We start from the raw sequence: 115,343 nt of genomic DNA on the forward strand, positions 1-115,343 counted from the left end.
TCCCTCGCTGGCTACCTGCGAGGCTTTCTTATGGGCGCGCATCGCTGATATCGGCATTGGGAGCATGGCAGCCGACTGAACAGCTTCAGGGCGTTTTGATACAGGCTATGCACGATGAGGATCGCGGCGTTCAACGCGCCGCCGCTGCCTCCTATGCAAAAGCCTTTTCTCCTTCAGAAAAAGCCTGTCAGCTGCTTGTTGACAGGTTATCAGGTACAACCAATCTAACAGGGGCGGCTGCACTTCTCGAATGTTTAGCGCTCGGCTGGCCAAACGTGTCAAACGCAGCTCCGTTGTTCAAAGAGGCTTTGGAATCGCATGAGGGCGAGCTTTGTCTAGTCGGAGGCCTCGGACTGGCAGCAATTGGGACTGCTAATGACAAAGCGCGTGAAGTCGCGCTACAGGGCCAAGATTTCCGGTCAGACCTTTCCTTTTCTTACAGGGACCTCGCTGGAGCAATCCTCATGAAGTACTGGCCGGGCGACGAAGTACTTATTAAGGGTGCGCTCAGCCGCGCGTCAGGCAACAGTAACTCGCCGTGGGAGTACGATACTGCGTGCGCGTACCTTATGGAGTCTCCAGTCGACCTAAGCGCGACGGCGAAATCGTCCCCCGGTTGCCCGTTCATTGATGTCGTGACCTGACGAATTGCTGAGCGATAATTTGTCGTAATGAGAGATTCAAAGCTCATAGTCGGAGCGACTCAGCAGTCATGGTATTTTCGATGGTATCCCGACGGCAGGGCCCGCCTGTTTCGCTAACGAATCCAACGGCTTGCCGAACCCCATTGATAGTCGAGTGGGAATGATGCGCTAACCTGAAAGCTCAGGCATTAACAGGCAATTTGGTAAGACCGAGCCCCTGATTTCAGGGGTTTTTTTTTGCCCGTGCTCGGTGAACCGAGCAATGTCCCGCAGTCCCGTGTAGCAACGATTGATACGAAGTTGCGCAGCCCCAGGCCTGCTGAGCGGCTTACAGGGTGGCGAACCGCGATGGGATGTATGTCGTGGCCAGTCCGCGCGGAGATATTTCGTTCCGCTACAACTACCGAATCAATGGGCGCCAGGAAACGCTCGTCCTCGGTAGCTACAGTACGGATGGACTCATATTGGCAGGCGCGAGAGAACAACCGATCAAGGCGGGGAAGCAGGTTGCGGAAGGAATTTCGCCCGCGCGGCTAAAGGCGCAAACGATCGGCTTTCGAAAGGACCAGTTGCGATTCGGCGAATGGGCCGAGGAGTGGTTCGAAAAGATGGCTGAATCGACGCAGGACGCGCGCCGTTTCGTCTTCGAGCATGACCTGCGCAAGCCGTTCGGCGCGCTACTGCTGCACGAGATCACGGAGCAGGGGTTGCGGCAGCTGTGTGATCGCATCGTCGCTCAAGGCGCACCGCCTGTTGCGGTGCACGAGCAGAAGGGTGTGCGGGCGGTCTATAACAAGGCCGAGTATGCGGAGCCGCGCCGGAACATGATGCAGCAGTGGGCCGATATGATCGACCAGTGGGTTGCCGCAACAGAGTAAGTTGTTCGGTCATCGACGCAGCCTCGTTGAGACCAAAATGCGTTGCTTTAAGTTGCTCGGTAAACGGGTGATGGCGCGTGACTTCGACCGCCAGGTCGCTGAGTTGCAGGTACGTGCAGCCATCCTTAATCGCTTCACATGGCTGGGCACGCCCACGACCGTCGCCATGCCGTTATTCCGTCTGGGGTTTGGGGTATTACGCACCCAGCTAATTTATGCAACAAAGCCGTAATCAACTGTCGTCCAACGCGCCGCTGCGCGCCGCCAGTAATGTTGTATTTATCTGACAATTGTCATTGTTAAAATAATCTTAGAGAATTGGCGCCGTAAATAGCGGTAGGATCAGTCAACCGCGTCGTTGTACGTTGACCGTTGATCGGAGATCAGCAATGCCCTTGCAACCGGTTTCCACTTGCTTCTTCCTCTCACCAGCTGACGAAACCGGCCCGCCTGCGCTTTCTACCTAGCGCCGGCTTTCGCGCCTTCCACCTGTTCACCTGCGTCGCCCGATGGCCATGCCATGGCCGGTGCACGCGCATGCCCGTCATTCTTGAGGAGTAGCCGTGCACATTACCCTAGTGACAGGAAATCCGGCCACCCATTTTGGACTGGACCTAGACCATGCTGCCAACGGCAACGCCATGCTGCGCTTGCGCGCGCCGGGCGGCGCTAAGGTCGAGGTCATGCTGGCGTGGCCGGTAACCGTGCCGGAACGGCTGCTGGTGACGCAAAGCGGCGCCAAGCGCCTGGCGACCCTGGCCGAAGTGCGCGCCATCGCCGCGCGCGAAGTGAGCCAGCAAACCCAGGAGCTCGAAGCGCAGTGGCAGGCGCTGGTCAACCGGCTCTCGAGTGCGTCTCTGCATGCCAATATGGCGCAGCGCTTCCTGGGATTGGTGCCATTTCCCGCCGGCTCGCTCGATTACGTCGGTACGGTTAAGCTGAATCTGAACGTGTGCATGCTCGACAGCCAGGCCGGGCTGGAAGCGATCATCGAAGTCGCCGCCACCTCCGGCATCATGCAAGCCGGGATCGCCGTGCAGGCGCGTACCGCCTGGCGCCTGACGGTCCTAGCCACCAGCCCGATCCCGCGCCTGAACCTGCAGGTGCCGGTCCCCGCGCTGCGTTTTCCCGAGTTCGAGTTCCCCAATTTCGACTTGAGCGCGCTGAGCATGCCCGCGCCGAAAGACTACCCCTTCGACCTGCCCACACTGCCCGGCATTCCGTTGACAGTCGCGCACACCGGCGTCACCCTGTCCAACTTGGTATATACGCCCGCCGCTGGCGCGCTCACATTTTCGGTAACAATCAATAACGCCACGGTGTCGGTATTCGGCGGCAATTGCGTGCTGGGCAGTCCCACGCTCAGTTTCGATTCGGGGGTGGTGACGATCGCCGGCTTCAGTGCCCGCCCTGATGTGATCGAGTGGGCCGCGCGCCCGGCAGCTGCGCTGCCATCCCCCCTTGGCGGCGTGTCGCTCGCCCTTGGCGCGGGCAGCCTGCAGCTCGCTTTCGAAGTTGACGCCAACGTGGGAGCGCTCAAAGGAGTGCTGATCCAGAATCTGACGGTGTTTCCTACCCTGCAGCCAACCAAGAAACTGGAACTGCGACTGCAGCTGCCTTTCGACGATTCCGGCTTCGTGCCCACGGTGACCATCAACAACGCCCCCCCCATCCCGCGCGAAATCGAGCTGGGCATTCAGGGCGGCACCGTGTCACTGACGGGGTTGTTGCAAAGCCTGTCGCTGCCGGGCAGCATCAGCCTCAATCTCGACCTCGACTTGCCGTCGCTGCCGGCCCCGCAACTCGATACCCTGGTCGACATCCTGTCGGCCATCCTGGGGGCGCTCGTCAAAGGCCTGGCCGGACTGGCGCGCATCGTCGAGTCCGGCCTGCGCGCGCTGTTCTCGCTGCTGCGCAAGGCAGCCGAGGCGCTGAGCAGGCTCGACGTCACGCTGGTCCTCGATCAGCGCAGCGGTCATCTGCAGCAAGTGCTGGTAGGGATGCGCCGTGCGGGCACAGGCGTCAAGCCGCTGTTCGATACGTCCACCTTGGCCGTCAGCGCGCCGGCCGACATCGAACTGGCGCTGCTGATCGATCTGCGCGATGGCGAGCGCAATGCCTATCTGGTAGCGACTGTCGATGCGGCCCAGCAGGAACTGCTGACCATGAGCAGCGACTTGTGGTTTGGCGGTGGCGACAAGGAAAGCGAGGCGGCCGCTGTCGAGGCTCCCGGCGCCGCGAGCGCCGGCAAGCCGGCGCCCAAACTGATCAGGATCGAGGTCAAGACGCGGCCGGAAGCGGCCGGGCGCTTCAGCTTTGTCCCCTTCGGCATCCGCCAGGGGCAGGCCGTCTTTTTCTATGCGCTGGAAACGCCTTTGCCAGATTTCGAGACGGCGCCGACCGTCGCTTTCGGCGGCTACCGGCTGACCGACAAGCTCGATGGCATGCTGGACGTCGATGCCCGCTTCGACCTGGACCTGGCCAAGCAGCGCTTCCTGCCATTCCTGGCCGCGCCTGCCGAGGAGCCGGCAGCTGACGGTGGCGGCTTGGGCGACATGCTCAAACAGTACATTCAGATCGACGACATGAAGCCCGCGAAGCTGCAAGATGGTTTCATCACGAGTGAGGCCACCGTCACTCTCAAGGCCATGGGCAGCAAGGTCAAATCGAATCTGACGATCGAACTGGACGCGCGCCGCCTGACGGCCAATGTGCGCGGCGGCGCAATCAAGATTTCCGTCCCCGACAACGAACCGCTCGAATTGCTCGGCATGAAGGCGAGCTTCATCAACAAGAGCGACCCGAACGTTCCCGTGACGGGCGACCAGTTCGTACTCGACATGACCGGCGCCGACACCCGCATGTACCTGAACGACGCCTTGACGATGGTGCTCGATCTCACTAGCCTGGGCAAGGATGCAGAAGGCAAGCCGCTGCGCTTCCATGTCAGCAAACTGGTCGTGCACGGCGGGGGGCTCGACCTGGAGGCAAGCCTGGCTGCTCCCTACACCTTGCGCCTGAATGGATTGGAGACCGATTTCAAGTTCAACAAGGCGGCGATCCGGGTGCAGGGCGGCCGAATCGAGGCGTTCTCGCTGTCCGCCCAGGGCAAGCTGCCGCCGGCCCTGGTGGGCGACGTGGACGTCAAGCTGACGCTCGATTTCGGCACTCGCAAGAATGGCAGTGTCGGGCTGCTCAACGGCGCGATCGACCTGCTGGGCCGCGGCAAGCCGATTCGCAACGAACAAACCAGCTTCGTGTTTACGCTCGAAGCCCTGTCGATCCGCGTGTTCGACGATGGCGGCGGATTGCACTTCTGCGCCTTCATCAGCGGCAGCGCCTTGTTCCAGCCTGAAGCGTCGGAGCTGGCCAACGGCATGCTCAAGAAACTAGCAGGGGTAGAGCTCAAGTTCACCGATTGTCCCGTTTGCGGAGCGTCCGATGTGATCGCGCGCGAACTGGAAAAGCTCAACCTGTCGTTCGTGGTGGCGCTCGACGAGCCGGCCAAAGCCACCCTGTTCGGCATGTTTACCTTCGAGGTACGCTGCATCGGCCTGGAACCGCGCTGCCGGGCCTTCAGCGACCGCCCGGCGGCGATCGTCATCGGCGGCCAGATCAGCTTTGCCGCGACCGGCGACGTGGTGCGCGCGGAGTGCGATTTCCACAAGCTGTTCATCGCCACGCCGGAGAAGGGCGGTTTCCTGCCGCGAGTGGCGTGCGAAGGCCTGGGACTGGCCCTGCGCCTGGGCAGCGCGCTCGAGGTCGAAGGCAAAGTGGTGGCGGTCGACGGCGACATGCCCAACCTGCTGGTATCGAAAGCGCCGGCCACGAGGATACCCGGCAAGGGCTTCATCGGCCAGGGCCGGGTGGCGATCCAGGGCCTGCCGCCGATCGCCGCCTCGTTCGGGTTCGTGGAACTGGAGTTCCCGAATGGCGAACGCAAGCGCGCTTGGTTTGTGTACCTCGAGGCCCAGCGCCTGAGCTACTATTTCCAGCTCGGACCGGTGCCAATCTACCTGCGCGAAGCGGGGCTGGGACTTGGATTTCACTTCACCTATGTTGGGATCGAAGAGATCGACAGCGCCACCAGCCTGACCGAAATGATCAAGGGCGTCGATAGGATCGCTGCCACGGCGCTCGAACCGGCGCGCTACGAAAGCTGGATCACTTCGCGGCGCGGCGACCTGACCTTGGTGGCGCGCCTGTTCATCTCCATGAGCAGCGCCTCGGCGCCGGCCGAACCGCTGGTGTGGAAGAAGGATGAGGAGAAGGACCTGCCCAATGTGATGCTGCTCAACGTGGTCGCGGCCATGCGCAAGAGCACATTCCTCATGACCGCCAACATCTGGCTCGGCTACAACTACCACGACTGGGATGCGGGCCGTCACCTTACCAGCAATGACCTGGCCGGCAAGCAGGCGCTGACCGGCTATGTGCTGCTGGCCGGTGCGCGCAGCGAGTTTCTGGCGCGCGTCAAGAGCAACCCGGGCGCCAAGATTGGCGACCGGCTGGCCCTGCCCGAGCAGTTCAAGAATGCGCTATCGGAAGTGCAGTATGAAGCGACCCTGTATATCCGTCCCGGCCTGCTGCATTTTGAACTAGGCTGGCCGAACCGCATTACCTGGTCCAAGAATTTCGCGGGCGTGAACGTCAGTGTCGCCGGCGGGGCCATCTTCCGCATCCACGAAGGCGCGGTGCTGGCCGGGCTGAACCTGGAAGGCAATCTCGATTTCAGCATGTCAGCCCGGCTTGACGCCGGCGTGGTCGGCGTGGCGGTGAGCGCTTCGGTCAGCGCGGCCCTGATTGCGCGCATCATCGGTTTCCTCGATTCGCGCAACGTTGGCAATTCGCTGTACTACTCGCTGTTCTCGCTGCAAGTGCAGGTAAAGTTCGAAGTGTCGGCCTGGCTGGAAATCGATGCCTGGCTGTGCAAGATCACGATCCGGGTTTCGTTTGCGCTGCAGCTGCAGATCGACGTGGTGGCGGAACTAGCGTTGCAGGGCGACCTGCAAATGGGGACGCGGGTACGCGCCACCATCGCCGTGTCGATCTTCGGCCGTTCGCTCGGCCTGTCGGTTGGTTTGTCCATCAATCCCGGCCTGGTGGACAATGCATCGGCACGCGTGGGCCGTTTCATGAACCTGGGCCTGATGCAGGAAGTCCCTTCGGTGACGCCCGACATCGGGCAGCAGGATGCCGCCAACGATGCGGCCAGCAGCATCGGCGCGGAGCGGCGCGAGGCGCGCGCCGTGGCTGGTGCTGTCAACCTCCCAGGGGACCATACGCTGGCGCCGGTCCCGCATCAGGATCCCTTGTCCGGCCAGCCGGCGCGACCCATCGTCGAAGGGCTCGCGATCGGCCCCACCGATTTCCAGATCGTGCTGACCTATCCGAAGGTCCAGCCCGCCGCCATCGGCAATCCTTTGCCAAAGCTCGAACAGTGGGTTTACCTGACCTTCTTGCCTCTCGATGCGAGGCCGGCCGTGAAGGGTGGCAAGCAGCGCTCGTCGTTCTACGCGGCGCCGCATGCCGATGAGGCAAACAAGGCGCCCGACCACGTGGCCGCGTTCCCGGACAGCGCGGTGGGGCATACCTGCTATGTGTTCAGCGGCGGCAGCTGGCGACCCCACACCTTCGCGGCGGGCCATCTCGAGGTGGCCAGCAACATCGAGTGGAGCCGGGAACTTGGCTATTCGCAAAGCACAGAGGATAGCGCCGGCGTGCCGGCCGACAAAGCGGGCCGGGCCAACCTGAAACAGCTGTTTTTTGCAGCGTTTCGCACCATGGCCGGCAACGTGGGCGAGGCCAGCCTGGCCAAGCCTTACCTGGAGCCGAGCGCGCGCCCGCCCATCATGGAGGGGGCCCGGATCGTGCGCTCCGCTCGCACCACGCAAGAGCAGCATGACCGCCAGGAGCACGGCTACAACCGCAACATCGCAGCCAACCCCGCCGACCGCCGTTGCCACGAGGCGCGCGACTTCCTGATGCAGAAATTTGTCTCCGACCTGTTCCAGCTCGCCGCCGACGGCAGCGTGACCGACGAGGCTCACGTGGCACATGTCGGCCTGACGATGCTGGTGCCGCTTGAGCTAGCGCGCCTGCTCAGCGTCCCGCAGGGAGCCAGGCCGACGGTGCGCAAGCGTATCGAAGATCCTGCAGTGGACGGGACTTCGGCGGCATGCGAGATGTTCAACGCGCCGCACCTGCGCTTCTCGGTCAAGCCGCCAAGCTTCGTCAATCCAGACTGCCGCCTGGAGGACAACAAGGCGCGTCTTGACTGGGACTTGCAATGGGATCACGAAATCGAGCCCGAATACTTTGTAAAGCATTACAAGCTGCGGCGCTGGATCGAGGTCGACGGAGAGCAGCGCGGCGAGGCCAAGAACATCACGTTCAAGCGGGCCGACCGGGTGGTCCAAGAGGCCGACGCTTCGCGCCGCACCGTCGAACGCTGCAGTTGGCAGTACACCGATGAATTCGGCGACATGAGCGAGGGGGACAAGAAGTTCCTGTTCGACCGCAGCCGCAATGCCGTGCTGCGCTACTCGGTAACGGCAGTGTGCGTCAGCGACACGCTTTCGCGCCCATGCAGCGACTTCATGGCACAGCGTATCGGGATGCCGCAACTGACCCCGATCACGCGCGCCTCGGCCATCATGCAGGTCGATCCGCTTCCCGATCCGAAGACCGGCAAACTGAAGGCTCCCGAGCTGCTGCTGCGCCTCGAGACCGGGGCCGACGTCGTTGCCCCGGGTGACGTGCGGTTCTGGCGCCTGCTGTTACGCAGCGAGGCCATCGTTCCCGTGGGCGAGTACGGCACCGACGGCCACACCGACCGCGCGCTGGGCGGCGCGATCGGCGGCGCCCGCACGGCGCGCCGGGGCGACCTCATATTCGAATGGCCCGCCAACAATGACCTGCAATTTCCCGCTCCCACCGGCGCGGGGCAGGAGGACCGGCATGCACCTGTCAACGATCCCGCGCTGATCGCGCACCTGGCCGACACAGCCGACCCGCGCGCCTGGACGCTGCTGGCGCAGCGTTTTGTCAAGCGTAATCGCGTGGAAATCGCGGCGTCGCCGCTGGTGCCGGTGGAGCTGGGCCTGGTCGTCATGGCTGCCAACGGCGCGCAGCAAAACCTGATGACTCGCGTCGATGCGCTCGAAATGGTCCGCATGCCGCTGGCCGAGGAGGAGCACCTGCTCGACCCGGTGGCGCGCCGCGACCTGCATGTCCTCCCGGGACGGGCCGCATTCCGCGAGCCGCGTTGCGGACTCGACTACAGCAGCGTCGTCCATCCCGATTTCGGCGGCGTCACCAAGCTGTCATGGAACCTGCGTCCGAGCGGCATCGGCGCCGCCGCGCTGGCGCGCCACCGGCTGCTGGCCGGGTTCGAGGTGGTCAGCCTGAACCTCGACAGCGGCGCGCGCGCGGACGATCCGGCCCAATGGAAATCGGGACGGGTGCAGCGCCATACGCTGGCCCGCTTGCTGGAGACCGAAGGTGCGCCGCTCACGCCGTCGCAAGTGGGCGAACCGAGCAACTGGAAGGTACGCTATCCGAGCCAGGCTGGGCGCCGGCTGGCCGGTGGCGTGTGGTATTCGCCTGCGGAGTCGCGCATTGTTTGGCCATGGCCCGATATCCGGCGTGAGCCGCTGCCCGAGCCGTCTTCCGAATTGATCAAGGCTCTGCTGCGCGAAGGCGCCCCCGACCATATCGAGCTGGCAATGACAGGCGGCACCGGCATCGTGTGGAAGTTTTCGCTCGATCCGCACCAGGAATCGCCATGGCGCCTCAATGCCGAGGGAACCCGGCTGCTCTGCCGCGCACCGGGCCGCGCCGATGTCGCCTCCGGCTTGCGTGCCGCCCTGCGGCGGCTGCGCGCGGAGCCGTCCGGCGCAGAGTCGGCGAACGGCTACGGACTGGCCCTCAAGCGCGGCTGGTCGCTGCAAATGACGCCGCGCTGGCTGGAAGTGCCGGACAGCGCTTCGCTGCATGAAACGGTGGCCATGAATTTCGAGCGCGAGCTGCATCCTCTGCTCGAAGCGCTGCTGGCGCGCATGCGCCGGCTCGAGGAGACGGGAAGCAACCGCGAGCGCCTGCTCGACCTTGACCGTAGGCCGGCGCCGGTGGTCCAGGCAGACAACGTGCACCAGTTCCTCGCGGTGACCGAGGAAGCCTTCGACCCCTACGGGTGGGCCATGCTGGATCGCCTGGGACTGGGAGTGACGGTTCGTTTGTATGATCCGGTCGATGACGTTTTCCTAAGCGCGCGCCGGCTGCACGACCAGCTCGCACTGGCGCTTAAGGATGATGCGCTGGCCAAGCTGTATACGGCCTCGCTGCCGCAGCTGATGGTGGAGGTGCTGCTGCAGCCGGGCGGCATGATGGAGCGCGAAGAGTTTTCGACGGTGCCGGACGCACTGGGGGAGATGTCGCGGCATACGGGCCAATTCCTGCTGCAGGACGAGGGGCTGGCGATGGTGCGCTTGTCGTTGCGGCCATCGATCAAACCGGAATTGCAATATGTGGTCTGGGATAGACCGTCCAACGAGGCATCCGACCAGGCGCTGACCGGCGTGGACGTCTACATACCGCAACTGGTGCGCTCGGACAGGATTGACGGAATCAGCCTGAGGACCTTTATCGCGCGGCTGGAAAGCGGCAGTGCTGGCCGGCGGGCGCCCACGGTGATCCTGCGAACGCGCGCCGATGCCAGCTTCCACGGTGAACTCGATCGCCGTCCTGGCGTCGGGGCCCTGCGCGGCGGTTCGGTCGACGCCTTCGGCCGCTTTGAGGACTGGACGGGCTGGGACGACCAGACCGATCCTGGCCGGCACCGCTTCCTTACCTATTTGCTCAGTGCCCTTGGTCCCGATTACAAGCCGCAGGACGGCGAAGACAAGGCGGTCACCGACAAATGGCGTGAACTGAATCGGCGCTTCTTCGTGTATGCCGCTGATCCAGCCGCGCCCGCCGGCAGGGGGGCCGCGCTCGCCTTCGCGGCGGTCGAGCCATCTGAGCCGATGCAGGTGTCGGGCGACAGCGCCGGACGGCTGTCGATCATGCTGCCCGAAGCGGACGGCTATGCGCGCACCAGGGCATTTGCCGTACTGCCGCAGTGGCGCTACGCCCGCATGCTGCGCGACGCCGGCCACGGCGCGCCGCTCGACGCCTTGCTCAAACACAAGCGCGAAGAAGGCATCGTCGACCCGTCGCCGAAAAAGCAGCACCGCTATGTGATTTCAACCATCGAGCGCACCGCGCCCATGCAGCCGCCGGAAGTGCTCACGGTCGGGCGTCTTGGCGACAGCGTTTGGTGGACCGATGGCAAAGCGTGGGAGCGCGAGGGCGCGCCGCGCAGCGCCGAGCAACTGCGCGAGGCTGCCTTCTCGCGCGCCGGCACCGACCCCGGGGAATACCTGCCCGTGGTGGTGCGCCACCATTCGGAATTGCGCCTGTCGAAGAGCAACGCGATGCCCGCGCGCGCGCTGTCGGTGGCCGGTTCGCTCACGTCATTCGTGCTCACGCCGTCCGACCAGGCATGGTGCGAACAATTCGTGAAACTGGGCGTACTCGAACCCGTGCAGCGCGACAGCAGGGAGTTCACCAGCAGGGTTGACGCAGAGGTGCTCGGCGAAATCACACGCCTGCTGGGCGATCCGCCCGCCGACAGCAAGGTTCGTGTCTTGCGCCACCTGCCGCACTGGTACCGCCACGGTGTGTCGCTGTCGGCAGCGGCCGGCAGCGCAGTGGCCGAAACGGTCACTACCTGGCTGCCGGACGCTCCCGCACGGCTGGTGCAAGTGAGCGGCACGCTGGCCGAGCCCAAGGACGGGCACCCCTGGAAAGGCCTGGTTGTCCCGCCGCTGCCCATCATCGCTACCGGGGAAGTGAAGTATCCGCACCTGGCGCTCGAGCTGCCCGCCTTGCGCTACTGCGACACCACTGATGAAGTGACGGCACAGTTGTGGGACGGCGATATCGCCAGGGTGCCCGACCCGGGCGTCATGTACGAGCTGGTACTGGAGGCCGAGGGCAACGTGCTGTGTCCGCGCGCCGCGCACACGGCGCTGGCACGCATCGGCCGGGCGCCTGCGCCTGCGGGCCATCCTTTTGTCACCACCTTCCTGCTCTCGCCCGAGTGGACGGTCGATGCCGCGCTGGTGCCCGACCAGGCGGCTCCAATATTGCGGGTGAGCGTCAGCCCCCTCGGTTCACCGGTTGCCCTCGATCAGGCCCTGGCGCTGTCGCTCGCCCCCGATCCGTGGTTGCGCGGCGCTACCCTGCGCCTGCCCGGCGGGTGGAGCGCGCGCTGGGTCGAACACTATGCTGCCCGCCTAGACGACCTGACCCCGCTGGCGCTCCTGTTCAAGGCCCTGGCCGAGGCCGAAATGGGTGCGGCCGATGGCCCGGCCGAAGTGGCAAAGCTGTTCCCAAGCTATGCCCTGGCCACTGTCCGGCTGGTGCAACCGGGCGACGACGCCGGCTGGGAGGCCCTGGCCAAAGTGGTGGGCGACTGGGTAGCGGCGCTGGCAGTGGCCGACGGTACGCTGGCCAAGCTCCTGCACGCACGCTTCGCACCGGTTGCCGCTGCGCTCGCGCTCAAGACCTGGCCGGCCGACGATCCCTCCGGCGAGGCGCTAGCATGGCTCGATACGCTGCCGGAGCCGGGCCAGGGCTGTGGCTGGACGCTGCAAGGCGCGCCGCGCATGCTAATCCCGGACCTGATGACAGATGATGAATACACCGCCGTGGCAGGCGCGATCGCGGGTGCTCCACCGGAGCTGGCGCAACGGTTTGCCTTGCTGCGCGCAGCCCAGCGCGAACGGGCGCTGGCCGGGGCCAAACTGCGCATCCGCGCTACCCGCGGCGATGCCATTGCCTTGGCGCTGGCGTTGATTTCCCTTACCTGAGCGAGGGACGAACATGTCCATGAACACCGATACCAGGCTGGGCCGTATTCTCGTCGTCGGCCCGCACCACGATAATCAGGCGCTGTGGGAAATCAATGCGCGCGCGGCGCGGGTGCCCAAAGCGGTGGGGGCCGAGGACGACCTGACGCCCGGCGTGCATGCCATGCGCACGCTGCACATGCGCAGCATCCATCGACTGATGGACACAGCGGAAGGCACTGTCAGGTTTTACGATCCCACCTTGCTCGACCTGTTCGTCGCCCGAGGGGATGAAAATGGAACGTTCGAATTGTCGGTATTCGGCAGGTCTGCCAAGGTTGCGCTGGTGGAGGCAAGCCGGATCGAGATAACGCCTTTACGCGCGCAGCCGGAGAATGGCGGCCTCAAAGCGTCCGCAATGTTCGTGGCACCGTTCGAGAGCACGGTCGGCAAGCTGACTGTGCCAAAACCGGATGCATTGGCCGGATTGCTGCCCTTCCTCGATTCGGCACATCCAGTGGACTTCGACCGCCATGGCATCGAATACACCGCCAGCGTGCAGCCCCCGGACGGCGGGGCAGCGATTGCGACCCGGACCAGGCTGGCATGGGATACCAGGAATGACGAGGTTACGCTGACACTCTTGCCCGACCGCCAGACGCCCGACAGTACGGCGGCCTGGCGGCAAACGTGGCAGGCGATGCGTGCGATGGCCGATAGGCTCAAGGTGACGGCCTGGTCCCGCCTCGAATTTGATTTTGGCAACCTGGCGCCGGCATTGAGCTGGCCGGTAAGGCGCAGGACCAACGGCAAGCTCGAACTCAGTTGGGCCCAGGCCCAGCTTCCGCCAGGTTTGCTGCGCATCACATTGGCGGACCAGCCGCCCGAAAGCCAGTTGCTACCGCCCGAAATGCTCATGACACTCACCCCGGCCAATGTGTCGATCACGCGGAACGGCAACCAGATCGCGTTCGATACGCCTGCCATCAACGGTTCGGACTTGGAGTACAGCTATACGACCGGCGCCGCCGGCCGCGAGATACTGACATTTACCGATCCGCTGGCGATGGTGCACGTGCCGGCGCAGGCCCGGTCGGCGCTGCGCCGCGCCTACGGCTTGCAGCCGCCGTTCGACCAGGCGCCATTGACCGGGTTTTTACAGGAAGCCGGGGGCTGGGTCGAGTTGCCGCTGGCAGCCGATCCGGCTCTACCGGCGCGCCTTGCAGCGCACGCGGACCCGGTACGGGCGCACGGAAGCATGCAGGTCGGATTGCGGCGGCCCGAGCTGCATGCGCCTGATCGCGACAGCCTACAGGTTCCCTGGAGCGTACGGATCGACAGTCCCGGCGACTATGAAATTCACATCTTGTTCGCCGCGGGTGATCCGCACAGCGCCAGGATCGCGATGCGCCAATCGACTGCGCAGGCCACCGGCATAGTGTGGCTTGCCAATCGCGCACCGGATGGCCACGATGCGCTGCCGGTGGTGGAGGCGGATCCGACCGCATTCTTCGACATCGTGCTTGACCGGGCCGACGCCAGCAGGCCGGCCCCGTTCAAGCTGAACGGCCTAGTCTTGATTGCGCCGGTGCGACCGGCGACCGGCTGGGACGACCCTGCGCAGCCGCGCATTACACGTGCGCCCACCCTCGATCCGGATTTTGGCTTCACGGTCGACTTCGCCGTACTGTCGGCAGCACCGGTGCCGGTGCTGCGGGCGTGGCTGCGCCACCCCAGTTTGCCGGCGATTCAGTGCATGCCGGCCACGCGCTCCGATACCACGTCCGCGCTCCCCCATGCGAGCCGCTCGCTGACATTGTTCGAACAGGCGGCTGGCCAGCTGACGTTTAAGCATGCAGCGGCGATGGCGCCGTCGATCGACACGCTCCAGCGCAGCCGGTTCAGGGCCGCGCAGGATCAGGCGCTGGTCGTACTCTCACTGCCGGGAATCGAACTGCGGGCCGAATCCCCAGCGCGCTACCAGGCCACGGGACACTATGGATTGCCGTTGCTCGATGAAGTCTACGCGCGCGCGACGCTCCCATTGCCTCCTGGCGTCGATTCCCCGCCTCCGCCTCCGGCGGTGACGGCGCTGCAGCCGCTGGAATTGAAGGCCTTGTGGATGGAACAGGTGCGTTTGCGCCAGGTCGCCGCGACCGCCTCCGACTTGATGTTCGGACCGGGGGCGGTCGCCGGCGCCATCCCAATGGAACCAACCGCGCTGTCCGCGCCGCGCGTGCTCAGTGCCAACGCCACGGTCAGCGAAACGGTGACCGTCACAGGCAAGAAACTGCAGATGGGGCTGGTGACTTTCGAACACCGGACGACGTCCTGGGTCTGGTCGGCCAGCGGGGACAAATTATTGGCCGGCCCGGATGCCAAGCTCGGTTTCGCCACCGCCGGCTCGGTGGAGATAGGGCAGGGCAACGCACGCCTGCTCGGCTGGACCTTCGCCGAGCGGGTGGTGGCCAAGACGGTAGTCGATGCACGTGGGGTGGGCTGGGCCAGTGCCATGCAGGCGAGCGCCGGCATCAACCGGCGCGAGCTGCAGGTCGAGAACGGCGCGGGGCTCTCGCTCGCCAGTACCGTTGTCCCGCTGGCCATCGGCGGCACAGGCGGCGTGCAGTGGCGCTTGGCATTGACGGACCTGCCGATGCCCGGCAGCGGCGCCGGTACCTGGACGCCGCCTGCGCGGGACGCGCGCCTGGACACGTTCGCGCAGGGCTGGACCTGGTCTTTGTATCCGCTGGGCGAGACGGCCCTCGGACCGTTGCCGATGCACAATATTTTCAGGTTTGCGCCAGCCGCCCTGAGCAGTGTGGAAATCGACGCCAGCGGCAAGGTCAGCAAAGTGACCGTGCAGGGCGCGCTGACGATCGGCGCCGACAATCCAAGCCACTCGTCCAATTCTTCCTGCCGGGTGGCGCTCGCATTCAAGCATGAAACGACGCCCAACATGCTGATGCTCGCATCGATCGAGGCGCTCGACGATCCGTCCGGCCGAATCAGTTGGGACCTGGATGCGACCTACGAGGAAAGCGTCATCGCCAGCGGGGTATCGCAGTTGTCGGCGCAACCCGTGCTCAGGCCGGACGGCATCCATCTACTGGCCGCGCAGTTCGACGTTACCTTGTTCGGCGCGCGGACCACGGTGGACTTGAAGGACATTGCCCCGGGGCCGACGGTGACGTGGACCTCGCCTGCGGCCGAACTCGGCGTGCTGGAGCTGCGCCTGGCCGCGCTCGAAATCGACCTGAAAAAGGCGCGCTTGCGCTCGCTGGGCTTGAGCGCCGCCATGCGCAAGGGCGTACGTGCGGATATTACGGAAACGCTGAGCTTGCCGCGGAAACTCCGGGTTGCCGCCAGCCTGGACTGGTTCGGCAACCACAGCACCTGGAACGCCGACATCGACGACCTGCGCCGCACGGTGTGCCTGGATGAGCCTTCGGGAAAAGGCATCGCGATCTTCCCAGGAGTGAAGGATGCGCATATCGAGCAGGGAGTCGTGTGCCTGACGCTCGGAACGCCGGCGGCCGACGGCAAATGCCAGATCGTCTCCCATTTTGCCGAACTGGTGCTGGCCGCAGGAGACTTGCGCGTGTCGCACCTGATGCACTCGGACCGCACGATCCGTCACGACCAGCTGCGTTTCGACGGCACGCTGCGGCGCGCAAGCCTGGTCACCTGGCCCGACCTTGACCCAGTGCCGATCGGGGCCGCCAACAGCGTGCAGGTACAGTTCGCAGTGCCGCGCAAGGTGACCCACACGGCGACCTTCCTGCTGTCGGATCACCGCCTGTCCGGCGCCCTGGTCCAGGCGGCGCACGGTGGGGGCCTGGCGCTGCTGCCGCCGAAGGCAGGCAGCGCACCCGCGTCATGGCTGGCTGAGGCGACCCACGAGCTGACCTGGGAGCGGAACGACAGCGGGCCGCGGCGCGTGGTGCGCTGCCTTCAGGTATTGCAGTTGTGGGGCGCCGCCAGCCTGGCGGCGACCATCAAGGAACAGTCCGCGCACTTCGGCTTTACCCCGTCTTACACCGGTGGCAATTCCTCGTCGGAGTTCCCCAATCACGGCGTACGCCAGGTGGCGCACGCGTTCAGCGGCCTGTTCGAGCCGGGCCTGGGCAAGCAGATTGGGGCGCTGGGCGAGGACTGGCTCATGCTCGGCAATATGAGCGCGCTGTGCCCGCTAGCCAAGGCCGATTTGTTCCAGCCGCTGCACCTGCCCTTTATCGGCGCCCTGCGCGAGGGCGAGCACCTGAAAAAATTGCGCGACGACCTCGGGCAGCGGCAGTCCGTCAATGGCACATTGAGAATGTCGCGCCACGACGTGCTGGCAACGCCGGTGCGGCTCGACCTTTCCGGCGCCACGCCGGCCGGCCTACTGGCGGCCCCGGCGCCGGCGATGGACATTGCGTTCGGGCGCGCCGCGGTAGCCTCCGGATCCTTGTCGGGCGCGGCGCTCGGCGCGGGCTGGTTCCGGACCGACGGCAGGCTCTCGGAGGCGGGCATGCATGTCGAGCAGATCCAGTTTCCGGGCGCGGCCGGCGCGCGCCCGAGGATTCCCCATCCTTTTCCGCGCGCAGCGGTGATGTTGGGCTCGTACATACTTGAGGACCCGGCGCCAGGCCTGGCGGCGTTGGGCGTCCTTGTTCAGTCGAACGGCGAGGGCGCGCAGTTTTCGGTGAAAGTGGAAACGGTGCAAATTCAGCCAGCCGTCGATGCGGGTGGCGCTCGCGACGCGATACCTGACGTGGCCGAACTGATCATTGGCGACGCAAGCGGGGTCGGGACGCGCCAAGTCGAAATCGATGCGGGGCAGAGCATGAATGCGCGTGCGCTGCTTTCCCTGGCCATGGAGTTCACCGGCGAACCCACGTTCCTGGTCCTGCGTCATGGCGAGTTTGTCCGGATCGAGCTGCCGCAAAGGCGACGCGATCAGCTGGCCTTCGCTTCGCGCCCGCTTCGCTCGTCCAGCACGTTTGCGATCGACGGGAGGCAGACCTGGCCGGAGCCGGAGCAGCGCACGGAACGGCCGGACAAGGCCGCATTGCACGCGGGGTACGCGCCGCGATCGCCGTTCCAGCACGCCAAGGCGGGGTTGGCCGGACTGCTGGGGCGACTGACACCGGCGCGCGTGGCCGGGCAGGTATTTACGCTGGGCGATGCCGAAGTGGCGGCCGACAGCGTGTGGCTGCAGGAGTGGGAGCAAGTCGCATTCGCGGTGGCGAAAGGCGGCACCGAGGATGCCAGTCCGCGCGCCCACGACAGTGCGGTGGCGGTACGGCCGCTGGCTCCTTCCGGCGCGGCCGTGGCCGCCGCCATCGGGCGCATGGACCCGGTGCTGGCAAAGCAGGGCAGTGCGCGCATGCAAACGTACCTGCCTCCTGTAATCGAAGATATCGATCTGCCGACCCGCATGGGGTGCATGACCGAATCCGGCCTGCGCCTGCTCAGCACCTGGGGCGAGGGGCCCGGAAGGCAGGACGTGCAGGCGCTGGCGGGCAGCGCCATGACACGCGCGATGCGAACGCCGCGCCCGGCCGCCACGCCACCCAATACCGGCGACGGCCCCGGCTGGCGGCGCACGGTGGCGTGGTATGCGCTCCCCGGCGCATCGTGCCTGGCGCTGAAGGGCGCCTGGGACATGCTGGCGGCGGAGCCGGCGGCAAGCGGCATGCCGCCATGGATCATCTTGTTCGGGAAGGCAACGCGCGCCGGCGTGAAGCATGTCGCGGCCAATCAGGAGGGACAGTGGCGCGGCGCGGTGCGCGTGGCGTGTGAAGTGTTCGTGGCCGGCGCCAAAGGAAAGCCACCGCGCCTCGATCGGCCCGCGCACTTCGTGCTCGATGCGCTGGAAAAGAACAGGGCCAGCGTGCGTTCAGGCCTGCGCTGGGGTGAAGCATGGATCGCCTTCGCGTGCGTGCGTGCGGTCGACGACAGCCATCTCGAGTTTGTGCCGGCCGGCCCGGTTGCGCCGTTGAACTGGGCCACCGGCGGGCGCTTCGAGTGCGGCTGGCTCATCGACAGTGGTGCCTATGCCGACGGCAAGCATCCTAACGTCGAATTGCCTGCTTACGTTGCACCCAGCTCGCTGGACCCGGCCGCGCTGCGTAAGCTGGCGCTAGCACTTCCCGGGCTGACGCCCGGCGACTATCCCCTGCCGCTGATCGAACGCAGCGTATTCTTCAGCGATCCGGCCTTTGACCGGCGCTTGTCGCGTGTTAAGGCCATGAGCGGTACTGCCGACGACAGCGAGAGCAAGCCGTTCAGCCTGTGGATCGACAGGCCCTCGGCAACACCCGCGGAATCGCTCGTGTTGCGCGCCTTCGCCGCCGACAATCGCCATCCAAAATTCGTCCTGACGGCTACGGTAAGGCGCAAGTCAGGCCGCGCTGAAGGCGTCACGCCGCTCAAGTTCGGTCTCGCGACGTCGCCGGACCTGGACGGGGCGATCCTGGTCAACAACGGCGTGTACCTGTCCTTGCCGCTGACGATCCTGTCCGACGCGAGCGGTGCCCGATTGGCGGACGGCGACGTTCTTTTGCTGGCACTGTCGACGCTTTCGCCAGGGGGCGGTTCGGTGCGTGTGGCGATCCCGGTGCGCGCCCAGTCAGCCCTGCCGGCGCCGGACGCCCTGTACTCGCTCCTTGGCGTCAACCCCGAAGCGCAGACCGCCTGGTGCGCGGCGCACTCGGCCGCGCCGCAACCGGAGGGCTTGAGCACCCATGTGACGGCCGGCGCCGATGGGGATAAGGTGGTGCGGCGCGGCCTGTTCAAGTGGACAACCACGCAGCCGGCAGACAAGGTGGTATATGCCTACTCGATTTGCAAGACGGAGCTGGCGACCGAGTCGATGCACGTACCGGATGAGCTGGAGCCGGAGTTGCCGCCAAAGGCGTGACGTGGTGCCGGATTGTGGACTGAATCGGCACGGCGCGGTCCGCTCCCGGAACAGCGCGGCCAAGGCCGTGGTAATGCCTATTTACTTTCTAGGAGCAAAAGCATGGTAGAACTGATCCCCCCTCTCCAACCGCCGCACGTCTCAAGCAAAAAGTTCCGGTCCTGGCACCGGTGACCATGTCAAAAGACCTGGACTTGGGGCTCTTCATCGTCGTGCTGGCTGTCCTGATATTCATTCAGGTACTGCCGACCCTCAATTTAGTTTTTCAGCACAAGAATTATGCGTTAGGCGTCCAAAGCACGAAGGCCGGCAAAGTTGGCCTGGACCATGCCGCAATCCTGGCCCACTCCCGAGCTTGATCTCCGCGCGCACAGCTAATAGTATGGCCCTCCCCCAGGCGGGCCTCACGCGACTGCATTTTTGATTCTCATTCAAGCAATTTTCGTTACTCACTCAAGGAGACAGTCATGATTTGTACCGCAACGGATGGATGGTCGGCATGTTCAGTGAAAGTGAAACAGGCGATCGCCGCGGCGACGACACCGCAACAGGCCTTCGGCGCCGCGCAGGAATGGGGCGAACGCTACGACAAATTGTATGCCGCCAATTCCCAGGCGGGCTGGACAGCGTCTGATCAGGAACGCATGCGCGACTTGGGCGAATCGATGTTCGACGAGACGATCGGAAAATATCTCGACCCGGCTACGCTGGCTTTCGCTTTGGCGATGAAGAAATTTTTCCCTACGCTGTCTTCGCTATTCGGCATTCTGTCCAATCCGTGGGTTGTGGGCTTCTACATGGTGCTCGCACCTAGCCCGATCGCCAACGATTTCACCGCAGCCAAACCGGTCAACGACGACATCAACAAGCTGCTGCTGGAGAAATTTAACTCATTCATGCCCCTCAATTGGCGCGACGACTATTCGGACATGATGCAGCGAGCTTACCTACAGATTAAGGACGGCGGCTTGCCGTAGCAGCGCGGCAGACCGCACGCCGCCAAGGGGAGCGGCTCCGCCGCCCTACGGCGCCGAGAACCTGGTAGAGGATTCAGCACACCTGTTGCGCTATTGGAAGGAGCTTTGGGCGAACCAGAGAGCAACGGGTTGGTGCGAAGTGCGGACTCGAAACGCCAAGTCTTTAGTGTAACGCGCGACGGCTACGACATCGCAGATCAGCTCAGCCCTTAGAGCACTTCGGGAAACGTATGGTTCTTAAGGGTCTTTACTTCATCGTGTTCGACCATTCTAGCTAGGAACGGCTCGCAGGCTCTGGCAGCACAGAGTATGCTAGGTCGATTAGAAAGCATCTACTTCAATCGCTAGTCGGCAGCGGTCTTGCTATCGCGTTCACCTTTGCTGTGTAAGCGGCCAGCCCACCCACCAATGAATTAAACCGCAATATGGCGAAACTCGGGTATCACAACTTCGAGGATAGTCATGGCCGGTCGACGAGTACCAGAATCGAAATGGCGCGAACGTATCGCGCAGTGGCGCAACAGCGCAATGTTTGCCCGGGAGTATGCCGAACAGCAGGGATTTTCATTGGAGCGGCTCACGTACTGGGCGCGCCGCGCCGATCGCGAAGCGCAGGGCCAGCGACTGCTGCCACTGCAGGTGCAGGCAGCGGCGTCAGTGCCGGGACTGCGGTGAAGCTGCAGGCCGATGCGATCTGGTTGGCAGTGGCGCCTGTCGACATGCGCACCAGTATCGATGGCTTGTTGCTGCACTTACAGCAGGCGCTGGGGGCGTGCGCCGTGCGATGGCACGGCGTATGTCTTCAGCAACCGCCGCCGCACCCGCGTCAAGCTCGCATGCTGGGATGGCACTGGCGTGTGTGTGTGCTTGCGCCAGCTGCATCGTGGCCAGTTTGTCTGGCCGGAGGCCGGCGACACCAGTTGGCAGATTAGTGCCGAGCAATGGCAGTGGCTGGTGATGCGTGTGGATTGGTAGCGCCTGTCGGCGCCTGCCCCAGCAGCATGGCGACTGTAGGCGGTTTCGCTTGTAAACGTCAGTGCAGCCCGCTACACTTCTTCGCCATGGACCTGCTTGATGACCTCGCCCGCGTCAATATCGATCCTGCCACCTAGCGCAGGTACGGGCATTGCTCGAGCAGCAGCAGGCGGCACTGGCGAGCAAGGATGCAGCCTTGGCAGCGAAAGATTTCAAGATCGAGGCGTTGACGCGAGAGCTGGCCTACCTGAAGCAAATTCCTTACGGCAAAGCCAGCGGATTACTCACTGGCGAACAGCGGCTGCTGTTTGAAGAGATAGTCGACATGGACCTAGCCGCCATCGAGCAGGAGCTGGAAAACGAGACGCTGCCCAAGGCAAAGACCATCCGCAGGCCCCCGGGCCGCCAGACGCTGCCGCCAGAACTGCCGCGCATCGAACATCGGCACGAGCCCGAATCCTGCTAGTGCGGCCAATGTGGCGCCGGCCTGGTCAAGATCGGCGAGGACATCAGCGAGCAACTGGATGTAGAGTCGGCACGTTTCTTCGTGCATCGCCACATCCGCGCACAGTACGCGTGCCGCGCTTGCGAGACCGTAACGGCAGCACCCATCCCTGCAGGTGATCAATGGCGGCCTCGCTTCCGTGGGCTTGCTGGCGTGGGTCGGGACAAGCAAGTACCTCGATCATCTGCCGCTGTATCGGATCGCACAGATCGGTGCGCGCCAAGGTGTGCAGTTACCCAGCTCGACGCTGCGCACTGGGTCGGGCGCATCGGCGTTACAGTGCAACTGCTGGCTGACCGGCTTGCCGAACTGCTCCGACAACGCAGTTGCCTGCATGCCGACGAAACACCGATCCGGCAACTCGATCCGGGCAGCGGCAAAACCAAACAGGCATACCTGTGGGCGTATCGCACCGGCAGTGGGAGGATGTCTCGTCCATCGTCATCTTCGATTACCAGGAAAGCCGCGCAGGCGCCCATGCTCGCGCTTTCCTGCAAAACTGGCGCGGCCATCTTGTCGATGGCTATATCGGCTACAAGGCCCTGTTTGGGCAGGGACCTGTCGAGCTGGCTTGCCTGGCCCAGATCCGCCGCAAATTTTCGAAGTGCATGCCGCCAATGCCAGACCCGTGGCCGAAGAAGCGCTGCGCCGTATCGCCCAGCTGTACGCCATCGAACAACTGGCGCACGACATGACACCCGAACAGCGCCTCGCCTTGCGCCAGCAGCAGGCCGTGCCAGCGCTGACCGCCTGCACGCCTGGCCCCTCGCGACCTAGCGCACCGTCGCCGCCGGCAGCGGCACGGCCAAGGCCATCGACCATGCCCTGAAGCGCTGGCCGGCGCTACAATGCTACGTCACTGCGGGCCACCTCCCGATCGACAACAACCCGGTCGAGAACGCGATCCGCCCCATCGCCATCGGCGAAAAGAACTGGCTCTTTATCGGCTCAGAGCGCGTCAGCCGCCGTGCCGCCGCCATCCGAAGCCTTTTTGCTACCGCAAAGCTCAGCGGCCTGGACCCAGCACGCTGGCTCGCTCAAACGCTCGAAAACTGGCCACCTGCCCAAACAGCAAAATCGACTCCTTACTACCGTTTTCTGAATTTACCCAGAATTAAACCTGCCTGGAAGGTGGCGTGCTTGGCCGCTTACGGATGACCGGGCGTATCCCGGCCGGTATTGATTGGAGCGCGAAAAACGCCGAAGCAATGCGGCATTGCGTGCCGGGTCGACTCATGTCGAAGGCATTGGACGGCATGCAGGCGTGAAACCACCGGGCGCATCAGCGGACGATTCGTACGGTGGGGTAGTCTGAGGCGCCTGGATATCCCAATTAAGTTTCGTTTGTCCCTTTGCCTGTGCCGTAGATGGCGCCGCTGATGCCCAGGAAAATGAGCCAGCTACCATCAAATACCGGATAGCTTAGTTGCTCGACGACGTGGATCACGCCGACCACCAAGAGTAGCAAATTGACGATGACTGCCTGATAGCGATACATCTGCTGGCGTTCATCGAAATCGGTCATTAGGTCATGTAGGAAGCTCTGGGAAGGTACGTAGGGGCGGTCTGGCCCGTTTCTATCAGCGATCCACGAGAAGCCCGCTGTGGCGCCGCTGATTCCCAGTAGCCCCAATAGAGATCCGTCGATGCGGCGCAGATCACCGTACAGCATCCAGAGGAACAATCCAGCGGCGACGGTAAAAGTAAACCATAACGCTAGCTGCGTTCTGCTGAGGCTATATGTAGCTCGCGGTGGTTTCCAGCGCGCTTTGGGCCGCAACGCCAAGCCGATCGACGTTGTCTGAACGTCGGCCGGCGCCACCAGTTGGCCGGCGAGCGCATTCTCAGCTAGCGTTTGGTATGCTGTAAGATCCGCGGGGGTCCTTGGCACCAGCGGGAACAGTCCGGCGATATATTGTTCGCGGTCAGCGAGTGGCTTTCGTGCAGTTTCTCTTCTTAGTTTTAATGCGTCGTGCCACCACGCGGGTAACTTGGCATCGCGCAGTGCGTCGTTGTTAGTGGCAGTGTAGAACACTGCCCCTACGGTCAGTGCCACAAGCAAGACGGCCAACCACAACTGAAGCACAGTCGTAGCCTGCACATTAGCAGTTATCTCCGGTCGAGTCGGGATGATTGAAGACCTGGCTGCACTTGCTGCCTTCCAGCCGAGTGCTGCACGCAGCGGACGGGCTTCGTACAATGCGCCGTCGGCATACAGCATTGACCACAGCAATTGGCTCTCCTTACCCTGGCTGATCCGGAACCGAAGTGCAGTCATGGTAGCGTTCTGTTCTGACCCGATTAGCCGTCCATCGGTGAGCAGCTCGACACCGTTTAAGAATAGCACGAGTTGGCCCGGCTCGTTCTTCTTTGCATCCACGAAGGCTTGGAGGCTGACGCGGTTCACTGCGATTGTTAAGTCGCCAGTACCGTTCAGCGTTCCCTGTCGCCCCTCTAGGATGGAGCATTTATCTGACGCGCCGGTACCTGTTATAACACTGGCGTCGTTTTTGGGGCTGTCGCGAATCAGGGTGCCTAGCAAGCCGGAGTCGCTAACCAAGACACATTCGGTCTTAACCGTCAGATCGGGCTCGTTGGTATCAGTCGAACCGCCCGCATCCGAGCTTTGCCTTGCAGCCAATGCTGCATCGGCCGCGACCCTTGCGTTTGCCGCGGCAATGGCGGCGATATTGGCTTCGGCTCTTGCAGTAGTTGCATCAGCGGCGATAGCATCGGCATTGGTTTTTGCTATCGCGGCGGTAGTGGTAGCGGCCTCGGCATCGGCTTTTGCTTTTGCGGCGCCCGCGGTATCGGATTCGGTCTTTGTTGTCGCCGCGACAGTGGCAGCTGCATCAGCGGCGGTCTTCGCCTTTGCAGCAGCAGTGGCAGCAGCGTCGGCATCGGCTTTTGCTTTCGCAGCGGCAGCATCTGCTAAATCGGCCTTTGCTTTAGCAGCGGCTGCAGCCTGAGCCTTGGGGTCACCCCCAGGCTGATTTTGGTTCGCTGCAGGCTGCGCGGTGCCTTGTGCCCTGACTGCGGCGGCACCGGCAAGTAGTAGGGCCGTGCAGACTGCTAGGCCCATACCTATAGACACCCTCGCGCTAAACTTAACCATTGACGATTCCTTAGTAAGCGGCATGGTTGGCCAGGATATTGTCGCGATGGCGACGGTACCTGATAACTAGAGATCGATCCTTCGACCCCTTGCCCTCAGATCGAGCAAGGTCCATGCCTATCCGGTACTTCGGTTTCGAATCAACAGGTTGACCATTCGACCGGAAACGCAGATGTAAAGATTTCCGACATCTTGAGACGCTCGCAAGCTACGTCGCCACTGCTTTCCAATCAGATGTCGGCCGTGCTCAATGCCTTCAAAACGCTACGGCGATACTGCTACTCTCGTTGCGAACTGCGCTGCCAAACTGGCCAGCTAAACTCCGCTTCCCAGGGCAGGGAAAGCAGCATCCCGCTTCCTGGTTAAAGGTTTAAGACGGCGGACAGCAGACCTTCAAAATTTCAACGACACGCAAAATTCCTGTTGGAGCTATGTGATAGTTGATGCTCGGCTGTCCGCCTTCCGCCGATCGATATAATTGCTAGACTACTTGTTGGCTGTCCTAGTTGAACAGATACCGTCGAGTTCGAACCGAAACTTCGGAAGCAGCCTATCGGTACGATATGTCACTTTTGCTGAAGCCCGACCGCTTTCACAGGCCTCCCGTTGATCATGCAACTCCACAAATTGCTGAGCAATATTTGTCGTAATGAGAGATTCAGAGCTCGTAGTCGGAGCGACTCAGCAGTCAAAGTATTTCCAATGCTATCCGGACGGTAGGGGCTGCCAGATTCGCTAACGGATTCAGCGACTTGTCGAAACCAATTGATAGTTGAGGGGGAATGATGAGCTAGCCTGAATGCTCAGGCATTGACAGGCAGTTCAACAATACTAAGCCCTGGATTTCAGGGCTTTTTTATGCCCTTGGTCGGTAGATCCGGCAATTACCGCAGCCTCGAGCAGCCACGATGGTATTGAATTCTCGAAATACTGCCAGTGTGCACGTAGCACTATCGGGGCGGATCGTGTTTTAAAAGGGCGCCTGCAGCGAACGGCGGAAGTGCCCTACCTGTGCAACTACCAGTTCCAGCACGCAGATCCACGTGCAGCTTCAATCTGCTGGCCACCGAACCTTCGATAGTCCGACCCGCATCATCCGCGTTCTCCCGCGCTGCGTTCCTCGGCGATCAGCTTGTCGAGTACGCGCCGCGCGCGGATCGCACCGGCGTCCGTTGCCAGGAGAACCGGCTTCATCGACCAGAAATCGCGGTCGCCGATCGCCACCTGCTGGGCCTCGAGCATCGGCAGGTCCTCCTGCTCGAATGGCTGCTTTGCGCCCGCCACGATACTCTCCACCACTGCTTCGCCGTGCGGGCCGGCGCAGCGCGCCATCGTCGTCGCATACCAGTAATGCGTCGAGCTTTCGGTTTCAGGACTGAACAGGTGAGGGAACATTGGCGCTCCCGGATCGTGTTCGCGTGGCTTCCCGGTCGGTGTCGCCCCGGCGTCGAGCAGCATGCAGGCGGGTGCATTCCAGCGCACGTCGAACCACCGGTCGACCGCGATTCCCTGTGGCAGTCCCATTGCGTCGTACAGGAAGGGCGACATGTGGTCATTGATGGTGCTGCGGTAGATCGTGACCTGGTTGCCTGCTTGCTCGACCCGCGTGACCGCGTCCTTGACGCCGGGGCTGCCCAGCGTGCCCGGGTGCAGGAATTCGATGTGGGACAGGTCGAGGATGTTGTCGGTCTCCAGCACGTAATTGGCACGCGCATGCAGATAACGCTTGCCCACGTAGTTCAGTGCCGGGTCCATGCATGAGAAGTCGGGAATCAGTTCGGGATCAGCCTTGTCGGCGTCGCCCATCCAGACCCAGATCATGCTGTACTTTTCCACCGTCGGGTAGGCGCGCACCACGGCGGCTTTCGGAATGACGCCGTTGCCGTGCGGGTTGTGGACGCAGGCGCCGGTGGCATCGAACTCGAGCCCGTGATATGGGCATTTGACGCAGTTGCCCTTGTGGGTGCCTTTCGACAGGGGCGCGAAGCGGTGCGGGCAGCGGTCGAGCAGGGCGTGTGGCACGCCGGCCGTGTCACGGAAAAACATCAACGGCTCGCTCAGCAATGTGCGGTGGAACAGGTCATCCTTGCCCACTTCGTGATCCCACGCTGCCACATACCAGCAATTTCTCAAAAAAGCCATACGAACTCTCCATGCTGAAGTCAAGACGAGAGCCGAGCGTATTGCACGAGCGTCTTGCAAACCAGGCGCTTTTGTGCATACGACGCATCCATGATTTCCATTGGCGATTCGTGATTTTTCATGACTTAATTCAGCCTGGGAGATTTTAGACATTGGCCCAGCATTGCCGGTGTTATCTGCCTCATCTGTTCGGGACCTAGGAACGATACTGATGTCAATAAGGAAATAATACTTACTTTTCGTTATTTAACACCTATACTGCCGGGTTTGCGGTCCGCGACGCACCGCCCTCACCAGCAAGGTTTACCGTGATTTCTTCTTCCCGCAGGACGCCGTCGAACGGCCTCCTGTTCTGCATCGCCCTGGCGGCGGGTGGTTCGGCAAGCGCCGCGCCGCGCCTCGTGTGCCAGCTGGCGCAAGGGGACACCGCAACGCGTATCGAAGTGGCGCCGACGTCCGATCCCTACACGGTCGCGACCCGGCAAATCAACCATTTCCGCTTCAAGGCGGTCGTGGTGGGCGATGCCAGCGGGGTCGAGTATGTGAAGCTCTACACCTATTACGAAACCGTGCGCGGTGGGGCGGAGCAGGGCGGGGAAAAGCTGCGCCTGGTCCACCAGGCCAGGTATGTCGCGCCGGCGCTCCAGCACGACGACGGCCCCGGCCTGACGGGCACCGTGTACGTGTACGAGCCCCGCCTGGGCCGCGAGTTCAGCTACGACTGCGCCCTGCGCGAGGTGGCGGCGTGAAGCGCCGCGCCTTCGCCGCGCAGGCGCTCGGCCTTGCCGCCCATGCGCGCAAGCTCGCCGCCTGTGCCGCATTCTTGCTGCCGGCAGCGTTTGCCGCCGCCCAGGACGACGCCGGCGAGCCGGTCATCCTGGCGATCGTCGGCGACGTGATGCTGGCCGATGGCCCCGGCAAATCGATCGCGCGTGGCCGCGATCCGCTGGCGCCGTTTGGCAAGATCCTCGCCGAGGCCGATATCCGCGTCGCGAACCTGGAGTGCGTCATTGCCGCCCGTGGCATCGCGGAAGACAAGCCGTTTACGTTCCTGGCCCACCCGCGCACGATGGCCGTGGTGAAGCGCCATTTCGATGCGGTCAGCGTGGCCAACAACCACAGCGGCGACTTCGGCGCGGCGGCGTTTGCCGAAATGCTCGATCGCCTGCGCAAGGCCAGGGTCGGCGCGTTCGGTGGCGGTCGCGACCTGTCGGAGGCGCACGCGCCGCTGATCGTGGAACGGAAGGGCTTGCGGATCGCGCTGGTGGGCTATAACGAATTCTTCCCGCGCAGTTTCGAGGCCGATACCGACAAGCCGGGCATCGCCTGGAGCGAGGATGAACAGGTGCGCCGCGACATCATCCAGGCGCGCGAAGTGCATGGTGCCGACCTGGTGATTCCCTTCATGCACTGGGGGATCGAGCACGAACCGCAGGCCAGCGCGCGCCAGAGAGCGCTGGCCCGGCTGATGATCGATGCCGGCGCCGATGCGGTGATCGGCGGCCATCCGCACGTCACGCAGGACGTGGAAAGCTATCGCGGCAAGCCGATCGTCTACAGCCTCGGTAATTTTGTTTTCGACAGCTTCACGGACGTGGACAACAACACTGGCTGGCTGCTGCGCCTCGAGCTGGACCGGCATGGCGTGCGCAGCTGGAATACCGTCATCGCGCGCATGGATGGCCAGGGCACGCCGCATCCGCGGCCCGACCTGCCGGTGCAATGCTGGGATCGCGAGACGGCCGAAGCGCGGGCGTGCATGGCTCAGGTGCCAAAGTAGAATCGGGATGGAAGCGCACGATCCGCGCTGACCTGATGCTAGCCACCAAGGTGGTCGTGGTAACCTGATCCGTGTTCGATTCCTGCACCGGAGCACCGATGGCACCCGATCAAGCGTCCGTTATTAAAGATAGCTTTTATCTTGCGATGGAGAAAATCTCGGATTACGCGGTGTTCCTGACCGACGCGGCCGGATACATCACGTACTGGAACCCGGCAGCGGAACAGATGAAAGGCTATAGCGCGGCAGAAGCCATCGGCATGCATTACAGCATGCTGTATTCGCCCGATGCGCGCGAGCGTGGGGAGCCCGAACGGAACCTGCAGCGCGCGGCTGCGCAAGGAACCTACCAGGAACAGGCGTTAAGACAGACAAAGGACGGGCGCATGTTCTGGGCAATGACAGAACTCATCGCCATCCACGACGATCACGGGCAGTTAACAAGGTTCTGCAAGGTCACCAGGGACATCACCGCATTTCGTCGATTGCAGGCGCGACTGCAGGAACAGAAACAGAAAGTGGAAGTCACCCTGGAATCGATCGGCGACGGCGTGATTTCCGTCGATCCGGTGGGGCATATCGGTTTTGTCAATCGTAAGGCCGAAGAGATCACTGGCTGGAGTTCCGCCTCCGCGCAGGGCAGGGAGGTCGGCGAAGTTCTTCATGTGGTGGACCCGGCACTGCAGCGCCCCAATGAAAGCGACCTGCTGCGTGCCGCCAGTGCATCCGATGGCGCCGCCGTCGTCATCGTCGAACATCCTTTGGGCGGGCGGAAGATCATCGAAAATGTCACGACGCCCGTCTGCCTCCCGGATGGCGAGAAGCTCGGCGAAGTCATGGTCATCCGCGACGTTACACAGCGCGAGGCGGACGCGCAATTGATGCGTGACGCCGAGCGCAACAAGGACCATTTCCTTGCCACCCTGGCGCACGAGCTGCGCAATCCGCTCGCCCCGATCCTGTCCGCAGCCCAGCTGCTGGAAGCAGGCCCCGGTGGCGAGCAGGCACGCCAGATGGGAAGAATCATCACCCGGCAAGCCCGCCATATACTGAGCCTGGTTGAAGACCTGCTCGATGTTTCGCGCGTTGCACAGGGAAAGGTCCACCTGGACATTGGTGCGCACCCGATCCAGCCGATCGTGACGAGTGCGATCGAACAGATCCAGCCAATGCTCGAACAAAAAGGGCACCACCTGACCGTCAATATGGATGACGAACCATTGCTGGCGATCTGTGACCGGGAGCGCATGGTCCAGGTGATTGCCAATCTTCTTAACAATGCGGTCCGCTACACCAACGCTGGCGGGCACATCTGCATCGATCTTCGGGCGGACAAGGAGCAGCTGGAATTATCGGTCACTGATGACGGCATCGGTATCGCAAGCGACATGCTGCCCCGTGTGTTCGACCTGTTTGCGCAGGAAAAGCGCGCCTCCGACAAAAGCCGGTCGGGCCTTGGCATCGGGCTGGCGCTGGTCAAGAACATGGTCGAGCTGCAGGCCGGGGAAGTGCATTGCTATAGTCGCGGCAAAGGCCACGGGAGCCGGTTCGCGATCAAACTGCAACGCCACGCCGAGGCCGAACCCACCCTGTGACGGGTGCAACGTTGCCAGTTGCTATTGCCCGCTCAGCACCGCGAGTTGCTTGCCTGTGCCGCCTTCGCCCAGCGGGGCGCTGGTCACCAGCAACGTGCTGCCAGGCGTCAGCAGCGCAGTCACGCGTTCGTAGAAATCCGGCGGGATGTTTACTCTGTTGCGGGCCACCTCGTCCACCGGCCGGCCTTCCTCGCCTTCGTGGCCGGCCACGCCCGCGTAGATCCATTGTTGCCCGTCGCCGCTGCCCCCGGCCAGAGTTAGTACGTGCGTGGCGTCGTCGTCGCGTGGCAGCGTGACGGCGGAACGGCCGATCGGCACGCCGTTGCGCAGCACGACCGCCGCCTGGTCGGCGCGGGACAGCACGATCGTCACAGGCCCGGCAGGCGATTTTTCCGGCGTCCAGAAATCGGCTGTGCGGTCGATGTCCGACGTGGACGGTGCCAGCACTTCGCCGCCGCCCGTCGCTACCGGGTGTGCCGAATCGCCCGCGACAATGACCGTGGTGCCGAGCCGCGTGGCGGAAAACAGCTGCCTGGCGAAAGCCATGGGCAGGTGCACGCAGCCGTGGCTTTCCGGGTATCCGGGAAGCCCACCGGCATGCAGCGCCACGCCATCCCAGGTCAGGCGCTGCTGATAGGGCATGGGCGCGTTGTTGTATGTGCTCGAACGATGCCTGGCATCTTTCTGCAGGATCGTGAAGACGCCGGTCGGCGTCTGGTATCCCGGCTTGCCGCTCGAGACAGTCGCCACGCCGATGCGTACGCCGTTCCGGTACACAGTGGCCAGCTGTTTCGACAGGTCGACATACACCAGCACCGGGCCTTGCGGCGCGATTTGCGGCGCCCACACCCACTCGCCCGGTTTCAGGCTGGCCGACTGGCGCGCGAGTTCGACCGCGGACGATACGGTGCGCCCCTGTGCCGACGCCGTTCCTGCGAACAGCAGCGACGCCATCGCCAGGCATACCGCACTGGCTGGAATCGTGAATTTCATGCGCTTTTCCTTCACTGCTGCGTACCCACCGTGAGCGTATAGCTCGCGCGTTCATTACGGCGCGCGGCGTTGCGCATCAGGTAGACGTTCACCGTGTATTCGCCATCCTGCTCGATCTTGCCCCGATACTCGAGCCCCTTGATCGAGCCATTGAACAAGGCTTCCTGCGCGCCCGGCGCCGTGATGTTGAAGTAGTTCGACCGCGAGTTCGTCTTCAGGTTGACGGTAATGGTCTGCCCCTGCCTCAGCTGAACTTTGTACTCCGCAGTGTCGTAGCCGCGTATCTTGCCGCGCAAGGTCCTCGAGCCCGGCGTGCTGGCATCGACCGTGTGCTTCTCGACCTTGTCGGCTGCCTGGGCGCCATGCGGCAGCCATGCCAGCGCACCGCACACTGCCGCACTGGCGATCAATACAGCGAAACGTGTCATCGTGATCCCTTCGTGATTTTCCTCATGCGGGGCCGGTGATTCCACACCCACTCGTAGAACCGGGTAATGGCGTCAGCATGTGCGCGATGCGCGTCGGCCAGTGGCGCTTTCCCTCGAGGATCGGATGGACCGTTTCAGTGCTCATGCTTCCTCCACCAGCGCAGCGGCATGCCGCGCAATCATCAGTTCTTCGTTGGCCGGCACCACCCACGCTTCGACCTTGCTGGCGGGGGCGCTGATGCGGGAGATGCCGCTGGCACCGGCGACGGCATTGGCTTCCTCGTCCAGCGCGAGGCCAAGCCACGCGGCATCGCGGCACACCGCGGCGCGCAGCGCCACGCTGTTTTCGCCGATGCCGCCGGAGAACACCAGCGCATCAAGACCGCCCAGCGCGGCCGTCAGCGAACCGAGTTCGCGGCCGATGCGGTAGACCAGCAGGTCGATCGCCAGCCGTGCACGCGGATCGTCGCTCGCCTCGAGCGTGCGCATGTCCGCCGACAGGCCGGAAACCCCCAGCAGTCCCGATTCCTGGTACAGCAGCCGCTGCACTGCCGCCACATCCATGCCCAGCTCGTCGATCAGGTACAGCACCACGCCGGGATCGAGGGCGCCACAGCGCGTGCCCATCGGCAGGCCGTCGACGGCGGTGAAACCCATCGTGCTGGCGACGCTGCGGCCGGAGCGCATGGCGCACATGCTGGCGCCATTGCCCAGGTGGGCAGCCACGACGCGCCCTCCAGCCAGGTGCGGCGCGAAGTCGGTCACGCGACTGGCGATGTATTCGTAGGACAGCCCGTGGAAGCCGTAGCGCCGGATGCCGCGCTCCGTGATCGCTGGCGGCAGCGCGAACGCCTGTGCCAACGGCGGCTGCGCCGTGTGGAATGCCGTGTCGAAGCACCCCACTTGCGGCACCTGCGGCGCGAGCGCCAGCACGGCACGTACGGGCGCCAGGTTATGCGGCAGGTGCAAGGGCGCAAGCGGCGTCAGTGCTGCAAGCTCCTCGAGCACGGCGCCATCCAGCCGCTGCGGGCCGCTGTAGCGCGCGCCGCCATGCACGATGCGATGGCCGACCGCACGCACGTGCAACCCTTGCAGGTGTTCCCCGGCATGGTCGATCAGGAATGCCATCGCCTGTTCATGATCGAGCGGCGTGCCGTCCCAGAGACGCTCTCCCGCCGGCCGGCCGGCGGCGTCGAAGGCCGTGAAGCGTGTCCTGCCGGCATACAGGTTTTCCACCTTGCCCTTCAGCGCCGGCACCAGCGCAGCGCCGTGGAACAGGGAAAACTTGATGCTCGACGATCCGGCATTGATGACCACCACGGCATCGTTCGGCGCCAGCACATCAGCCACCCAGGATCTTTGGCTCGACCAGGCGGCGCCGGGCGACGAGCACGGCCACCGCACACGAAGCCAGCCGCGCTGCGACGGAATCGGCCCGGCTCGTGAGGATCAGGGGAACGCGCGCCCCGAGCACGATGCCGGCCGCCCCGGCGCCGGCCATGAACGACAGGCTCTTGGCCAGCATGTTGCCCGCTTCCAGGTCCGGTGCGACCAGCACGTTGGCACGGCCGGCGACCGGCGACACCAGGTGCTTGATCGCGGCGGCTCCGGGATCGATGGCGTTGTCCATTGCCAGCGGCCCGTCGAGAATACCGCCAGTGATCTGGCCGCGGTCGGCCATCTTGCACAGGGCCGCCGCATCGAGCGTCGCGGGCATCTTCGGGTTGACCGTTTCCACCGCTGCCAGGATGGCGACCCGCGCTTCGCCGAAACCCAGGATGTGCGCAAGGTCGATCGCGTTCTGCACGATATCGACCTTGTCGGCCAGCGCGGGCACGATGTTGATGGCGGCATCCGTGATGATCAGCGGTTCGCCATGGCCAGGAATGTCCATCACGAAGCAATGGCTGAGCCGGCGCGCGGTGCGCAGCCCCGCGGTCGCCGAAACGACCGCGCCCATGAGCTCATCGGTATGCAGGCTGCCTTTCATCAGCGCCTGCGCGCCACCCTCGCGCACGATCTCCACGGCGCGTGCCGCGGACGCATGGCTGTGTGGCGTATCGACGAGGGGGAGCGCCGAGATATCCAGCGCCGCATCGGCGGCGGCCTGCTCGATCCTCGCGCGCGGGCCGATCAGGATCGGCTGGATCAGGCCGAGCCGGCTGGCGTCGAGCGCCGATTCCAGCGCATGGGCGTCGCAGGGATGGGCCAGTGCCACGGTGACCGGGCCACTCTCCCTGGCCAGGGCGATCAGCTTATCGAAGTAGGGATGACCGGTGTCCGGGATACTCATACGGACACGCCTGCCGCGATGCAGCAAAGCTCAACCCGGCATGCGGAGACAGGTTCCAACGACAGGCACATGGACGCTCCAATGATGTGTTGGTACGATCTTAGCCATAAATCAACACTGTAGCCAATATTTCTTGTGCAGCGCGCAAGCACTCACGCAAATTGCGGTGCCCGCGACCGGCGCCTGTGAATCGGCCACTGAATGATGGGATAGCCTGGACGCTCGGGCATTACTGAGAATGGACCTACGAGCAGGCCCTGAGTACAGGGCCTTTTTCAAACCGGGGATCGATAATGCATCGAACCAACCGCCGTTGTTTGTACAGCCGCTCACGGCCGGTACACCTGCCACGGTTCTCCACCCACCTTCAACAAGTAGTTCTGGTCCAGCTGCTGCACCAGCGAGCCTTCGTTCTCGGCCACGAACCGGGTCACGGGGAGGTTGGCGGTATAGTCGCCCGGCGCGAACCGGCCGTCGTCGAAGGGCGGCCGCGCGACCATGGCGGCGACCAGTTGCGACAGCGCCGTGTAGCTGGTTGCGTCGTTGACGTGCACCGTGCCGCCCGAAGCCTGCGACCCCACCACCTTCACGATCACCGGCACGGTGGTGACCGACGGCGTGGCGAATTCGCGCAGGCCCGCGATCTGCATCCGGTCGCCGCGCAGCGCAGCGCCGTGTTCCGGTACCACCACCACTACCGCCGTGCGGCCGGCCTTGTCGAGGGCGCCGATGAAGCCGTCCAGGTCGTCCAGCAGCTTGGCCGCACGGCGCGCATAGGTTGCCGTGCTGCCCTTGCCGGCATCCGGTCCCGCCACCAGCCGGTTGCCATCGTGCAGGCTGATCGTGTTGTAGTACAGCGCCGTCCGCGGTGCCAGATCGCGCTGGCGCTGCGCCAGCCAGCGCGCCAGGGCGGCGCCGTCATCATGGATCGGCGAATCGTCGAAGCCGCGCTGCGGCACCGGCAAGCCGGCCAGCGGCAGCAGCGGCGCGTTCACGCCCTGGCGCCGCACCAGCGACAGGAAATCGTCGAAATGGCCATCGTGGTTCATCGCCAGGTTCTGGGCAAAGCCGGCGCGTTCGAGCACCGGGAACAGCTGGCATTGGGCTGCCGCTGGCTGGTACAGGGCGCCGTGGCGCGGCTGGCCGCAGGGCGCGCGCAGCAGCCGGATCGCGGCCGGGCCGCTGTACGAGGCGGCCGAGTTGAAATGATGGAAAACGATGTCGGCCTTCTGCAGCAGCGGGTGGCGGTCCAGGTTCACGGCGCGCAGGTCGTCCCACGACATCGAGCACACGTGCAGGAAGATCACGTCGAACGGTGTGCCGCCGGCCTGGCCGAACGGTACGCTGCGCCGGCTTTCGTTGTCGAAGAACGCGGCCAGTGCCTGGTCCGGTGTCGTCGCCGTGGCGCCGGTGCCGGCGACAGTGCCGGCGGCAGTGGCCGAGGTAGCGGTGCCGGACAAGGCGGCATCGTCGTGCCCCGGCAGCAGTGCCATGACCAGCAGCCCGGCGACGGCCACGGCGCCCAGCCGCAACCAGGTGCCGGCGATGCGGGCCAGCACATAGCCCACGGCCAGCAGCGCAATCACTTGCCAGTTGACGAAGCGGCCGGCCAGCTCGGCCAGGTAATCGATGCCGAAGCCGGCGACCTGGCCGCGCTGCGCCCACAGCCGCGAGAAGGGCGGAAGGAACGAGTCGTGGTAGAGCAGAGCGATGGCGGCCGGAATGGCCAGTGCCAGGCGCAGCCGCCGCAGGCGCCGGTCGGAGATGGGCACCGCGAGCAGCGCGGCGAAGGCCAGGTTCTCGAGCGCGTGCAGGCCGATCAGGCCGCGCCAGGCCAGCAGCAGCTTGGCGAGGAAATAATAGCTCCAGCCCCCAAGCGCGAGCCGGGGGACGGCGGGAGTGGCGTTGCGTGGCGGATCGGTGTCGCTCAACGGTCTCGCTCTTGCTCGGTTGAACAGGTGTGCGGATTGTAGCGCTGAAACCGTTCAGGCCGAGCCACGCAGTTCCGGCAGAGCGGGCGGACAGGATTCGTAGACTGGCCCGTGGCGGCGGACGGACCAGCGGGGAGCGGCGGAGGCGCGATCGCCAGCAGCTAGCCGGCGGCGCCCACGGTCACGATCAGGCCTGCAGGGTGGCGGGAGTGCGCGGCGCGAGCGTGCGGCGTTGCGCCGGGGCCGGCGCGGCATAGCGGAACGACGCGGGACCGTTCAGTGCCGGTGCCGGCATGGCAATCCGCGTGGCCGCCTGTGCCGCGGGCGCGGCAAGGGCGGCACCCAGGTCCGGCAGCAGGTCCGCCTTCCGGGCCAGGGTGTCGCGCTGGCGGCCGATATCGCGCGCCGTGAGAAAACGGGCTTCGCCATCGAACAGGTCGCGATAAGGCAGGCGGAACAGCCGCTCCAGCGTCACTTCCACATCGCCTTCGTGGCAAGCGTACAGGAATACATATAGCGACTTGCCGTCGGCTGTTACCAGGTCGCCGGCGCGGCGGATGTCGCACTGGCGCAGCGCGTCGGTCGCCGTCACGCCACGCGCCAGCCGCAGGCGCACCAGCGCGCATTCGACGCGCAATTGCTGGCTGTGCTGCAAGCTGTCGTCGAGCGCGCCGATAAAGGCGGCGGGGGCCAGGTAACCCTGGTGGCGCGCCGGTGCCGCGTCCAGCAGCGCATCGACGGATTCCGGCAGCACGCCGGTGAACATCTGCGGGCCAAGGGCCGCACACAATGCAACGCAACGGGACAGCGGCATGCCGGCCGGTACCACCAGGGTGGCGCCGACGCGTTGCAGCACCGCTTCCTGGGCCTGGCGCATCCCCATGTCCATTTCGCGGATGACGATCTTTACGTCGCGCGCACACTGCTGGCGCAGCGCATACACGGTGCGCACCAGCGTGTCGAAGGGGGCGCTGCGCGAAAATGGCAACAGCAGCGTGGCCGGCGATTGCCCGCCCGCAGCCAGGGCCAGCGCGTCCGCGTCGTCCATGACCTGGCAGCGCACCTTGTGCCGCTCGTGCGGCGCCAGCGCGCCGGTAAGTACCAGCAGGGCCGGTTCCTCGGCCTGCGATGCCGGCGCTGCACACGGCGCAATCGCCAGCGCGAAGCCGGAACCGTCGCGCATCAGGCGCTGGGTGGACGCGCCCGCCACGCCACGGGTGTTGTGCCAATGGCAGGTTTCCCACGCTGCGTCCGCAGTCCCATGGACACGGGCGATACCGGCGAACTCCGGCGCATGGGTGCTGGTGACGGCAACCTCGGCGCGCAGCAGCAGCACGATGGCCTTGTCGTCGCGGGCAGCCCACTCGCGCAGCTGGCGCAGCACCGAGCCGTCGTCGCGCGGATCGCCGCCGAACAGCGTTTCCGCATGGTCCAGCAGCACGACGGCCGCGCTGTCGACACCGAATTGCGCCAGTTCGGCGGCCATTTCGGGCAGACGGTCACGGGCCGCACGGCCGGTGGCGTGTTCCAGCAGCGTCAGGCGGCCGTTGTCCGGCAGGGCGCCATGGGACATGGTTTCATCCAGGCGGGCACGGCGCGACACCAGGCAGGCCGGCACTTGTGCACTGACGAGCGTGGCATGCAGCAGCGGCGCCAGCGCGCCAGCCCCGTGCTCGACGATGGCGTACAGCTGCCCACGGCCGAGAACAGTATTGAGCGCGGCAATGCCGCCGAAATAGGTAGGATGTTCGTACGCCAACATGACACGTTCCAATCGAAGAAAGACGAGACCGGGTGCGCATGGTTGGGGCGCCTTGCTCGACAGTTGTTTCACTGTCATCCGCCGGGGATCTGGGCGGGCTGCAGGCATTAGTGTACTAGAATTTCCTTGAGAAAACTCGAGATGCTCCCGAAAAACTTATTCCTATAGTTGCGTTATAGGAACATCGATAGGGAAGGGATGCCGGGATGTCAAAGAAGTTACCCGGAGCCGCGCCGTATGGCGACGATATCGGCAGGTTGTACATGCGCTTCGGGCAGCCCGGCGAGGCGGCGCAGTACCGCGAACTGCTGCGTGACCAGGCCGCGCTGCACGCGGCGCTGCGCTGGCCGCTGCTGGCCGAGGTGCAGGGCATGGAACCAGAGCCGCCCGCGACATGAGGACGGTCGCCGTGATGGGCGCTTCCGGGGGCGCCGGCGTCACCACGGTCGCCGCCGGCCTGGCCAGGGCGCTGCACGCGGCCGGGCATCCGGCGCTGGCATTCGACATCAATCCCGACAACACGCTGCGCCTGCCGTTCGGCATGCACTGGGACGACCGCTTCGGCCTCGGCCCGGCACTGCTGGCGGGCGGCGACTGGCGCGAGGCGGCATACCGGAGCGCCGCCGGTACCGATTTCGTGCCGTTCGGCGAACTGGCCGACGACAGCGAGTTGGCCGCGCTGGCGGACCTGTTCCACAACGAGCCCGGCTGGCTGGGCCGCGAGCTGGCTGCCCTCGACCTGCCACCGGAAACGGTTGCCGTGTGCGATTGCCCGCGGCTGCCATCGCCGTTCGCGGCGCAGGCCCTTGCCGCGGCCGACCTGGTGCTGGTGGTGCTGGCGCCGGATCCCGTATCGTATGCCGTCGCCGGGCGCATCGTCGAGCGCAGCCAGCGCAGTGGCGCGCCGCCTGCCTGCCTGCTGCTGAACCATTTCGAACCGGCCCGGCCCCTGCATCGCGACCTCGTGTTGCTGCTACGTGCGATGGCCGGCAATGCCCTGGCACCGGTCACGCTGCACCGCGACACCCATGTCTCCGACGCGCTGGCCTGCAAGCAGGGCGTGCTGGACTTCGCGCCGGCCAGCCAGGCCGCGCATGAGTTTGCCACGCTCGCCACGTGGACGCTGGCGCGGCTCGGCCGCGGGGCCGACGCGCCATGAGCACAGCGAGCACAATCAGCAAGATGAGCAAGACGGGCACGATGGTCCGGCTCCATGCGCTGCTGGGCATCGACGCGGGCGCATCGCTGCCGTACCGCTTCGCCCAGTTGCTGTTGCGCGGCCGGGCCGTGGCGGCGCTGGTCCGGCTATTCCCGCACGTCGACCTGTCGCGCCCGCGCGCCGGCGATCCGCTGCGCATCCTGCTCCAGGCGCTGTACCTGGTGTTCGTGCGCCAGCGTGGCGAATCGGCGGGCGCACCGGTGCCGCTGCCGCTGCGGCGTGGGGCGCGCGCGGCGCGGCATGGCTGGCGCCAGGCGCGGGCGTTCGCCCAGGACTGGCTCGGCACACGCGGCAAGGCCGCCGAAGCGAAGGCCGAGCGCATCGCCGACCATCCGCTGTGGGATGCCCCGGCAGTGCGCTGGAGCGCCTACGGCATCGCCGCCATGCTTGCGCTGCTGTGCGTGACGACCCCGTTCGGACCCGTGGCCCAGTTCACCTTCGTGCTGGTCCTGTGGTGCATCGCGCTGGCCGTCCGGCAGGTGCCGGGGCCGGTCGCCACGCTGCTGCTGATCGTGCTGTCCGTGACCGCGTCGGCCCGCTACATGTGGTGGCGCGTGACGGAGACGCTGAACTGGAGTGCGCCGCTGGACGCCGGCTGGGGCCTGCTGCTGCTGTTGGCCGAGATGTACACCTGGGTGGTGCTCATGCTGGGCTACATGCAGAGCGCATGGCCGCTGCGCCGCCAGCCGTTGCCCTTGCCGCCAACGGTGCGCGAGTGGCCATCGGTCGATATCTATATCCCGACGTACAACGAGCCGCTGAAGGTGGTGCGGCCCACCGTGTACGCGGCCACCGGCATCGACTGGCCGCGCGACCGCCTCAACGTCTACCTGCTCGACGACGGGCGGCGCGATGAAATGCGCCAGTTCGCGGAGGAGGCGGGCGTCGGCTATATCGTGCGTCCGGACAACCGGCATGCCAAGGCGGGCAACCTGAACCACGCGCTGAAGCAGACCGGTGGCGAATACATCGCCATCTTCGACTGCGATCACATTCCCACCCGTTCGTTCCTGCAGTCCACCATGGGCTGGTTCCTGCACGACCCGAAACTGGCGCTGATGCAGACGCCGCACCATTTCTTTTCGCCCGACCCGTTCGAACGCAACCTGAACCTGTTTCGCGAAACGCCGAACGAGGGTGAACTGTTCTATGGCGTGATCCAGGACGGCAATGACCTGTGGGACGCCACGTTCTTTTGCGGCTCGTGCGCCGTCCTCCGGCGCGGTCCGCTGGAAGAGGTGGGCGGCATTGCCGTGGAGACCGTGACCGAGGATGCGCACACGGCACTCAAGATGCACCGCCTGGGCTATCACTCGGCCTACCTGAACGTGCCGCTGGCGGCCGGGCTGGCGACCGAGAGCCTGTCGGCGCACATCGGCCAGCGCATCCGCTGGGCGCGCGGCATGGCGCAGATCTTCCGCGTCGATAACCCGTTCTTCGGCCGCGGCCTGACCTGGCTGCAGCGGGTCTGCTACGGCAACGCGATGATGCACTTCCTGAACGGCGGACCGCGCCTGGTGTTCCTGACGGCGCCGCTGGCATTCCTGTTCTTCCACGCCTACGTGATCTACGCGCCGGCGCTCGCGGTGCTGCTGTACGTGCTGCCTCATATCGCCCATGCCAACCTGACCAACTCGCGCATCCAGGGCGAGCACCGGCATTCGTTCTGGGCCGAGGTGTATGAAACCGTGCTGGCCTGGTACACGGTGCGGCCGACACTGGTGGCGCTGCTCGATCCCGGCAAGGGCAAGTTCAACGTCACCGCCAAGGGCGGCCTGGTGGAGGACCAGTACTTCGACTGGACCATTTCGCTGCCGTACCTGGTCATCGTCGGGCTGAATGTACTAGGCTTGGGCGCCGGCCTGTGGCGGCTGGCGACCGGGCCGGCCGACGAAACCGGCACGGTGCTGGTCAACATCGCCTGGACGGTCTACAACGTGCTGCTGCTGGGCGCCGCGATCTCGGTGGCCTCCGAGACCCGCCAGGTGCGGCTGTCGCACCGTGTCGCCATCAAGCTGCCCGCGGTGCTGCACCTGCCGGACGGCCGCCTGCTGCGCTGCGAGACGGTGGACTTCTCGGAGAGCGGCGCCGCGCTGGCGCCGCTGGCTCCCACCGGCCTGCAGGCGGGCGACAGCGTGCTGGTATCGCTGTGGCGCGGGGACGAGGAACATGCGTTCCACGCCAGCGTGATCGGCGCGGACGCCACGCGTGTCCGGCTGCAGTGGCAGCTCGCCAGCCAGGAGGAGCAGAGCATGCTGGTGCAGTGCACGTTCGCCCGTGCCGACGCCTGGGTCGACTGGGCCGAGGGCCGGCCGGCGGACCGGCCGCTCGATGGCCTGAAGAACGTGCTGAGGATCGGCCTGCGGGGCATCCTGCAGCTGGCCCGCCTCGGCATGATGCCGCGCCACAATGCGCGACTGGCCCGGCTGGGCCGCTGGCTCGGCACGCTGGCGCCACGCCCGGCGCGGCCGATGGAGAACCCATGACCAACAGAATACCAAAGCGGCTCGGCCGCCTGCTGTCCCTTTGTCTTGTCCTCCATGCGGGCGCCGCCGCGGCGCAGCCGGCCCGGCCGGAATCTGCCCCAGCTGCCGCCGCAGTGGCACCGGCTGCGGCCGACAACGTGCGCCGCCATGCCTTCTCGGCGCTGGGCGGCGGTGCCGTGATCCCGCTGCGCTCGACGGACGGCAAGGCCGTGCTGCGCTTCGGCACCCGTTCCGACGAACTGGTGACGCGCGCCGTGCTGAGGCTGCGCTACAGCTGGTCGCCGGCACTGATCGCGAACCTGTCGCACCTGAAGGTGCTGCTGAACGACGAGGTGGTGGCAACACTGCCGCTGCCGCGCGAGAATGCCGGCAAGTCGCAGGCGGCCGAGCTGGAACTGGACCCGCGCCTGGTCGCGGAGTACAACGCGCTGACGCTGCAGTTCATCGGCCACTATGCGATGGAATGCGAGGACCCGCTGCATTCGAGTTTGTGGGCACAGGTCAGCGGCGCCAGCGCGGTGGAGCTGACGGTGCGCCCGCTGCCGGCCGCGCCGGACCTGGCGCGCCTGCCCGAACCGTTCTTCGATGCGCGCGACAACCGCCGCCTGGAACTGCCGTTCGTGCTGGCCGCGCGGCCGTCCCGCGATGCGCTGCAGGCCGCCGCCGTGACGGCATCGTGGTTCGGCAGCCTGGCCGCATGGCGCGGCACGCGCTTCCCGGTGGCCGGAGCGGCGCTGCCGGCCGGACATGCTGTGGTCATTGCCACGAATGCGGAGCGGCCCGCCGCCTTGGCCGACATGCCGCCCTTCGCCGGCCCGGAACTGCGCGTGGCCGTCAATCCGGCCGACCCGAACGGTGCGCTGCTGGTCATCGGCGGGCGCGATGCGGGCGAACTGCGCACGGCGGCGCTGGCGCTGGCCCGCGGCGGCCAGGCGCTGTCGGGCATGCGCGTGACGGTGAGGGACACCCGCGCCGCCGCGCCGCGCAAGCCGTACGATGCACCGAACTGGGTGCGCCTGGACCGGCCGATGCGGTTCGGCGAACTGGCCGAGGACGTGCGCCAGCTGCAGGTGACCGGCCACACGCCGGAGCCGATCAGGCTGAACCTGCGCATTCCGCCCGACCTGTTCGTGTGGAACAGCCACGGCATTCCCGTCGAGCTGAAGTACCGCTATTCCCCGCCGCTGCGACCGGCCGAGTCGCGCCTGACGATGGCCGTCAACGACGAACTGGTGCGCTCGTTCAACCTGCTGCCGGATGCGGGTGCGAGCGCGGCCCGCGTGCAGTTGCCCCTCCTGGCCGAAGGCATGGTGCCGGCCGGCGTGCAGGTCCGCGTGCCGGCGTTCCAGCTTGGCGCGCGCAACCAGCTGCAGTACGCGTTCTCGTTCAGCTACCAGAAGGAGGGGGCGTGCCGCGAATCGCCGGTGGAAAACGTGCGCGCGGCGATCGATCCCGATTCGACCATCGATTTCTCGGGCCACCCGCACTATGCGCAGATGCCGAACCTGCGCTATTTCGCCGATGCCGGCTTCCCGTTCACGAAATACGCCGACCTCGCGCAGACCACCGTCGTGCTGCCCGATGCGCCGGCCGCGGCGGAAATCGCGACACTGCTCGGCGTAATGGGCCGCTTCGGCGCCGCCACCGGCTATCCGGCCACCAGCGTGCGGGTGGCCGGTCCCGGCGACACGAACGCCGTGAAGGACCGCGACCTGCTGCTGGTCGGCAGCCGCATGCCCTTGCTCGCCGCCTGGCGCGATCGGTTGCCGGCCACGCTGGAAGGGGGCACGCGCAGCGTCAGCCAGCCGGCGGACGCCGGGTTCCCGTTCGGCTGGCGCGGCATGCGCAGCGGCGCCGACCCGGCCATATCGGCGAGCTCCTCGTTCGCCGGCGGCGGTCCGCTGGCGCTGGTGCTCGGCTTCGAGTCCCCGGTGGCCGGCGAACGCAGCGTGGTCGCGCTGACGGCCAGCGAGCCGTCGCTGCTGCCGGCCGTGCTCGATGCGCTCGATGGCGGCAATGTGTCCGGCAGCGCCGCCTTCGTGCGCGGCAAGCGCGTCGACAGCGTGCTGTCCGGGGCCACCTACACGGTCGGCGACCTGCCCTGGTGGACGTCGGTGTGGTATGCGATGTCGCGCCATCCCATCCTGCTCGGCCTGCTCGCGGTCGCGGCGGTGCTGGTATTCGCCTTCGCCCTGTGGCGCTCGCTGCGGGCGATCGCCATGCGGCGCTTGCGCGCGGGCCAGTGAGGGATAGCGCGCAATGTGGCGCCTGATCGTCGCACTGGCGTTCGCCCTGCTGGCCGGGCCGGCGGCCTGGGCGCAGGGCGATGCGACGGCGATGCTGCTCGAGCGCGCCGCGTTCTGGGAAGGCCGCGGGCGCGACGACCTGGCGCTGGCGGAGCTGGACAAGGTACTGCGGCTGGCGCCCGGCCAGCCCGATGCGCTGGCAGGCAAGGCACTCGCGCAGCATCGGCTCGGCAAAACAGCCGACGCGGCCGCGACCGCTGCGAAGCTGCGCGCCGCGGCACCACGCCATCCGGGGCTGGCCCAGTACCGGGGCCTGCTGCGCGAGCAGGGGCCGGAAGCCCAGACAATCCGCAATGCGCGCGGGCTGGCACGTACCGACCGGGTGGACCAGGCGCTGTCCCTCTATCGCCAGCTCGATGCCCGCGAGCCGCTCACGGGCGACCTGGCGCTCGAGTACTGGCAACTCGTCGGCCGCACCTCCGGCGGCTACGACCGGGCGATCGCGGGCACGCAGCGGCTCGTCCGCGAGCACCCGCAGCACCCCGGCTACCTGCTGGCGCTGGCCAGGCTTGAATTCGAGCGGCAGGTGCGGCCGGCCATGCTGGAAAAGGTGATCCGCATCGCGGCCGTGCCGCGCTACCGGCAGGAGGCGCGCGAGGTCTGGCGCAAGGGCCTGCTGCGGCTGCCGGCCAACGCGGCCAGCCTGGCCCTGATCGATGATTACCTGGCCGTGCAGGATACGGAGGACACGGCAATGGTGGCGCAGCGCGCGCACCTCGCGCAAGACATCGACGTGCAGCGCCGGCTGGCGGCCGATCCCGGCTGGCAGGCGCGCCGGCGCGGGCTGACGGCGCTGGAGGCCGGGCGTCTGGACGACGCGCAAAGCGCCTTGCACGAAGCGTTGCGCACCCGCCCGCGCGACCCCGACGTGCTGGGCGGGCTTGGCACGCTCCACCTGCGCCGTGGCGAACACGCTCGCGCGGAAACCTATTTCGCCGACGCGCAGCGTGCCGGCGGCGGCAGCCGCTGGCAGGCGATGGGGCGCGTGGCGCGCTTCTGGGCCTTGCAGCGTGCCGCGCGCGATGCGATGAACGCCGCCGAGTACGGGCGTGCCGGGGACCTGCTCGCCCAGGCGCGCACGCTGGACCCGCGCGAACCGGCCGGCCTGCTGGCCGAGGCGGAACTGGCCGAGCTGCGCGGCGATCCCGAAGGCGCCGGCCGGTTGTTCCGCGAGGCCCTGTCGAAGGCACCGAAAAGCGAAGACGTGCTGGCCGGCCTGGCCGGCTTCCTGATCCGCCAGGGTGACCAGGCCGGCGCCGCGCCGCTGCTGGCGGCGCTGCCGGCTGCGAGGCGGGCCGAGCTCGATCGCGAGATCACGCGCCTGCGGGCCGCGGCGCTGGTACGCGATGCCGAAGCGGCGGCCGCCCGGGTCGACGATGCCGCCGCCATCGCGCTGTACGAACAGGCCGCCGCGCTGGACCCGGCCGACCCGTGGCTGCGCCGGGCGCTCGCCGGCCGGTACGCGGCACGGGGCGAACCGGAACGCGGCAGGGCGCTGTTCGACGCGCTGCTGGCACGCCAGCCGGAAGACCCTGCCACGCGCTACGCGTATGCGCTGTTCCTCGGCAGCCAGGGCCGCGAGGCCGAGGCGGCCGACCTGCTGCGCGCGATTCCCGCCGCACAGCGCAGCGCCGAGATGGCGGCGCAGCTGGCGCGGCTGGACGTGGCCGCGATCGCAGCCAGGGCGCGCGCCTCCAGCGACCGGGAAGCGGCGCTGGCAATGCTGCGCGAAGCACTGGGGCGCTACGGCGGCGAGCCCGCGCACGTACTCGAAGTCGTGTCGGCGATGGCGGCGATCGGCGCGGACGACGAAGCCCTGCGCACGTTGTCCGGCCTGGAAGGCATGGCGCTCGATGCCGATGCGCTTGCTGCGGGGCGCACTCTGGAGACGACGATCGCCGTGCGACGGGCGGCGCGGCTGCGCGAAGCGGGCGATACCGATAACGCCTTGCGCGCGCTTGCCGGGCTGCCCGAGACCCCGGCGGTGCTTGCGGAACGTGCGCGCACCGAACGGGCGCGCGGCGACACGGATGCGGCACTCGCCACGCTGCGGCAATGGCAGGCGGCGAGCCCGCATGACGCACCCGCCGCCGCGGCCATCGCCGAACTGCTGGCCGCGCGTGGCGACCGGGCCGGTGCGCGTGCGCAGGCGCAAGCCGTGCTCGATTTGGCCGATGCGCCGCCCGATGCGGTGGCCGATGCCGCCGGCGTGCTGATCGCGCTCGACGAAGCAGGCGACCTGGCCCGTGCCGACGTCGCGCTGCGGGCGCAACTGGCGCGTCATCCGGCCGAACAGGGGCTGCTGGACCGGGCCGGGGCACTGGCCGAGCGGGCGGGGCGCGTCGACGATGCCATCGGCTTCTACCGGCGCGGCAATGCCGTTGCCGGGCCGGTGCTGCCGGACTGGCGGCGCGACCGGCTGGCGGGCCTGGTCGACCGCCGTGCCGGCTGGGTGTCGTCGGCGGTCGATCACCAGACCCGTACCGGCACGCCAGGCCGCTCCGACCTTGCCATGGACGAGTGGGTCGCCGAATATCGGTTGCCGCAGGCGGGGCTTGATCGCATCGCCCTGCGTGCCGACGTGGTGTCCGCCCGCGCCGGCACGCTGGACACCGCGTCTCCCGCGGCGCGCGACGCCGGCACCATCCTGCTGTGCCAGCCCGACTGCGCGCCCGCCCGCAACGTGAAGGCGCAGGGCGTGGCATTGAACGCCGCCTGGGCACGCGGGCCGTGGCGGGCGGATGTGGGCACCACGCCGCTCGGCTTCGCTGTCACGTCGCTGCTGGGCGGTGTGTCGTACCGCGGCGACGTCGGCCCGGCCGGCTGGGGCATCGAGCTGTCGCGGCGGGCGCTGGCGGCATCGGTGCTGTCGTATGCGGGCATGAAGGATCCGGGCACGGGCCGCACGTGGGGCGGCGTCACCGTGAATGGCGCCGCGCTCAGCGGCAGCCTCGATCAGGGCGGGCGTTTCGGCGGCTGGGCCAACCTGGGCTGGCATGTGTTGACGGGCAAGCACGTGCAGTCGAACCGCCGTGTGCAGGGGATGGCCGGTGTCACGGTCCGGGTCGTCAACGAGCGCCACCGTCTGCTGTCGGTCGGCGCCACGGCGATGGCATGGCGTTTCAGCCACAATGCCGGCGAATACAGTTTCGGCCACGGCGGGTATTACAGCCCGGCCGCGTACCGCTCGCTGTCGTTGCCGGTCACCTGGGGCCAGCGCTTCGGCGCCCTGGCGGTCGCGGTACGGGCGTCGATTGCCGTCTCCCGTTCCCGCACGAAGGATGCGGCGTTCTACCCGCTCGATGCCGGCTTGCAGGCCGAGGCGGACGCGGTCGGCGCGGCGGCCTTCTATACCCCGCGCTACGCCGGCGGCAAGGGCCGCGGCACCGGCAGGGGGCTTGCCTTGACATGGGAATACCAGGCCGCGCGGGCCCTGTTCGTCGGCGGCCGCTTCAGCCTGGACCGCTCGATCGACTATGCACCGAACCGTTTCCTGTTCTACCTGCGCTGGGCGCCGGGCCACGTCGCCGCGCAGCCGGTGGCGTTCCCGCCCGAGCCCGTCGTGCCGACTTCACAGCTCTAGGCCAATGCCAGGGTATGCGGCGCTGATCCAGGCTGACGCGCGCGTGGCGTCATGGCGCGAATGACGTGTGGACCGCGGAACGCGGCGGGGTGTTGCCTGATCAGTTCCAGCCGCCGGCGTTCAGGCGGTGATCCAGCCGGGGAGGCCTGGCGATCTCGGCCTGCGTGCGCAGTGCCAGCACGGCGCGGTTGCGGGCAGCGGACAACAGGGTGCGGACGACGATGGCGAGGGCTTGTTTCATGGTGCGGCTCCTGGGGACGGTGGCGATCGCGATGCGATCCGATACGACCGTTATATAGGTGAGCCGCGCAAACTTCCAATTCTATGATGCAATACCAGTCATGCTTGCCGTGAATGTTGTCAGGGGGTGAATGCGGCCCGCGCAGGGCGGGCAAGGGGATGGCCCGGCCGTGAAAGCCGGGCCGACGGCAAGCTCACAGCACCACGAACAGGACCCACACCACGACCGGCGCAACCAGCGTCACGATAGCGCCATAGATCATCAGCTGGCGCAGGAAGACGTCGCGGTCGATATGCTGGGCGCTGGCCAGCACCAGGGCGCCGTTGGTCGAGAACGGACTCACATCGACGATGGTGGACGCCACCGCCATGGCGGCGATGAAGCCGATCGGGTCGACGCCGGTACCGCCTTGCAGGAACGGCACGGCCAACGGGATCAGGGAACCCAGCACGGCCGTCGACGAGGCGAACGCCGACACGATGGCGCCGACGAACAGCAGCAACAGCGCCACCACCAGCGGCGAAGTCAGGCTGGCGACGCTGTCGCCGACCCAGGTGATCGTGCCCATCTTCTGCATCACGCCCACATAGGTGCTTACGCCCACGATCAGCATGATCTCGGGCCACGACACCTGGCCGATGGCGCGTTTCTGCACCTGCGGCGACATCAGCGAGATCAGCAGGCCGATCGAGATGGCGACGAAGCCGATATCGAGCTTGTACATCAGCGTCAGCACGGCCAGCGCGAGCAGGCCGGTCACGGTGACGATCTGCTGGAACGTTGCGCCTTCGTCCAGTTGCGCGCCGGCCCCCGCGGGGCCTGTGCCGCCACTGCCAGCCGCGCTGCCGGCCGGGCCGATCGCGCCGACGGCCGCGCCGGAACGCTGTTGCGTCAGCCGCTCCTCGCTGGCCGCTTCGGCTTCGGCATCGCCATAGATCTGCGGCCCCTGCGCCGCCACCGCGACGGTCGCGCCGAATGGCGGCACCAGGCCGCCAAGCCCGGCCGCCGGCCTGGGCGCCTGCTGGCGCATCAGTTTCATGCCGCCAAAGACAATGAACAGCAGCAGCGAGACGGTGAAATTCACTCCCAGGCTGACGAACGCGGTCGTCAGTTCCGAGATCGGCAGTCCCGCTTCGTTCACCACCTTGTTGGTGATGCCGCCGTAGATGCTGATCGGCGAGAAGCCGCCGCCCTGGGCACCGTGGATCACCATCAGGCCCATCATCAAGGGATTGATGTTGTACTTGGCGGCAAAGCCCAGCGCGATCGGCGCGATGATGGCCACGGCCGCCGGGCTCACGGCACCGACGCCCGTCAGCAGGGCGGTGATGGCGAACATCACCCAGGGAATGGCGGCGATGCGCCCGCCCACGGCGCGCACCGCCAGCCTCACCAGCCAGTCGATGGTGCCGTTGTTCTGGGCCTGGGCAAACAGGAAGGTGATGCCGACCAGGGTCAGGAACAGTTCGGCCGGAAAGCCGGCCATGATGCCCTTGGCCTGCAAGCCGGCGACGAGCGTACCGACCAGGAAGGCGCCGACAAAGGCGATGACGCCCATATTGATGGGCAGTGCAGTGGCGATGACGAACATCAGCGCCAGTACGCAAATGGCAATCAGGTGAGTGGACAAGGCGGTGCTCCCAGAGGTGCGGTGCCGGGTTCCGGCCGGGCCGCGGGTGGTACGTCTCCTTGCATTGCCCGTCCTGGAAAGCGGCCAGTGCGGGCATGCTCTTTCGTTATCGTGAAACGTAAAGTAAAGGGGAACGGTGCCGGGATCAATTACTGCCGACAGCCGATGTTTACTCTGAGCGGAAAGATGGCGCGGGATTCCAGGCGCTGTCGCGCCGCGGCCAGGCAGGCGCATCGGCTCGTCCGTGAGCCTGAACGTTCGGTTTGCCGTCGGGCGCGACCGGCCGGGGAAGGCCTGGCATGTGGCGCACGGCTGGCATGGCCAGCTGGCGCGACGCTTATTGTTGGCTGACGACCGCCGGCAGATAGGCCGCGCAGAACGCCGGCGGCAGGCGGCGCGGCTTGCCGCTGTCGATCTCGATGCAGACCAGGTGCCAGCGTCCGCGCATCACCGTGGCGCCGTCCGCCGCCCGCACGAGCTGGAAACGGCGCTCCATCGTCAGGCGGCCATCCGTTGCCACCAGCCAGGTGCCCAGCAGCAGCTCGTCGCCGAGGCCCGTCGGCAGCAAGTAATCGTAGGCCGCATGGCCGATCGCCATCGCCCGGTTCAGCCGGCGCCAGGCGCCCAGGTCGAGCCCCAGGGCCACCGAGTGCGACCAGCCGGCCTGCTCGCACCAGCGCACGTACACGGCGTTGTTGGTATGGTCCAGCCCATCGATGTCGCCGGCGGCGGGACGGACGGGCAAGACATGCGGCGCGGGATAATCCCAGTTCACGGCGGCTCCAGGGCAAAGGCAGCATTGTAGCGCCCGCCGGCAAGGCATCCGAACGCCGCGGGTACCGTTATCGTGCCCGTAGCGGAATGCGCGTCCGGCAATGCGGCTTCTTTCCAGTAGCTGGATATCCCGCCACCTCAACCATGCTCATCCGTTACATCCCGCGCCACGCAGAACACCCGCCCGCCATGCGGCACGGCATTCCAGCAGAGCCACCGGTAGCTCCCATCCTTCGCGCGAAAACGATTCTCGAACTTGATGGTCGTATCGCCTTTTCCCAGCTTGCGTATTTCCTGCCTGGTCTGCTCGCGGTCATCCGGATGTTCCAGCCATTCCGAGGTGCGTCCCAATAAAGCCTCGGTATCCCAGCCGAATATCCGGGAGAAAGCGGGATTGACGCTGATCCACCGGCCTGACGAATCGGTAACGCCCAGCAGATCCTGGCTCAACTGCCATATCTGTTCGTGCTCGATCGTGCGCTCGGCCAGTTCGCGCATGGCCGCCTTGTGGACGGTGACGTCGAGCGCACGTGAAAACAGTTTCGATCCTTCCGGTACCGCTGCCCAGGACAGCCACCGGTAGCTGCCATCCTTGTGCCGGTAGCGGTTCTCGAAGTTCAATATCGGCTCGCCATCACGCACCTGCCTGAAAGCGGCTTCGCTGGCGGCGCGGTCTTCCGGATGAACAAATTGCGCGTAATGCTGTCCCGTCACGTCGCGCTCATCCCACCCCAGTACGCGGGTCCATGCCGGGTTGACGTGGTCGAACGTCGCGGTCGGCATATCGATGACGGAAAGCAGGTCGGGAATGATCAGCCAGCTCCTTGCGCGGTCCTGGTTGGCAGGGTCCGACACGGCTGGCGGGATCCAATGTGGATGTGACATTTCGGGCCTTCGATTTGATTTGTCCAAGACGGCGCGCGGCACTCGTTGCATTGTAGGGATGGTACGACTTCTTTGCCAGCGCTTGCATGGCAGGTCCCCGCTGGGAGTCGACTATGGCACCGCCCGACCGTGTCGCGCATGCCATAAACGATAAAAATGATACTCGTACGATTTACGCTTGGCAACGTGCGTCCGATAACAGTGTTTCTTGTCCAGGCATAACCAAGTTCGTACGATTACTGGCCGGCCGGCCGGGGAGTCAAGGCGTCCTGGCTCCCGGGCCCCAGCGATCAACCAGCCTGCAGCGCGGACCCGATGGCGCTGCGCAGTTGCTCGAACGGCAATGGCTTCGGCAGCACCCGTATGTCGGCCGGTAGCGACATCGACGATATCGTCGAGCGTTCCAACCCGCTGACCACGATGACCTGCATGCCGGCGTAGTCCGGGTTCGCGCGCAGTTTCTGGATCATGCGGACCCCGTCCATGCCCTGCATCTGCAGGTCCGTGACCAGGATCCGCGGGCGCTCGCGCCCGATCTCGAGCAGCGCGTCGAAGCCGTCCCGGGCCTTGACGATGTCGATCTGCATATCCCAGCCGGACAGTTCCAATTCGTACCGCTGCAGCATGGCTGGTTCATCGTCCACGACGAGCACGCGGTGACGTACCTGCGCCGCCGCGCTGGCGCTCACCGCACGCGCCTGGCGGCGTTCGAGCACCAGCCTTTCCACCGACGCCTTGACGATGCGGCGGTGGCCACCGGCCGTCTTCCACGCTTGCAGCACGCCGCTCTCGACCCACAGCTGCACGGTGCGGTGCGCAACGCCCAGGATGGCAGCGGCTTCCTTTGTCGAGTAATACTCGGTTGCGTCGTCGTTGCTGCCAGTTATGCCGGGGTGGGATTGCTGGGTCATGGGAGCTGCCAGGGGTGGGCACTGCAGGGGTTGTTCAGATGAACTGCCAGGGGTGAGTGTTATCAGTAGGATGCCAGGCAGGGGTGAGTCGAAGAGAATTATAGATCAGCGTTATCGGGTGGCGAACGCCCAAGGCAGGTTTTACGATGTTTTGGCAGGTTTGTTGCTTTTTGATAGTCACAAAAATACCGTGACACTGGCATACGTCAGGCGTGTCGATGCTAGCCGCGACCTTGCCCGGCCCCGGTCCGCTGGTCAACACTTGCAGGAACACGGCGATGCAGGGCGCTCCTGAACGCGGTCGGCGTATAACCGGTTCGATCCTTGAATGCGGTAGCGAAATTGCCGGCGTTCTGGAATCCCACCAGTTGCGCAATATCGCGCACCTCCATCTCCGTATCGCGCAGCAGGGTGGTGGCGCGCTCGACGCGTAGTTCGCGTACGTACTCAAAGACGCTGCAGCCTACCCGCGCGCGGAATAACTGATTGAGTTTTTCGCGATAGGTGCCGACCCGGTGGGCGATTTCCGTCAAGCCCGGCAGATTGCCGATATTCTCGGCAATGACCCGCTTGGCGGCGGTCAGCAACACCGCATCGGCGTCGCCATCCTCGGCGGAAAACCCTTTCGCCGGCCCATGCCGTTGTGCCAGGCGCAAGTGGATGCCGATCCGGACCAGCAGTTCCTCGCTGTCGAACGGCTTCGTGATGTAGTCGACGGCGCCCGCCATCAACCCAGTGACCCGTTCCAGCGGACTGTCCGCACCGCTGAGGAAAATGACCGGAATTCCGCTCGTGGCCGGGGAAGCCTGCAGCAGGCGGCAGCACGCAAAGCCATCGAGGTCGGGCATCTTCGCATCGAGCAGGATGAGGTCCGGCAGGTCCGTCTTCGCCAGCTCATAGGCCTGCGTCCCCGTGTTGGCGGACGTTACATGGTAGCCTGCTTCACTCAGCAGATCGACCAGCATCAGGCGTTCGAAGGCGGCATCGTCGACCACCATCACGTGGGCGGGTTGATCGAAGGCGTTGGCCATGTCTCCTCCAGCAATCGACGCACGGAGGCGTCAGGGTAAAGACTGCGTTCACTTCAAGTGTTCGGCTTGATACGGCATCAATGTGACAGTGCGTTGACTGTCAGGCGACCCACCAGCTGTTCCTGGCTGATGGACCGGTCCACGATATTTCCGGAAGCAAGCGGTTTTTCGGTCACGCAGGCAATCGCGCTCAGCATCGCGGTCAGTACCGCATAGCTGGCATCCCGGACCGATATGTGAAGAATGACCGCGTCGGACGTAAAAGACTCCATCTGCAACACATGACCGTTATTCGCCTGAACCTGGCAGATGACGTCCGACAGGGCGGCGGCAATCGGTCTGTCGATCGCGATGTTCAGTTGAAAGCTTGGCGCGAAATTCTGCATCGTTCCTCATTGCGGTGTTGTCGGGCCGGTCGATAGCTATCACATTGGAGGCTAGGGTATCACTTTTACTGATTTTTCGGTTGGCACAATCATGCAATATTTTTGTCATGGAATTTTTCTTTCGGATTGCATTCGGATACCGGTCCATTACTGCCGCACTTGCGCGTTGATGCCTGGGTAACCATTCCGATGATTTCCAGACCGAACGTGACAAACATGACATGGCCGTGCCGGATCGGTGCCGGGCATGTAACAGGCAAAGAGGCGGCCGTGGCAGAGCGGTTTACGTCATGGCTGGCGACGCCGACGGACGCACCATAATTTTTTGATCACCTGTCGATTTCACGCGGTATCGTTCGTCGTGACAGTGCAGAACCCGTCATTCCACCCAACTTCATCGAAAGGACGTCATGAACAAGCAGATCTTCGTCAACCTGCCCGTCACAGACCTCGACAAATCCAAGGCTTTCTTCCAGGCGCTGGGCTATGCCTTCAATGCGCAGTTCACCAACGAGAGCGGTGCCTGTCTGGTCATCAACGAAGGCAGCATCCACGCCATGCTGCTGACCCGGGATTTCTTCAAGACCTTCATCGACAAACCCCTTGCGCAAGCGAAAGAGGCGACCGGCGTGCTGATCTGCCTGAGCTGCGAAAGCCGCGAGGAAGTCGATGGAATCGTCGCGAAAGCACTTGCGGCCGGTGGCAGGGCGCCACGCGAGCCACAAGACCACGGTTTCATGTACAGCCATGCCTTCGAAGACCTGGATGGCCATGTGTGGGAATTCGTGTGGATGGCGCCGCAGGCGCCGGAAGCCCTTGAACCGACCGTGGCGGTCGGCCGATGACACGGGTTATGAGGCGTTCTTGACGACACCGCCATCGACGCGCAGCGCTGCGCCAGCGGTCGCCGATGCCGGCGGGCTTGCCACTTGGGCGATAAGTGAGGCCAGCCGGTTGCCGCCAGCCTGGTAAACCACGTCTAGTTCGATGCCTTGACCCAGGGCGGCATCGAGATGCTGCGCCTTGTCGGCGAAGGCCGTTCAAAGCAGCGCGGGCCCGACCGGCCTGGCGGGCGCGGGGACACCATCAAGTCCCACATGAAAGCCATCCCGCGGAAACGGGATGCGTATGCCCATGCGGGGATGATCGCGTCGCGGCGCCCGAAGCGGCCAACAACGCGGGCGCGCAGGTCTCGTTCATTCCGATGCTGATGCTGGGGATTCCTTCGAACCCGGTGATGGCGCTGACGATCGGAGCGACGATCATCCAGGGCATTCAGTTGGGGCCGGCGGTGATGACTGAACAGCCTGAACTGTTCCGGGGGCATCATCGCATCGATGTGGATCGGGAATTTTTTCCTGATCGTCCTGAATAGGCCTATGATCGGCCTCTGGGTGCGCATGATCATGGTGCCCTATCACCTGCTGTATCTGGCCATCCTGCTATTCTGCGCGATCGGGGTGGTCAGCCTGAACAACAGCGACTTCGACATTTACCTGATGGGGCATTCGGCCTGTTCGCTATCTCTGCGCCAAGCTTGAATGCGGACCGGCGGCCCTGATGCTCGGCTTCATTACCGGGCCGATCAAGGAGGAGTATTAGCGGCGTGCCTTGCTGCTGTCGCGCAGTGACTCGACCGTGTTCTTGAACAGCCCCATCAGTGCAACCATGCTGGCCATTCACTGGTGGCGCTGGTGATCGTCATGCTGCCGCGCTGCGAAAAAAACGCCAGGAGGCATCCGTCGGTTAACGGGCCGGCGCTGGCCCGGGCGGGAGACGTCGGCCGTCACAGTGCGGGCCGAAGGTCATTGAAAGGCCTTTCGGTAACAAGCTGGTTATGATGAAGCGAGCGTCATATGCCAGCACGCCTATGGATGTCGCGACCTGACGAATTGCTGAGTGATAGTTCGTCGCCGTGAGATCTCCAAGCCGCATGAGCGGAGGGACTCAGCAGTAATGGCATTTCCGATGGTATTGGACTGCAATGAGTGCTGTTTCGCGAGCAGGATAAGAAGCTTCGCAATTGAATGCTGCGCGGTGCCGTGTGCGCAGGCGGGACTACCTTAACCCGCGGCGGCAGCGGCGGCCTAGATGTACAGGTCGATCGGCACGACCAGGCTGAACGGTCTCGACCCTGACGTTCGTTGCACCGTATGCTAATGCTTATTGCCAACTGTCCACAATCGCGTTGCCGATTTCCTGTCTGAAGCCGTCCCGCCTACTGGCGCTTTATGTTCAATAACTCAGCGGCATGGCATGCCATTCGTCTTAACACATGGCCTTCGTGAAGACGTAAAGCAGACACTTTAACAACTCACGCAGCAAGGCTTGCTTCTGTTTGCAATTAGGTTGAAACTGGATGATGCATCAGCTGCAGCCTAAGAAGGAAGAACTACCACAGCAATAAAACGGATAGTGGGCGCTCTGGTATTCCAAACTGCGCACAGTTCTTATCATGTAAAAATTTTTCGTCAGTCGTCAAATACTCGCGCCATGACAGCATTAACTTCGGAGATGAAGGGGATGCCTTATGCAAAAGTTGGAAATCCGACATGACCCGGAAGGTGACGGTTTTCACTTCAGGGTACAGCGAATTCTCCCTGATAGTATCAGAGAAGCGGCAGCGGTCGCAGTCGCCGATCCACTAGCACTAGCGCTGAGCCAGACCAATTCGCGCCTGGGTGATGAGCTTACGTGGTATCTGGAGTATTACCTGGACTATCCATACGGGCCCAACCAGCAGCGCGCCGAACGCGTTACAACCGCGCTCAAGGAGTGGGGTATACAGGCGTTTAATGCCTTATTCGGCCAAGATAAAGCTCGAGATTGGTACCGTGATGCCACTCGTAGCGCCCATGCGGAACTGCACCTAATTATTACCAGTGACGATGCGCGGGTGCTTGCTTGGCCATGGGAGGCGTTGCATGATCCTCTGGTTGGCGACTTGGCGCTTCACTGCCGCATCGAGCGCCAGCTTCAGTACTTGGAAGATCCTCCTGAGCCGCATCCGGCGCTTTCGCGTGAAAGCATCGGTATCTTGCTAGTTACCGCACGTCCCTACGACGCCGACGTAGGCTATCGAAGTATCTCGCGTCCCTTGGTTGAACTCATTCACAAGGAAAATCTGCCTGCCAGAGTCAAGCTACTCCGTCCGCCCACTTTCGATCAGTTGCGTGCGGAGCTTCAGGCAAACCCGGGTGCTTACCATATCGTGCATTTTGACGGTCACGGTGGATTCGGCATTGAGTCTGACAAGACTGGTCAAAAGCTGAAAGGAGCACAGGGGCAGCTCATATTTGAGCAGCACGACGGAAGCGAAGCGTTTGTTACAGGAGAGCTGCTAAGCCAACTGCTGCGTGAGCATCGCATTCCAATCGCCGTGCTCAATGCCTGCCAATCGGCTACGCTAGATGCGGAAGCCGAAGATGCCTTTGCCTCAGTCGCTACTTCGCTATTGAAGGCTGGTGTGCGTAGCGTTGTAGCTATGGGCTACTCGCTGTACGTGAGTGCGGCTCGGGAGTTTCTGCCACCATTCTACCGGCGACTGTTTGAGTCTGGTAGTGTAGCTGACGCAACCCGTGCTGGCCGCCAAGCACTCGTTGCGCATCCCGAACGTAGATCCGGCTTTGCCCTTCAGGACTGGCTCGTACCGGTTTTGTACCAGCAGCAACCCCTGCACTTTAAATTCACTAAACAAACCCACGTTGAAACGCATGCTTCCGAGTTCGTCATTCCTGAGGCGGCTCGGCTCGACACCAGTGAAACGCCGTATGGTCTGATCGGTCGCGATAGCGCAGTGTTGGCATTAGAGCGCGCTAGCCGCCGGCCACCTGCTGCTCTGCTGGTGCACGGTATGGGCGGAGTGGGCAAGACAACGCTGGTGCGCGGCTATATCGATTGGTTGGCGCGCACCGAAGGTCTACCGCCGAAGATCGTATGGATATCGTTCGTGGATACTGGTTTTGCGGATTACGTGCTCAGCCGACTAGTCGAGGCCACCTTAGGTATCGAGGCTATCGCTGAGCCGGGAGCCCAGAAGTGGTCACAGCTTGTACGCTTCCTACGGAATGCCCCACTCTTGATCGTTTGGGACGACTTCAAATGTACGAACAATACTGCTGATGTTGGGACGGATGAAACATCGGGCTGCCTCATTTCGGCAGATGACCGTCAACGGCTCAAACATTTTCTCCAGCAGCTGCGCGGAGGTAAAAGTAAGGTACTCATCACGAGCCGTACCGATGAGGACTGGCTGGATACTTCAGAGTGCTGGCGAATTCCGTTAAGTGGCCTGCAGGGCGAAGAGCGCGAGGAGTTGGCGCAGCATATTCTGTCCGACCATGGCATCCGGCTTAATCCTAAAGACCATAAAACGACTGACCTGATCACGAGTATGGAAGGGCATCCACTGATGATGCGTGTCATTTTACCCAAGTTAGCACGAGAAAGCCCTGCTACGTTGATGCAGGCGATGGCGCAATACCTGGCAGAACCTGCCAGCTTCAATTCGATAGAGCGCCAGCTTTACGCAACGTTGTGCTACGTTCAGGGTGGGCTGCCAACTAAACTTAAACCTTTGCTATACCCAGTTGGATTGCACGGCGGCAATGTAGACACGGCCGAGCTAGCCAATATGGCAAGTAGAGCTGCTCAACCATTTACAGCTCAGCAGACGCAAAACGCCATGGAGATGTTAGAGGCGGCGGGACTCGCACAGGAAATAGGCTGCAATATATTCAAACTGCATCCGGCGCTCGTCTGCTATCTGCGCGGCGAGGCGAAAAGCGTTGTTGACAGCGCCGCAGCGCAGGCATGGCGCCATGCTTTTGTGGCTACTATGGCGACTTTAGTCGGTCTGAACGTAAGCAGCCCGTTACACTCCCAACATACATTCTATTCGTTCTTTGGTAAGAGTGTCGAGCAAGCATGCAAGATGGTCGATGATTTTGTTAGTCCTAAAGACTATGGCACGTTAATGCAATATCTAGGTAACTATGCCTATGAGCGGCAGGATATGTCGCAAGCTCGCACGTATTTCGAAACTTTAGCGCAGCATTCTGAAATGCACGGAAATGACACCCATGCGTCGGTAGCCTACCACATGCTCGGAATGGTGGCTGCGCGAGGGATGCAAGTCAATGTGGCTGAGGAGTGGTACCGAAAGTCTTTGAAGATTAAGGAGCGCCTATGCGATAAGCGCGGCGTGGCTGGTGCCCATCATCAGCTCGGACTTTTGGCCCAAGAGCGACGCGACCTTAATATGGCCGAGGGGGAATATCGCAGGGCATTAGGAATTAAGGAGGAGCTCGGTGACGAATCCGGGATTGCGGCAACCTGTCATCAACTTGGAACGCTGGCCCATTCGCGGGGCGATTTTCATCTGGCCGAAATATGTTACAACAAGGCGCTTGGAATAACCGAGCGCCTGGGCGAGGAACGTGCCGCCGCAACCACCCTTCACCAGCTCGGTGTCTTAGCTGCGCACTACCACAAATTTGACGTGGCTGAAGTATGGTACCGTAAATCGATGAACATTAGGGAGCGTATTCGTGATGAACTCGGCTTAGCTAACACTCATCATCAGCTCGGAATTTTAGCTTCGAAGCAGAATCGCTTCGATGTGGCTGAGAGCGAGTATCGCAAGGCGCTAGAGATAAAAGAGCGGCTCGGCAACGACTTCAGTACAGCGACTACCTACCATCAACTTGGGGAGGTCGCGCAAGCACGACGTGACTTTGATATAGCGGAGGGGTGGTATCTAAAGTCGTTCAAAATAAGGGCCGAGCTCCGCAATAGCCTCGGCGCCGCAGAAACATGTCATCAACTCGGGATGATCGCAGAGGAGCGGCGAGCGTTAGACGTAGCCGAGGGGTGGTACCGTAAGTCGCTGGACTTCCTGAATAAGGAAGATAAGACTAACGCCGCGCATACGTACTATCGTCTCGGCATATTGGCAATGGAGCAACGCAATTTCGACATGGCTAACAATTGGTGCCTCAAATTCCTTGGAATAGCAGAGCGCCGAGGGGACCTGCTTGGCATTGCGATAATATACGAACAGCTCTGGGCGATATCTATGGAATTGTGCGATCTTGAAGCGGCAGACCGGTACTATCACAAGTCATTGGATAGCCTCAGTGCGTACAACCTTACTCAACTGGAAGACGAGCGCCGTCGTATCCACACTCGAGATAGTTGATCAGAGTCGCCCATTTCCATCGACAGTCAAAGGTTATATAACGTGACACCGCTAGAATCAGCCATAACAAGATTAAGTGACGAGAAAGCGGTTCAATATGTGAATCAGCTCATTCGTGCCTGCCACTCTCCGTCTACTGTCCAACTATCAGGTGAAGACGTGGCTTCGGCAATTGGGTTGGAGTTTTCCCTGCCATGTGATGCAGTCGATGTGCCGTCTTACGGTGACGTGGCCCGATCTGTTTTACTCCTCCTAGCGAGCAATTTCCAGCAGCGGATTGAAATCGAAGCTTTAATAAATACCCCAAAGCTACTCAATTTCGGCAAAGAACTCGTAGACTTTGACCCTATTAAGGTTCTGAACATATTGCAGAGTCAATTCAATGCCTTTAATTTCTTACAGAGCGGGGCGCAAGCGTCGCCGCGTTGGGAAACGGCACAGCCCGGCTTATTGCGGGCGGTGGGTCAAAACCTTCTCACATGCGCAGGTTTTCGCACAGTTGACCCAGTAAGCGATGCTGAGTATAAAATCTGGTACGCGACTACACGTAGTCTAGTAGATCGAGCAGATCCTTCAAAAGGATATGGAGTTCAACATGATGGCAAAGTTCACTATGGTTCTTGTACAGTGTTCGTTCCGAAATCGCACAAGATTGGATCAGTTGGTTCACCGTGGTGGAAGCGCATTCTCACGTGCAATGATGATCGACTGCAGTTGTTGGCGGTCGAGCGCGTGGCTGAAGAGACATTCTGGGCAAGTGTCGCTTTAAAATTATCAAGGTCTCCGATCGAAGAACGCGATGCGGTAATCTTCGTTCACGGATTTAATGTTGACTTTGAAGAGGCGGCCTTGCGTACTGCACAGATCGGGTTCGACATGCAAGTGAAAGGGGCGATGGCTTTTTTTAGCTGGGCATCGCGAGGTGAAGCGAATATGTATTTAGCGGATGCGGCCACAATCGAGCTTGATGAAATGATTCTTGCCGATTACTTATGCGATTTTGCACGGTATAGTGGCGCCCGTCGGGTTCATGTTATCGCGCATAGTATGGGCAATCGCGCCGTACTGCGCGCGGTTGACCGCATTGCAGGTAATGCGCAGCGACGTACAGGAATACAGTTCGGCCAGTTCATTTTAGCAGCGCCTGACGTCGATGTTCGGAAATTTCAGCAGCATTGTGCTGCTTATCGTGCTATTTCTGATCGGACGACTCTCTACGTCTCAAGCAGGGACATGGCTGTGGAAGCATCTCGGTGGCTGCACGACTTTCCGCGTGCCGGATTGGTGCCCCCCGTGACTGTCGCGGAGGGTATAGATACCATTAACGTCGTCAATGCCGATCTCACTTTGCTTGGTCATGGCTACGTCGCCGAAGCTCGTTCAGTCATCAACGATATGCATTCGCTAATCCAGCACGGTGCAGCTCCTCAGAGTAGGTTCGGTATTCGCTTAACGTCGACCGAGCAAGGACACCCGTATTGGATGATTGGTGCTTAGTAATAATTCTTGAGGCACGTTATAAATTCGCTTAGATATGGCGCAACTGTCATCTTTCTTTGTTTCATCCGTCTCAATTCGGCAAACAGCGAATTTTCACATTTCAACGCTCAGTACACTAAGCTTTAAACGCTGATTAAATTTGTGCTTGCCAAGAACGGGAGAGACATTAGTTTCAATTGGCCAACATTCAGTCCTGCAACCACACTGCCGTGCATAAAGAGTCGATTTCGGGAGGTTTTTTTTGCTGCACAGTTGCACGATATTTCCTAAACCCAAGTCTTCCTTGAGTGTCGTAACCTGTCCAAGCATCTTCAAGGGCATCAACCGATTGCCAATGATGAATACAGGGTCTACAACAACAAGCCGGAGCTTGAAAATCCGGCTTTTCACGATGCGGACGTACAGACGCAGCGACAACTGCAAGCCGAATTCAAGGATGCTAAACTGGTCAAAGACTCAGTGAGTGCCATGCTGGTCGACGAAGATCAGATCGGCGCGCTGTATCAATATCAATGGTTCGTCGAAGCGGCTGCCCTGATCATCTGTTCGGATTTTGCGACGATCCAGCGCTACGATCACGATCGGGACCAGCTGGAACTCATCGCCCGCATCGGCTTAAATGCCGCCGCATTAAAGTTCTGGTAGTGGGTGCGACCAGGTCAGGCAACGACCTGCGGACGTGCGCTGGAACTCGGCGAACGCGTTGTCGTGCCGGATTTCGAATCGAGCGCTTCTATCGCCGGCAGCGAAGACCTGAACGAGTTTCGCAAGGCCGGGGCGAAAGCGGCCAATCGAAGCCGTTGCTGACACGAAGCCTGCGCCTCGCCGGCATGATCACCACGCACTGGGCTCGTCGGCACGGTCCCCCGGAAAGCAATGTGCGCCTGCTCGATAGCATTGCCAGGCAGGCGGCGGATCTCATTGAACGCAACACGCCACCGGACGTGTTGCGCCATTAGGCGGCCCGGCTTCTCGACGCGAACCGTTACAAGAATGAATTCCTGCCGACGCTGGCGCATGAGTTGCACAATCCCCTGGACCCCATCCGGACGGGCGTGGCGTTGCTGAGATCGGTAGGGCGGAGCAGGTGCCGCGCCTCGACCATTATGGAGCGGCAACTCGGCCACATAGTGCGTCTGATCGACGATCTTCTCGATGTGTCCCGCATCAGCCGCAGCCGCGGAAGAGCGCTCGTAAAGCCTGAAGGCGGGTATCGACCACCACTTGACCAAGCCAGTGTCCTCAGTGAAATAACGGCGCTGCTTCCACGAATCGCTCGCAATGCCTGACTTGCGACCAAGGCACCCCGCGATTCGCCGTCGTGCTTTGGAACAGCGCCGAGCAGGCATCTGTTCGGATTTATTTTTCTCTACCCGCGATCAGGGTGATGATTCCCGCCGCTCATCGTCCTCGACCATGATCGCCTGCAAGGCCGTCATTTTCTGCTCGGTCGACCAGGTGGGGTGACGGTTGTAGCAGGCTAACGCAAGATGTTCGCACGCGCCGCGAGTGCCCTTGGCATCGCCCCGCGATTCCCGCACGATCTGTAGCGCCGCCTTGTCGAAGCGCTCCTTGTACTGCCCGGACGAGCGCGCGGGCAGCGGGCCTTTCGCCAGCCGGGCGCCGCAACTGAGTGGCTCGTCGAGCAGCGCCCGATAGGCCGATTCGCGCTGCGGCACCGCCTGGGCGCAGACGGACACGTAACCTTCGATTTCCGGATGGCCCGGGCTGTTGCCGGACGCCGGATCCCGTGCGGCGGCCTCGCCGCAGAGGGCCAGCAATGCAAGTGTGAACGTAACTGTTTTCATGCGAAGTTCCCTGGAACGGAGGAACCGGGAGCTTACCCGACAATGTCGCGGCTGGTAAACGATGCCCTGGCCGTGCAGCCGCCATCCCCGCATATCGGGTACACTGGTTGCTCTTTCTGCAAGATCATCATGTTTTACAAGGGTATGCCGGGCCTGGCCCCGGCGCGCGATAGCGCGCCCCAGGCGTGAAACCTCGGCGCCGTTGCCGAGCCAATGCAACCGAGTGCCTGTCGACGCGCAGGTAGCTCTTTGCCGATCGTGCGTCCGCCATCCATGGATTTCAGACCTGGCATTTCCTTTGTCGCGCGGCGCTCGAGGCTCATCCTGTTCTGGCCGATCCTGTCGCTGTGCATTGCCGTCCTCGGTTGGGTATCCATCCTCGATACCCTCGAAAGGGAGCGCCGCGCCCGGGAAGACGATGCGCTGCGCGATGCCGCCGCCATAGCGCGGGGGTATGCCGGGCACCTGGGCCGGACCTTCCACATGATCGACCAGATCCTGCAGCACGTGCGTTTCGAGTGGGCGCTCAGCGAACAGCGCCTGCGGCTGGAAGGCCCGAGCGCGCCCGGCCTGTTTCCGTCCACGCCCATCTTCAATGTCGGCATCGTCGGCACGGATGGAAAACTGATCACCAATACGCTGCCGGTCCGCTCGGAAGATGTGTCGGACAGGATGTATTTCCGCGTCCATGATGACCGGCTCCACAAAACGCAAGTGGCCGACACCCTGTACGTGGGCGCGGCGGCCATCGGCCGGTCGACCGGGCGCAGTGTCGTGCATTTTTCACGGCGCCTCACCGGCAACGATGGAAGCTTCGCCGGCGTGGTGCGCGCGGCGGTGGCGCCAGCCTACCTGATGGCCAGTTACGACCGGGTCGCGCTCGGCGGCAACGGGCTGCTGTCGATCCTGGGCACCGACGGCGCCATCCGGGCCAGCCGGGTTGGCGAAAGCGTCTACAAGTCGACTACGAGTCCCTTCGCCGCCACGGCGCTGGCTGCGTCGGCGTTGCGCGGCGAACCGATGGCCAGGCCCGGGGGCAGCATGCTTGTCGATGGCGCCGCGTGGTTCCTCGACCGGCGCAACCGTTACCTCGGCTGGCAGAAGGTGCCGGGCTATCCGGTCATCGCCATTGCCGGCGTCGACCAGCAGGAAGCGTTCGCCGCCTTCGAGAAGGTCAGGGCGACGACGTTGGCGCGCACGACCATCAGCACGGTCGTCCTGGCCCTTTTCACGGTGGTCGCCATGGCGCTGTCGCTGCGCCTCGGCTGGCGCAAGTACCAGATGGAACTCACCCGCGAAGCGTACCGGCTCGCCACGGAAGAGGGTAGCGAAGGGTTCTACATCTGCCGTGTGATACGGGACAGGAACACTGCCATCGTCGACTTCGAGGTGATCGACTGCAACAGGACCGGGGCCGAGCTGTACGGCAGGCCGCGCGAGGCCATGATCGGTGCCCGGCTGTCGCACCTTCACGAGGCGGACAGGAGCGACTGGCGCGCCCGGCTGCTGCAGCGTTTCATCGTTGCCGTCGAACGCGGCGTCTTCGAAGACGATATTGAAGTGCCGTTCAAGAATGGACGGGAAAAGTGGTACCGCGTGAAGATGGCGCATTCGAAAGGCCTGTTGTCGGTAACCGCCTGCGATATCACCGAAAGCCGGCAGCATATGTTCGAACTCGAGCGCCGCGGCAATGAAGATGGGCTGACAGGGCTGCCCAACCGCCACTGGATGACTGCCTACCTGCCCGCAGCATTGCAGCGCGCCACCGCCAGGCGCGGCATGGTGGCGCTGCTGTTCATCGATCTCGACGGCTTCAAGAACGTGAACGATACGGCCGGCCACCATAGCGGGGATGCGCTGCTGCGCAATGTCGCGAAACGCCTGAAGCTGGCGGTGCGCCCGGCGGACCATGTCGTGCGGGTCGGCGGCGACGAATTCATCGTGATCATCGAGCAGGTGCACGACCGTGCCGCGGTCGCCCACATTGCCGAACGCGTATTGCAGGCCTTCCAGGAACGGTTCCACGTCGCAGAGGGCAGCTACCCTGTCGGTGCTTCGATCGGCATCAGCCTGTTCCCGGAGGATGGCACGGAAATGCAGGAACTTCTCACGCATGCCGACGCGGCCATGTATGCCGTCAAGACCAGCGGCAAGATGAACTATCGTTTCTTCGATCGGGAATACTACGAGACCATCCGCGCGAAGATCGACCGCAATGCGGAGCTGAGGCACGCGCTCGACACCGACCAGTTGATCATGTACTACCAGCCGCGCATTGACGTGCTTACGGGCGAGACGTGCAGCCTGGAGGCACTGGTCAGGTGGGCCCACCCCACCAGGGGACTCCTCGAGCCAATCGATTTCATTCCTCTTGCGGAAGAAACGGGGCTGATCGTCGAGCTCGGCGAAGTCGTGATCGACAAGGTCTGCGCGCAGATGGCCCACTGGTCCCGGCAGGGGCGGCACGTCGTCCCGGTATCCATCAACGTGTCGCCCCGCCAGTTCAACGAATCCGACGTGACCGAGGTGCTGCGCAAGGCGCTCACGCGCCATGGCATCGCCCCTGAACTCGTCGAGATCGAACTGACGGAATCATCGATGACCGCCGATAACGTCCACGTGTCGGAATCCCTCGAAGACATGCAGCAGCTGGGGATTGCCCTTGCCGTAGACGATTTCGGCACCGGCTACTCGTCACTGTCGCAACTGCAGCGGCTCGATTTCGATGTGCTCAAGGTGGACAAGGCCTTTACCGCCGAGCTGGAGAAGACCAAAGAGGGCAGCGTCTTCTTCACGGCGATCATCACCATGGCCCACGCGCTCGGCATGCGGGTCGTGGCGGAAGGCGTGGAGACGGCAGGCCAGGCCCGGCAACTGAAGCAGCTCGATTGCGACGAGCTGCAAGGTTATTTCATTTCGATGCCGCTGCCGGCCACCGAAACGCAGCCGATCCTGGCGCGGTGCGTGTTGTAGGCGTTCCAAGGCGCCATTGACCCGCAGCCCCCCGTGTAGTTGCTCAGGTAGCGGAAGTCACAGTTCCTGGGCAGTGTGGGGAATCCCGCGTTCCTCGTAGATGGCGTAGATCACCGCCAGCATGTTGACCAGCTCCTGCGAGCGGTCCATTGCCCGGGCGCTGAAGATGATGGGGGAGACCGCCTGGCGGTCGTCGATCGGCCGGTAGCACACATCCGTGCGGATCATTCCCTGCAGGCTGTCCGGCACGATCGCGATGCCCTGGCCCGCGCCGACCAGGCCGATGGCGATCTGCAGTTCACGCACTTCGAGCACTTGCTGCGGCACCAGCATGCGGTCCCTGAACGTTGCCAGCACCTGGTCCGCGAAGCTGGGGCGCGGTGCCTTCGGGTAGACGATCAGCGTGTCCTGCATCAGGTCCGACATCTTCAGCGGCCCCGCCGCCTGCGCCAGCCGGTGCCCGACCGGCAGGGCGACGATCAGGGGTTCCTCGCGCAGCACGATGCGGCGGATCGCCGCATCCTCGAACTTCAGCCTGCCGAAGCCCACATCGATGCGGCCATCCTTCAACGCTTTCAACTGCTCCATCGTCGTCAGCTCATTGAAGCTGATCTCCACTTCCTGGTATTGCTCACGATAGCGTCGCACGATTTCCGGCAGCAGCCCATAGAGCGTCGAGGCGACAAAGCCGATCGACAGCTTTCGTTCGATCGCGCCCACGCGCCGCGTCATCGCCTTCAGGTCGGCAGCCTTGGCGAGCAGCTCCTGCGCATGGGCATGGAAGAAGGTGCCCGCTTCCGTGAGTCGCACGGGGCGGGCGCCCTTGACGATCAGGGCCACGCCCAGCTCTTCCTCCAGTTGCTGGATTTGCCGGCTCAACGGCGGCTGCGCCATGTTCAGGCGTTCCGCCGCGCGGGTGAAGTTCTGCTCGTCGGCCACGGTAACGAAGTAACGCAGGTGGCGTAGTTCCATCTCTATACCTTAAAAGTATCATAAATATACCAAAACGGTGTTGGACTGGCAGTTTTACCCAGTCTATTGTACTCATATCGCTTTCGACTATACGAATTAAATATGATTCCGCGACTGAGACCAATGCCGGCGATTCGACCGCCGAGCACGACAAACCATCAGGAGACCGGCACGACACAGCAGGAACCGGCCACCGACATCGACTACACCCGCGCCACCGCTTGAGGAGTCTCGCCATGAACCAGCGCATCACGATCCCGATCCATCCCGCCAGGCCGGGGGCGCCGTCATCCATCGACGGCCTGCTCATTGAAGACGAAGTCCGTGGCGACTACCGGCTGCACCGCAGCGCCTTCACCGATCCGGACCTGTTCGAACTGGAGATGACCCACATCTTCGAGGGCAACTGGATCTACCTGGCCCATGAAAGCCAGATCCCGAACAACAACGACTACTACACCACGCACATCGGCCGCCAGCCGGTCTTCATCGCGCGCAACAAGCACGGTGAACTGAATGCGTTCATCAACGCTTGCAGCCATCGCGGCGCGCAGCTGTGCCGCCACAAGCGAGGCAACAAGGCGACGTATACGTGCCCCTTCCACGGCTGGACCTTCAACAACAGCGGCAAGCTGCTGAAGGTGAAGGATCCGGAAGGCGCCGGCTACCCGGAATGCTTCAACAAGGAAGGCTCGCATGACCTGAAGAAGGTGGCGAAGTTCGCCAGCTACCGCGGCTTCCTGTTCGGCAGCATCAATCCGGACGTGGTGCCACTGGAAGAATTCCTTGGCGGCGCCGGCAAGATCATCGACATGATCGTGGACCAGTCGCCCGACGGACTCGAAGTGCTGCGCGGCGCGTCGACGTACACGTTCAACGGCAACTGGAAGCTGCAGGCCGAGAACGGCGCGGACGGCTACCACGTCTCCGCCGTGCACTGGAATTATGCGGCGACGACGAACCGCCGCAAGGAACAGGAAGCGCAGCCGGGCCGCGAAGACAAGATCCGCGCCATGGACGCCGGCACCTGGGGCCGGCAAGGCGGCGGGTTCTACGCGTTCGAGCACGGCCACATGCTGCTGTGGACCCAATGGTCGAATCCGCAGGACCGGCCGAATCATCCGCGCCACGCCGAGTATGCGGAAAAGTTCGGGGAGGGGACGGCGCGCTGGATGATCGAGCGCTCGCGCAACCTGTGCCTGTACCCGAACGTGTACCTGATGGACCAGTTCGGGTCGCAGATCCGCCTGCTGCGACCGATCTCGGTGGACAAGACCGAAGTGACGATCTACTGCATCGCGCCCAAGGGCGAGCCGGACGACGCGCGCGCCCGCCGCATCCGCCAGTATGAAGACTTCTTCAACGTCAGCGGCATGGCGACGCCCGACGACCTGGAAGAGTTCCGCGCGTGCCAGGCCGGTTACGCCGGCGCGGCGATGGCGTGGAACGACATGTGCCGCGGCGCGACGCACTGGATCAAGGGACCGGACGAGGCAGCCAGGGCGATCGGCCTGCAACCGGTAATGTCGGGCGTGCGTACCGAGGACGAAGGCCTGTACACGGTGCAGCACCGCTACTGGCTCGACGTGATGCAGAAGGCCCTGGCGAAGACGGCGGTGCAGCCATGAGCGCGGTCCACCTGGAACGGATCGCGGCCTTCCTGTACCGCGAGGCGCGCCTGCTGGACGACGAGCAGTGGGACGAGTGGCTCGCGTGCTACGACCCCGATGCACGGTTCTGGATGCCTTCCTGGGACGACGACGGCACGCTGGTGACGGACCCGCAGCGGGAAATCTCGCTGATCTACTACCCGACCCGCCAGGGGCTGGAAGACCGCGTCTTCCGCATCAAGACGGAACGCTCGAGCGCGACGATTCCCGACACGCGCACCAGCCACAACATCGCCAACATCGAAGTGGTGGGCGTCGAAGGCACGCGCGTCACCGTGCGCTTCAACTGGAACACGCTGAGCCATCGCTACAAGACCGATTTCGCGTACTTCGGCATGTCGCGCTACGTGATCGATTTCGGCGGAGACCAGCCGCGCATCCTCGACAAGTATGTCGTGCTGAAAAACGATTACATCAAACAGGTCATCGACGTGTATCACATTTAGCCATTCACCGAACGAGAAGGAGACAGGTGATGAACACTCATCGCATCGCCCTGCAGTTCGAAGACGGGATCACCCGCTTCATCACCTGCAACCACGACGAAAAACTGGCCGACGCCGCCTACCGGCAAAAGGTCAACATCCCGCTGGACTGCCGCGACGGCGCCTGTGGCACATGCCGCGGCCATTGCGAGTCCGGCAGCTATGACATGCCGGCGTCGAGCTATATCGACGACGCGCTGGAACCTGCCGATGCCGCCCAAGGCTACGTGCTGGCCTGCCAGATGCGGCCCACGTCCGATTGCGTCGTGAAGATTCCGGCCACGTCGGCTGCCTGCAAATCGGGGCCGGCCACCTTCGGCGGCAGGATTGCCGCCATCGAGCATCTGTCCGCGTCGACGATCACGTTTGCCATCGATCTCGATGGTACCAGCCCCGAATTCCTGCCCGGGCAGTACGTCAATGTCGGCATCCCCGGTACGGAACTGACCCGCTCGTACTCGTTCAGTTCGCCGCCCGGTTTGCGGCAGGCGCGCTTCGTGGTGCGCAATGTGCCCGGTGGCCGGATGAGCGAGTTCCTGTCGCGGGACGCGTCGCCCGGGCAGGCCATTGCCTTCACCGGCCCGTTCGGCAGCTTCTACCTGCGCCCGGTCGAGCGCCCGGTGCTGATGCTGGCTGGCGGCACCGGCATCGCACCGTTCCTGTCGATGCTCGATGTGCTGGCGAACCAGGGATTGACGCATCCGGTGCGGCTGGTCTATGCGGTGACCAACGACCATGACCTCGTGGGCCTGGAGCAGCTCGATCGCATCGCCGCAGCCAACCCGCAATTCAGCTATGTCACCACGGCCGCGGCGGTCGACAGCAGTCACCCGCGCAAGGGTTACGCAACCGCGCATGTCGAGCCGTGCTGGATGAACGGCGGGGACGTCGATGTCTACCTGTGCGGCCCCGTACCGATGGTGGATGCGGTGCGCAACTGGTTCACCGAAACCGGCGTGGCGCCGGCCAGCTTCCACTTCGAGAAATTCTCGTCCACCAGCGGAGCCTGACATGACGCAAGAACCGAACAACACCCGTGAACGGTTTCGCGGCAAGGTCGTGATCGTGACAGGCGCCGCGCAGGGTATCGGCCGCGGCGTGGCGCTGGCCGCCGCACGCGAAGGGGCCCGGCTGGTGCTGGCCGACCGCGCCGGCCTGGTGCGGCAGGTGGCGGCGGAATGCATCGACCTGGGGGCCCGGGTCGCCGTAGTGCAGTCCGACCTGGAGAGCTACGCGGGCGCCGTTGCCGTGATCGACGCGGCACTGGCCGGATTCGGCCGCGTCGACGTGCTGGTCAACAATGTCGGTGGCACGATCTGGGCCAAGCCCTACCAGGAATACGAAGAAGACCAGATCGAGGCTGAAATCCGTCGTTCGCTGTTCCCCACGCTGTGGTGCTGCCGGGCCGTGCTGCCCGCGATGCTCGCGCAGGGCGCCGGTGCGATCGTGAATATATCGTCGGTAGCCACGCGCGGCATCCACCGCATCCCGTATTCGGCGGCCAAGGGTGGCGTGAACGCATTGACGGCCAGCCTGGCAATGGAGCACGCGCAGGACGGCATCCGTGTCAACGCGGTAGCCACCGGCGGCACGGAAGCGCCGCCCCGCGTGGTGCCGCGCAATCCCGAGCCGCTCAGCGCGCGGGAGCAGGTGTGGTACCAGGGGATCGTCGACCAGACCGTGGCGAGCAGCCCGATGCATCGCTACGGCACCATCGACGAGCAGGTGGCCGCCATCCTGTTCCTTGCCTCCGACGAAGCGTCGTACATCACCGGCAGCGTGCTGCCGGTCGGTGGCGGAGACCAGGGATAAGGGCGAAGACCCGCCAGGCCGGACGCAGCCTCGATCACTTCGCGGCCACGCTGAAACAACGATTCGCAACAACACCAATCCAGCAAGGAGACACGCATCATGCGGCAAATCGACGTGCAAGGCATGGCGGACAACGCCCGGTTCAACCGCTTCCATGCCAGCATCCTGGCATGGTGCGCCATCATCATCATCTGCGACGGCTATGACCTGGCAGTGGCGGGCATCGCGCTGCCTTCGATCATGAAGGAAATGGGCATCACCGCGCAGAATGCCGGATTCATGGTCAGCTCGGCGCTGTTCGGCATGATGTTCGGCGCGATCTTCCTCGGCACGATCGCCGACCGCATCGGCCGCCGCGCCGCCATCGCCATCTGCCTGGCGCTGTTTTCCGTCTTCACCGCCGCGGCTGGCATGACGAACGATCCATATGTGTTCAGCGCGATGCGTTTTCTCGCAGGACTCGGGATCGGCGGAGTCATGCCGAACGTGGTGGCCCAGATGACGGAATACGCGCCGAAGAAAATCCGCGCCACGCTGGTCACCCTGATGTTTTCAGGGTATGCCGTGGGGGGCATGCTGGCAGCGCTGCTGGGCAAGGGCATGATCGAGGCGTGGGGCTGGCAATCGGTATTCCTGGCCGCCGGCGTGCCGGTCGTGCTGATTCCGTTCGTCCTGAAGTCGCTGCCGGAATCCCTGCCGTTCCTGGTGCGGGCAGGGCGGCTCGACGAGGTGACGGAGATCATCGGCAAACTCGAGCCAACGTTCATGCCGCGGCACGACGATGCCTACGCGCTGCCGTCGGCGGACCGTGCTTCCGGTGCGCCGATCGGCCGGCTGTTCCAGGATGGCCGCGGCTTCTCGACGGTGATGTTCTGGATCGCGTTCTTCATGTGCCTGTTCATGGTGTATGCACTGAGCTCGTGGCTGGCGAAGCTGATGGCGGGAGCAGGCTACAGCCTGGGATCGGCATTGACGTTCGTGCTGGTGCTGAACTTCGGCGCGGTCATCGGTGCGGTCGGCGGCGGCTGGCTGGCCGACCGCTTCCACATCAAGTATGTGCTGGTGGCCATGTATGCGCTGGCCGCCGTGTCGATCACGCTGCTCGGCTATCCGGTATCGACACCCGTGCTGTTCGTGCTGGTCGGCCTGGCCGGCGCCTCCACCATCGGCACCCAGATCGTCACCTACGCCTACGCCGGCCAGTTCTACCCAGCGGCAGTGCGCACCACTGGTATCGGCTGGGCTTCCGGCGTGGGCCGCGCCGGCGCGATCATGGCGCCCATCGTGATCGGCACGCTCGTCGGCATGATGCTGCCCCTCCAGTACAACTTCATCGCGATCGCCATCCCGGCCGTGATCGCCGCGGTGGCCATCGGCTTGATCCGGCACGGCAAGTCCGCCGCCGCGCACGGACCCGTTGCCGAAAAATTTGCCGAGCCTGCAAAGGCCTGATCCACCGGCTTGCCATGCCCTTTCGTGCGGCATAAAGCCTGCTACCGCCACGGCTTGACGCGGCGCACGACTGGCGTGCGCCGCCGTCGCGCAACGCTGAGTACCATCGCAAAAAACGTCAAGGAGAAAACCATGCCGCGAGGAGCGAGCCCGAAGCGCGAGCGCGAAGCCAAGAAGCTGGAGCGCAAGTTCAAGAAGGAAAAACGGTATGCCGGCCGCGAGGACGAGGTTGCCGCCCGCATCGTCAACAAGCAGCGCGCCAAGAGCGGCGAGACAAAGACACGCCACAAGCCGCCGAGCCGCTCGGCATCGCGGCGCAAGTCCCGCACGAGCCGTTCGCGCACTCGCCGGTCGCCGAAGAAATCCTGAGCATTGCCACCGCGTGCACGCCCCGGCAGGGAACCATGGACGACGCCACGCACAAAGTGAAGGGTGAACGCGTAGAGGAGGGCGGCGCCGGCCTGCCGCCCGCGGCCGCCCCGGCGCCAGACCCATCGCGCGAAGCATCGCAGAAAGTGATCTACGCCGCGATCGTCGCCAACCTGGGCATCGCCGCCGCCAAGTTCACCGTGGCAGGCATCACCGGCAGCGCGGCGATGGTGGCCGAAGGCATCCACTCGGCCGTGGACACGGGCAACGAACTGCTGTTGCTGCTGGGCGAGCGGCGCAGTGCGCGCCCGCCCGACCGCCAGCATCCGTTCGGCTATGGCAAGTCGCTGTACTTCTGGGCGCTGATCGTCGCGCTGTCGGTGTTTTCGCTGGGTGGCGGGCTGTCGATCTACCACGGCGTCGCCGCGCTCCAGGCCCCGCCGCCGCTGGAAGACCCGTTGTGGAACTATGTCGTGCTCGGGGCCGCCGCCGTGTTCGAGGGCTACAGCTGGAACGTGTCGCGCGAGGCCCTGAACGCCGTACGCAGGCCCGGCACGTCGCTGTGGCAGGCCGTTCGCGCCAGCAAGGATGCATCGGTCTTCACGGTCTTCATCGAAGACTCGGCCGCGCTGCTCGGCATCGCGATCGCCGCGGCCGGCATCGCGCTGGGCCACTACTTCGACAATCCGTATATCGACCCGGCCGCCTCGATCCTCATCGGCCTGCTCCTGGTGGGCGCGGCCGCGATGCTGGCGCGGGAAACCGGCGGCCTGCTGGTGGGCGAAAGCATCGACCGCGACGAACTGGCGGCCCTGCACGCGCTGTTTGCACGCGAGAGCGCACTGGAGTCGGTGGCAAGTTTGCGCACCATGCAGATGGGCCCTGGCGACTTGCTGCTCGCGGCATCCGTCCAGTTCCGGCGCGGCATGCCGATCGACGAGGTGGAGCAGGCGATCGCCCGGCTCGAGGCGGCGGTGGCGGCCGGGCATCCCGCGATCCGCCACATCTATTTCGAGGCATCCTCCTTGCGCGCTGTCCTGCACTGACGGCGGGCCGCGCCCGCAGCCAATGAAGCCGCGCGAAGCGCCTACCGTGGCGCAGCCTGCTTCAGATCCATGGTGTCGGGATCCGAGTCGCCTGCCAGCGGGGCGCCCCGCAGCTTCAGCCACACGAACCCGAGCACGCCCGCAAGCAGCGATGCGGCCAGGATGGCCATCTTCGCGCCATTGATCACGTCCGCCTGGCCCGTGAACGCGAGATTGGTGATGAAGATCGACATCGTGAAGCCGATCCCGCCCAGCAATCCCGCCCCCGCGATGTGCCGCCAGCCCAGGTCGAGCGGCAGGCGGCACAGGCTCAGCGCCACGGCTGCAAAGCTGAACAGGACGATGCCGACCGGCTTGCCGACGACCAGGCCGGCGATGATGCCCAGGCTGTTGATGCTCGCCAGCTCCGCAGCCCAGTCCGCGCCGATCACGATGCCCGTATTGGCCAGTGCGAAAATCGGCAGGATCAGGAAGGTGACCGGTTTGTGCAGGAAATGCTCGAGGCGGTGCGAGGGCGACGCGGTGTCGTCCTCCTTCGTGGAATACGGGATCGCAAAGGCCAGCAGAACGCCGGCAATGGTCGCGTGCACGCCCGACTTGAGCATCAGGAACCACATCAGCGCACCGCCAATCAGGTAGGGCAGCAGAGCCATGATGCGCAGCAGCCGGTTCATCGCCATCAGTGCGGCAAACACGGCCAGCGCGCCGAGCAGATAAAGGAAGGACAGGTCGGTCGTATAGAGCAGGGCAATGACGATGATCGCGCCCAGGTCGTCCATCACGGCCAGTGCCGTCAGGAAGATCTTCAGCGAGGCCGGTACCCGGCTGCCGAGCAGGGCAAGCACGCCAAGGGCAAAGGCGATGTCGGTCGCCATCGGGATGCCGACACCCGGCTGGGTGGGCGTGCCACCGTTCAGGCTAAAGTGGATCAGCGCCGGGACGGCGATGCCGCCGGCCGCCGCGAGCATCGGCAGTGCGGCATTGCGCAGGTCGGACAATTCGCCGTTATACAGCTCGCGTTCGAGTTCGAGACCGATCAGCAGGAAGAACACCGCCATCAGTCCGTCGTTGATCCAGTGCTCCACGCTCAGGCCGGCGACGACCTGATGCCAGAAGCCGAGGTAGGCGGCGCCAAACGAAGAATTGGCGATCGACAGGGAAACCAGCGTGCACAGGATCAGCACCACGCCGCCGGCCTTGCTCGATTGGATGAATGCCTTGAAGGTGCGGGAGAGGCTGCGTTCGACGCGCATCATGCCGCCTCCGGCGCGGCATGGAAGGCGAGGGGAAGAAAGAGAGAATCGTTGCAGGTCAGGACAGTGATGTTCATGATGGTCGCGAAAAAGCCGCGTGGCGGCCCGACCATCGCGCGTCCTGCCGTACCCCAACGATACGAACACCCGGCCGTGATTATACCGCGCCCGTGTTGTCGATCAACCATGCTCCGTGTGCGGTGTTCTTCCCCGGGTGCCACGACGCCAAGACAACGTCTTGCCTAATGCATATCTTTTAATGATAATGGTGTCTCATTATCACCGCACGCATCGTGAGCATGCCAGCCTGTGGCGCAGCGATGCAGCGTTGGCCATGGCGCGATCAATTCAAACAGGAAAACATGAACATGAAAAAAAGACCCGCACTGAGGGAAGCCGCCAGTGTCCTGGCAATGCTGCCTACCGTCCTGTGGGCGCAGGCAATGGAATCCGATCCCCAGGCCGTGTCGGGTGGGATCGACACGGTGACCATCAGCGCAAGCCGGGCCGCGGATGCCTGGCCCGTGACCACGCCGTCACAGACCTTGTCCGGCGCCGAGCTGGTACATCGCCGGCAAGGCGGGCTTGGCGAGACCATCGCCGGCTTGCCGGGTGTGCACCTGGACAGCTTTGGCGGCGGCGCGTCGCGCCCCGTCATCCGCGGACAGACCCTGCCACGCGTCGAGATCCTGAGCGATGGCGCCGCGCTGTTCGACGTTTCCTCGGTCTCGCCGGACCACGCGGTCACGACCGACCCGCTGCTGCTCGACGCGATCGAGATCATCCGCGGTCCGGCCGCTGTCCGCTATGGCGGGAACGCCGTCAATGGGGCGATCAACCTGATCGACAGTAAAGTGCCGACCAGGCTGCCGGCCGGCGGCCTGGCGGGTGCGACCGAAGTGCGCTACGGCACGGGCGACAACGAGAAGACGGCCGTCGGTCGCGTCACCGCCAGCATGGGCCGGTTCGCGGTCCACGCCGAGGGCGTGCGCCGTCATGCCGACGATTACGAGGTGCCGGATGCCTATGGCGCCGATGCGCTGCGCGATTCCTTCGCCGAGAACACCAGCTACGCATTCGGTGCGTCGTGGATCACGTCGAAGGGCTACATCGGCGCCGCGTTCACACGCATGAAAAGCCACTATGGCCTCCCGGGTCATAGCCACCTGAACGGCGTGTGCCATACGCACGACATGGACCTGCATTGCACGGCACACGGCGGGTTCGACGATCCCTTCGGCTCCCCCGACAGCCATGCCGCCGTCATCCGGCTGCGCAGCGACCGGGTCGATATCCGTGCGGACCATGACGACCCGCTGCCGGGGATTTCCCATGCGCGCCTGCGCCTGTCCCACACCGACTACGCGCACGACGAGATCGATGGCGACAAGCTGTTCACGCGCTATACCAACAAGGTCAAGGATGGACGCTTCGAGCTGACCCATCGGCCTTTGCTGGGCTTTACGGGCACGTTGGGCGCACAGTACACGGACGGCACCTTCAGCGGCATCAACGTCGAAGACCTGCATGTGCCGTTCCCTGAAAATGCCTACGGACTTGTGCCGCCCTACCATCACGTCACAAAAAACATCGGCCTGTTCCTGAGCGAGCGCCGTTCCTTTGGCGCGGTCGATCTCGAACTCGCGGTGCGCAAGGACTGGCGCGAGATACGCGTACCGGCGCCCACGTTCCTGGCCACCATGACGCCCGAGTATGAAGCGATGTTCACCGAATGGTACGGGAGCGACTGGCGGCGGATCATCGAGACCGAGGCGGTCGACAGCTTCCTCGCCAGGAATCCCGGCACGAAGCACAATCCTTTCTCGGCGTCGCTGGGCGGCACCTGGACCATGGGGCAGGGGTATTCGGTGGGGCTGTCGTTCGGCCATACCGAGCGCGCGCCGAACGTGCGCGAGCTTTACGCCCGTGGCAACAATCTCTCGACCAACAGCTACGAACTCGGGCTTGCAGTCGATAATCCCATCTTCAAGGAAGGCAAGCGCCCCGCCGGGGACGTGCTCGAGTCGACGAACTCGATCGACCTGACCTTGCGAAAGACCGGTGGTCCGCTCGATGCCGAGATCGGCGTGTTCTACCAGGACGTCGGCGATTACATTTTCGCGCGGCTGATCGAGACCGAGAAGGCGACTGGCGTTGCGCACAACTTCCTGGCCTACACGGCGGCCGACGTGCGCTTCGCCGGCATCGATGGCCAAGTGAGCTACCGGGTAACGCCCGCTTCGCGCGTCACGGTGTCCGGCGACTATGTCCATGCCCGCATGAAGAGCATGGAAGACCATCTGCCGCGCATCCCCCGTGGCCGGCTTGGTGTGCGCTACGAGCGGAACTGGGGGCCGCTCTCGGCCGATCTCGACGTGTCCCGCACGTTCGGCCAGAGCCGGATCGCCGCCTATGAAACCGGGACGGCAGGCTACAACATGGTCAACGCAACGCTGGTCTACCGGTGGGACATGGGCTCGCGACAGTCGTTGGAATTCTATGCGCGGGGCACCAACCTCACCGATGAACTGGCCTTTGCCCATACCTCGTTCGTGAAGAACCAGTCGCCGCTGCGGGGCCGCAGCGTCGCGTTCGGGGTGCGGCACGCGTTCTGACGGAACGCCGGCGTTGCGCGCCGTGTCCGGTCAATGCCTGGCAGGACACAGAACTGGCCACCAGTCCCGTTCTGATTAGCAACGGCTGGTGTAGTAAAACTAAGGGGGCTCTGTTTGGCGGCTGAGTGGTTTCGTGCCAACTTGTCCGGCAAGCACAGCCAGCCGAGGATACGCCGCCAATGACCTTTTCCCTCGGTAAAATTTTCTGTGATCTGGCGCGGTTGTCGGATCGATACGTGCCAGCGTCGACCCGATTAGCACAACTTGCCGGGAAAGGAAACACGCTGTACCAAAACTACATCAACACGACGTAAATCGTTTCTGAACTTGCATTATTGACATACCATCGCTGCACGGCACCAGGCGTGCACCATGCCTGTCGAATCACCTGCCGGCTTGCTCTGCTCGCGCCGTCCACAGTGCGAGAGTCTTCCCCCAATAGCACAACAATAGAAGGAGTAGAGGAGCGCAATGAGAAAAAATAGAAACGTTTCCAATATCGTGTTGGCCTTCACGGCGATGCTTACGGCCGCGCAGAACAGCGCGGCGCAGGAGGCCGCGCCCGCAGGGGCCGGCGAGGGCGCCAGCGCCAACACCGTGGTGGTCAAGGGCATCCGGCGCAGCCTGATTAACTCGCTCGACACCAAGCGTGAAGGCAGCGGCATCGTCGACGCCATTTCGGCGGAAGACATCGGCAAGTTCCCCGACCAGAACCTGGCCGAATCGCTGCAGCGCATCACCGGCGTCTCGATCGACCGCTCGGGCGGCGAGGGCAAGCAGGTCACCGTGCGCGGCTTCGGTCCCGACTTCAATACGGTGCTCGTCAACGGTCGCCAGGTCGCCTCGGAAAACGAGAACCGCGCGTTCAATTTCGATACCGTCTCGGCCGACCTGGTCAACAGCATCAATGTCTTCAAGACGGGCACGGCCACCCAGCAGTCGGGCGGCATCGGCTCGACCATCAATATCACCACCGCGCGGCCTTTGGCCCTGGGCGGATTCAAGGTGGCCGGTTCGGTCAAGGCCCTGCACGACGACAATCGCGGCGAGACCACGCCCGAGTACTCGCTCCTCGTCAGCGATACCTTCGCCAACGGCAAGTTCGGTGCCCTGGTCGCGGTCTCGCGCAAGAAAGCCAGGACGCGCCTGAACCAGGCGCAAACGGATGGCTGGCTGCAAAACGCCGGCATCCCGACCGGCGAACTCAATGACGGCGCCGGCTTCGCGGGCGCCGTGTTCTCACCCCGCAACTACGACACCAAGGTAACGTTCGAGGAGCGCACCCGCACCAATGCCAACCTGGTCCTGCAATACCGGCCATCGAGCGCGCTGACGCTGACGGCGGACGCGCTGTATTCCGACTTCGACATCAAGACCGATGCCACATCCTACGGCCACTGGTTCACCGCGCCGAACGTGCAGCGCGCCCGCACCGATGCGAATGGCACCATCACCGACCTGTACCAGGAAGTGGGGCTGGCAACGGACTTCCATGCCAAGAAATTCGACCGGCTCACCAACACCAAGTCGTTCGGCCTGCAAGCCGACTGGAAGATCTCGAACAAGCTCAATATCGTCTTCGATGCGTGGAAATCGGATGCGACGCGCGAGCCCAACAACGGCGGCGGCGACCAGCTGTCACTGATCGGCTACAAGAACCGCGCACGCTTCCAGTCCGATGCGTCCACGCTGCCCTGGGTGAGCGAATTCGCCGCGCCGGCGACGGGGCTGGTGTACGAATTCGATGCCCAGGGCCGGCCGGTCACCCATTCCGTCGGCAACTACCTCGACCCGGCCAACGCGCGCGCGCACGTGATGCTGCGCCGTGGCTGGGCCGTCGACGACGCGATCCGGCAGTACAAGGTCGACGGCGTGTGGAAAGAGGGCGGCAGCGAGGGCCTGGTCTCGGCCCGCTTCGGTGTGCAGCGCTCGCAGGAGACCAAGTCGCTCACCCGCTGGGACAACGAAGGCGTGGGGATCCACTGCACGTATTGCGGCTATGCGGATTTGCCGGCCATTCCGGCCGGCACCCTCAGCGTGTTCAACGCGGGCAGCGACTTCCTGCGTGGCGTCAGCGGCAGCGGCCGCACGCCCACTGCCTGGCTGCGCCATGACGGCGAGAAGCAGTTTGCGTTCGTCGAGCAGCAGAGCGGGAAGAACTTCGATGCCGTGGTGCGCGACAATTCCTATGCGGTTGAGGAAAAAACCACGTCGGCCTACCTCGAACTGGCATTCGCGGGGGCACTGGCCGACATGCCCGTGCGGATGACGGCCGGCGCCCGGCTGGAACACACCGACATCAAGGTGTCCGGCACCCAGGGCAATATCGAGCGGCTGAACGTGCTCGATGCCACGGAGCTCAGCGCCGTGTATGGCGCCAAGTCGGCCATCAACGTCAGCAATTCGTACTACTCGGTGCTGCCCAACCTGAACGCCAGCATGGAAGTGACGGATGCGCTGGTGGCGCGCCTTGCCGTCTACCGGTCGCTGACGCGGCCGCGCCTCGACGACCTGTCGCCGGCCACCAACATCGTCACGACCCGCCCGGGCACGCTGACCGCCTCCTCCGGCGATCCGACCCTGAAGCCCTTCGAGTCGAATAACCTCGACCTGTCGCTGGAGTGGTACTACAAGCCGGCCAGCTACATTTCGGGTGGATTCTTCTGGAAAGACGTCAGCAATTTCATCGTGTCCAGCAACACGACGCGGCAGTTCGATACCAGTACCGGCGTGCTGACGGACCCCAGCACGGGTACCGACAAGCTCAAGCCCGATGCGGCCGATGGCCCGGCCGTGTTCACGTTGACCCGGCCCAGCAACGGGCCATCGGCGGTGGTGCACGGCTTCGAACTGGCAGTGCAGCACACGTTCGACAACGGCCTGGGCTTCATCGTCAACGGCACCGTCGTGCGTAGCGACTCCAACCTGAATCCGGGCGACATCACCCAGAAGTTCGCGGTGACCGGCATCAGCGATTCGGCCAACGTCGTCGGCTTCTACGAACGCGGGCCGTATCAGCTGCGCCTGGCTTACAACTGGCGCGACAAGTTCCTGCAATCGCTCACCCAGCAGAACGGCGACGGCGTGACCCAGGTGGCGGCCTATGGCCAGTGGGACCTGAGCGGCAGCTACGAGGTGTCGAAGAACCTGTCGGTGGTGTTCGAGGCAACGAACCTGAACGAAGCGGTGGTCAAGAAGTATGGCCGCTACACGAACCAGTTCCTGCTGGCGGAGGATTCGGGCCGCCGTTTCGCGCTCGGCCTGATCGCCAAGTTCTGACGTGACGGGAGGGGCGCGGGCCAAAAATGGTCAAAAACGCGCCGGCGCCCCTCCATTTGAACCGTTCCATTGCCAATCATTGATAACAGGCAGACATGAACCAGCAAATCAAACACATCGTCATCGTCGGCGGCGGCGCGGCCGGCTGGATTACCGCGGGGCGCATCGCGGCCCGGCATGCACGGGCGGACAGCGGTATCACCGTCACCCTGGTCGAGTCGCCATCCATCGGCCCGATCGGCGTGGGCGAGGGCACCTGGCCCACCATGCGCAGCACGCTGATGAAAATGGGTATCTCGGAAAGCGACTTCATGCGCGAGTGCGAGGCGACATTCAAGCAGGGCGCCAAGTTCGCACGCTGGGTCGACGGTACCTCGGACGACTATTACTACCACCCGCTGATGCTGCCGCAAGGCTTCGGCCAGCTGGACCTGGTGCCTTACTGGCAAACGGCCTGCGCCGGGCGCTCGTTCTCCGACACCGTGTGCCTGCAGGAGCAGGTCTGCGAACACGGGCTGGCGCCGAAAATGATCACCACGCCGGAATACGCCTCTGTGGCCAACTATGCCTACCACCTCGACGCCGGCAAATTCGTCACGTTCCTGACGCGCCATTGCACCGCCACGCTGGGGGTGGAGCATGTCCTGGGCGATGTGACAGCCGTCAGGAGCGCGTCCAATGGCGACATCGCGGCCATCGTCACCACGCAGCAGGGCGAGATCGCGGGCGACCTGTTCATCGACTGCACCGGTTTTTCATCCCTCCTGCTGGGCAAGCACCTGGAGGTGCCTTTCGTCGACCGGAGCGACGTGCTGTTCATCGACAAGGCCATTGCCGCCCAGGTGCCGTACGAGCGCGAGGATGCGCCGATCGCCTCGCACACCATCTCGACCGGGCAGGCGGCAGGCTGGATCTGGGATATCGGGCTGGTGACCCGGCGCGGGATCGGCTACGTGTACTCCAGCCGGCACACGAGCGACGACGAGGCGGAAGCTGCGCTGCGCGCGTACATCGGGCCGGCCGGCAAGTCGGTCGGCACGCGCAGCATTCCGATCCGCTCCGGCCATCGCCAGCTGTTCTGGAAAAACAACTGCGTGGCCGTCGGCCTGGCTGCCGGATTCCTCGAGCCACTGGAAGCGTCGGCGCTGGTGCTGGTGGAACTGTCGGCCGACATGCTGGCCGAGCAGTTGCCCGCCACCCGCGACACCATGGACATCGTCGCCCGCCGGTTCAACGAGACCTTCCTGTATCGCTGGGACCGGATCATCGATTTCCTCAAGCTGCATTACATCCTCAGCAAGCGCACCGACAATGCCTTCTGGACCGACAACCGGGACCCCGAAACCATTCCGGACAGCCTGAAGGACCTGATGCGGCTGTGGCGCTACCGCCCGCCCGGCAACTGCGACTTCACCAGCAATAACGAGGTGTTCCCGGCCGCCAGTTACCAGTACGTGCTGTACGGCATGGGCTTCAGGACGGACCCGGAATTCCTGCGGCCGTCGCCCAGCGAAGGGCGCGCGGCGCAGGAGCAGCTGTCGCAGAACAGCGTAGCCGTCAGGAGGGCGCTGAAAATGCTGCCGGCCCATCGCGACCTGATCGCCAGGATTCACGCCTACGGCTTGCCCACGGTGTAGCAACCCACAACAACAAAGGAGACACGCATGGCACATCTCGTTTCACTGGACAACACGGTGCACCGGCAGGTTCGCGTCGACAAAGGGCGGGTCGAAGCCGCGGGCGCGGCACTGAACATGGTGCCGGTGGTATTGAGCGAATTCCTGAAACTCGTCGTCCAGTACCCGATCGCCTTCACCAAGGACAAGGACACCGGCCGCTTTGCCTGCGTCGCGCTGTTCGGCTTTCACGACAGCGAAAACCTGTTCGTCGACGCCGGGCGATGGGACGCCATCTACGTGCCGCTGCAAGTCTCGCGGCAGCCATTCTTCCTTGGCAAAGCCCCGGACGGCGAGCACTTTGTCGTGTGCATCGACACCGGGCACGCCAGCATCGGTCACGACGGCGAGCCCATCTTCGACGCCGATGGCCTGGAGACGCCCTGCCTGGAGGAAGCCAAGGGGCGCCTGGCCGAATTGCTGAACGGCGAAGCGCCGACACGGCAGTTCATCGACATGCTCGTCGAGTTCAAGCTGCTGTTACCCATGCAGCTGGAGATCACGTTTGAAAACGGGGACACGACCTCGGTGCAGGGCCTGTACACGATCGATGACGCCCGCCTGGCACAACTCGACGGGGAAGCGGTAGCCACCCTGCACGCACAGGGCTTCCTTGCCCCGGCCTACACCATGCTGGCCTCGCTCGGCCACGTCTATGCCATGATCGACCGGCGCAACAAGCGGCTTGCGCGCGCGGCGTAATCGATGGATACGGCCATGGTACCGATGTTCGCCCTTCACCGATCCCCTGTTCATCAGGTGCTGCACGTCGGCGTGGAGCGGGAGCCCGTCCTGATCGTCGACGACCTGTTGCTCGACCCCGAAGCCATGCTGGCCTGGGCCGAGAGCGGGGCGGCGTTCCAGCGGCAGGAGGGGGATTTCTATCCCGGCATCCGCAAGCCCCTGGACATGGCATACGCGAGCGAGGTGTATGCCCAATTGCGCGACCTGTTGCTGGCCACGTTTGGCGCCGGTGGCGATGCCGCAGTCACTCCGCCGATTACTCCACTGTCATGCATGCTGTCGCTGGCCACCACGCCGCAGGAGGCGTTGCGCCCGATCCAGAGCGTGCCCCACTTCGACAGCGTGGAGCGCAACCTGATCGCCAGCGTGCATTACCTGTGCGACGAACGGTTCGGCGGCACCTCGTTCTACCGCCATCGCAGCACTGGTTTCGAAAGCATGGATGCACAACGCATCGCCGGCTATGCGCCGCGCCTGAAGCAGGAGGTCATGCGGCAGGGCGCGCGCAGCTTCACCTATATCCGCGGCGACACGGCGCTGTTCGAACGCACCGCAAGCGTCGACGCGAAGTTCAACCGCGCGATCTTCTACCGCAGCAATCTGCTGCATTCCGGCGACATCGCGGTCGACGCGGGACTGTCGGCGGTGCCGCGCGGAGGGCGCCTCACCGCCAACACGCTGGCGACGATCGGCACGACCGGGTGAGCCCCGGCGGGCTGGTGCCGGCTAGCCGCAAGCAGTCCCGCCGCGCACTTGTCCCACCTCCTGGCCTGCCCCCTGCACCGTCCCCGACGCCCGACCGCGATAAGCCGACCACCCGACGAGCGCCAGCGCCAGCGCCGCCAGTCCCGCCCCGCCGAACATCAGCGCCGGATACCCCAGGCTCGCATCGAGGATGGCGGCCCCGAGCGCGGCACCAACGCGAGATGGTTGGCGCAGGAAACGACCTGCTCGGACGTCGTCGACTTGGCCAAGAAACGTCAGCGCATTGTTGGATCAAGAGCTCCCGCAACGCAGACGGCCTGCCGGAGCACATGAAACTGCGGGGACTGGAGCCGCTAACCAAACCAATCCGGAAAGCACCGCATGAGTTGGGCATCTCGATCGGCCTGAAGTACTAGATGGTCCAGCGGCACTCGTTCTCATGTTCGGTCTCGGCGTGGGTATCCATGTCAAAGTGGAAGCGCCGACCTGCTGCGCTGCCGACACGGTCTTGATTCGCAAATTGGGCAACACGCTGTATGAGACGACTGTGGTGCCGGGTTTCGACCAGGATGGCGCTAAAGAACTGCATAAAGTTACGTCCAGGCTTCGCCGTGTCCTGCCCGTGCGATCGCCGGTGTGTGGGAGATGGCTGTACGTTCGACTACGTCGTTGCACTATGCCGCGCATACGCAAAATTTCATGACGGTACATTGGCGCAATAGCCGCATGAGTTGCCAAGCCGCGTCCAATTAAAAACCGAATTAAGAGTCACGTTACAACAGTCCTAGTTGGCTACTCTTGTTCGCTGGGGTAAAGTGTACGCTTGGATAATTTAAAATTACGGCCCCGCAACAGGGTGGTCGCTAGGCGTTCGATTTACTAATGGATGTAATTTTAAGATCCGAGTATTTCAGCATAATCCTGATCCATTATTATATTTAAGGCTTGATTAGTGGTAATGCGCTTTCGGCGCAGTCGAGGATTTTTAATAATTAACTGCAAGGGGGCGCTGTGATCTATTCTGTAAATTCCTCATCAAATGAAGTTACGGTTGGGCAGCCATTCAGCGTTGAAGTTATTGCTGATTCAGCATTGCATATTTCAATCAGTTGTTTTGTGGATTCGCCGCCTCCGCCGCGCTTTAAGGGTTGTCGAGAATGCAGTGTTCACATTGTGCAAAGTGGCCAACCTTTTACCATAACGCCGAAAAGAGATACCTGGTTAAATCATCAAGGCGGATATAGTATTGAAGTCAGAGATGCAGATGGGAATACCGAAAACTTAGTTATCCGGGTATCGGTAGATACTGATGCCACCGGCGGCGCAACTATCTCGATGTAAACTATCGGAGAAATTACATGCCCGAGCCAATATCGCTCCTTGAAAAGGAAATTTCTGAACTAAATGATCGCTTGCTTGCACTGGAGAAGAAGGGTAAATTCAGGCGAATAACCGCTTATTTTTTCAAGCTTGTAGCTGGTGGGAGCAGCCTTGCGATTGCATCAAATTTTTTTCCTGATGCAAATCAAGCTCTTGGAGCTGCTGCGCTCGTCTGTGTATTTCTCGATGGAGTATTTGCAAATCATGCACGGCTGATCGGCGAGATTCAGGCGGGTCATGCGGCGCGCGCGCAGCGCGATAAGATTGCCAGAGATTACAATAGGAATCTGGCACCGATCCTCGATAAAATGAGGAAAACTTATACTGGGACGCCCGAACGAGAAGAAGCGGAATCGGAGAAATCCAAACTTCAGGTCGAGACGCACATTAAATTACACGATAGTGTTATGGAGGTCGAAAAGGCGCTTGCAGATCTTGACCTCAAAGCTCTAAATTTCCTTTCCTTAGAAGCTGAACGTTCAACAAAACACCCTTAAATTGAACTCGCTAGATAAGTATTGGTATTAAAAAACCTACAGTCGTGATGGAACGCTAGTTCGGACCTGCTGGCAACGCGGCTATCAATCCGCTGTCATGCATGCTGTCGCTGGCCACCACGCCGCAGGAGGCGCTGCGCCCGATCCAGAGCCTGCCCCATTTCGATAGCGTGGAGCGCAACCTGATCGCCAGCGTGCATTACCTGTGCGACGAACGGTTCGGCGGCACCTCGTTCTACCGCCATCGCAGCACCGGTTTCGAAAGCATGGATGCACAACGCATCGCCGGCTATGCTCCCCGCCTGAAGCAGGAGGTCATGCGTCAGGGCGCGCGCAGCTTCACCTACATCCGCGGCGACACGGCGCTGTTCGAACGCACCGCAAGTGTCAACGCGAAGTTCAACCGCGCGATCTTCTATCGCAGCAACCTGCTGCATTCCGGCGACATCGCGGTCGACGCGGGACTGTCGGTCGTGCCGCGCGGCGGGCGCCTTACCGCCAACACGCTGGCGACGATCGGCGCAACCGGGTGAGTGCCGGCGGGCCGGTGCCGGCTAGCCGCAGGCAGTCCCGCCGCGCACTTGTCCCACCTCCTGGCCCGCCCCCTGCACCGTCCGCAACGCCCGGCCGCGATACGCCGACCACCCGACGAGCGCCAGCGCCAGCGCCGCCAGTCCCGCCCCGCCGAACATCAGCGCCGGATACCCCAGGCTCGCATCGAGGATCGCGGCCCCGAGCGCGGCACCAATGGCATTGCCAAGATTGAATGCGCCGATGTTGACGGAGGACGCCAGCCCCGGCGCTTCCGCAGCGGCGTGCATCACACGCATCTGCACCGGCGGCACCAGGGCGAAAGCCGCGGTCGCCCACACGAACAAACCGATCGCCGCACCCGCATGCGTGCTTGCCAGCCAGGGGAACGCGATCATCGTCGCCACTTCGACTGCCAGGAAGACCATGATGGTCCGGTCGATCGAACGGTCGGCCATCTTGCCGCCCACCGTATTGCCAACCGTGAAACCGATGCCGATCAGCGCGAGCATCAACGTGATGAAGGCCGGCGACGCGTCCGCGAATGTTCGCAAGGCGGGGTTGATGTAGGTGTACAGCGCGAACATGGCGCCCGACGATAGTACGGTCGTCAGCAGGGCGCGCAGCACGACAGGGCGCAGCAGCACCTTCAGTTCGCGGCGCACGTCCGGCGTGGCGCCCTTGCTGCCGGCGGGCAGGAACATCAGCAGTGCGGCCATCGCCAGCACGCCCAGCGCGCCGATGGCGGCGAACGACTGGCGCCACCCGAGGTAGTCGCTCAGCCAGGTCGCTGCCGGCACGCCACCGATGTTGGCGATCGTCAGGCCCATGAACATCGTCGCGATGGCACTGGCCTGCCGGTCGCGGGGGACCAGGCTGGCCGCGACGACCGAGCCGATGCCGAAGAAGGCGCCATGGGTCAGGCTCGTGATCACGCGGGCGGCCATCAGGCTTGCATAACCGGGCGCGAGCGCCGACAACAGGTTGCCGATCGCGAAGATGACCATCAGCGCGATGAGGGCGCGCCGCCGTGGCCAGCGCGCCAGCAGCAGCGTCATGAAGGGGGCGCCCGCCATCACGCCGACGGCGTAGGCCGACACCAGCATGCCGGCGGAAGGAATGGAGACGCCGATGCCGCTGGCGATCGTCGGCAACATCCCCATCGGGCCGAATTCGGTGGTGCCGATGCCGAACGCGCCGATGGCCAGCGCCAGCAATGGCAGTGTGGCATTGCGCGGCGCGCCCTCGACAGGGATGGGCTCAGTGGAGAGATCGTTGGAAGGGTTGGAAGCATGCATGGGAAGGCCTGTTCTTGTTGAGTACGGCAATGGGATAACCAGGCCCTGCAGTATGGCGGCACGGATTTTCCAGAAAAAGAGGATAATCCGCAAAAGACTTTTGCTTGGTTTGAGAAGATGAAGCTGAACCTGGAGGAAGTGGGTGTTTTCCTCGCCATCGTCGATACCGGCTCGATGACGGCCGCCGCCGACCGCCTGGGCCAGCCGGTCTCCACGGTAAGCCGGCTGCTTGCACGCCTGGAAGGTAAACTCGGCACCGCCTTGTTGCGACGCACGACGCGCCGTCTCGACCTGACGGACGAGGGCAGTGCCTTCGTGCCGGATGCGCGCGACATCGTGGCGGCGGTGCAGTCCGCCGAGGACCGGTCGATGGCACGGCGCGGAAACCTGTCGGGGCAACTGCGCCTGGACGCCGCCACGCCGTTCATGCTGCACGTGCTGGTGCCGCTGATGCCGGGCTACCGTGCCCGGCATCCGAACGTGACGCTGTCCCTGAGCAGCAACGAAGGCTTCATCGACTTGCTGGAACGCCGGGTGGACCTTGCCGTCCGCATCGGAGAACTGAAGGATTCCACGCTGCACAGCCGCCTGCTGGGGCATTCCCGCATCCGCATGGCGGCCACACCCGGCTACCTGCGGCGGTACGGCACGCCGCACGACCTGCCGGCGCTGCTGCGGCACGAGCTGCTGGGCTTCAGCGAACCGCAGATCCTGAACGTGTGGCCGCTGCAGGATGCCGATGGCAAGCCGGTGCGGATCGTGCCGACGGTGCTGGCCACCAGCGGCGAAACGCTTCGCCAGCTGGCGCTGCAGGACATGGGGATCGTCTGCATGGCCGACTGGATGATTGCCGACGATATCGCCGGTGGCCGCCTCGTCGAAGTGCTGCCGCACCTGCTCACCGAAGTGCGGCGGCCGATCCAGGCGGTGTACTACCGGCATTCCGCGGTATCGGCGAAGATCGATTCGATGGTTGCCTACCTGGCGGAAGCGCTGCAGGAGAAGGAGCAGGCATGGCTGCGCCGGGTCGGGCGCCCGGCCTGAGGAGGCCTGCCTTCGCACCCGACATGATGTTCAAGCTGCCCGGCATTTGCCGGCAGCGATTTCGCATTTACCGGAGAACGAGTGGACCACGATTACTATTTCTACGAACCCGCGCGCGGCCACGGCCTGCCGCACGATCCGTTCAACGCCATCATCGGCCCGCGCCCGATCGGCTGGATTTCGAGCCGCGCCGCGGATGGGGTGCTGAACCTGGCACCCTACAGCTTCTTCAATGCCTTCAACTATGTCCCGCCCATCATCGGCTTTTCGAGCCAGGGCCGGAAGGATACGCTGCGCAATATCGAGGCCACGGGCGAGTTCGTATGGAACCTCGCGACGCGCCCGCTGGCCGAGGCGATGAACCTCAGCTGCGCCCCCGCGCCACCCGAGATCGACGAGTTCGCTCTGGCGGGCCTGACGCCGGCACAGTCGAGCGTGATCGGCACGCCGCGCGTGGCGGAATCGCCGGTGGCATTCGAATGCCGCGCAACGCAGATCATCCCGCTGCAATCGGCGAGTGGTGCGGCCACCGGCAACTGGCTGGTGCTGGGCGAGGTGGTGGGCGTGCACATCGCACGGCATCTGCTCAAGGAAGGCATCTACGACACGGCCGGTGCCCGGCCGATCCTGCGCGGCGGCGGTCCGGCCGACTACTTCGAGATCACGCCCGAACAGTTGTTCCGCATGCGCCGGCCCGACTATCCGCCGGACCGGTAGCCCGGCGCGACGCCCGGGATCAGCCGGCCTTCCGCTCCAGTCGCTCGGCAACCAGCGCCGTGACGACAGCCTGCAGCACATGCACGGCCCAGCGCTCGCCGGCCTTGCGCGGACCGGCCTGCAGTTCGCCCTGCGTGATGCCCAGCACCGGCGCGATGCCGGCGATATTCACGGCGTACAGCGCGGTGCCATACAGTGTGCCGAGCGCCACGGGCGACAGGTTCGGCGCCCATTCGCGCAGCGTGGGCAGGGCGGCCCCGAAGGCTGCGGAAGCGCCCAGGTGGTTGGCGAATTCGACGATGCTGGTGCCGGTGTCGCCGATGACGTCGCGCGATCCGGTCGTGCGATCGATCCAGTCGACCGCGTCGCGGTCCAGCGTTTTGGTCAGCAGGCCGGTCTTGCGGCCGGCGACCATGAAAGCGGTCGTGACGACGCCGGCGACCAATCCACCCAGTATGGCTGCTTGTTGCTTTTGCATGAGGTTCCTGTCGAAGAGTGAGTGAAGTACGGCTCGACACGACGGCGTGCCGTGCGCTTGTATCGTCACCATACGCCGGATGCGGGACCGGCTCGGTGCGATGCTGCACTCATCCGCGGTGCGGGGTCGTGAATTCCCGTCAGCGTCCTCCGCCCGCATCCCGCACCAGCTGGACATCGCCCCAGGTTGTCACGACCGGCGGTGCCTCGCCCGATGCCGATGCCGATCCCCTTACCACCAGCTCGATGACCTTGACGCCCCGGATGTTCGCCTTCAATCGATGCGCCTTGCCGCCGAATGCCATCGCCGGGCTCTCGGCCAGCAGCCTGCCATCGCCATACACGCGGAAGCGCACGGGCTTCCTGGTGTTTTCGGTCGAATCGTCCACGCCGACCGCGGCGATCAGCTGCGTGTGGCCGGCGTCGTTGCGCACCTGCAGCCGTGAGCCGGACAGAATGCCGATGCCCGACCCGAAACCCTGTCCCGCAACCTGCAAGGCCTGGCCGTAGGGTGTGGCATCCGCCTGCGCACCGCCCCAGCCCGCATACTGGGGCCGCGAGCCGCCCGAGCGGGTGCTCGACCATGGGTCGATCATGCGGTGGATGGTCGGGTCGAGTTGCGGTTGCCTGGTGCCGTCGACGGCGACGTTGATCGCGCCGGGGATCTCGGAAAGATACACGCCGTTCTCCAGTTGCCGCTTGCCGGTCGCTTCGAACACGAGCGTTTCGTGCGGTGCGAGCGTGAACGCCTTCTCCCCGGTGAACGTCGAACTTTGCTTCGACCACAGGTCGCGCAGCAGGACTGGCGCGCTGTCCGACAGTTTCAGGTGCCTGGCCAGCAGGGTCACCGGTGCGGGCGTGGCGCCGCGGTTGAACAGGGCAACCGCCTTGCGCCGGCCATCGCCAAGCGTCTTGACGATGATCTGCGCATCGTCCGAATCGTAGGCGACCACACCCTGGTGCCCGGCCTTGTCCTGGTTCAGGCCCACCACGTCCGCATTGCCGAGGACCGCGAGCAGCGACGCCGGTCCGTTGCGCAGATCGTAGCTGACCAGCAGGGGCGCGTTGATCATCGCCCACAGCGAGAAATGCGAGCGCACTTCGACGGGGTGGGAGGCATCGAACGCTTCGTGGCCGATATGCAGGATGTCGGGATCGTTCCAGTGGCCGGGCCCCGCATACAGCGCGCGTTTCGCCGCGCTGTCGAAGTTGTGCAGCATGCTGGTCCAGCTGGGTGTGATGTCGCTGCTGGTGCGCCAGAGATTGCCCACGTCCTTGCCCCAGCTGCGCACGTTGGCCATGCCCCAGGCACAGATGGACAGCACGTAGTCGTTGGCGGGCCGGGCTGCCTTCAGCGCGGCGGCCACTTCCTCGTAACGGCGCCGCACGGCGCCGATATCGGTGCGGTTGATCGAGCCGCGTTCGATCAGCGGGGCCTGCCCTCGGTAATTCTGCTGCTTCACGAGATCGGAACCCGGCACGAAATCGGCCAGCCCGCAGGCATCGATCTTGATGTAGTCGAAACCCCACTGCTTGAAGTAAAGGTCGATGTCCTGTGCGACGTGGCCTTCCAGTCCCACCTCGCGCTCGGCAGTCGTGCCTTGCGGCAGGTTGGGCGAATGCAGGTCGTAGGCCTGCGAACAGGCATTGCGGCCGATGTCCGTATAGATGCCGGCTTTCAGGCCCATGGCATGCAGCTTGTCGGTGAAGGGCTTGAAGCTGGTGCCCTCCGGGCCGCCCGTGGCGGCGGAGGGGAAGATGCCGGTGCGGATCTGCAGGCGGCCATCGCCGGCGCGTCGCTTGAGCCACCAGCCATCGTCGAGGTTGACATGGGTGTAGCCAAGCCTGGCGAGCCCGCTGTCGACCAGCACGCGCGCCGCGCCCATGACCTTGTCTTCGTCGACTTCCGTGCGGAACGCGTTCCAGCTGTTCCAGCCCATCGGCGGCGTGCTGGCACTGCCGCCTGCCTTGCCTTCCCAGCGGCCCGCCGGTGCCAGCGGATCGGCATGCACATGCGGGATGACCGAAACCATCGCCGTTGCCAAGAGGACCGGCAACAGCTGGCGCCGCACGCGGTTGGTTTTACTGGACCTGCTGTTCGCCATACAAATCTCCTGTTGGTCGTTCAACGTCACGTCAATCACCGTTGTTTCATCCTTAGCGCTTTCGAAGCAGCAGTTTCTCATTAGGCCAAGGCGGATTCGAAAGGCGACCCGCATACTCTGGTGGAGCTCTTGCTCTCAATCATAATCGAAAGAATTCGAAAACAAAAGCGCCTTTGGAGACCCCGAAGAGACAGTAAAACGAAAATAATACGAAACTTCTTTACATTTCGTTCGATACTTAATTACTATCGGAACGGGTCGGAACGTAAGTCAGCACAGCGACATTACCTAGTGGAGGAAGAATCGAAGATGGAAAGCAAAAGCAGCAGTGAATTTCCGCACCAAGCGACCGCGATGGCAGCCGGCACTGCCGCCGGCGCGGTCGCCGGAGCCGCCGTCACCCGCAAACCGCGGTGGCTCGGCTACGCGCTGGCCACCGCGCTGCTGTGGGGTGTGTGGGGCGCCTTCGCCGGCCTGCCCAGCCAGCACGGCTTTCCGGAAACGCTGGTGTACGTGGTGTGGGCGCTGACGATGGTGCCGCCGGCGCTCTTCGTGCTGGCGCGCTCGGGGTGGCACGTGCGCCGCGACCGCACCGCGCTGGCCCACGGGCTGGCCATCGGCCTGCTTGGCGCCGGCGGCCAGATGGTGCTCTTCTATGCGGTGAAGGCCGGGCCGGCCTACCTGATCTTCCCACTCATCGCGCTGTCGCCGGTCATCACAATCGTGCTGTCGTTCGCGTTCCTGCGCGAACGCACCGGTGCGATGGGCATCACCGGCATCGTGCTGGCGGTGTGCGCGCTGCCGCTGTTCGACTACAACCCGGGCGGCGCGCCGCAGCAATACGGCCTGTGGTTCGTGCTGGCGCTCGGGGTACTGGTCGCCTGGGGCCTGCAGGCGTACTTCATCAAGCTGGCCAATACGCGCATGGATGCCGAAAGCATCTTCTTCTACATGACGGCGAGCGCGCTGCTGTGCGTTCCGGTGGCGCTCGCAATGACCGATTTTTCGCAGCCGATCAACTATGGCCCTTCGGGGCCGTTGCTGGCCGCCGCCACGCAGATCCTGAACGCCGTCGGTGCCTTGACACTCGTTTATGCGTTCCGGCACGGCAAGGCGCTGACGGTCTCGCCGCTGGTGAATGCCGGCGCGCCGTTGCTGACCACCGTGATCGCGATGGCGCTGGCCGCTTCGGTGCCCGGCGGCTACCGGCTGGCCGGCATCGGCCTGTCGCTGGCGGCCGCGCTGTTCCTCGCGCTGCAGCCGGATGACGGCGCCGCACCGCAAGAATCAACCAAAGGAGTCTGACAATGGAATACATGTTGAATCTGGTGCGCCGCCACAAGGCCGGCGAACCGGTCGGCATCCACTCGGTGTGCTCGGCGCATCCGCTGGTGATCGAGGCGGCGATGGAAGTGGCGGCAGCGGCGGGGCCGGCGCAGCCGGTGCTGATCGAGGCCACGTCGAACCAGGTGAACCAGGATGGCGGCTACACCGGCATGACGCCGGACGCCTTCCGCGATTTCGTGCATGGCGTCGCCGACCGCGTGGGCCTGGCGCGCGAGCGCGTACTGCTCGGCGGCGATCACCTGGGACCCAATGCGTGGCAAGCCCAGGATGCCGGTACTGCCATGGCGAAGGCCGAGGTGCTGATCGAACAGTACGTGACGGCGGGCTTTCGCAAGATCCACCTGGATTGCTCGATGTCGTGCGCCGGCGATCCGGTGCCGCTCCAGGACAATGTGGTGGCGGCGCGCGCCGCGCGGCTGTGCGCCGTTGCCGAGCGGGCCTGGCAGGCCGCGGGCGGCGAAGCGCCCGTCTACGTGGTCGGTACCGAAGTGCCAGTGCCCGGCGGCGCGCACGAGGACCTGGACGAACTGAGCGTCACGACGCCGGAAGCCGCGGCGCAGACGATCGCCGCGCACCATGGCGCATTCTCGGCGGCGGGGCTGGATGCCGCGTGGCCGCGCGTGGTCGGCCTGGTGGTGCAGCCCGGCGTCGAGTTCGACCACCACAAGGTGATCGACTTCCGGCCCGAGCGCGCCGTCGCCCTCAGCCGCATGATCGAGGACGTGCCCACGCTGGTCTACGAAGCCCACTCGACCGATTACCAGACGCCGGCCAACCTGGCAGCGCTGGTGGCCGGCCACTTCGCGATCCTGAAGGTGGGGCCCGGTGCCACCTTCGCGCTGCGCGAAACGCTGTGGGCGCTGGCCGATATCGAGGCGGCGATGGCCGGCGACGGCAAGGGCTCCGGTTTCAAGGACACGGTGCTGGAAGTGATGCGCGCCGAGCCCGAGTACTGGCGCAAGTACTACAGCGACGACCCGCGCGATCCGCGCCGCGCGCGCTTCGACCAGCAGTACAGCCTGAGCGACCGGATCCGCTACTACTGGCCCCATCCGGCCATCCAGGCGGCACAGGCGCGCCTGCTGGCCAGCCTGGAACGGCAGGCGCCGCCGCTCACGCTGCTGAGCCAGTACCTGCCGGCCCAGTACGAAGCCGTGCGCGCGGGGTGCCTCGCCAACCGGCCGCTCGAGTTACTGAAAGAAGGCGTGGCCAGGGTGCTGCGCCAATACATGAACGCTTGTCACAAGGACGCCTGCACGACAGGCGCCGCAACGAGGGAGCTGGAAGCATGCCAGTAGCAGACATCAAGACACACACGGAGTTTCTCGGCATCGGCGTGGAGCGGCTCGACGCCGCCGGCGCCGGCCTCACCGCGCGGGAGATCGCGCAGCAGCCGGCCGTCTGGCCCGAGATCGAGGCACTGGTCGCGGGCCAGCGCGCCGCGCTCGACGCGTTCCTCGGTCCGCTGCTGGCGCGCGGCGACCTGCGCATCGTGCTGACGGGCGCCGGTACCTCGGCGTTCATCGGCGAATGCCTGGCACCCGCGCTGCTCGGCGCCGGCCGGCGCGCCGAGGCCGTGCCGACCACCGACCTGGTATCCGGCCCGCAGCAGTTCCTGCAGCCGAAGGTGCCCACCTTGCTGGTCTCCTTCGGCCGCTCGGGCAGCAGCCCGGAAAGCGTGGCGGCCGTGGCACTGGCCGACCAGCTGGTCGACGAGGTCCATCACCTCGTCATCACCTGCAACCCCGACGGGGAACTGTGCCGCATGGCGCAGGGTCGCGCCAACGTCCACGCGATCGTGCTGCCGGATGCCACCCACGACCGCGGCTTCGCGATGACCACCAGCTTCACGTCGATGCTGCTGGCCGCCGCGAGCGCCTTCGGCGTGGTGGCGCCGGGTGCCATCGCCGCACCCTCGGCCGCGGCGGCCGGCGTGCTGGAGACCATGCCGCCGCTGCTGCAAGCGCTGGTGGCGCGGGGCTTCCGCCGCGTGGTCTACCTGGGCAGCAACGCCTTGCGCGGCCTGGCCCGCGAAGCGTCGCTCAAGCTGCTGGAACTGACCGATGGCCAGGTCGTGGCGCTGTTCGATTCGCCGCTGGGGTTCCGGCACGGCCCCAAGACCATCGTCGACAGCGACACCCTGGTCGTCGTGCTGCTGTCGAACGATGGGCAGGCGCGCCGCTACGACCTGGACCTGCTGCGCGAGCTGCGCAACGATGGCCGCGCCGGCTACGTACTGGCGTTGAGCGGGCGCGCCGAAGCGGAACTGGGCGATGGCTGCGTGGCGCTGCGTGGCGTCGAGGAGGCCGGTGACCTGGCGCTGGCGCTGCCGTACATCGTGTTCTGCCAGGCCTACGCGCTGCTGCAGTCGCTCGCGCTGGGGCTGCGGCCGGACACACCGAGCGTGTCGGGCACCGTCAACCGCGTGGTGCGCGGCGTCACCATCTATCCTCTGACGGGAGACGGCCATGTTCCTCGGGGTTGATGGCGGCGGCACCAAGACCGCGTTCGCGCTGGTCGACCGGCAGGGGCGCGTGCTCGCGCGGCAGGAGGAGGGCAGCGCCTACTACCTCGAAGTCGGCATGGACGGTGCGGCTGCCGTGCTGGCACGCGGTTGCGCCGCACTGTTCGCGTCGGCCAACGTCATCGCGGGCGATATCGACCATGCGTTCTTCGGCTTGCCGGCGTATGGCGAAGACCGCGACGTGCAACCGCAGCTCGATGCATTGCCGCGCGCCGTGCTGGGCCACGGGCGCTACCTGTGCGGCAACGACATGGTGTGCAGCTGGGCCGGTTCGCTGGCTTGCGCCGATGGTATCAGCGTCATCGCCGGCACCGGGTCGATGGCCTATGGCGAAGTGAAAGGGCAACGTGCGCGCGCGGGCGGATGGGGCGAGCTGTTCAGCGACGAGGGCTCGGCCTACTGGATCGCCCGCGCCGGGCTGGCGCTGTTCTCGCGCATGAGCGATGGCCGCACGCGGCGCGGGCCGCTGCACGCGCTGCTGCGCGAGCGGCTGGCGCTGCAGGACGATCTCGATCTGTGCCAGGTCGTCTACGGCGAACTGAAAGGGGAGCGCAGCAGGGTCGCCGCGCTGTCGCGGCTTGTCTCGGAGGCGGCAGGGCAGGGCGATGCCCAGGCGGCGGCGATCCTCGAGTCGGCTGCCGGCGAAGTGGCGGCACTGGTCGACGCCGTGCGGGGCCAGCTCGGCGTCGATTCCGGCACGGAAGTGGCGGTGTCGTATTCCGGTGGCCTGTTCGGCGCGGAAGGACCGTTGCGCGCACCGTTCGCACGGGTGCTGGCCGCCAGTGAGGCAGGGCCATACAGCCTGGTGGCGCCGCGCCTGCCGCCTGTGCTCGGTGCCGCGCTGTATGCGGCGCTCCAGGCCGGCACGCCGCTGGACGCCGCGGCACGCCAACGCCTGGCGGACACACACTGACCCGCCACCGATCGCCAGGGAATGCCGCCAACGCGCCGGATGGCGGCAAGCAGGGCCCGACTGTACTGCCGGCCCCTGCTGCAATCTGGTAAGCTGCTGTTTTATTAAAATTATTCGTCCGACCATGGGACAAACCGGTCAGCGCCGCGATGCCATCCTGAAGGCACTTACTGAACACACTTCGGTACAAGTCAGCGAGCTTGTGAAACAGCTGAACGTTTCGGCGGTGACGATCCGCAGCGATCTCACCGCGCTCGAGGCGCAGGGCCTTGCCATACGCAGCCACGGCGGCGCCACGCTGGCCCGCATGCCGCCGACCGAACACACGGTTTCGCAAAAAGACGCGCTCAATCACGAACAGAAAGAACGCATCGGCGCACTGGCCGCGAGCCTGGTGAAGCCGGGCGAGAACATCATCATCGATTCGGGCACCACCACGCTCTCGCTGGCCCGCCACCTGCGCGACGCCCAGAACGTGACGGTCATGACCAATGGCCTGAACATCGCGTGGGAACTGGTCAACGCACCCGGCGTCGACCTGATCCTCACGGGCGGCCTGCTGCGCAAGCAGTCGTTGTCGATCCAGGGCTTGCAGGCCGAGGCCTGCCTGCAGGCCTACAGTTTCGACAAGCTGTTCCTCGGCGTCGACGGCCTGGACCTGCAGTTCGGCGTAACGACCCACCATGAGGCCGAAGCAAGCCTGAACCACAAGATGGTGGAACGCGCCAGGAAGGTCATCGTGCTTGCCGACTCCACGAAGTTCGGCTTCATCAGCTTGCACCGGATCGTCCAGCTCGACCGGGTCAATACTGTCATCACCGATGGCGACATCGGGCCGCAGTATCGCGATGGATTGCGGGATGCGGGTATCGAGCTGCTGGTTGCCGACTGAGGGTGCCTAGCAAGACTTCTGCTCGCCCCCGGCAGATGCGTGAGCAGGCAAGCGCAAGAAGTGCTCGACGGGTGCGGGCTTGCTGCCCGGCTCGGTCGTGACTTCACGATATGACACAGCCCGTCGCCGAATACCTATCGCCGATTCGATGTAGCCGGGCCACGCTTTGCTTATTCCCGCAATGCCTGCCGATTGCGTCGTTGCGATCCTGAGCGCCGACGGCGCATTGCGCCACAAATGATGCCGAGGCCGGCAACCAGCGCTGCCCAGGATGCAGGTTCTGGCACCGGCGCCGGGGAGAGAATGACGTTGTCGATTGCAAATTCCGGGAATTCCTGTCCCCCCACGATCGTCAAGGACGATATGTTTGCAAAGTCTGCAAATTGGAACGTTGAAAAGGTCTCTGCCGCATTGGATTCCAGGAAGATCGTGGACGTCATGGCGCCATCGACTCCCATCGCAGTGATCGTCAGCGTCAAGGGCTTGCCGTTTCCGGTAAAGGTCTTGGCAACATCCAGCGCTGTCAGCGAGAACAAGCCTTTGTTCTCGAGATCGATCGTGACACTGCTCTCATTGAAAGAATAAAAAGCAGTCGTTCCATTGGAAGCGCAGGCGGGATTGCACTGGCCTAAATTGTCGGCAGGATCGTCGATCAGGTAGAAACCGAATACGCTGATCGGCGAGTAGGTTATCCGGAACCCGTCTTCGATAAAGCTGTACGTCGAATAACCGTAACCACCTGCCTGGGATTCGAAGTCGATCGTCTCCCCCTGCGCGGAATTCATTAAAACGGCAGCCGCAACGGCCAGCAATACTCTTCGAATCATCGGAAATCTCCCTGTGGAATGACGAAATGATGAAGTGATAACTTACCGGATTCCGGCGAATTTTGTAAAACGAATAAATGTAATAGACAAAACGCTATACGGGATCTACCTTTATCAGCCAAATAATGTTTGAACCTGCACAGCAGTGACCGGATCGGCGATTGGCGTGCACCGTCACTTCCGTCGTCATGCAGTGCAGGCCGGGACCGACGATCGGACAGGCGGCTCGATTCTCACGGGCGCCGGAAGACTGTGTCTTAATGAATCCGCAGCGTTGTCCCGGCATGGAACGCGCCGAGCTTTTCTTCCCACGCTTGCGACCTGGCGGGATCTTCGGCATTGGCAGGCCGCACGCTGTAGCGGACGTCGCCCGCAAGAGCAGGTGCGCCATCCGGCAATGCCAGCAGCACCTCGTAGGCGCCCGCCGGTGTACCGCCCGGCACGGTAAAGCGTGCTGTGGCGTTGCTAACAACCCCCGGCAGCCAGTCGCGAGGGTCGATCGATGCCAGGGCAATCCGCACGACAGCGCCGGTGTCGCGGTGCTTCAGCAAAAGCAGCACACCGCGCGGATTGAACGCACGTGCCCAGCCGCTGTTCCGCACCGTGAGCGCCAGCTCGCCCGACCGGCCAGCCGCGACCGTCGCGCTGTGCCGCAGTGTCATCAGCTCGAAGCGGTAGCCCATGCTGCGTTTTACTTCGGCCATGCAGCCTTGCGCCTCCCAGCGCGTGTGGAAGAGGAAACGGTAATAGGTGTCGTTCAGGTAGGTCAGGCCGAACCGGCGCCCCTCGCGCAGGATGTCGTCGCAGTGCGTGCGCGGCGTTGGACTGGCCTCGTCCGCAGGGTTGCAGGTCTCCGCGCCGAAGGGGGCGGCGGCCGACAGCGCGGCGACATAGTCGCGCTCGCGCTGGCGGGTCGCGGCATCGTCGCTGTAGGTGCCGACGTCCGTGCGCGAGGCCATGAAACAGTCGTTGTGCACGCCGATGCGCGAGGCGGCCGAACCGTCGCGCCAGCGCGGTGCCTGCGGTGCCCACGCCATCAGGTAGGGCGGATAGCGCACTTGCAGGAACCTGTCGGGCGGCAGTGCATCAAGTAGGGCATCGCGAATGCGCGTGCGCGCCGCCGGCAGGGTAAGGTTGTTCGACGACGTGTGCCATTCGCCCCAGGCCCCCACGAAGCCGGCCTGCAGGTACGCGATGACATCGGCGTTCGCCGCCAGCACCGGCTTGAGCTGCCCGATGTGGCCGACAACGCGGTCGAGCGGCGCATCCTGTGCCGCCTGGTATCCTGTCTCGCCGGCGGGATAGTTGTACAGAAAACGCGGAATGAGTTTCAGGCCCGCGCGCCGCGCCGTGGCAAAACCTTCGGACAGCCCGGCAAGAAGGATTTCGGGCAGCGGGCCCCCGGCGTATGCGTCCAGCCGCACCGGCGCGTAGACGATGCGGTAGCCGGCCCTGAACTGCGCGTCGGCTTGCTGCTGCGTCCATGCGACCAGGTTGTCCGCCGCCCAGACGTACATGCCGCGCTCCGGATTGGCGATCTCTTCGGCCGTTGCGCGGAACGTGGTTTCGACCATGCCGGCTGGAAGGGGAAGGGAGGCCTGCGCCGCAAACCCGAGGAGCAAGGCGAGAGGCAGCAGGCGTTTCATCATCATGCGCCGGTCAGGAGGCGGTCAACAAGCGGCCGAAGACGGCGGGAACGTGGAAGTCGGGCTTGCCGCTGCTGCTGCCCGTACCCGTCGGACTCCACGCGGACAGCACGCGCCCCTTGCCGGAGCCTTCGCGGCCTTCCACGCGGAACAGGTTCAGCCGCCAGCCATCTTCGGCGGCACCGCGCATCGGCACGGCCAGTTCGGCGGTCCACACCCTGTGCTCCGCATCGACCTGCGCCCGCGCGCGACTCTCGCCAACGATGCGCTTCTTGCCCGACACTTCGACGGCGATGTCCAGCAGCAGCCCGTTCGGCGACACTTCGACTTCGCGGTAGCTTTTCAGCCCCGCGCGCTCCGGCGCCTGCAGGAACACTTCGACGACATCACGCTCCCACTGCGGCCAGATGTCGGTCGCCGAGCCGGCGCGTTCGAACGTGTTCAAGGTCTCGTACTTGCAGATGAAGCGCAGGTAGAGGTGCCCCGCGCCGCGCAGCAATTGCACGCGCGTCGATTGCGGACCGTTGAGCGGCCTGCCTAGCCAGTCGTGGCGGAAGAAGGTCGCGGGCGCATCGGCCCATTGCGATGCGAGCGGGAAGCCGTCCGCCGCCACGCCCGATACCTTGCCGGCGAATGCGACCGGCAGCGTATCGGGCGTTTCGGGCCGCGCTTCGATCAGCAGGCTGTGCGTGAAGCGCACGGGGAGGGTGGGTTTGTCGGCCGTCACCTTGCCAAGTGCCGTGCCGGTCAGCGCGTCCCGCACCAGCCACACGCCGGGGCCGAGGCCACGCAATGCAACGGCGCCGTCCCACTCCCCGGCATAGAACGCGTAGTGCAATGCCCCATCCTGCTCGACGACGTGGGTCTCCGGCTTGTCGAAGCCCAGGTCGTACAGGTCGCCGCGGTAACGCCCTTCGGCGAGGCGCTGCTTGTTGTAGAGATCCACCCACTGGCGCCAGTGCGCTTCGCGTTCGGGCGTCAGCAGGAAGGAATCCTTGGGCTTGGGATCGACCGGCCAGGTGAACTTGGTGGCCACTACGGCGCCGATGCCCACGCTGGAGGCGAAGTCCTGCCCACCGGTGCTCAGTTCCACATGGTCGCCCGCATAGGCGGACCACGGGCCCATCAGCGCCTTCAGTGTCTTGCCCTTGTGGCGCACCTGCCAGCTCGACAGCGGATCGGACGACGGCGCCTGGTCCATGTACGGCATATTGTGGAAGGCGTAGCTGGTGCCGCAGGGGCACACTTCGACCACCGCGTCGGGATTGGCCCCATGCGCGGTGTCGAACATGACCTTGTAGAACGCCGACACTGATTCGACCGACTCTTCCGGCCGCCCGTGCTTGTGCGCGGGATTGAAGCACGGCGCCACGCCGTTGAGGTGCTGGCCGTCGACCTTCAGGCCGTCGAAGCCCCAGTCGCCGATGATCATGCGGATCGTTTCGGCCAGGCGCGCCTGCGTCTTGCCGTAGGCGGGGCACAGGTAAAAGCAATTCCACCACGAGACGTCCTGCGGCGCGCCGTTCTGGTCGAGCAGCAGCAGGTCGGTGTGGTCGTGCAGCTCGTCGCTGCCGGGGGCGACGGCCAGCGGCGCGATCCACAGCCGCGCCTTCATGCCGCGCGCGTGAATGTCGGCAACGAGCGCCTTCATGTCGGCGGCACCGCGCGGGAACTTGGCGAGGTCGGGCGTCCAGTCGCCCGTCTTCACCTGCCAGCCATCGTCCAGCACAGCCCACCTGAAACCCAGCTCCTGTACCTTGGGCAGCGTGGCGCGCACGTAGCTGAGCGAGAAATCGCGCTCGTAGCCCCACGCGCACCACTGCGCCTCGTAGGCGCTTGGTGGCGGTTCGGGGGCCTTCAGGCCTTGCGCGGCCATCAGGCGGCGGTAGCGGTCCAGCGGCACGTAGAAGTCGCCGCGGTGCACGGCGATGAAGCTGGGCGGGGTGGCAAGTGCGGCGCCCGGTGCCAGCGTCTGCGGCGTGTCACCGCGCAGCGAGATGTCGACACGGTCGCCGACCGCCTTCACGGGCAGCGCGACAAGCAGCGGTTGCAGAGCCAGGTGGCCGACTGCCAGGCCGACGTCGCGGCGCCAGACATCGACGACCGGCGTGCCGCCGCCGTAGTCCGATGCGTTCATGCCCATGAAGTTGCGCTGCTCGAAGCCGCGCTTGACGGGCTGCACCCAGTCGCGCCGGTCGGCATGGCTGGCGCCCGAATAGGTCCAGTAGCCGCCCGCGTGGCGTGGCGTTGCGGCCAGCCGATGCGCGCCGTTCACCCACGCGTCGATGACGAGCGGCTTGCTGCCTGTGTTCACGTAGCTTACATCCAGCAGCGCGACGCCCGGGTGCTCGTCGAGCAGCGTGACGGTGACACGCTTCTCGATACCTTCCACGGACCGGCCGACGAGCCGCAGTGCCTGCCCGGCCCCGAACGATGTCGTGGCCCGGGCCGGCTCGGCTTTGTGCAGCGTGAAGCGGCCGAGCGGCTTGCCGCCCACGACCAGGTGTTCGCTCGTGTCGAAGCCGGTCAGCGCGACGGGCTGCCTGCCGGCCAGGCTGACGATGCGGCAGCGCATCTGCTCGTCGAACTGCAGCGATACCGTGGTGTCCTGCAGGCGCACGTGGCCCTTGCCTTCGGCGGCGCGCGCGAACGGCATCTGCGTGGCAAGCGGTGCGGCGCCCAGCCACTGGAGGAATGCGCGGCGCGCGGTCATTGGCCGGCTCCCCAGGCGCCGCGGAAGGCGCGTTGGGCGTTCACGCGGTAAAGCTTGTCCACCACCTGGCGCGGCAGCGCAAGGCCCTGGATCGGGGCGTCGAGATCGGCCACCTTGAAGGTCTCGTCGGTGTTGAAGTAGCGCCAGTGCATGCGCCATACTTCCCCGGCCTCGCGGCCCAGCGCGGCGCCATCCTGGCCGGGGGCCTGCGCCATGTCGCTGCCGTAGAGGATACGGTCCTGGTATTTGACGAAGAAGCGGCGCACGCGCTCGCGGTCCTTCTGGCTCTGGTACTGCACCTGGCCGATGCGCGCGGCGATGTCCACGACGGCCGTGGGGAATTTGTCGAGGAAGGCGGCCAGTTCGTCCACGTCGCGCTCCAGCGACGCCAGGTGCACGCCGATGAAGCGCAGCTTCGGGTGCGCCGCGACCATGCGGTCGCGCGCGGCCATCTGCGCTTCCCAGCTCGGCATCTCGGGGTGCTTGTGCATGTGGTACTGCGGGTGGGCCTTGAAGTACTCGCGGTCGTTGTTGACCGTCATCTTCTCCAGCGGCAGCCAGCAGTTGTGCGGCTCGCCCTGGTGGCCCAGCAACGGGATGCCCTGGCGGGCGAAATCCTCGAACAGCGGTGCGAAGCGCGCATCGTCGATCATGACCAGGTGCTGCTTTTTGTCGCGCAGGCTCATGCCGATGTTCTTCCACACCTTCACGCCCACGGCGCCGGCCGCCATCGAGGCGGCAATGTGCTGGCGCGTCGCGGGCAGCCATTCGGGCTTGTCCGAGCCATCGACGGTGAAGCTGGCGACCCACGCCACGTCGCGCGGGAACGCCTTCTTCAGCGCGATGGCGACGCGCTGCTGGTCGTCGAGCGGCGGGAAGTCGGGATAATCGACGTTGATCGTCAATACCTTGAAGTTCTGGCGTTTCGCCGCTTCCATGAAAGCGGGCGCCGGGTCGTGCAGGTGCAGGTGCGCGTCGATCTTTACGACACGCGTGTAGTCGGCCATCGTGTAGCTGGACTCGCCCGCCGCGTGGGCGGAGAAAGCCGCCGTCCCGGAGAGCAGGGCGGCAAGGGAAAAAGCAAGAATTCGCATCGGGTTTCCATTGTTCGGTGGAGCGGTTCGGGCCGGGGCGCGGCCAGGCAGCACCCCGTCCCGCTTCAGAACTTCCAGCTTGCGCCCAGGGTGATGGAGCGGCCGTAGCGGTAATAGCCGTTGGGCAGGCTGATGGTACCGTTGCTGAGCGAGGGCGCCTGCTCCGCATCGGTCAGGTTGTTGCCTTCGATGCTGATGCGCAGCGACTTGTTCACCTCGTAGGCCATCTGGGCTGTCAGCCACGTCATCGATTTGGCCGTCTCGTTCCAGCCGGCGCCGATCACGTTGGTGGCGGTGACGAAGGAATCGGTGTAGTCGGCCGTGGTGCTCATGCTCCATGGTCCCCGCTCGTACAGCAGGCCCAACGACGCGGTCGCCGGCGCAATGCCTTCGAGCGGGCGCTCGACGCCGTTGACCCAGCTGCTCGACAGGTTGCGCGTGTATTGCGCGCGCACGCCGAAGCCGTTGTCGAACAGGTGCTGCAGGCCGATCTCCATGCCGCGCGCCTTGGCGCTGTCGCCGTTGATGGGGCGCTGCACGTTGAACAGCCGGCCGCCGGGCGCGCCGATGTCCTGGCCTGTCAGCCATTCGTTGGTAATCTGGTTCCTGATGTTCTTCTGGTAGACGGCGAAGGTCAGCGCGGAATTCTTCGCGTAATACCACTCGAGCGACACGTCGGCCTGGCGCGCGGTGTACGGCTTGAGGTTGGCGTTGCCGCCGTAGATCTGCGTGAAGTCGCCCCACGAGATGCTGGCGGTGGTGCTGGACGGCGCGAGCCTGTCCACCGACGGGCGCGCCATCGTCTTGGCGGCACCGAGGCGCAGCTGCAGGGTGTCCGTGAACGAGTAGGTGAAGTTGAACGATGGCAGCGCGTAGGTGTAGCTGGCATCCTGCTTCACGACGGACGGATCGGCATAGACGGCCGTGAAGTTGAACGCGCCATTCTCGACGATGTCGTTGATCTTCGCGTCCCACGCCTGGGCCGAGGTCTTGGTGTGCACGAGGCGCACGCCGACGTCCGCGCTCCAGTTGTCGCCGGCCAGGTCGGCCTGCACGAAGCCGGCCGTGGTCTTCTCGCTCACGCGGTAGCTTTCCAGCGGGTTGAACGCCGGCGCCGACAGGGTGGAGCTGTAGACGCCGCCGCCCGGCCGCGGCTGGCCGTCGAAGGCCTTCAATGCCTGCGCGTAGCTGTTGACATCGAAGCCGAGGAAGCTGCGCGGGAAGTTGCCGCTCACGCCGGACAGGAACTTGCCCGGGCTGAGCGTCTGGTTGATCACGTTGCCGCCCAGGCTCCCCACGTTGATCGCGCTCGCGCCCGAGTAATGGTCCTGGCCCGCGTTGAACGCGTTGTTGATCATGTCGCGCGATTTCTTGCGGTTGGTCTGGCTCAGGCCGAACCTCAGCCGCTCGACGTTGAAGCGGTCCAGCTTCCATTCGCCATCCACCGTCGCGCCGCGGATGTTGTCGTCGATGTTGTCGCCCGTGCGGCTGTAGAAGTGGGTGTTGAAGTCGCTGCCGCTGAACAGACCCTGGGCCAGCCCGCTTTGCAGGTCGCGGCCGTCGGCGAACGTGGTCGTCACGTCGGGCACGGCGGCGCCGGTGAGCCGGATGCGCGTCACGTTGGGCTGGTTCATGCGCAGCACGACGTACGTGTCGTTGCCGCCGGAGTTGCGCTTCGATGTGGACTCGTAGATGTCGCCGGTCAGTTTCAACGTTGGCGAAATCTTCCATTCCGCGTTGGCGCCATACATCGCGGTATCCACCACGCGGTACTCGGTCTTGTTCAGGACTTCGGGATTGAGCCGCAGCTCGGGGTCGGTGCTGGACAAGGTCAGGTCGGTCACGACGCCGTTGGTGACCTGCATGTTCGACCAGCGGCCCGGCGCGTAGAGTGGGTAGAACGACAGCTGGTAGCCGACCTGCGGCGAGTCCAGCCGGGTCTTGAAACCGTCGACGACGACTTTCAGGTCGCGGTTGGGCCGCCACTCCACCTTGCCCGAAACGGCCAGGCGTTCCTTCTTTTCCATGATGGAGCCGAAGCGGAACTGGCCCGGCCCGACCAGGCCTTCTTCATTGGCGTCGAGGATGCCGTTGCCGTTGGGATCGATGGCACCGCCCCACGTGTTGCCGAACTCCCAGAACTGCGATGGGTCGCTCGGCACCGCATTGCGCGACCAGCCGCCATCGTTGCCGGCCGTGTCGGTGCGCACGTCGCGCTTGGCATAGACGACACCGAGCAGCACGCCGATGGTGTCGCCGAAGGTGTTGCTGTACGTGCCCGACAGCTTCTTGCCATTCAGGTCGCTCATCTGGTTGCGGTCGGCCTCCACGCGCAGCAGGCCGCGCTGGCCCTTCTGCTCGAACGGGCTGGCCGAGCGCAGGTTCACAAGCCCGCCGATGGCGCCTTCGATCAACTGCGCCTGGGTCGACTTGACGACGTCGGCGCCGTTGATGACGTCCGCCGGCAGCACGTCGTAGGCGAAGTAGCGGCCGGCGCTGTCGGTGCCGAGCAGGCGGCCATTGAAGGTGGTGATCGTGTAGTCGGGACCCAGGCCGCGGATGCTGACCCGCTGGCCTTCGCCGCCGGCCGTGCGGGAGATCGAAACCCCGGTGATGTGGCTGAGCGAATCGGCCACGTTGTTGTCGGGGAAGCGGCCGAGTTCGGTCGCACTGATGCTGTCCTGCACGACAGCGGAATTTCGCTTGAGCATCAGCGACTGCTGGAGGCTGGCGCGGGTGCCGGTCACGATCACCTGTTCGAGCTTTTCGGCTTCGGGCGCGTCGGTCGCTTCCTGCGCGCTGGACGGCGTCGCGATCGTCGCCAGCGCGAGCAGGCAGGCGGAAGTCAATGGTTTCAGCACGAAGCAGGTGTCACTGTCGACGTGCGGGCGGCGTTGCAGGTGAGAACTCATTAAACGCTTCCTTCTAGAGGTTGTTGGAGCGGCGCAGGGCAATACCGGTGAACGGAAGAGACGCCCGGTCGTGATCACCAGCTTGCCAGCCAGGCTCGGACTGGCGGGCACCCGATCGGCGGCGCTTTCGTTTGATTTCGTATCGTGTCACTTTGCCTTGCATCACTTTCGATGCCGATATATCGAAAACCGCTGGAAAACGCCTCGGAAAACAGTGATTTTGAGTCTATAGCGAATTGCGATATGAGACAAAGCTTCTTACGTTTTTTCGAATTGACTGTTGTATTCTTGCGATTTGTATCATTTACTTTCGTTCGAAAGTGCTTCGTCGTGGCGAGCACGGTCTGGAGTGCTGCGCGAGCCGCACCTGGTTGCACGGTCGACGCTGGCTTCGCGAGGGGCAGGCTGAATGGGCAAGGAGGGACGATCCTTGACGCGTGCGGTGTCGCAACTCGTCTGCATCGGGATCTGGCAGTGAGCATGCGTGCCGTCTCGCCGGTGCGGGCCGGCGGTAGCGGCGGCCGTCGGGTGGCGCATATCCTGACCTGTACAGAGGGTGGTGCTGGGGCGGTGATCCGCCCGGGAAAGCTGGCTGGAACGCGCGGCTATTGCCGCAGATAACGTCGCGATGCCCCGACGAAGCGATACAAATCTGCGAAACATCCGCTCAGTTTGTCCAACATTCGTTCTATACCATGCATTGCGTTGGTTGTGATTTCACGACCGAGCCGGGACGGAGGCCTGTTCGTCCACTTCTCTCCAGCGACATCTTGCACATCAGGGAACGACATGAATACACCAGCAGCCAGCGACAACGTAGTGCACATCCAATCCGCAAGCGCTTCGGCTTCCGCCGCGGCACCCACGACAGCCGGAGGCCTCGCGTTCCAGCTTGACCTCGACGGTCGTTCCCTCGTCTTCAAGCTGGTCGGTCCAGACGACCATCATTACGGCGCCGCCGTCGAGCTGGCGCGGGCCGTCTACCTGCGCGCCTATGGCGCCACCACCGCGCCCAGCCCGCACCGCTTCATCGTCTGCATCGACCTGGCGACCGGCGCCGCCATCGCCTGCGCGGGCCTGTCGTTTGCCGGCAGGGCGCCGCTGTTCTCGGAGCACTACATGGATGCGCCGGTGGAACAGGCGCTGGCCGGCCTGTTCCAGCGCAACGTGGCGCGGCGCGATGTCGCGGAGGTGTCGACGCTGGCCACGATCGAGCCCACGATCGGCACGGAACTGATGCGCGTGATGCCGCTGGTCTGCTGGTACATGGGGCTGCGCGGCGTGGTATGCACCGTCACCACGAAGCTGCGGCGCTGCTTCGAAGCCATGAAACTCCAGTTCCATCCGCTCGCGGAGGCCGATCCCGACAGGCTGCCGTTCGTGCGCGGCGTGAACTGGGGAACGTATTACGACACCCGGCCAATGACGGGCGTGATCCGCGTCGACACGCTGGGCGAATATTTCGATACCGTCAGCTGCCGCTACAACCAGCATCTGCTGGCTGGCGAAAGTGCGAACGATGGCGCCGCCTCGGCGAAGCCGGCGATGGAGGTGGCGGCATGAAGCATTTCATCGACAGCATCCGCGCCATGATGCGCGAACGCGCCGCCGACGTGGCGATCGTGCAGCTGGATGGTACCGTGTCGCAAGGCCGTGTCGTCGATTACGGCACGCTGGGGCAGGAGTGCAATGCGCTGGCGGCGGCGCTTGCCGCCCGGTGCGCGCCAGGCAGCACCGTTGGCCTGGTGGCTGCCAACTCCATCGCATGGATCGAGGCCGACCTCGCGTTGCTGATGGGCGGCCATGTCGAGGTGCCGGTGCCGCTGGCGTTCAGCGCGGAGCAGGCCGCCCACCTGCTGGCGCCGTGCAGCGTGGTGCTCACCGACGATGAAGGCCAGCGCCGCTTCGAGGCATGGCGCGCCGATGCGCCGCAGGCGTTCGGATCGGTGCCGTGCCTGTCCATCGGCCGGCTGATCGACGCCGGCGCTGTCGCAACGACCCGGGCGCTGTCCGTCGGCACGCTGGCGGACCGCGTCTGCAAGGTAATCCACACGTCCGGCACGACGAGCGCGCCCAAGGGTGTGCGCATCCGTGCCAACGGCCTGGATGCGCTGCTCGCATCGCTGTGGCGGCATGCCACGCGGGACGACTACACGCGCTACCTGAACCTGGTGCCGTTCAGCCTCCTGATCGAACAGGTGACGGCGCTGTACATGCCGTTCGCGGCCGGCGGCACCGTCGTGCTGCCGCCGGTCGGCGAAGCGCCGCTGGGCGATCCGGGGGCCGTGGCCGCCGACAAGCTCTCGTTGTTGCGGCGCGCACGACCCAGCGCCGTGACGCTGCCACCATCGCTCGTGGAGGCGCTGGCCAATGCCGCGGATCGCCTGCCGGACTTGGATGCCGAATCGCTGTGCGAGGCGCTGTTCGGCCGCTCGACCGCGCCCCTGATCGCGGCGGGCGGCGCTCCTGTCGCCGCCGCCACGATCGGGCGGCTGGCGCAACGCGGCATCACGGTGCTGCAAGGGTATGGCCTGTCCGAGAACAGTTCCGTCGTGTCGTGGAACACGCGGGCCGAGAACCGCATCGGCAGCGTCGGCAAGCCGCTGGCGCACGTGGCGGTCAAGCTGGGCCCGGACAGTGAACTGGGCGTGCGCAGCGCTTCGCTGTTTGCCGGCTACAGCGGCAGCGATCCCAGCGCCTGCCATACCGATGCCGACGGCTGGCTGTGGACGGGCGACCTGGCCGAGATCGATGCCGATGGCTTCATCACGATCATCGGCCGCAAGAAGAACCTCATCATCACGGCGCACGGCCGCAACGTGTCGCCGGAACCGGCCGAGGCGTCGTACCGCAGCGTGGCGGGTGTCCGCGACATCGTGCTGCTGGGCGAAGGGCAGGAAACACTGTCGGCCTATGTGCTGACGGAGGCCGGCGCCGACCAGGAAGCACTGCGCCGCGAACTGGAACGCCATGGCCAGCGCTGGCTCTCCGGGGTCGAGCGCGCCGCCACTTTCGTGTTCGACACCGATTCGCCGGCGCTGCGCGCCAGCCTGTTCACCGTCACGGGCCGGCCGCGCCGCCAGGATGTCGAGCGGCACGTCCGCGAGCGCCGTGCGGCCACCCCGATGGCAGCGTGATCGCCGCCTTACCAATTCTCATCAATCTGGATTTCTGGAGAAACACGTGCAAACTGCAGTTCATACCCGCGAAGCGGGACTGGTGGTACAAGGCGAGGCCGGCGAGGCCCTGGCGTCGATCGACAAGGCGCAACTGGCCGAGTGGCTGGGCCGCTACGGTTATGTGGTGCTGCGCGGCTTCCCGTGCGATGTGCAGGGCTTCTCGGATCTGGTGCGCGCCCACAGCAGCCGCATCAGCCTCGATCCGGCCCGCCAGTTCCACGACAAGGATGGCAAGGTGCTGGCGCAGAAGGTCGACGCTGGCAGCGATGCGATCGGCCTGCACTGCGAAAACGGCAACAGCCCGTTCTGGCCCGACCTGTGCTGGTTCTTCTGCACGCAGGCGCCTGCCGTGGGATCGCAAACCACCGTCTGCGATGGTGCCGCTGTGTACCGCGACCTGTCGCCGCAAATGCGCGCGGCGCTGCGGGCGCAGGATATCGTCTACACGCGCAGCGTCGGCGAGGCATTGTGGAAGAACTACGTGCGGCACGCTTCCGATGCGGGCCAGGAAGCAGTCGACACGCAGACCTGCTTCGAGCGCATGCTGGCGCTCGTCGACGGCAACGTGAACACGCAGGTCGAGCTGAACGAGGACCACTCGGTCACGTACAGCTTCCGCACGCCGTCGATCCTGGAACGTTCGCCGTTTAGCCCCGGCCTGCCGGCGTTCGCCAACAGCATCTTCGGGCCGTCGTTCAACTACGAGCGCCCCAGGATCACGTTCGCCGACGGCACGCCGCTGCCCGAAGCGATGCGCGCGGCGCTGGACGAAGTCTGCCAGCGCCACACCGTCGACGTGGGGTGGCGCGACAACGACATCGTCGTCATCGACAACGCCCGCGTCATGCACGGCCGCCGCCGCATCGAAGACACCCGCCGCACCATCTACAACGCGCTGAGCTACTGCTAAGCCCGAGCCCGTGTCCACCCTGGGGTCAACCCCATTTTCGGACACGGGCTCGACCTTACGGTCGCCAGATAGAGCTGAGCCCGTGTCCACTTTTGGGGTTGACCCCACGGCGGACACGGGCCGGGCCTTAGTGGTGGAGCTGCGCCTGCCGGTGACAAATTGATATCGCATTCGAAAAAATCGTGATTGGTCGTGCCAGTTGGTTTCGCCTAGACTCGGCGAACAACAAAAAACTGGAGACCCGTCACATGAAAAGCTTCTTCGCCGGCGCCTGCCTGGCCGCCGGCCTGCTTCCACTCGCCGCCGCCGCCGCGCCACCCACGCCGGCACCCGCTGCGGGCACCGTCCGGCTGACCGTCGACACGCGCACCGAGACCGGCCCCATGACGCCGTTCTGGGCCTGGTTCGGCTACGACGAGCCAAACTACAGTACGACCCCCAACGGCAAGAAGCTGCTGTCCGACCTTGCCGCCCTGAGCCCGGTGCCGGTGTATGTGCGTGCCCACAACCTGATGACCTCCGGCGATGGCAGCCATGCGCTCAAATGGGGTTCGACCGGCATGTACAGCGAGGATGCGAACGGCAATCCCGTCTACGACTGGAAGATCGTCGATGCCATTTTCGACGCCTATGTCGAGCGTGGCATGAAGCCGCTGGCGCAGATCGGCTTCATGCCGCAAGCGCTGTCGCCCAAGCCCGAACCCTACCAGCACCAGTGGAAACCGGGCGTGCGCTACGAGGAGATCATGACCGGATGGGCGTACCCGCCCAAGGATTACGCCAAGTGGTCCGAGCTGATCTACCAGTGGGTGCGCCACTGCGTCGAACGTTATGGCCAGGCCGAAGTCGAGAGCTGGTACTGGGAAGTGTGGAACGAGCCGGATGGCCACTACCTGATCGCCCCGGACCGGCGCCAGGCCTACTTCAAGATGTACGACCATGCGGCCGATGCGGTCAAGCGCGCGTTGCCGACCGCGCGGTTCGGCGGCCCGCACACGGCCGTGGCCGGGGACTTCATGGAAGAATTCCTCAAGCACGCCCTCCATGGCACAAACCACGCCACCGGCAAGAAGGGCTCGCCCCTCGATTTCGTGGCGTGGCATGCGAAGGGCGCACCGAAGGTCGTCGACAACGTCGTGCAGATGGGCATGGACACGCACTTCCGCAATCTCGACCGGGGCTTCGCAATGGTGGCGAAGTACCCCGAGCTGAAGGGGATCCCCGTCATCATCGGCGAATCCGACCCGGAAGGCTGCGCCGCCTGCGGCATGCAGACGAACCCCGAGAACGCCTACCGCAACGGCACCCTGTACGCCAGCTACACGGCCGCCTCGGTGGCGCGCCTGTACGACCTGGCCGACCGCCGCGGCACCAACCTGATCGGCGCGGTCAACTGGTCGTTCCTGTTCGAGGACCAGCCGTGGTTCGCCGGATACCGCGACCTGGCCACCAATGGCGTGGACAAGCCCGTGCTGAACGTGTTCCGCATGCTGGGCATGATGCGCGGTGCGCGGCTGAAGGTCGGCGGCGACGGGGCCCATGACGCGGACAGCATCCAGCGCGAAGGCGTGCGCGGTGCCCGCACCGATGTGAACGCGCTGGCCAGCAGGGAAGGGCGCCAGGTGGCCGTCATGGTCTGGAACTACCACGACAACGACATCATCGACGCCGGCTCGCCGGTCGAGGTGAAGCTGACCGGCATCCCGGCGAAGCGCGCCACCGTGCGCCACTACCGCATCGACCAGGAGCACAGCAATTCGTACACGGCATGGAAGCGCATGGGCTCACCGGCCAGCCCGACGGCGGCGCAAATCGCCGCCCTGCAGAAGGCGGGCGGCCTGGCGCAACTGGCCAAGCCGTCCACCGTGACGGTACGCGACGGTGCCGCCACGCTGCGCATGCAGCTGCCGCGCCAGGCGGTATCGCTGCTGGTGCTGTCCTACTGACGGTAAGCGGCGGGCGTGGCCGGGCCGCCGGTCCCACGCCCGCAGCTGTATTCCCTTCATTCGCCAGCGATGCGCCAGGCCGTCGCCCGGTCCCGCAAGATACCTGCCCGCTGACTCACCAGTCCGCTGCCTCACCGGTCCGCTGAATTCCAGGTATCCATCCAATCCATACCTCCGCGCGCAATCTTTGGTTGACCTGGCCAAGCCGCGGCCATAACATAATCAGAATTACTATTCTAAATAACGCGGCCCACCAACCTGTAAGGAATCACCATGCGCTTCTCCGTCTTCCTCAATGCGCGCACCATGAGCGCCGACGCCGACAAACAGCTGATCATCGACCTGGAGCGGCATGCCTTGCTGGCCGGGGAGCTGGGCTTCGACGCGATCTTCCTGCCGGACCACCATTTCAACGGCTACATGCCGGTGGCCAGCGACAGCTACATGTTCGCCGCCTACCTGGCCGCGAAGCTGCCGGCCATGCATTTCGGCTTTTCCGTCACCTCCGTGCCGCTGCACCACCCGGTGCGTTTCGTCGAGCGCATCAATATCCTCGACCACCTCACGAAGGGCAAGCTGCTGGTCGGCATCGGTTCGGGCACCACGCCGGAAGAGATGATCGGCTTCGGCGTGAATTACAAGGACGCCGGCCGCATCGCGGAAGAGAACCTGCAGGCAGCCGAAGCACTGTGGACGAAGACCGTCGACGACGCACCGGTCGAACTCGACGGGTTCCACAAGGGTCGCGTGCTGCAGCGCATCGCGCCGGCGCCGTATGGCCAGAAGCATGCGCGGCTGATGCCGGTGGCGATGAAGGAAAGCAGCACCACGCGCGCCGCCGTCAATGGCTGGCCCGCCTTCATCCCCGCCTTCACGCCGCCGAAGATCGGCGGCACCGAGCCCCTCAGCCATGTGAAGAAGTATTTCAGCAGCTATCACGAGCAGCTGCTTGCCGCCGGCCATGCGGCAGAAACCGTGGCCGACGCGCTGTCGTGGACCACGCACAGCTACCAGTGCGTGCACCTGGCGCCGACCGACGAGCAGGCGCACCGCGAAGTCATGGAAATCCTGACCGCGTACCAGGAAGCCATCGAACGCGAAGCGGCCTTCAATGCCAAGGCCGAGGCGGACGACGCGAACAAGAAGACCGATCGGACGAACAGTGCGCTGACCGAAGAATGGATGGCCACCTGGTGCCTGTACGGCAGCCCGGAAACCGTGATCCGCAAGCTGCGCGATTACGAGGAAGTCGGTATCGGCAACATCCTGTGCGGCACCGTGACCGGGCCGCTGACGGCGCAGCGGCTGGCCTATGCGGACCAGACCTTGCGCCTGCTGGCCGAGCAAGTACTGCCGGCATTCAAATAATCCATAGACATAAAAAAGTAGCGCGAGGAGACAGGCATGACGAGAGAGCTGAGCGTCGCGGAGATGGCGACATTGACCGCCGGCGCGACGATGTGGACCACGCCGGCCATTCCCGACGCCGGCATCCCGTCGCTGTCGATGGCGGACGGGCCGATGGGCGTGGCTGGCGCCCGCATCGACGAACGCGACATTTCCCTGCTGACGCCGGCGCCCATCGCGCTGGGCGCCAGCTGGGATCCGGAACTGGTGCGCAGGGTGGGGCGCCTGGTGGGCGGGGAAGCCATCCGCCGCGGCGTGGATCTGATGCTGGCGCCGAACCTGAACATGGCGCGCAGCCCGCTGGCCGGCCGCGCCTTCGAATACTTTTCCGAAGATCCGGTGCTGACCGGCACGCTGGGCGCGGCCTGGGTGCAGGGCTGCCAGTCGGTCGGCACCGGCGCGGTGGCCAAGCACCTGGTCTGCAACGACAGCGAGACGGCGCGCGACGTCATGAACGCCGTGGTCGACGAGCGCACGCTGCGCGAAGTGTACCTGCTGCCGTTCGAGATGGCGGCGCAGGCCGGTTGCGCCGGCATGCTCACCGCCTACAACCGGATCAACGGGCAATGGTGCGCGGAGGCGGGGCCCGTGATCCGCGACATCGTCAAGGAGGAATGGCGGTTCCCCGGCGTGTTCATGAGCGACTGGTTCGGCACGCATTCCACGGTAGGCTCGCTGAACGGCGGCCTGGACCTGGAAATGCCGGGGCCGGCGCGCTTCCTGGGCGCGCGCAGCGCCGGCGCCGTGGCCGAAGGGCAGGTGCCGCTGGCGCGCCTGCAGGACGCGGCGCAGCGCGTTGCGACCGCCGCGCAGCGCTTCGGCGCAGGCAAGGGGCAGCCTGTCGACGATGCAGCGGCCACGGACCTGCTGGTCGAGGCGGCCGCCGCCGGCTTCACGCTGGTGCGCAACGAAGGCGGCTTGCTGCCGCTCGACCCGGCGCGCCAGCAGCGCATCGCCGTGATCGGCCCGAACGCCAGCGCGCCCTGCTTCCAGGGGGCACCTTCGCCAGGATCGCCGTCAAGGAAGACGCGGTCTTGCCCATCGATGCATTGCGGGCGCGCTTCGGCGACGCCATTGCCGGCTATGCGCCGGGCGTCGATCCGCAACCCAGGCTGCCGCGCATGCCCGTGCGGCCCGCGCGCCCGCTGGACGACGGC

The 115,343-nt window shown here is 64.5% G+C and carries 76 protein-coding genes and 4 pseudogenes (2 of these 80 only partly in view); 53 read left to right on the plus strand and 27 right to left on the minus strand.

Going from position 1 to position 115,343, the window contains the following annotated elements:
* From EWM63_RS24645 to tnpC, 9 genes and pseudogenes are all read left to right on the plus strand, one after another.
* Positions 1-79 carry the 3' portion of a hypothetical protein gene (locus EWM63_RS24645; protein ID WP_130188882.1) on the plus strand. 569 nt of this gene lie to the left of the window's left edge, so 79 of the gene's 648 nt are visible here — the last part of the coding sequence; its start codon lies beyond the left edge, outside the window; its stop codon occupies positions 77-79.
* 918 nt (positions 80-997) lie between these two features.
* Positions 998-1,126: pseudogene (locus tag EWM63_RS33180) on the plus strand (tyrosine-type recombinase/integrase); the annotation flags it as partial.
* 406 nt (positions 1,127-1,532) lie between these two features.
* Positions 1,533-1,754, plus strand: a pseudogene (locus EWM63_RS24655) (hypothetical protein); the annotation flags it as partial.
* Between the two features lie 331 nt (positions 1,755-2,085).
* The gene (locus EWM63_RS24660; protein ID WP_130188884.1) at positions 2,086-12,438 is read left to right on the plus strand and encodes a hypothetical protein; all 10,353 of its coding nucleotides are present in this window, start codon (positions 2,086-2,088) and stop codon (positions 12,436-12,438) included.
* 19 nt (positions 12,439-12,457) lie between these two features.
* The gene (locus tag EWM63_RS24665; protein ID WP_130188885.1) at positions 12,458-19,321 is read left to right on the plus strand and encodes a hypothetical protein; all 6,864 of its coding nucleotides are present in this window, start codon (positions 12,458-12,460) and stop codon (positions 19,319-19,321) included.
* Positions 19,322-19,788: 467 nt separating this feature from the next.
* The gene (locus EWM63_RS24670) at positions 19,789-20,298 is read left to right on the plus strand and encodes a hypothetical protein (RefSeq protein WP_130188886.1); all 510 of its coding nucleotides are present in this window, start codon (positions 19,789-19,791) and stop codon (positions 20,296-20,298) included.
* A gap of 462 nt (positions 20,299-20,760) precedes the next feature.
* Positions 20,761-20,973, plus strand: coding sequence for an IS66 family insertion sequence element accessory protein TnpA (gene tnpA, locus EWM63_RS24675; protein ID WP_130188887.1), 213 nt, complete (start codon positions 20,761-20,763; stop codon positions 20,971-20,973).
* Positions 20,974-21,033: 60 nt separating this feature from the next.
* Positions 21,034-21,273, plus strand: coding sequence for an IS66 family insertion sequence element accessory protein TnpB (gene tnpB, locus EWM63_RS33070; protein ID WP_207221145.1), 240 nt, complete (start codon positions 21,034-21,036; stop codon positions 21,271-21,273).
* Positions 21,274-21,359: 86 nt separating this feature from the next.
* Positions 21,360-22,896 (plus strand): annotated as a pseudogene (gene tnpC / locus EWM63_RS24685) (IS66 family transposase).
* A gap of 215 nt (positions 22,897-23,111) precedes the next feature.
* On the opposite strand, the gene EWM63_RS24690 reads toward tnpC, so the two are convergent.
* Both EWM63_RS24690 and EWM63_RS24695 read right to left on the minus strand, forming a co-directional pair.
* Positions 23,112-24,860 (minus strand): hypothetical protein, encoded by a 1,749-nt coding sequence (locus EWM63_RS24690; protein ID WP_207221146.1) that lies wholly within the window; start codon positions 24,858-24,860, stop codon positions 23,112-23,114.
* 1,125 nt (positions 24,861-25,985) lie between these two features.
* Entirely contained in the window at positions 25,986-27,035 is a 1,050-nt protein-coding gene (locus EWM63_RS24695) for a Rieske 2Fe-2S domain-containing protein (RefSeq protein ID WP_130188889.1), read from the minus strand.
* 308 nt (positions 27,036-27,343) lie between these two features.
* Here EWM63_RS24695 and EWM63_RS24700 point away from each other — a divergent pair, with 308 nt between their 5' ends.
* The 3 genes from EWM63_RS24700 (at position 27,344) to EWM63_RS24710 (ending at position 30,410) form a co-directional block, all read left to right on the plus strand.
* Positions 27,344-27,784, plus strand: coding sequence for a hypothetical protein (locus EWM63_RS24700; protein ID WP_130188890.1), 441 nt, complete (start codon positions 27,344-27,346; stop codon positions 27,782-27,784).
* A gap of 74 nt (positions 27,785-27,858) precedes the next feature.
* Complete coding sequence (locus EWM63_RS24705; RefSeq protein ID WP_443094125.1) at positions 27,859-28,815, plus strand: CapA family protein; 957 nt, start codon at positions 27,859-27,861, stop codon at positions 28,813-28,815.
* 98 nt (positions 28,816-28,913) lie between these two features.
* Positions 28,914-30,410, plus strand: a complete 1,497-nt coding sequence (locus tag EWM63_RS24710; RefSeq protein WP_130188891.1) for a sensor histidine kinase — start codon at positions 28,914-28,916, stop codon at positions 30,408-30,410.
* A 21-nt stretch (positions 30,411-30,431) separates the two neighbouring features.
* On the opposite strand, the gene EWM63_RS24715 is transcribed toward EWM63_RS24710, so the two are convergent.
* The 6 genes from EWM63_RS24715 to EWM63_RS24740 form a co-directional block, all read right to left on the minus strand.
* Positions 30,432-31,403, minus strand: coding sequence for a L,D-transpeptidase (locus EWM63_RS24715; RefSeq protein WP_130188892.1), 972 nt, complete (start codon positions 31,401-31,403; stop codon positions 30,432-30,434).
* A gap of 11 nt (positions 31,404-31,414) precedes the next feature.
* Positions 31,415-31,831 carry a hypothetical protein gene (locus EWM63_RS24720; RefSeq protein WP_130188893.1) on the minus strand — a complete coding sequence of 139 codons (417 nt, stop codon included), beginning with the start codon at positions 31,829-31,831 and terminating at the stop codon, positions 31,415-31,417.
* Between the two features lie 141 nt (positions 31,832-31,972).
* Positions 31,973-33,169: an acetate/propionate family kinase gene (locus EWM63_RS24725; protein WP_130190602.1), complete on the minus strand. Its 1,197-nt coding sequence runs from the start codon at positions 33,167-33,169 to the stop codon at positions 31,973-31,975.
* A 4-nt stretch (positions 33,170-33,173) separates the two neighbouring features.
* Positions 33,174-34,124 carry a phosphate acetyltransferase gene (locus EWM63_RS24730; protein WP_130188894.1) on the minus strand — a complete coding sequence of 317 codons (951 nt, stop codon included), beginning with the start codon at positions 34,122-34,124 and terminating at the stop codon, positions 33,174-33,176.
* A 329-nt stretch (positions 34,125-34,453) separates the two neighbouring features.
* Positions 34,454-36,055, minus strand: coding sequence for a cellulose biosynthesis protein BcsG (gene bcsG / locus EWM63_RS24735; protein ID WP_165390907.1), 1,602 nt, complete (start codon positions 36,053-36,055; stop codon positions 34,454-34,456).
* Positions 36,056-36,242: 187 nt separating this feature from the next.
* Positions 36,243-37,817 (minus strand): BcsE family c-di-GMP-binding protein, encoded by a 1,575-nt coding sequence (locus EWM63_RS24740; RefSeq protein WP_165390908.1) that lies wholly within the window; start codon positions 37,815-37,817, stop codon positions 36,243-36,245.
* A 206-nt stretch (positions 37,818-38,023) separates the two neighbouring features.
* Here EWM63_RS24740 and bcsR point away from each other — a divergent pair, with 206 nt between their 5' ends.
* From bcsR to EWM63_RS24765, 5 genes are read left to right on the plus strand one after another with little or no spacing between them, the layout of a single operon-like run.
* Positions 38,024-38,215 carry a BcsR/BcsP family cellulose biosynthesis protein gene (gene bcsR / locus EWM63_RS24745; RefSeq protein WP_130188897.1) on the plus strand — a complete coding sequence of 64 codons (192 nt, stop codon included), beginning with the start codon at positions 38,024-38,026 and terminating at the stop codon, positions 38,213-38,215.
* Positions 38,212-38,976 (plus strand): cellulose biosynthesis protein BcsQ, encoded by a 765-nt coding sequence (gene bcsQ, locus EWM63_RS24750; RefSeq protein WP_130188898.1) that lies wholly within the window; start codon positions 38,212-38,214, stop codon positions 38,974-38,976. The genes bcsR and bcsQ overlap by 4 nt, the downstream gene beginning before the upstream one ends.
* On the plus strand, positions 38,973-41,522 hold the full coding sequence (gene bcsA / locus EWM63_RS24755; protein ID WP_130188899.1) for a UDP-forming cellulose synthase catalytic subunit: 2,550 nt from the start codon (positions 38,973-38,975) through the stop codon (positions 41,520-41,522). Before bcsQ ends, bcsA begins: the two co-directional genes overlap by 4 nt.
* On the plus strand, positions 41,519-43,768 hold the full coding sequence (bcsB, locus tag EWM63_RS24760; protein WP_130188900.1) for a cellulose biosynthesis cyclic di-GMP-binding regulatory protein BcsB: 2,250 nt from the start codon (positions 41,519-41,521) through the stop codon (positions 43,766-43,768). Before bcsA ends, bcsB begins: the two co-directional genes overlap by 4 nt.
* A gap of 13 nt (positions 43,769-43,781) precedes the next feature.
* On the plus strand, positions 43,782-47,411 hold the full coding sequence (locus tag EWM63_RS24765; protein WP_130188901.1) for a cellulose synthase subunit BcsC-related outer membrane protein: 3,630 nt from the start codon (positions 43,782-43,784) through the stop codon (positions 47,409-47,411).
* Between the two features lie 100 nt (positions 47,412-47,511).
* On the opposite strand, the gene EWM63_RS31870 is transcribed toward EWM63_RS24765, so the two are convergent.
* The 7 genes from EWM63_RS31870 to EWM63_RS24795 all read right to left on the minus strand — a co-directional run bounded on the left by EWM63_RS31870 (position 47,512) and on the right by EWM63_RS24795 (position 53,269).
* Entirely contained in the window at positions 47,512-47,652 is a 141-nt protein-coding gene (locus EWM63_RS31870) for a hypothetical protein (protein ID WP_165390909.1), read from the minus strand.
* A gap of 193 nt (positions 47,653-47,845) precedes the next feature.
* Complete coding sequence (locus tag EWM63_RS24770; RefSeq protein ID WP_130188902.1) at positions 47,846-49,282, minus strand: SLC13 family permease; 1,437 nt, start codon at positions 49,280-49,282, stop codon at positions 47,846-47,848.
* Between the two features lie 337 nt (positions 49,283-49,619).
* A complete protein-coding gene (locus EWM63_RS24775; RefSeq protein ID WP_207221147.1) occupies positions 49,620-50,057 on the minus strand; it encodes an acyl-CoA thioesterase in 438 nt (145 codons plus the stop codon).
* A 137-nt stretch (positions 50,058-50,194) separates the two neighbouring features.
* Positions 50,195-50,941 (minus strand): PAS domain-containing protein, encoded by a 747-nt coding sequence (locus EWM63_RS24780; RefSeq protein ID WP_165390910.1) that lies wholly within the window; start codon positions 50,939-50,941, stop codon positions 50,195-50,197.
* A 290-nt stretch (positions 50,942-51,231) separates the two neighbouring features.
* Positions 51,232-51,852, minus strand: coding sequence for a response regulator (locus EWM63_RS24785; RefSeq protein ID WP_130188905.1), 621 nt, complete (start codon positions 51,850-51,852; stop codon positions 51,232-51,234).
* A gap of 221 nt (positions 51,853-52,073) precedes the next feature.
* Positions 52,074-52,883, minus strand: coding sequence for a response regulator transcription factor (locus tag EWM63_RS24790; protein ID WP_130188906.1), 810 nt, complete (start codon positions 52,881-52,883; stop codon positions 52,074-52,076).
* 77 nt (positions 52,884-52,960) lie between these two features.
* The gene (locus EWM63_RS24795; protein WP_130188907.1) at positions 52,961-53,269 is read right to left on the minus strand and encodes a hypothetical protein; all 309 of its coding nucleotides are present in this window, start codon (positions 53,267-53,269) and stop codon (positions 52,961-52,963) included.
* Between the two features lie 410 nt (positions 53,270-53,679).
* Here EWM63_RS24795 and EWM63_RS24800 point away from each other — a divergent pair, with 410 nt between their 5' ends.
* Positions 53,680-54,114 (plus strand): VOC family protein, encoded by a 435-nt coding sequence (locus EWM63_RS24800; RefSeq protein WP_130188908.1) that lies wholly within the window; start codon positions 53,680-53,682, stop codon positions 54,112-54,114.
* Positions 54,115-54,120: 6 nt separating this feature from the next.
* Here EWM63_RS24800 and EWM63_RS24805 read toward each other — a convergent pair.
* Positions 54,121-54,219: pseudogene (locus EWM63_RS24805) on the minus strand (oxidoreductase); the annotation flags it as partial.
* Between the two features lie 254 nt (positions 54,220-54,473).
* Here EWM63_RS24805 and EWM63_RS33075 point away from each other — a divergent pair.
* The 6 genes from EWM63_RS33075 (at position 54,474) to EWM63_RS33085 (ending at position 62,257) form a co-directional block, all read left to right on the plus strand.
* Positions 54,474-54,644, plus strand: a complete 171-nt coding sequence (locus EWM63_RS33075) for a tripartite tricarboxylate transporter permease (RefSeq protein ID WP_371861122.1) — start codon at positions 54,474-54,476, stop codon at positions 54,642-54,644.
* Positions 54,607-54,810, plus strand: coding sequence for a tripartite tricarboxylate transporter permease (locus EWM63_RS33080; protein WP_371861123.1), 204 nt, complete (start codon positions 54,607-54,609; stop codon positions 54,808-54,810). Before EWM63_RS33075 ends, EWM63_RS33080 begins: the two co-directional genes overlap by 38 nt.
* 989 nt (positions 54,811-55,799) lie before the next feature.
* The gene (locus tag EWM63_RS24815; RefSeq protein ID WP_130188909.1) at positions 55,800-59,468 is read left to right on the plus strand and encodes a tetratricopeptide repeat protein; all 3,669 of its coding nucleotides are present in this window, start codon (positions 55,800-55,802) and stop codon (positions 59,466-59,468) included.
* A gap of 42 nt (positions 59,469-59,510) precedes the next feature.
* Positions 59,511-60,965, plus strand: a complete 1,455-nt coding sequence (locus tag EWM63_RS24820) for an alpha/beta hydrolase (protein WP_165390911.1) — start codon at positions 59,511-59,513, stop codon at positions 60,963-60,965.
* A gap of 471 nt (positions 60,966-61,436) precedes the next feature.
* Positions 61,437-61,613: a hypothetical protein gene (locus EWM63_RS31875; RefSeq protein ID WP_165390912.1), complete on the plus strand. Its 177-nt coding sequence runs from the start codon at positions 61,437-61,439 to the stop codon at positions 61,611-61,613.
* Positions 61,614-61,990: 377 nt separating this feature from the next.
* Positions 61,991-62,257, plus strand: a complete 267-nt coding sequence (locus EWM63_RS33085) for a histidine kinase (RefSeq protein WP_207221148.1) — start codon at positions 61,991-61,993, stop codon at positions 62,255-62,257.
* Positions 62,258-62,347: 90 nt separating this feature from the next.
* Here EWM63_RS33085 and EWM63_RS24830 read toward each other — a convergent pair whose 3' ends face one another.
* The gene (locus EWM63_RS24830; RefSeq protein WP_130188911.1) at positions 62,348-62,776 is read right to left on the minus strand and encodes a hypothetical protein; all 429 of its coding nucleotides are present in this window, start codon (positions 62,774-62,776) and stop codon (positions 62,348-62,350) included.
* 258 nt (positions 62,777-63,034) lie between these two features.
* Here EWM63_RS24830 and EWM63_RS24835 point away from each other — a divergent pair, with 258 nt between their 5' ends.
* Positions 63,035-65,749, plus strand: a complete 2,715-nt coding sequence (locus tag EWM63_RS24835) for a bifunctional diguanylate cyclase/phosphodiesterase (protein ID WP_229487986.1) — start codon at positions 63,035-63,037, stop codon at positions 65,747-65,749.
* A gap of 57 nt (positions 65,750-65,806) precedes the next feature.
* On the opposite strand, the gene EWM63_RS24840 is transcribed toward EWM63_RS24835, so the two are convergent.
* Complete coding sequence (locus tag EWM63_RS24840; RefSeq protein WP_130188913.1) at positions 65,807-66,721, minus strand: LysR family transcriptional regulator; 915 nt, start codon at positions 66,719-66,721, stop codon at positions 65,807-65,809.
* Between the two features lie 236 nt (positions 66,722-66,957).
* Between EWM63_RS24840 and benA the strand changes: the two genes are divergently transcribed.
* The 7 genes from benA to EWM63_RS24875 all read left to right on the plus strand — a co-directional run bounded on the left by benA (position 66,958) and on the right by EWM63_RS24875 (position 73,555).
* Positions 66,958-68,349, plus strand: a complete 1,392-nt coding sequence (benA, locus tag EWM63_RS24845; RefSeq protein ID WP_130188914.1) for a benzoate 1,2-dioxygenase large subunit — start codon at positions 66,958-66,960, stop codon at positions 68,347-68,349.
* Positions 68,346-68,837: a benzoate 1,2-dioxygenase small subunit gene (gene benB, locus EWM63_RS24850; protein WP_130188915.1), complete on the plus strand. Its 492-nt coding sequence runs from the start codon at positions 68,346-68,348 to the stop codon at positions 68,835-68,837. Before benA ends, benB begins: the two co-directional genes overlap by 4 nt.
* Positions 68,838-68,866: 29 nt before the next feature.
* Entirely contained in the window at positions 68,867-69,886 is a 1,020-nt protein-coding gene (gene benC / locus EWM63_RS24855) for a benzoate 1,2-dioxygenase electron transfer component BenC (protein ID WP_130188916.1), read from the plus strand.
* A gap of 1 nt (position 69,887) precedes the next feature.
* Positions 69,888-70,688, plus strand: a complete 801-nt coding sequence (locus EWM63_RS24860; RefSeq protein ID WP_130188917.1) for a 1,6-dihydroxycyclohexa-2,4-diene-1-carboxylate dehydrogenase — start codon at positions 69,888-69,890, stop codon at positions 70,686-70,688.
* A gap of 99 nt (positions 70,689-70,787) precedes the next feature.
* Positions 70,788-72,140, plus strand: a complete 1,353-nt coding sequence (locus EWM63_RS24865) for an MFS transporter (RefSeq protein WP_130188918.1) — start codon at positions 70,788-70,790, stop codon at positions 72,138-72,140.
* A 132-nt stretch (positions 72,141-72,272) separates the two neighbouring features.
* Positions 72,273-72,509 (plus strand): hypothetical protein, encoded by a 237-nt coding sequence (locus tag EWM63_RS24870; protein ID WP_130188919.1) that lies wholly within the window; start codon positions 72,273-72,275, stop codon positions 72,507-72,509.
* A 35-nt stretch (positions 72,510-72,544) separates the two neighbouring features.
* Positions 72,545-73,555 (plus strand): cation diffusion facilitator family transporter, encoded by a 1,011-nt coding sequence (locus EWM63_RS24875; protein WP_130188920.1) that lies wholly within the window; start codon positions 72,545-72,547, stop codon positions 73,553-73,555.
* 41 nt (positions 73,556-73,596) lie between these two features.
* On the opposite strand, the gene nhaA is transcribed toward EWM63_RS24875, so the two are convergent.
* The gene (gene nhaA, locus EWM63_RS24880; protein WP_130188921.1) at positions 73,597-74,811 is read right to left on the minus strand and encodes a Na+/H+ antiporter NhaA; all 1,215 of its coding nucleotides are present in this window, start codon (positions 74,809-74,811) and stop codon (positions 73,597-73,599) included.
* A 365-nt stretch (positions 74,812-75,176) separates the two neighbouring features.
* Between nhaA and EWM63_RS24885 the strand changes: the two genes are divergently transcribed.
* The 8 genes from EWM63_RS24885 to EWM63_RS24920 all read left to right on the plus strand — a co-directional run bounded on the left by EWM63_RS24885 (position 75,177) and on the right by EWM63_RS24920 (position 86,237).
* Positions 75,177-77,423 (plus strand): TonB-dependent receptor domain-containing protein, encoded by a 2,247-nt coding sequence (locus EWM63_RS24885; protein ID WP_207221149.1) that lies wholly within the window; start codon positions 75,177-75,179, stop codon positions 77,421-77,423.
* 471 nt (positions 77,424-77,894) lie between these two features.
* Positions 77,895-80,702 (plus strand): TonB-dependent receptor, encoded by a 2,808-nt coding sequence (locus tag EWM63_RS24890; protein WP_207221150.1) that lies wholly within the window; start codon positions 77,895-77,897, stop codon positions 80,700-80,702.
* Between the two features lie 95 nt (positions 80,703-80,797).
* On the plus strand, positions 80,798-82,339 hold the full coding sequence (locus EWM63_RS24895) for a tryptophan halogenase family protein (protein ID WP_130188923.1): 1,542 nt from the start codon (positions 80,798-80,800) through the stop codon (positions 82,337-82,339).
* A gap of 27 nt (positions 82,340-82,366) precedes the next feature.
* Positions 82,367-83,080, plus strand: coding sequence for a SapC family protein (locus EWM63_RS24900; protein WP_130188924.1), 714 nt, complete (start codon positions 82,367-82,369; stop codon positions 83,078-83,080).
* Positions 83,081-83,095: 15 nt separating this feature from the next.
* Positions 83,096-83,827, plus strand: coding sequence for a DUF6445 family protein (locus EWM63_RS24905; RefSeq protein WP_130188925.1), 732 nt, complete (start codon positions 83,096-83,098; stop codon positions 83,825-83,827).
* A 1,011-nt stretch (positions 83,828-84,838) separates the two neighbouring features.
* Positions 84,839-85,168, plus strand: coding sequence for a hypothetical protein (locus tag EWM63_RS24910; protein ID WP_130188926.1), 330 nt, complete (start codon positions 84,839-84,841; stop codon positions 85,166-85,168).
* Between the two features lie 17 nt (positions 85,169-85,185).
* Positions 85,186-85,704, plus strand: coding sequence for a hypothetical protein (locus EWM63_RS24915; protein WP_130188927.1), 519 nt, complete (start codon positions 85,186-85,188; stop codon positions 85,702-85,704).
* Between the two features lie 83 nt (positions 85,705-85,787).
* Positions 85,788-86,237 carry a DUF6445 family protein gene (locus EWM63_RS24920; protein ID WP_259772516.1) on the plus strand — a complete coding sequence of 150 codons (450 nt, stop codon included), beginning with the start codon at positions 85,788-85,790 and terminating at the stop codon, positions 86,235-86,237.
* Positions 86,238-86,258: 21 nt separating this feature from the next.
* Here EWM63_RS24920 and EWM63_RS24925 read toward each other — a convergent pair whose 3' ends face one another.
* A complete protein-coding gene (locus EWM63_RS24925; RefSeq protein WP_130188929.1) occupies positions 86,259-87,533 on the minus strand; it encodes an MFS transporter in 1,275 nt (424 codons plus the stop codon).
* A 117-nt stretch (positions 87,534-87,650) separates the two neighbouring features.
* On the opposite strand from EWM63_RS24925, the gene EWM63_RS24930 reads away from it, so the two are divergent.
* Complete coding sequence (locus EWM63_RS24930; protein WP_130188930.1) at positions 87,651-88,577, plus strand: LysR family transcriptional regulator; 927 nt, start codon at positions 87,651-87,653, stop codon at positions 88,575-88,577.
* 81 nt (positions 88,578-88,658) lie between these two features.
* The gene (locus EWM63_RS24935) at positions 88,659-89,294 is read left to right on the plus strand and encodes a flavin reductase family protein (protein WP_130188931.1); all 636 of its coding nucleotides are present in this window, start codon (positions 88,659-88,661) and stop codon (positions 89,292-89,294) included.
* A gap of 19 nt (positions 89,295-89,313) precedes the next feature.
* Here EWM63_RS24935 and EWM63_RS24940 read toward each other — a convergent pair whose 3' ends face one another.
* Together EWM63_RS24940 and EWM63_RS24945 are read right to left on the minus strand one after the other, a co-directional pair.
* Positions 89,314-89,772, minus strand: a complete 459-nt coding sequence (locus EWM63_RS24940) for a hypothetical protein (RefSeq protein ID WP_130188932.1) — start codon at positions 89,770-89,772, stop codon at positions 89,314-89,316.
* Positions 89,773-89,911: 139 nt separating this feature from the next.
* The gene (locus EWM63_RS24945) at positions 89,912-91,876 is read right to left on the minus strand and encodes an NPCBM/NEW2 domain-containing protein (RefSeq protein WP_130188933.1); all 1,965 of its coding nucleotides are present in this window, start codon (positions 91,874-91,876) and stop codon (positions 89,912-89,914) included.
* Between the two features lie 354 nt (positions 91,877-92,230).
* On the opposite strand from EWM63_RS24945, the gene EWM63_RS24950 reads away from it, so the two are divergent.
* From EWM63_RS24950 to agaR, 5 genes are all read left to right on the plus strand, one after another.
* The gene (locus EWM63_RS24950) at positions 92,231-93,181 is read left to right on the plus strand and encodes a DMT family transporter (protein WP_130188934.1); all 951 of its coding nucleotides are present in this window, start codon (positions 92,231-92,233) and stop codon (positions 93,179-93,181) included.
* Positions 93,182-93,183: 2 nt separating this feature from the next.
* Complete coding sequence (locus EWM63_RS24955) at positions 93,184-94,521, plus strand: D-tagatose-bisphosphate aldolase, class II, non-catalytic subunit (protein WP_130188935.1); 1,338 nt, start codon at positions 93,184-93,186, stop codon at positions 94,519-94,521.
* Complete coding sequence (locus tag EWM63_RS24960; RefSeq protein WP_130188936.1) at positions 94,512-95,708, plus strand: SIS domain-containing protein; 1,197 nt, start codon at positions 94,512-94,514, stop codon at positions 95,706-95,708. Before EWM63_RS24955 ends, EWM63_RS24960 begins: the two co-directional genes overlap by 10 nt.
* The gene (locus EWM63_RS24965) at positions 95,692-96,660 is read left to right on the plus strand and encodes an N-acetylglucosamine kinase (protein WP_130188937.1); all 969 of its coding nucleotides are present in this window, start codon (positions 95,692-95,694) and stop codon (positions 96,658-96,660) included. The genes EWM63_RS24960 and EWM63_RS24965 overlap by 17 nt, the downstream gene beginning before the upstream one ends.
* Before the next feature lie 124 nt (positions 96,661-96,784).
* Positions 96,785-97,552 carry a transcriptional repressor AgaR gene (gene agaR, locus EWM63_RS24970; protein WP_130188938.1) on the plus strand — a complete coding sequence of 256 codons (768 nt, stop codon included), beginning with the start codon at positions 96,785-96,787 and terminating at the stop codon, positions 97,550-97,552.
* 170 nt (positions 97,553-97,722) lie between these two features.
* Here the strand turns inward: agaR and EWM63_RS24975 are convergent, their stop codons facing one another.
* The 5 genes from EWM63_RS24975 to EWM63_RS24995 all read right to left on the minus strand — a co-directional run bounded on the left by EWM63_RS24975 (position 97,723) and on the right by EWM63_RS24995 (position 106,744).
* Positions 97,723-98,379 (minus strand): PEPxxWA-CTERM sorting domain-containing protein, encoded by a 657-nt coding sequence (locus EWM63_RS24975; RefSeq protein ID WP_130188939.1) that lies wholly within the window; start codon positions 98,377-98,379, stop codon positions 97,723-97,725.
* Positions 98,380-98,636: 257 nt separating this feature from the next.
* Positions 98,637-100,031, minus strand: a complete 1,395-nt coding sequence (locus EWM63_RS24980; protein WP_130188940.1) for a DUF4832 domain-containing protein — start codon at positions 100,029-100,031, stop codon at positions 98,637-98,639.
* A gap of 7 nt (positions 100,032-100,038) precedes the next feature.
* Positions 100,039-102,738: an alpha-galactosidase gene (locus EWM63_RS24985; protein ID WP_130188941.1), complete on the minus strand. Its 2,700-nt coding sequence runs from the start codon at positions 102,736-102,738 to the stop codon at positions 100,039-100,041.
* Entirely contained in the window at positions 102,735-103,832 is a 1,098-nt protein-coding gene (locus tag EWM63_RS24990; RefSeq protein ID WP_130188942.1) for an amidohydrolase family protein, read from the minus strand. The genes EWM63_RS24985 and EWM63_RS24990 overlap by 4 nt, the downstream gene beginning before the upstream one ends.
* A gap of 65 nt (positions 103,833-103,897) precedes the next feature.
* Positions 103,898-106,744, minus strand: coding sequence for a TonB-dependent receptor (locus tag EWM63_RS24995; RefSeq protein WP_130188943.1), 2,847 nt, complete (start codon positions 106,742-106,744; stop codon positions 103,898-103,900).
* 789 nt (positions 106,745-107,533) lie between these two features.
* Between EWM63_RS24995 and EWM63_RS25000 the strand changes: the two genes are divergently transcribed.
* The 6 genes from EWM63_RS25000 to EWM63_RS32560 all read left to right on the plus strand — a co-directional run.
* Positions 107,534-108,307 (plus strand): thermostable hemolysin, encoded by a 774-nt coding sequence (locus EWM63_RS25000; RefSeq protein ID WP_130188944.1) that lies wholly within the window; start codon positions 107,534-107,536, stop codon positions 108,305-108,307.
* The gene (locus EWM63_RS25005) at positions 108,304-109,881 is read left to right on the plus strand and encodes an AMP-binding protein (protein ID WP_130188945.1); all 1,578 of its coding nucleotides are present in this window, start codon (positions 108,304-108,306) and stop codon (positions 109,879-109,881) included. The genes EWM63_RS25000 and EWM63_RS25005 overlap by 4 nt, the downstream gene beginning before the upstream one ends.
* A 46-nt stretch (positions 109,882-109,927) precedes the next feature.
* Positions 109,928-110,833 carry a TauD/TfdA family dioxygenase gene (locus tag EWM63_RS25010; protein WP_207221151.1) on the plus strand — a complete coding sequence of 302 codons (906 nt, stop codon included), beginning with the start codon at positions 109,928-109,930 and terminating at the stop codon, positions 110,831-110,833.
* A gap of 248 nt (positions 110,834-111,081) precedes the next feature.
* Positions 111,082-112,779 carry a GH39 family glycosyl hydrolase gene (locus EWM63_RS25015; RefSeq protein ID WP_130188947.1) on the plus strand — a complete coding sequence of 566 codons (1,698 nt, stop codon included), beginning with the start codon at positions 111,082-111,084 and terminating at the stop codon, positions 112,777-112,779.
* Between the two features lie 273 nt (positions 112,780-113,052).
* On the plus strand, positions 113,053-114,147 hold the full coding sequence (locus EWM63_RS25020; RefSeq protein WP_130188948.1) for an LLM class flavin-dependent oxidoreductase: 1,095 nt from the start codon (positions 113,053-113,055) through the stop codon (positions 114,145-114,147).
* A gap of 36 nt (positions 114,148-114,183) precedes the next feature.
* A protein-coding gene (locus tag EWM63_RS32560) for a glycoside hydrolase family 3 protein (protein WP_229487498.1) crosses the window boundary here: on the plus strand, positions 114,184-115,343 show its 5' portion. The gene runs 16 nt beyond the window's last position; only the first 1,160 of its 1,176 coding nucleotides appear in the window; its start codon is at positions 114,184-114,186; its stop codon lies off the right edge, out of view.

It is taken from the genome of Pseudoduganella lutea, assembly GCF_004209755.1.
In the GTDB taxonomy this organism is placed as follows: Bacteria; Pseudomonadota; Gammaproteobacteria; order Burkholderiales; family Burkholderiaceae_D; genus Rugamonas; species Rugamonas lutea.

Excerpts from the sequence above, each read along its gene's own strand:
- EWM63_RS24985 (WP_130188941.1), bottom strand. The coding sequence starts at position 102,738 with ATGACCGCGCGCCGCGCATTCCTCCAGTGGCTGGGCGCCGCACCGCTT.
- EWM63_RS24995 (WP_130188943.1), bottom strand. The coding sequence starts at position 106,744 with ATGAGTTCTCACCTGCAACGCCGCCCGCACGTCGACAGTGACACCTGC.
- EWM63_RS25015 (WP_130188947.1), top strand. The coding sequence starts at position 111,082 with ATGAAAAGCTTCTTCGCCGGCGCCTGCCTGGCCGCCGGCCTGCTTCCA.
- EWM63_RS24765 (WP_130188901.1), top strand. The coding sequence starts at position 43,782 with ATGTGGCGCCTGATCGTCGCACTGGCGTTCGCCCTGCTGGCCGGGCCG.
- EWM63_RS24695 (WP_130188889.1), bottom strand. The coding sequence starts at position 27,035 with ATGGCTTTTTTGAGAAATTGCTGGTATGTGGCAGCGTGGGATCACGAA.
- bcsQ (WP_130188898.1), top strand. The coding sequence starts at position 38,212 with ATGAGGACGGTCGCCGTGATGGGCGCTTCCGGGGGCGCCGGCGTCACC.
- EWM63_RS24865 (WP_130188918.1), top strand. The coding sequence starts at position 70,788 with ATGCGGCAAATCGACGTGCAAGGCATGGCGGACAACGCCCGGTTCAAC.
- EWM63_RS24930 (WP_130188930.1), top strand. The coding sequence starts at position 87,651 with ATGAAGCTGAACCTGGAGGAAGTGGGTGTTTTCCTCGCCATCGTCGAT.
- EWM63_RS25000 (WP_130188944.1), top strand. The coding sequence starts at position 107,534 with ATGAATACACCAGCAGCCAGCGACAACGTAGTGCACATCCAATCCGCA.
- EWM63_RS33080 (WP_371861123.1), top strand. The coding sequence starts at position 54,607 with ATGTGGATCGGGAATTTTTTCCTGATCGTCCTGAATAGGCCTATGATC.
- EWM63_RS24830 (WP_130188911.1), bottom strand. The coding sequence starts at position 62,776 with ATGAAAACAGTTACGTTCACACTTGCATTGCTGGCCCTCTGCGGCGAG.
- EWM63_RS24945 (WP_130188933.1), bottom strand. The coding sequence starts at position 91,876 with ATGGCGAACAGCAGGTCCAGTAAAACCAACCGCGTGCGGCGCCAGCTG.
- benA (WP_130188914.1), top strand. The coding sequence starts at position 66,958 with ATGAACCAGCGCATCACGATCCCGATCCATCCCGCCAGGCCGGGGGCG.
- EWM63_RS25020 (WP_130188948.1), top strand. The coding sequence starts at position 113,053 with ATGCGCTTCTCCGTCTTCCTCAATGCGCGCACCATGAGCGCCGACGCC.
- EWM63_RS24875 (WP_130188920.1), top strand. The coding sequence starts at position 72,545 with ATGGACGACGCCACGCACAAAGTGAAGGGTGAACGCGTAGAGGAGGGC.
- EWM63_RS24840 (WP_130188913.1), bottom strand. The coding sequence starts at position 66,721 with ATGGAACTACGCCACCTGCGTTACTTCGTTACCGTGGCCGACGAGCAG.
- EWM63_RS31870 (WP_165390909.1), bottom strand. The coding sequence starts at position 47,652 with ATGAAACAAGCCCTCGCCATCGTCGTCCGCACCCTGTTGTCCGCTGCC.
- EWM63_RS24690 (WP_207221146.1), bottom strand. The coding sequence starts at position 24,860 with ATGGGCCTAGCAGTCTGCACGGCCCTACTACTTGCCGGTGCCGCCGCA.
- EWM63_RS24720 (WP_130188893.1), bottom strand. The coding sequence starts at position 31,831 with ATGACACGTTTCGCTGTATTGATCGCCAGTGCGGCAGTGTGCGGTGCG.
- nhaA (WP_130188921.1), bottom strand. The coding sequence starts at position 74,811 with ATGATGCGCGTCGAACGCAGCCTCTCCCGCACCTTCAAGGCATTCATC.
- EWM63_RS24955 (WP_130188935.1), top strand. The coding sequence starts at position 93,184 with ATGGAATACATGTTGAATCTGGTGCGCCGCCACAAGGCCGGCGAACCG.
- EWM63_RS24815 (WP_130188909.1), top strand. The coding sequence starts at position 55,800 with ATGCAAAAGTTGGAAATCCGACATGACCCGGAAGGTGACGGTTTTCAC.
- EWM63_RS24915 (WP_130188927.1), top strand. The coding sequence starts at position 85,186 with ATGCCCGAGCCAATATCGCTCCTTGAAAAGGAAATTTCTGAACTAAAT.
- EWM63_RS25005 (WP_130188945.1), top strand. The coding sequence starts at position 108,304 with ATGAAGCATTTCATCGACAGCATCCGCGCCATGATGCGCGAACGCGCC.
- agaR (WP_130188938.1), top strand. The coding sequence starts at position 96,785 with ATGGGACAAACCGGTCAGCGCCGCGATGCCATCCTGAAGGCACTTACT.
- EWM63_RS24980 (WP_130188940.1), bottom strand. The coding sequence starts at position 100,031 with ATGATGATGAAACGCCTGCTGCCTCTCGCCTTGCTCCTCGGGTTTGCG.
- EWM63_RS24780 (WP_165390910.1), bottom strand. The coding sequence starts at position 50,941 with ATGTCACATCCACATTGGATCCCGCCAGCCGTGTCGGACCCTGCCAAC.
- bcsB (WP_130188900.1), top strand. The coding sequence starts at position 41,519 with ATGACCAACAGAATACCAAAGCGGCTCGGCCGCCTGCTGTCCCTTTGT.
- EWM63_RS24790 (WP_130188906.1), bottom strand. The coding sequence starts at position 52,883 with ATGGCCAACGCCTTCGATCAACCCGCCCACGTGATGGTGGTCGACGAT.
- EWM63_RS24740 (WP_165390908.1), bottom strand. The coding sequence starts at position 37,817 with ATGTTGGCGTACGAACATCCTACCTATTTCGGCGGCATTGCCGCGCTC.
- EWM63_RS31875 (WP_165390912.1), top strand. The coding sequence starts at position 61,437 with ATGCTGGTCGACGAAGATCAGATCGGCGCGCTGTATCAATATCAATGG.
- EWM63_RS24795 (WP_130188907.1), bottom strand. The coding sequence starts at position 53,269 with ATGCAGAATTTCGCGCCAAGCTTTCAACTGAACATCGCGATCGACAGA.
- EWM63_RS24885 (WP_207221149.1), top strand. The coding sequence starts at position 75,177 with ATGAAAAAAAGACCCGCACTGAGGGAAGCCGCCAGTGTCCTGGCAATG.
- EWM63_RS24905 (WP_130188925.1), top strand. The coding sequence starts at position 83,096 with ATGGTACCGATGTTCGCCCTTCACCGATCCCCTGTTCATCAGGTGCTG.
- EWM63_RS24990 (WP_130188942.1), bottom strand. The coding sequence starts at position 103,832 with ATGCGAATTCTTGCTTTTTCCCTTGCCGCCCTGCTCTCCGGGACGGCG.
- benC (WP_130188916.1), top strand. The coding sequence starts at position 68,867 with ATGAACACTCATCGCATCGCCCTGCAGTTCGAAGACGGGATCACCCGC.
- EWM63_RS33075 (WP_371861122.1), top strand. The coding sequence starts at position 54,474 with ATGCTGATGCTGGGGATTCCTTCGAACCCGGTGATGGCGCTGACGATC.
- EWM63_RS24860 (WP_130188917.1), top strand. The coding sequence starts at position 69,888 with ATGACGCAAGAACCGAACAACACCCGTGAACGGTTTCGCGGCAAGGTC.
- EWM63_RS24960 (WP_130188936.1), top strand. The coding sequence starts at position 94,512 with ATGCCAGTAGCAGACATCAAGACACACACGGAGTTTCTCGGCATCGGC.
- EWM63_RS24940 (WP_130188932.1), bottom strand. The coding sequence starts at position 89,772 with ATGCAAAAGCAACAAGCAGCCATACTGGGTGGATTGGTCGCCGGCGTC.
- bcsA (WP_130188899.1), top strand. The coding sequence starts at position 38,973 with ATGAGCACAGCGAGCACAATCAGCAAGATGAGCAAGACGGGCACGATG.
- EWM63_RS24710 (WP_130188891.1), top strand. The coding sequence starts at position 28,914 with ATGGCACCCGATCAAGCGTCCGTTATTAAAGATAGCTTTTATCTTGCG.
- bcsR (WP_130188897.1), top strand. The coding sequence starts at position 38,024 with ATGTCAAAGAAGTTACCCGGAGCCGCGCCGTATGGCGACGATATCGGC.
- EWM63_RS24730 (WP_130188894.1), bottom strand. The coding sequence starts at position 34,124 with ATGAGTATCCCGGACACCGGTCATCCCTACTTCGATAAGCTGATCGCC.
- EWM63_RS24670 (WP_130188886.1), top strand. The coding sequence starts at position 19,789 with ATGATTTGTACCGCAACGGATGGATGGTCGGCATGTTCAGTGAAAGTG.
- EWM63_RS24870 (WP_130188919.1), top strand. The coding sequence starts at position 72,273 with ATGCCGCGAGGAGCGAGCCCGAAGCGCGAGCGCGAAGCCAAGAAGCTG.
- EWM63_RS24975 (WP_130188939.1), bottom strand. The coding sequence starts at position 98,379 with ATGATTCGAAGAGTATTGCTGGCCGTTGCGGCTGCCGTTTTAATGAAT.
- EWM63_RS24965 (WP_130188937.1), top strand. The coding sequence starts at position 95,692 with ATGTTCCTCGGGGTTGATGGCGGCGGCACCAAGACCGCGTTCGCGCTG.
- EWM63_RS24665 (WP_130188885.1), top strand. The coding sequence starts at position 12,458 with ATGAACACCGATACCAGGCTGGGCCGTATTCTCGTCGTCGGCCCGCAC.
- tnpB (WP_207221145.1), top strand. The coding sequence starts at position 21,034 with ATGGCTTGTTGCTGCACTTACAGCAGGCGCTGGGGGCGTGCGCCGTGC.
- EWM63_RS24895 (WP_130188923.1), top strand. The coding sequence starts at position 80,798 with ATGAACCAGCAAATCAAACACATCGTCATCGTCGGCGGCGGCGCGGCC.
- EWM63_RS24950 (WP_130188934.1), top strand. The coding sequence starts at position 92,231 with ATGGCAGCCGGCACTGCCGCCGGCGCGGTCGCCGGAGCCGCCGTCACC.
- EWM63_RS24715 (WP_130188892.1), bottom strand. The coding sequence starts at position 31,403 with ATGAAATTCACGATTCCAGCCAGTGCGGTATGCCTGGCGATGGCGTCG.
- EWM63_RS24900 (WP_130188924.1), top strand. The coding sequence starts at position 82,367 with ATGGCACATCTCGTTTCACTGGACAACACGGTGCACCGGCAGGTTCGC.
- benB (WP_130188915.1), top strand. The coding sequence starts at position 68,346 with ATGAGCGCGGTCCACCTGGAACGGATCGCGGCCTTCCTGTACCGCGAG.
- EWM63_RS24800 (WP_130188908.1), top strand. The coding sequence starts at position 53,680 with ATGAACAAGCAGATCTTCGTCAACCTGCCCGTCACAGACCTCGACAAA.
- tnpA (WP_130188887.1), top strand. The coding sequence starts at position 20,761 with ATGGCCGGTCGACGAGTACCAGAATCGAAATGGCGCGAACGTATCGCG.
- EWM63_RS24925 (WP_130188929.1), bottom strand. The coding sequence starts at position 87,533 with ATGCATGCTTCCAACCCTTCCAACGATCTCTCCACTGAGCCCATCCCT.
- EWM63_RS24890 (WP_207221150.1), top strand. The coding sequence starts at position 77,895 with ATGAGAAAAAATAGAAACGTTTCCAATATCGTGTTGGCCTTCACGGCG.
- EWM63_RS24785 (WP_130188905.1), bottom strand. The coding sequence starts at position 51,852 with ATGACCCAGCAATCCCACCCCGGCATAACTGGCAGCAACGACGACGCA.